Below are 82025 nucleotides of genomic sequence, written 5' to 3'. Positions count from 1 at the left end.
GTCCCCCTGATGCCGGTGTGGCGCAACTTCTTCCTCGGCTCCGAGATGACCAAGGGCCCCTGGCCGCTGCGTCGTTTGGACATCGAGCGGATGAAGCGGACCGCCGACGAAGAGCTACGCAACATGGGCATCGTCCTGGACGATTTGGAACGACCCATCGGTACCCTCTCCGGCGGTCAGCGCCAGTGTGTGGCGATCGCCCGTGCGGTCTACTTCGGCGCCCGCGTCCTCATCCTCGACGAGCCGACGGCCGCCCTCGGCGTCAAGCAGTCCGGTGTGGTGCTGAAGTATGTGGCCGCCGCCCGTGACCGCGGCCTCGGCGTCATCTTCATCACCCACAACCCGCACCACGCCTACATGGTCGGCGACCACTTCAGCGTGCTGCGCCTCGGCACCCTGGAACTCTCCGCCTCCCGCGACCGGATCGACTTGGAGGAGCTGACCAACCACATGGCCGGCGGCGCCGAACTCGCGGCCCTCAAGCACGAACTGTCCCAGGTGCGGGGCGTGGACGTGGCGGCGCTCCCGGAAGAGGGGGGCGTCACGGCATCGGTCGCCGCTCCGACCGAGTGAGGCGATGAGGCCGCGGGCACAGGTGGTCGCCGAGGTCGGCAGGGCCCGCTTGCGGCCGTCGGTGAGGCGTCCATGGTGCGGGCCGGTTCCGGTGACGCACGGGCCGGCCCCGCGGCTCCGGCCGTTCCGAACGTGCTCGGCACCTCGATCGGCGCGGGACCGGGCATCCGGGGAGCGCGTGGCACGGGCGTGTTCCGCCAGGTCAGTTGGCCCACGGCGGCATGACCCGGGTGCCGTCGGCCAGCTCGGCCGCGAGGCCGATGGACGTGGTGACCCAGGAGAGCGCGGTGTGGTCGGTCGGGTTCTCGACGGCGAGGGTGGCACCGGGGTTGACGATGACGGTGTCCCCGGCGCGGACGCGTTCGGTACAGCCGTCGACCGTCATCAGGAGTTCGCCGACGAGCAGGTGGAAGATCTCCTCCCGGGTGACGGTGTGGGCGGGGGCCTTGGTCCCGGCCGGTATCTCTCCTCGCCAGGCGCACAGTTCCTTGCTGCCGGTGCGGGGAGTGGCGTAGGCGACGAAGCGGGCGCCGTGGAGCTCGTGGGTGGTGGCCTCGGCGGAGCGGATGACGGGCATGGGTGCCTCCGGACGGGATGGTCAAGTAGCTTGACTATGTCGCCTACATGGTCAAGCCGCTTGACTGGTTCGTCAAGGGTGTTTCAATGCCTCCGTGCAGAACTCCGAGGCCATGGCCCTGTCCGCCGCCCTGCTCGCTACTGCTGGTGACCTCGTCCGGCGCATTGACGAAGGGGTCGTCGCCCGCGGCTTCGAGGGGGTCAGGCCCGCCCATGGCTTCGCCTTCGCGCGGCTCGCCCCGGACGGGGCCACCGTCACCGAGCTCGCCGTGCACCTCGGGGTGACCAAACAGGCGGCAAGTCAGCTTGTCGACGACATCGTGCGTAAGGGGTATGCCGAGCGCCGACCGCACCCCGGGGACGCGAGGGCGCGGCTGATCGTGCTCACCGAGCGGGGATGGGCGTGCGCGCGGGCCGCGGAGGAGGCGGCCGCGGAGGTCGTCCGGGGCTGGGGCGATGTGCTGGGGGAGGGGGAAGTGCGCGTGTTGCGGGGGTGTTTGGCCCGTATCGCGCCCTATGGTCCCCTCAGGCCCAACTGGTGACATCCCGTCAGATGGGTGGCGTGCGGTAGTTACTCGGAAGTTTTACCGACGCGTAACTTCACGCTTGCACTACTCGTCCGTAACTTGATGGGTGAACAGCATCCTTCGTGATCCGGATCACAGGGCGTAAGGCCGTCGCACATCCCTTGAGCCGCAAGGAGATCACCCGATGCTGCCCTGGAAACGAGTGCTCAGACCCCTGACCGCACTGCTCCTCGCCGCCGCCGTCGCCACCGTTCCCGCCGCCACCGCCCATGCGTCGAGCGCCCCCACCACCGGTTGGAACGACTACTCCTGCCGCCCCTCCGCAGCCCACCCCCGCCCGGTGATCCTGGTCCACGGCACCCTCGGCAACTCCGTCGACAACTGGCTCTCCCTCGCCCCGTACCTGGAGGACCGCGGCTACTGCGTCTTCTCCCTCGACTACGGCCAGCTGGACGGCGTCCCCGTCTTCTACGGCCTCGGTCCCATCGACAAGTCGGCAGAGCAACTCTCCGCCTTCGTGGACAAAGTGCTCGCCGCGACCGGCGCCGCCAAGGCCGACCTCGTCGGTCACTCCCAGGGCGGCATGATGCCCCGCTACTACCTGAAGTTCCTCGGCGGTGCCGCCAAGGTGAACGCCCTCGTCGGCCTCGCCCCCGACAACCACGGCGCCACTCTCAGCGGCCTCACCAACCTGCTGCCGTACTTCCCCGGCGCCTCGGACCTGATCAAGGCCACCACCCCCGGTCTCGCCGACCAGATCCCCGGCTCCGCCTTCCTCACCAAGCTCAACGCGGGCGGCGACACCGTCTCCGGAGTGCGCTACACGGTCATCGCCACCAAGTACGACGAGGTGGCGACGCCCTGGCAGAGCCAGTACCTGAGCGGCTCCGACGTCCACAACGTCCTGCTCCAGGACCTCTGCTCGCTCGACCTCTCCGAGCACGTGGCGATCGGGCTCTTCGACCGGATCGCCTTCCATGAGGTGGCCAACGCGCTCGACCCGGCGCACGCCACCGACACCACCTGTGCGTCGGCGTTCAGCTGAGCCGCTGCCCAACTGAACGCCGCCGGGGCCTGTCCGGCCTGAGCCGCCGGTCAGGCCCCGGAGTCATGAGGGATCAGCGCCGGGGCGAGCGCCGCCGTGCCGACAGGGGCCTGACGGCGTGTTGCGGGCATGCGGGGACTCCTCGGGGCGGTCCTCGGAGCGGGCTCGGTCCCGCCGGGCCGAATCCCGTGGGGGCGATCAGAAAGCTAGCCCCAGAGAACCGCGGAATCGCCTGCTGGGAGCGGGCGACGGAGATCCTTATGGTCGCCTTAAGGGAGTGCTCAGACTGCGCTGAGGTAGCTAGCGTTCACGCCATGACCGACGACGACATCCGGCCCGCCCGGGCCGTCGACGCACTAGCGGTGAAGGCCGTGACCGATATGGCGTACCGCCACTACATCGCGCGGATCGGGGTGGTGCCGCAGCCCATGGCGGCAGACCATATGGCGAAGTACGGCTACGAAGTCGTCGAGCGGCGGGTGGACGGGCCCTATGACCGCATCCACTACCGCAAGCGACTGGACTGAAGCGCGGGGGACGGGCGTGGTCAGCCGTCCGGCCACCAGGTTCGTGCGATGTCCTTCCGCACCTCCGGGCGTCCGGCGGGGCGCTCGTCGGCCTCCTCGCGGATCCGGCGGCTGTCCGTCCTCTTCAGGGGCTTCTGCACGGTTTCGCGGCGCATGGCTGCCTCCTTCAGTGCCTACCGAGATCCGTGTTGTCACGGAGATAGACGCTTTTGGCGAGAGTTCCTCATCGATGCCGGTCTGTCAGTGGTCGCAGTCACATGGATCGAGTGTCAGTGGTGGGTGTCACGCTGGGGGCATGACGAACGACAGTGATCGAACAGTTGTGGCGAGTGTCGACTGGGATGCGCAGGCCGCCACCTTCGACGCGGAGCCCGATCATGGGCTGGGCGCCCCCGAGGTCCGCGCGGCCTGGGCGGAGCGCCTGGCGGCGTGGCTGCCCGCCCGCCCCGCCGACATCCTCGACCTCGGCTGCGGCACCGGCAGCCTGTCCCTCCTCGCCGCCGAGCAGGGGCACCGGGTCACCGGGGTCGACAACTCCCCGGCGATGCTGGAGCGGGCCCGCGTCAAGCTCGCCGGCCGTGACCCGGTGTTCCTCCTCGGTGACGCGGCGGTCCCGCCGGTGGGCGAGCAGCTGTTCGACACCGTGCTCGTACGGCATGTGCTGTGGGCGCTGCCCGACCCCGCGCGCGTGCTTCGGCACTGGCGGGGGCTGCTTCGGCCCGGCGGGCGGTTCGTGCTGGTGGAGGGTGTGTGGGGAGCCGTGGCCCCCGTCGGCATACCCGCCGGGCGGCTCACCGCCCTGCTCGCGCCGCTCGCCGCGGACGTGCGCGTGGAGCGGCTGTCCGAGGCGGCGGTGCTGTGGGGGAAGGAGGTGGACGACGAGCGGTACGCGGTGGTGGCGACGGTGTGAGCAGGGCGCCTCAGGACAGCAGGGCGGCGAAATCCGGCCCGTGGGCCAGCGCCTCCAGCGTGTCGAGCGCGGTCACGGCCGCCGCCGCGGCCTCCGGGTCCCGCTCCGCCAGCCCGCTCTCGGCGAACTCGTCCTCGTCCAGCCGACGTACGTCCGTGCCGTCGGCGGACCGCCACAGGTCCAGGTCGAGGTCCTCGACGACCAGTCGACCGCCATCGAGCGTCGCCGGCCGGGTGACGTCGCAGTACCAGCCCTTCAGTGTGCCGTCGGCGGCGCGCACCTCCTTGACGGCGTACCAGCGGTCGCGCCAGTAGAACTCGGTGAAGACATCACCCTGTTCGAAACGGACGAAGCCGAACTCCCGGGCCGCGTCGCCGGCCCAGGGAGCGCGCACGGCGATCCGGTTGCCGTCGTCGTGCAGCAGCTCGGCGGGGTAACGGATCTTCGTGCGGCCCGCCTTGACCAGCACCACCTCCACCGTGCCTGCCGGTTCAGCCGAGTTCGCGGACATACCTGACCTCCGTCGCGCAGATGTCGTACCCGAACCACTTGTTGATCGCCAGCATCGGTCCGTTGCCGCTGTCGTTGCCCGTGAACGCCTCCGTGCAGCCGGCGGCGCGGGCGCGGTGCAGGGAGGCGTTCTTGGCGAGCTTGGCCAGGCCCCGGCCGCGGAAGGCACGGGCCGTGCCGGTCATGACGGTGCCGTACCGGGCACCGCCGTCGGTGCGGGCCGCGCTGAAGGCGGCGGGGCGGCCGTCCACCAGGACGACCGAGGTCAGCTCCCGGCTGAACAGCGGGTGACGCCAGGTCCCGTCCAGCCAGACCTCGTAGTCGGCGAACTCCGTGTCGATGTCGCTCGGTTCGTCCGCCGTCGTCTCCGCGTCCAGGGCGAAGAGCGGGCGCGGGTCGTCGGCGAAGTCGGCGGCGGTGCGCAGTTCCACGCCGGGCGGGGGAGCCGGCTGCGGAGGGAGCGTCCCGTGCGCGAGGTCGAGACGGAGGAAGTGGGCGGAGCGGCTCGCGGTGTAGCCGTGCCGCTCGGCGAAGGCGCGGTGGGACGGGGCGTCCAGGACCCAGGCGTACGAGGTGCTCGCGCCCACCGCCGCCAGGTGTGCCTCCGCCGCACGGGCGAGGAGGGTGCCGGCGCCCCGGCTGGTGCGTTGCGGATGCACGTACACGTTGGCGAAGCCCTGGCCCGCCTCCGTGCTCTCGTGGGCGAGGCCGACCTGGGCGGTGCCGATGACCTCGCCGTCCTCCTCCGCGATCAACTGGCGGAAGCGGGCGGCGGGGTGGGTGTGTGTGAGGTCGTGGACCAGGGACTCCGGGGTGCACAGCATGAAGGGGAGGGCGAGCCGCCGGACCCGGGCGAAGCCCTCGGCGTCGGACCGGGCGTCGGGGCGCAGGTCACGCACGATCACTGTCATGCGGCGCACGCTATGCGGGACGGGTACGGGATGCCTCTCATTTTCCGGCGGGTGCGGGAGAATCGGGCCGTGACCTTGAAGATCCACATCGATGACAGCGCGCCGCCGTACGAGCAGGTGCGGGCGCAGATTTCCGAGCAGACGCGGGGCGGGGTGCTGCCGGTGGGTTACCGGCTGCCGACGGTGCGGGGGCTGGCCGAGTCGCTGGGCCTGGCGGTGAACACGGTGGCCAAGGCGTACCGGGCGCTGGAGACGGACGGGGTGATCGAGACCCGGGGCCGCAACGGCACGTTCGTCGCCGCGGCGGGCTCGGCCGCGGACCGCGAGGCGGCACTGGCCGCACAGGCCTACGCCGAGCGGGTCCGGCGACTCGGGCTGGCCGAGGAGGCGGCGCTGTCCGCGGTGCGGGACGCGGTGCGGGCGGCGTACGGGGAACGCTGAGGACGGCTCGGCACCGCCGGAATGCGCCGTCGTGGCTGATCGCCGTCGCGGCGGACGGAAATACGCCGGCGGGGGCTGGGCTGGACGTCCCTGCTCCGCCAAGCCCCCCTTTCCGCCACGACGGTGTCCAGCCACGACGGCGGTGCCCGGCGGTGCCGAACCCGGCTCGGCCCGACACCGCAAGCGTGGCGTCAGCCGCTCGTGCTCAGCTCCGGCGTCCTGGTCACCGTCAGCCCCGCCCGTTCCGCCGCCCTCCCGAACGCCACCGCGTCCCGTACCGCCGCCCCGCCCGGGTCGTTGTTGAAGTACGTGTAGATGTCGGCCTTCTCGGGGTACACCGTGGCGATGCGGTCGACCCACGTCTCCAGGGAACGGCGGCCGTAGCGGGGCCAGGGCGCGGCCCGGCCCTCGTGGAAGCGGAGGTAGGCCCAGTCGGCGGTGCGCCAGAGCGGGGTCACGGGGTGGGCCTGCACGTCGGCCCAGCACAGCGCCGCGCCCCGGCCTTCGAGGACCTCGCGGGTCTGCGGTGTCCACCAGGAGTCGTGCCGGGGTTCGACCGCGACGCGAGTGCCGTGGGGGAAACGGGACAGGCAGGCGTCCAGCAGACCCGGGTCGGCCTTCAGCGTCGGCGGGAGCTGGAGGAGGACCGGGCCCAGCCGGTCACCGAGGCCCGCCGCGTGGCTCAGCAGGCGGTCGACCGGCTCCGCGGGATCTCTCAGGCGTCTGATGTGGGTGAGATAGCGGCTTGCCTTGACCGCGATCACGAAGTCGGAGGGGACCCGGTCCCGCCAGGACGCGAAGTTCTCGCGGGTCGGGAGGCGGTAGAACGCGTTGTTCAGTTCGACCGTGGTGAAGTGCTCCGCGTACGCCTCCAGCCACCGGCGCACGGGCACGTCGGCCGGGTACAGGACACCCCGCCAGTCCCGGTACTGCCAGCCCGACGTTCCGACGAAGAGGGGCATACCTCCATCAAAGCACCGGCTAGAGGTACAGGCCCGCGTCCGCGCCCTCCCGCGCCCCCGGTACCGAGGTCGGCGCCGTGCCCCGGCGCAGTGCGTACAGCTCCGCCAGGGTCGCCCCGTCCCGGCCCACTCCCTCTTCCGTGCCGAGCCAGCCCACCGCCTCGCGCTGGGTCAGCGGGCCCACCTCGATCCGGGCCAGACAGCGGCCGGGGCGGACCACGGCGGGGTGCAGCCGCTCCAGGTCCTCGTTGGTGGTGACGCCGACCAGGACGTTGCGGCCCTGGCCGAGCAGGCCGTCGGTGAGGTTCAGCAGCCGGGACAGCGCCTGGCCCGCCGTGTGCTTGGCCTCGCCGCGGATCAGTTCGTCGCAGTCCTCGAGGAGCAGCAGCCGCCAGCGGCCCTTGCCGGCACCGTCCTCCTCGCCGATCGCGATGTCCATCAGGTAGCCGACGTCGGAGAAGAGCCGCTCCGGGTCGAGGACGCAGTCCACCTGGCACCAGTCCCGCCAGGAACGGGCGAGGGTGCGCAGGGCGGAGGTCTTGCCGGTGCCCGGCGGGCCGTGCAGCAGCAGGAGACGGCCCGCGATGTCCTCCGGTGTCGTCTTCATCAGACGGTCCATCGCGTCCGCGACCGGCGCCGTGTAGTTGGCGCGGACCTCGTCCCAGGTGCCCGCGGAGATCTGCCGGGTGGTGCGGTGCGGACCGCGGCGCGGGGACACGTACCAGAAGCCCATGGTCACGTTCTCCGGCTGCGGTTCCGGCTCGTCCGCCGCGCCGTCCGTCGCCTCGTTCAGCACCTGGGCGGCCAGTTCGGCCGTGGTCGCGGTGACGGTGACGTCGGCGCCCCGGTTCCAGCGGGACACCAGCAGCGTCCAGCCGTCGCCCTCCGCGAGGGTCGCGCTGCGGTCGTCGTCGCGCGCCACCCGCAGCACCCGCGCCTCCTTCGGCAGCAGGGTCGCCCCGGAGCGCACCCGGTCGATGTTCGCCGCGTGCGAGTACGGCTGCTCGCCCGTCGCGAAGCGGCCGAGGAACAGCGCGTCGACGACGTCGGACGGGGAGTCGGAGTCGTCGACGTTGAGCCGGATCGGCAGCGACTCGTGCGGCTTGGCAGACATGTCGCCATGATCTGTCACCGGGGCCCGTGGCGCACCCGTTTTCCGAAGTGGGCGGCGAGTGTCGGATGTGCGCCGAGCTTCCGGAGTATTCCGGAGTGCCCCCCGGTCCTGTCGCACAGCCACCGATCCCCGGTACCTGCCCCGGGGGGCGATTTCCGCCGTTACTGTTGTCCCTGATGGCACGTCATGGGTGGAATTCGGGGGCTCGGCGGTGGCGGCTCACCGCCCTGCTCGGGGTGGGCGTGGCCGCTCTCGCCCTGATCGTGACACTGGTCAGCACACTGCCCGGCGGCGGTGCCGGCACCGCGGGCACCACCCGCGACGGCGACAAGGTGCACGGCACCCCCGCCACCCCGCCGGACACCACCGAGCCGTACGTGGGCTGGGGCTTCACCCACACCCAGTACAGCGCCGACGAGGGCAGTGCGGGCGCCACCGAGCGGGTCGAGAACCTGCTGGCCGAGGACGCCGGGATGCCGCAGGACCAGGCCGTCATGGGCTGGGGCGCCGACAACCCGGAGCCGGTGAAGGGGCGTTACGACTTCGGCGCGCTGGACCGGCGCGTCGACTTCATGCGCAGGTCGGGCGGCACCCCGGTGATCACCCTGTGCTGCTCCCCGGACTGGATGAAGGGCGGCAGGGCCGGGGCGGACAACACCGACTGGAGCCAGGCCGCCCTGGAGACCGCGCCCACCCCCGACCACTACCAGGACTACGCCGACCTCGCCGCGACCGTCGCCAGGCGCTACCCGGACGTACGGCACTTCATCGTCTGGAACGAGTTCAAGGGCTTCTGGAACAACGCCGAGGCCCGCTGGGACTACGAGGGCTACACCGAGCTCTACAACCTCGTCTACAAGGCGTTGAAGGCCGTCGACAAGGACATCATGGTCGGCGGGCCCTACCTCGTCATGGACAGCTTCGACCCACGCCAGACCGAGAACGCCTCCACCACCCTCAAGGGTGACTGGGGCGTCATGGACCAGCGGGTCGTCGACGCCTTCGACTACTGGAACACCCACAAGGCCGGCGCCGACTTCGTGGTCGTCGACGGGTCCAGCTACACCAACGACGACGACCTGCTCCCGGACGAGTTCGCGGCCACCCGGAAGCTGACGGCCGTGAGCGAGTGGGTGCGCAAGCAGACGCACGACCTGCCGCTGTGGTGGGCCGAGTACTACGTCGAGCCCGCCGACGGCCGCGACGAACGCGACGGCTGGACCGAGGACCACCGGGTCGCCGTCCAGGCCACCGGCATGATCGCCCTGGTCGAGGGCGGCGCCGACTCCGGTTTCTACTGGAACCCCGAGGACGAGAAGGGCGGCGCCTGTGCCGGCTGCCTGTGGACGACGACCGACAGCGCGGACGGCGGGCAGGCACTGCCCATGTACGACCTGGTGTCGAGGTTCGGCAGGGCGTTCCCGCCGGGGACCCGGTACGAGACGGTCTCCGTCGCCGCGGACGACGCGCCCGCCGTCCGTGTCCTCGCCAGCGACAGGACCGTCCTGGTGGTCAACACCCTGGACCGGACGATCAGTGCCCAGGTGGACGGGAAGCGGTTCGACATGAAGGCCTACGAGGTCAAGTGGCTCACCCGGTGATATCGGATATCACCGGGTGTGCCGTTCGGACCTCTCACTTGAGCGTCAGGAACCGCTGCGCCAACGAGGCCAGCAACACCGCGAGCAGCGGCAGCGAGAACCAGAAACTGCCTTGCAGAAGCCGCAGTTGACGCACCCCGGGGCGGGCCGCGACCCGCACCACCTCGCGGGCGGTCAGCAGCAGGACCAGCGCGACGGCGGCGAGACCGCCGATCACCGACCACGGCGTCCAGGTGATCCGCGGCCCGATCGGCCCCGGATCGGGCTTCGCCACCGCACCCGCGGGCTGGGTGCGCAGCGCGTACACGGTGGCGTCGTCGTTGACCAGGACCTTCGTCAGATCCCGCCGGGCGTCCAGGTTCCGGATCAGCCGGCTCGCCCAGGTCGCCGAGTAACCGGCGTCCATCTGGAGGTAGGTGACCTGACCCCTGTTGACCATCAGATACGAGTGCGGGCCGGCGTCCTTGAGCGCCTTCACCAGGCCCGACACCAGCACCGGGTCGGTCGGGGCGAGCGTCGGCACGTAGTCGACCCGCTCCATGTCCTTCGCGCCCCACGGAATCGCCGGGGTCACGTCGTCGACCGTGTCGTTGCTCAGCCACAGCAGTCGTACCGTCGGCTTGTCGTGGGCGTACACGTAGTCCATGGCGGCGACCTCGCCGGGCCGGACCCGCTCGAAGGACTCGTTGCCCCAACGTGCCACCAGGAAACCGCCCATGAGCAGCAACCCGGCCACGAGCGCGGCCACCGGCGCCAGACCGGCCCGGTCCTTCTCCCGTTCCCTCGCCATGGCGCCGGTGCGCGGGAACAGGGCGAGCCCGGCCAGCAGGGCCGCCCCCGGCAGGGCGAACATGAAGACGCGCAGCGCCATTTCGCCGCCGTACGACTGCATGCCGAAGCCCAGGAACGGCACGAAGGTCAGGACCAGCAGGGAACGCTCGCGGTACCGGTGGAAGCGGCGGCGCCACCAGCCCCAGACCGCGAACGTCATCATGCTCCCGGCCAGCAGGACCCGGACGTACAGGACCAGCTTGTGGGTCGAACTCCCGCCCTGGATACGGCCGGAGACCGATGTGGAGACATTGCTGCCGACCCCGCCCACCCCGCCGAACAGCTCGTTGAAGTGCCCGGACCAGTACGGCTCGGCCATGAAGCCCAGCCAGACGGCCGCCACCACCCCGAACAGAAGGGGCAGGCCCCGCAGTTCGGACCGGCCGGTCAGCACCAGGGCCGCCAGCACGCCCAGCATCACGAACGGGGTGAGCTGGTGCGCCGGGACGGTCGCCGCGTACAGGCCGACCAGCACCATCAGCAGCACGGCCTGCTGCCGGCGGTTCGTCGGTTCGACCTCCGCCTCACCCGGCCGGAACCTCGTCCAGATGACGTGCGGGGCACGGAACCAGACGAGCAGGATCGCCACGAACATCAGATAGAGCAGATACGTGAAGCCCTGCGGGGAGAAGTAGTCCTGGCCGACCCAGCCGCACAGCACGAAGATCCAGATGCCGGTCCACTTCGCCCGCCAGCTCGCCCGCATCGACCGCACGAGCAGGAACATCGGCGCCAGATAGGCGAGTTGGATGAAGGTCGGCCACCAGCGGATGACCTCGGTGAAGTCCGTGACCCCGCACGCCCGGCCGATGAACGCGGCCGCCGCGAAGAAGCCCGGCCAGCTCCAGCGGGCGTCCAGGTCCGGTACGGCCGAGCCGGTGCGGTCGATGTAGTCGATGAAACCGAGGTGCTGCCAGGCGGTCGGGAAGCGCGGTTCCGTCTCGATCACGGCGGGCAGGGCATGCAGCGACACGACCGTGGCCAGCAGCGTGAGCAGCAGCAGCGCCTTGTGCTCCCGGCGCAGCCGGAGCAGCGCGGCGAACACCGTCACCAGCAGCGCCGCCCCGGCCAGCGTCGGCAGCGGCAGCACCGAGACCAGCCCGAGGCCGCCCATCCGGTCCAGGTCGGCGTCGTCGAGCCGGGCCGCCGGCAGCCAGTAGAGCAGCAGTGCGGCGACCAGCAGACAGCCGAGGACGGCCCCCGCGCGGCTGGGCGTCAGCCGCTTGCGCAGCGAGCGCACCGGCACGGACTCCTCCGGAGCCTCGGCCGGCACCACCGCCTCCGCCTCCTTCAGCAGTGAGACCTCGGCCGGCCCCAGCGAGGCCTCCGCGTGCGGCTCCCGCTCCTCCACCGGCAGCCCCAGGTTCCGCGGCGGTCGCAGCGTCCACGTCGGCCGGTCGTCCGGTCGGTGCTCCGGCCGTACGACCGGTGTACCCGTGGGCGGAGTTCCCGGTCCGGGCCGGACGTCCGGGCGCCGCTCCACATGGTCGAAGTCCACATGGATGCCGAGCGCGAGGGTGTCGGTGTCCAGTGCCCACGCCGGTCCGCGCCTGCGCGGCGCGGACGCGGGCGGGACCTCGCGCGTCCCCAGGTCGGCGAGGTCGCCGTCGGGTGCCGTGCCGTCGGGGATCTCGGCCGGGGCCGTCCGCAGCGTCCGCCACAGCCGGGGTGCCGCGATCGTCACGATCACCGCGAGGCTGGAGATCTCGGCCACGCCCGCTCCGGTCAGTCCCATCCGGGGGAGCAGCAGCAGGGTCAGCCCGAGCACCAGCACACACAGCAGGCCCTGCAGCCAGGCGAGCCCTGCGGTGCGGCTCTGTGCGCGCAGCACCGCGAAGTACGTCTCCATCACGACCCGGAGCAGTGCGCCGACCGCGAACCAGCGCAGCAGCGGGGTCGCCGCGTCCGCGTAGCCGGGACCGAACACGCCGAGGATCCTGGGTGCCCCGAAGAACAGCAGCGCGCAGATGGGGATCATGATCCGGGCCATCCGCCGGAGCGCGGCCCGGGTGTTGCCGGCCAGCCGGGCCGGGTCGTGCGAGCCCTCGACGGTCAGCGAGGCGCCCATGTTGATGGCGAGCAGGTTGGTGGTGCCGCCGATGGTGGTGGTGATGTAGAAGTACGCGTTGTCCTCGGAGCTGACCTGCGAGGCGATGATCACCGGGATCAGGTAGACCACGGCCAGGGAGAACAGCGAGCCGGTGTAGTCGCCGGCCAGGAACTTGCCGATCTCCCGCAGCGTGGGCGGTTTCGCATGGTCCTCGGTCGCCTTGATGTGCCGGGGCACCAGCCGCCGGAACACCAGCCAGCCCAGCGGTACGAACGAGGTGGCGATCGCCGCCACCCAGGAGACGAAGACCCCGGCGGTCGGGATCGCCACGGACAGGGTGACCAGCAGTCCCAGCTTGACGGCCGAGAACACGGTGTTGCCCACCGGCACCCAGGGAGCGTTGCGCAGCCCGGTCAGCACCCCGTCCTGGAGGGTGAGCAGGTTCCAGGAGACGACGGCGACGACGAACCCGAGCCCGTTGAGCGGCCCGTGCAGGAAGCGGTACGACGGCCCCCACACGTTCAGCGTCAGCAGGAAGGCTCCGGCGGCCACCGCCACGATCAGCGAACTGCCCGCGTAGGTGCGGAAGATGAGGCGCCCGGTGTGGCGGCCCGCCACCGGGATGAAGCGGGCCAGGGCGCCGGTGAGGGTCACCGCGGTCAGGCCCGCGAGGAACTTCATCGCGGCGATGGCGGCGGAGCCCTGGCCGACCGCCGACTCGGAGTAGTAGCGGGCCGCGGCCAGCCAGAAGCCGAGGCCCAGGAGGGCGGAGATGCCGGTGTTGAGCATCAGCGCATAGGCGTTCCGGAAGAGTGGACTGCCGCCGGACGAGCCGCCCCGTCCGGGCAGGCGAAGCCGGCGCCCCGACTGCTCGGACGCCGGTGTCCTGGTTGTCGCGGTCTCGGTGGTGGTGGTCGTGTCAGACACGGGAACGGCTGGCCTTCCGGCGGACCTGGCGGGCTCTGCGGAGAACGGCGTACCCCTTGGTGAGGGCACGGTCCCCGGCGAAGGTGCGGGCGATCGCACGGCCTTGCAGCAGCTGTGCGAACTCCGCGGCGTCCGTACTGCGGCGCACGGTGACGCGGCGCAGTGCGAACGGACCCTGACGGCGGCGGGCGAGGGCGTTGCCGACGGCGAGCGCCTGGCCGTACCCGGCCGCCCGCACGGCCTGCCGGACCCGGCGGCTGGAGTAGCCGTACGGGTAGGCGAACGAGGCGGGTTCGGCGCCGAGTTCGTCGAAGACGATCTCCCGGCAGCGCACCAGCTCCGCGCGCAGCCGGTCGTCGTCCAGCTGGTCGAGCTGCGGATGGGTGTGGCTGTGCCCGCCGATCTCGCAGCCCGCGTCCGCGAGTTCGCGCACCTGGTCCCAGTCGAGCATGGCGTCCAGGCCGCCTCCGGTGTCGTACGCGCCCCTGAGCCAGCCCGTCGAGACGAACAGTGTGGACGCGAAGCCGTGCTTGGCGAGCACGGGCAGGGCGTGCCGGTGCACGCCCGCGTAGCCGTCGTCGAAGGTGACCAGGACGGGACGGTCGGGGAGCGGGCCGCCGGAGCGCCAGCCGGCCGCCAGGGCGGCCGTGCTGACGGGGGTCATGCCCAGGTCCCCGATGAGCGCCATCTGCTCGGCGAACGCCTCCGGTGCCACCGACAGCGCGCGGGTGGCGTCGTTGGGCGAGGCCGCGACCGAGTGGTACATGAGGATCGGGACCGGCGCCTCAGCCATGGGGGCCTCCCTCGATCCCGGCGACGGCGAAGGCCGCCCCGCCCCGCCGGGCCCGCACGCTGCCCACCACATAGCCGCCCGCCGCCGTCAGCACTCCGGCGACGATCGCGCCCGCCCGGCCCGCGCCGCCCGGCCGGGCCAGCAGCGCGTCCCGCAGGCCACGAGCGATCCCGGCGGGCAGCACACGCGTGGTGTACCGGCGTTCGGACTCCAGGCCCTTGCCGGCGCCCACGCTGCGGGCGACCAGGGCCTTGGAGAGGCCCTCGGCGTAGGCGCGGGTGCGGAAGTACCCGAAGTGCTCACGGGCCTCGGGCACCCGGTGGTGGATCACCGCGCGGTCGTCGATGAGGAGGACCGCGTCCGGGCGGGCCCGGGTGAGCCGGATGCACAGCTCGGTCTCCTCGCAGCCCAGCGGACGCTTGTCGCCGTCGCGGCCGATGCCGGTGGCGAAGCCGCCCGCCGCGTCGAAGGCCGTACGCCGGAAAGAAGCGTTTCCCCCGAGGACGTTGCGGACCCGGACCCGGCCGGCGGGCAGGCCCCGGTAGGTGCAGCCGACCACCCAGTCGAACTCCTCCGGGAACCAGTCCGGGCGGCGGCCCGAGGCCCAGACCGGCATGGTCCGGCCGCCGACCGCCAGCACCCTCGGGTCGGCGTACCCCTCGGCGAAGCGGCGCAGCCAGTCCCGCTCGGCCACGGCGTCGTCGTCGAGGAAGGCGATCACTTCGCCGTAGGAGGCGGCGATGCCCGTGTTGCGGCCCGCGGACAGGCCGCGGGGACCCGCGTTGGCGAGCACCCGCACCTCAGTGCCCTCCGTGGGCTCCTTGTACTCCTGCGTGAGCCGTTCCAGGAGCGCCGGGTTGTGGTCGACGACCAGCAGGGTCTCCAGCGCCGGATACGACTGGGCGCGCACCGAGGAGACCGCCGCGAGGATGTCCTCCCAGCGGTCCTCGGTGTACACGCAGATCACGACGGAGATGTCGGGATCGCTCAAGACGACTCTCCCCGGCCCGTGCTGAGCATCGGGGAGTGCCGCACCCGCCGGCGCAGGTCACGCCGGTTGGAGCGCTCCTTGAGGATCACCTTGAGGACCCGCAGGCCGTCGCGTACGGCGCGCAGGTTGCTGGTGCCGTGGATGCGGAGGTACTCGTGGCTGGGGATCTCCTGCACCTTCAGGCCCGCCTTGACGACCCGGATGTTGATCAGGGTCTCGATCTCGAAGCCGGTGCAGTCGAGGTCGATCTTGTCGAGGCAGTGCCGCCAGAACGCGTTGTATCCGTAGCAGAGGTCGGTGTAACGGGCGCCGAACTTGCGGTTGACGACCGTGCACAGCGCCCAGTTGCCGAGCTTGCGGACGAAGGTCATGTCGTCCGTGCCGCCGCCGTTGGCGAAGCGCGAGCCCTTGGCGAAGTCGGCGCCCGAGACCAGGGCGGAGACGTAGGACACGATCTCGTGGCCGTCGGCCGAGCCGTCCGCGTCCACCATGACGATGATGTCGCCGGTGCACGCCTCGAAACCGGTGATCAGGGCATCTCCCTTGCCCTTGCCACGCTGTTCGACGACTTTCACTTCGGGCCACAACTCCCGCGCGACTTCAACGGTGTTGTCAGTGGAATTACCGTCCACAAGAACCACTTCGTGTATCCAGGCGGGAAGTGTCTTGAAGACGTAGGGGAGATTCTCCGCCTCATTCATCGCGGGAATCACCACGCTCACCGGCGGTGTGATGGCCAGGTGAGAGGAGATCGGCCGGTATTCGGGACCCATTAACGGATCTTGGCCCGAGGCCGGTGTACGCAGAACAGAACTCATGAGTCTTGTCCCTCTCGTCCGGTGGACCGCCCGCCCCTTGGGCGGCCCGCTTCTGTGTCCGGTTCGAAAGGGGGGTTATCACCCGTGGCACGGAGAACGGATCTCCGTATCCGCAGGTGAGCTGGCAAAGCAGGCCGGTCTGCCGGAAAACGGCAGCCGGTCGCGCGGCACGACTCGGAAACGACAGTGGTCACACGAGAAACGACAGTGGTCATTGCGGTCACCGAGCACGGCACCCCCCTACCGCGCCCCGCCCCGGAACATCGCGGTCCTCAAGCCCTCCCCTGGGGCCGCTGGATGACGATCCGATGCGGGTGAGATGTACGACGGTATTGATGATTGAACCAGTATGGCAAGGCCTGGAAGTGGGCCCCACGTTTTTGTTGGTTCGGCCGTTACGAAACTTTGGCCGACCCTGTTCTTCAACTCGAACTGGTTTTCCCGGCTCGCCGGTGAATCAGTTCGAGAATGCGTTCCACCGGTCGCAGGAGTACCAGCAGAAGCAGCAGAAGGCTGATCACGGTCACGGCGATGATGCCGCCGCGCCAGGACCAGCGGTGGATGGCGAGCATGCCCTGGGCGATCAGCATGTCCAGGGCGACGGCACCCGCCAGCGCGGTGAGCACACGGGCGAACGGATCGAGTCCGCGCAGTGCCAGCCCGATCGCCGCGGCCGGCGCGGCGAGCAGGAAGAACAGCGCGAACGGCCCGCGTGGCGAAGCGCCGGAGTCGGTGAGCGCGAGCAGCGCACCGGTCCCGGCGACGGCCGTCGCGGCCCCCGCGAACAGGGGCCCCAGGTCCCTCCCCGGTCCTGGCCGCGCCCGTTCGTCCGCTGTTGATGATGTCTTGAGCCATATGGTCTGCATGGCCGACTTTGCCCCCCAAGGCGCCGGATGCCGGGCTTCAATGTCGCGCAGCCGAACTGGGGGCGTCAAGCAGGTCTCCGGACATGACCGTTCCCCGGAGACACCTGTTGTCTCCGGGGAACAAGTCGCTCGATTTCGGTGCCTACCGGTGATCGGTTACGACACGGGCTTCCGGAGCGCTGTGTGTCGGGGATCGGCCGGTCGGTGTGAAGAGACGGAGAGTTGACGGCCCGTCGCGCTCCTGTCATGGACGCGATATCAAACGGGCCGGGAACGCGCAGGATCGGTCCGGATAGGGCTGGTTGGGAACCTGAACAGTTTTGGCATGGACACTTCCCGTCAACACGCGTGGTTGCTACGACAGTTGTGGCAGAGATCCTGCTAAAGGGAGGTTCCATGAGACGTTCCCGAATTACGGCATACGTGACTTCACTCCTCCTCGCCACCGGCCTCGCCCTCACCGGCGCGGCCGCGACGGAAGCGCAGGCCGCGACCGGGGGCTATGTGGCGCTCGGTGACTCGTACGCGTCCGGCGTCGGTGCCGGCAGCTACATCAGCTCAAGTGGCAGCTGCGACCGCAGCACGAACGCCTACCCCTACCTGTGGAACGCCGCCCACAGCCCGTCCTCGTTCTCGTTCCTCGCCTGCTCGGGCGCCACCACCGACGACGTGCTCTCCGGCCAGCTCGGCACACTCAGCTCCTCGACCGGCCTGGTCTCGATCACCATCGGCGGCAACGACGCGGGCTTCACCGACGTCATGACGACCTGTGTGCTCGGCTCCGACAGCACCTGCCTGTCCCGGATCAGCACCGCCGAGGCCTACGTCGACTCCACACTCCCCGGCAAGCTCGACAACGTCTACAACGCGATCAGCGCCAAGGCCCCCAACGCCGAGGTCGTCGTCCTCGGCTACCCCCGCTTCTATCTGCTGGGCACCACCTGCCTCGGTCTCTCCTCGACCAAGCGCACCGCCATCAACGCCGCCGCCGACTACATCGACACCGCGATCGCCAAGCGCGCCGCCGACCACGGCTTCGCCTTCGGTGACGTCCGCAGCGCGTTCTCCAGCCATGAGATCTGCTCCGGCAGCTCCTGGCTGCACAGTCTCAACCTGCTGGACATCACCGAGTCGTACCACCCCACCGCGGCCGGCCAGTCCGGCGGCTATCTGCCGGCCCTGACCAGCAACGCATGACCTTCGCCACGTCAGTCGGAGCCTGACGGCGAGGGCGAGGCGGAGGCCCCGTCGGTCGGGGTCTCCGTCGTCCGGGTACAGGTCACCGTGAACGGCACCGAGTTGGACGTGGTCTCCACCGGGCTGCGCACCTCGACGGCGATGGCGTCGCTCAGCGTCCCGCTGTCCGACCAGGTCGTCACGGTCACCCTGGTCTGCCGGCTCTTCCCGCCGCCGTCCGGGAAGGACAGCGTCTTCCAGCCCTGGTCGTCGAGCGAACCCTTCTTCAGCACCCACCGGTACTGCACGTCCTCGGGCACGCTCCCCACCGTGAACGTCGCGGTGAACGAGGGCGCCTGCGCGGTCGACGGCGGACAGGTCCCCGAGTAGTCCGTGCCGGACCCGGCCACACTGACCTTCACGCTCTGCGCGGGCGCGCTGCTGCTCGCGGACGCCGAGGGGGACTCGGACCTGGTGGTGCTGCTCTTGCTGGGCGCCGGGGAACTGAGGTTGCTGGCCGACTGGCTCGCCCCCGCGTCGTTGCCGCCGCCGTCGTCGTTGTTGTTGTGGTTGAGAAGGGCGTACGTCAGCCCGCCGAGGGCGAGGACGACCAGCACCAGTCCGATGAGCAGCACGGTACCGGCACGGCCGTTGCGGTCGGCGGCGGGCGGCCGGGTGTCCGCCGGGGTGGGCGACGGGGGCGTGGGGGAGGACGGCAGGGGCTGCCGGGCGACGAGGGTCGGGGTCTCGTACGGCCCGGGGACCGGGACGGTGGCGGCCGTGCTCGGGGTGCCCCCGGCCGCGACCAGCCGCAGGTCGCGCTCGGCCTGTTCGGCCGACAGCCGCTGCGCCGGGTCCTTGCGGAGCAGTCCCTCGATGACGGGGGCGAGCGGCCCGGCCCGGTACGGCGGCGGCAACTCCTCGTCCACCACGGCCCGCAGGGTGCTCAGCGGGGTGTCCTGCCGGAACGGCGAGCTGCCCTCGACCGCCGCGTACAGCAGCACGCCGAGCGACCACAGGTCGGACTCGGGGCCGAACGCCCGCCCCAACGCCCGCTCCGGGGCGAGGAACTCCGGTGAGCCGATCACCTCGCCGGTCATGGTCAGCGCCGAACTGCCCTCGACCGTGGCGATCCCGAAGTCGGTGAGCACCACCCGGCCGTCGTTCGACAGCAGCACGTTGCCCGGCTTCACGTCCCGGTGCAGCACCCCGGCGGCATGCGCGGCCCGCAGCGCGGACAGCACCTCGGCACCGACGCCCGCGGCCCGCTGCGGGGACATCGGCCCCTCCGCCTCCAGCACGTCGGCGAGGGACACACCCTGGATCAGTTCCATGACGATCCAGGGCCGTCCGCCCTCCATCGCCACGTCGTACACCGTCACCACGTTGCGGTTCGCGACCCGGGCCGCGGCCCAGGCCTCGCGTTCCAGCCGGGCGTACATCCGCTCGATGTCGGAGCCGGGCAGCCCGGCCGGCGCCCGCACCTCCTTGACGGCGACGTCACGGCCCAGCACTTCGTCGCGGGCCCGCCACACGGTGCCCATGCCGCCCTCGCCGAGCGGCGTCAGCAGTCGGTAGCGGCCCGCGATGACTCGCTCACGGCCCGGCTCTTCGGTCACGGGTGCCCCCCACGGCAGCTCGCGCTGATTCATCACAAACGTAACTCAGAGAAGTGCGGATGCGGCCCCCTTGACCACCAGTCCGATCCCCAGGGCCACGACCACGAGCGCCGAGGCGAGCGGGGTGGTCCGGCGGATCAGGGTGGCCATGGGATGCGTGGTCCAGCGAGGGCGTTTGTCCATCACCCGAGTCATTCCCGTACCCAGCTTGACGACGGCGAACCCGGCGGCGGTCAGGGTCAGGGCGAGACCGATGCCGTAGGCGACGACGAGGAGCAGCCCGAACCAGGCCTGGCCGAGGGCGGCGGCGCCGACGAGCACGACCACCGCGGAGGGGCTGGGGACCAGACCGCCGGCGAAGCCGAGGAGGATGGTGCCGCGCAGGGTGGGCGCCGTGGAGTGGGTGTGCGTGAACCCGCCGTGACTGTGCGGCATGTCGGTGTGGCCGTGATCGGGGGCTGCGCCCCCGGACCCCCCTTCGGCCTGGACGGCCTCGTCCTCAAACGCCGGACGGGCCGGGTGGGGTGCCGGCCGTCCGGCGTCCTCGGAGGAGTGGGCGGTCGGAGAGTGGGGCTGAGCGCCGTGGTCATGGCCATGAGCGTGGTCGTGACCATGAGGGTGGGTGTGCCCGTCGTCGTGCGTGTGCCCGTGCTCGTGGGTGTGACCGTGGTCGTGCGTGTCGCCGTGGTCGTGGCTGTGATCCGGTACGTGGGCGTGGACACGGGCGTGCTCGTGCGTTCCGACCAGGGCCAGTTCTCGCTTCACGGCGTGCTCGTGCTCGTGGTCATGGCCGTGGTCGTGTGTGTGCCCGTGATGGTGGTCGTGGTCGTGGTCGTGCGTGTGGCCGTGGCCGTGGTCGTGTTCATGGGTCCTGTTGCGCCAGGCCCTGCGGGTCAGGTTCGCGCCTGCTGCCAGGACCATGAGGCCGCTCGCGATGCCCAGCCAGGCGATCACCGACGGCGTGGCCGCTGAGCCCGCCGTCACCAGGACGCCCAGGGCGACCACGCCCAGGGTGTGGGTGACCGTGACCGACGCGGCGAGCGGGAGGACGTCGCGCAGCCGGGCGCGGCCGCCCCGGGCCGCCGCCGTCGCCGCCATAAGGGTCTTGCCGTGGCCCGGTGCCAGCGCGTGCATCGCGCCGAGGGCGATCGAGATGAACAGCGCGAGCACCGCGAAACCGACGGTCAGGTGATGACGGGCGACCAGGTCGGTCAGGGCCTGGGTCCAGCGGTCGATGCCCCGGGGGAGGATCTCGGCACCCGGGGTGTCCTGGCGTTCCGCGGCGAGGGCGGGGCCGCCGGGCCGCACGTGGAGGGCGGCGGTGGTGATGTCGTCCGGGGAGGAGAGCAGGTCCTTGGGGTAGCTGGTGAGCTCGTGGGAGAGGGACGTCTTGGGCACGTCCGACTTCGTCAGCGTCATCCGGTCGCCGCGCGCCGTGATCTCCCGCCAGCCGGGGCCGGTGTCGGCGCCCGCGCTGTGGAAGCCGAGGGTGACGGTGGCCCCCTTCGGGAGCGGCGCGGTGAACCGACACTCCACCCGCAGGGTGTTCAGCCCGGCCTGGCCGGGACGGAGTTCCGCGTGGCTGGTGCCGACGGTGAGCGGCGTCGCGGTGCCGTCGACCGTGAGCTTGCTGCCGTCCGCCGCCGTCGTGCAGCGCTGCTCGGCCCACTTGGCCATGCCCAGCCGCTTCAGGTCCGGCTTGGCCTGGGTCGCCGGGATCTCGGCGAGGTCCTCGACATGGTCGATGCGGAGCTGACCGGGCGCGGCGACCAGACCGTCGTACTTGTTGACGGTGAAGTTGCCGAGCGGGTGTGCGCTCGCGGCCGTGCCGGACAGCAGCGTCGCGGCGCAGGCCAGGGTGAAGACGGCGGCGGTACGGCGGAGGTTCACTTCGAGGCCTCCAGCGCCTTGCGGGCCGCACGCGCGCCCAGCGGGGAGAAGCCCGGGTTGAGCTTGAGGGCCTTGGTGAGGGCGGCCCGGCCGGCCGTCTTCTCGCCGTCGGCCAGCTCGATCATGCCCTGGTGGTAGAGGAAGGAGGCGTTGTGGTAGCCGGTGGCGGTGGCCTGCCGGGCGTACGGGAGCGCCTCCTTGTCCTTGCCGTTGACGTGCAGGGCCCAGGCCAGCGCGTCCGCGGTGTGCACGGTGTGGCGGCGGGCCCACTCGGCGCGGGCGGCCTTCAGCGCCTCGGCCTTGTTGCCGTGGTCGGCGGCGGCGAGGGCGGTGTCGAGGTCGGCGTTGACGCCGTTGGCGCGGGCGAGTGCGATCCAGGCCTCGACGAGCGCGTACTGGTTCTCGGCCTTCTCCTTGTCGCCCTTGGCGTTCCGGTCCTCGTACAGCTCACCGAGCTCGACGAGGGGCTGGGGCAGCGGGTAGCGGGAGACGACCAGTTCCATGCCCTTGATGGCGTCGGCCCGGTCGCCGGTCGCCGCCTGGGCGCGGGCCCGGCCCTCCAGCGCGGGAAGGTAGTTCTCGTCGGCGGTCAGGGCGCGGGCGTAGTAGTTCAGCGCGCTCTTGTAGTCGCCCTGGTTCCAGGCGAGCAGACCGAGCTGGGCGGCCACGTAGGAGATGTCGCCCTTCGACGTGGCCGTGGACAGGGCCTGCTCCAGCACCCGCTGTGCGCCCTTGACGTCACCGCGCAGCTCGCGCACATACGCGTACCGGGTGAACACCGGTACGCCCGGCTTGCGTTGGTCGGCGAGGTCGGCCGCCTTGCTCGCCTCGTCGTAGCGGCCGAGTTCCACCAGGGCGTCGATGCGGGAGGCCAGGGCGTTCGCGCTGTACGGGTTCTGCTTCAGGGCTTGGTCCGCGTAGCGGAGCGCCGGCGCGAACTCGTGCCGGGCGGCGGCGAGCGCGGCCTCGCCGGCCAGCGCCTCGTCGTTGTCCGGGGTGATCTGGAGCGCGCGCTCCAGGGACTTCTCGGCCTGCGGGTAGCGGGACGGGTCGCCCTTGGTGCGCGCCTGTTCGACGTAGGCGAGGCCGAGGGTGGCCCAGCTGTCGGAGTCCTTCGGCTGGGTGCGGAGATGGGCCTGGAGAGAGGCGATCGTCGTGGCGAGGTCGCCGCTCGCGAGCAGCGCCGGGTCCACCGCGCTCGACGTGGCCACCGGCGCCGTACCGCCGTCCCGGCCGGCCCCGAAGGCGATCGCCCCGCCGGTCAGAGCGATGGCCATCAGCACGGCCGAACCCGCCAGCCGGGCCCGCCGCCAGTTCCGCCCCGCGGCGGAGAACCGGCGCAGGGCGGTGACGCGCTCGTCGTCCTGGTCCTTCGTCTCGGCGGGCTGCTTCTCGTTCGTACCCGGGGCCATGCCCTCTCCTAGTAGCTGTCGCGCGAAGCGGCGCGGCCCGCGCCGTGGGGGATTGAGTGGGTGCGGGCCGCGCCAGTCTTGAATCGCCCCGAAGGGGCGCGGGGAACTGCGCGACCAGCCACCGGCCGGCCCGCAGTCGCCCCCTGCCTAAAGCACTACGGCGCTGAGCGCTGCAGCGCTCAGTACGGCCGCTGCATCCGGCGCCGCCACCAGCCGAACGCCGTGCCGATCAGCAGCACGCCCGCCGCACCCGCGGCCGCCGAGCCCGCGATCAGCGTCGTGTTGCTGCCGCCGCCGGAACCGGTCAGGGCGTCGCCCAGCGCGCTCTTCGTGCTGCTCCCGGCCGCGCTCTTGGCGAGCGCGCCGCGCGAACCCGACGTCGGCTCGGCCACGTACGGGAAGTACTTCTCGAAGCTCTTGTCGTTCTTGTCGACCGCGTCGCCCAGGTCGTTCTTGGAACCGACCAGTTCGCCCTCCATGACCTGGAGCGCCTCGTCGATCACGTCGTCGGTGAGCCGGCGTCCGTTCGGGAAGCCCGCGTTGTCACCGTCCAGGACACCGAGCCGCTTGGGCTTGGCCGTCGGCTTGATGGACGTGTTCAGACGGAGCATCTCGGACGGCTTCGCCTGCGGCTGCAGCGTGTTGAGGCCCTTGACGCCCGTGAGGAACACGCTGACGAGGTCGTTGCGGGGCTCGGACGGCGCCTTGATGTGGTAGATCGCCTCGATGAGCTTCGGCAGTTCCGGGTTGGTGACGTTCTTCAGGAACTGCGCGTCGTCCTTGGGCTGGGACGCGTTGAACTTGTCCTTGTCCTTTTGCGGGTTGACGACCTCGTTGACGAGCGGGTTGCCGAGGCGCGAGACCTGCGCGTAGTAGCCCTGGGCGTTCCTGCGCTGGGTCGTCGCGTAGATGCCGACGGTCGGACGCGAGGCCGACTGCCGGATCAGGTCGTTGGGCACCTGGAGGGCGATCGTGTTGACGTTGTAGCCCTTGAGGGTGTCCCGGCCGACCTCGGAGAGGTTGCCGCCGTACAGCAGGTCGAAGACGCGCAGGTCGGCGAAGAACGGGTCGTCGGCCTGGCCGGCGAAGGTCGCGCCGCCGCCCGCGGTCTTGTAGATGGCCTGGGAACGCAGCTTCGCGTAGTCCGGCATCGATGCCTTGCCGACGTCCGACGGGGCCGCCGGGATGTCGCTGGCGATCCTCGTCGTGCGCTGCTGCCTGCCGTTCTTCAGCTTGATCAGGTCGAGGTTGTACGACTGGGTGACGTTCAGGTCGGGGTCGGTCAGGTTGTCGACCACGCCCGTGTTGTAGAGGAACGTCTTCTTGTTCTTGATCTGGGTCTTGAAGGTGTAGCGGAAGATCAGGTCGTCCAGCGCGTCACCGTTGTTGTCGATGTGGATGTCGTACTGGGCGTCGTCCGCGAACTGGTAGAAGTTCGGGCCGCCGGCCGGCTCCTCGAAGGGGATGTAGTCCGACACGATCGTCGTGGTGTCGGGCTTGTCCGGGCTGACGAACGCGTACAGGTCGGTGTTGTCGTACTGCGGGGTGCCCGAGATGAGCGGGGCCTCCCGGTGGGAGGAGGCGGAGGCCGCCCCCGGTTCCAGCGCGGCGACGCTGGCGGCAGTGATCGCGCCGGTCGCCAGGGCTCCGCAGATGAGCGTGACAAGGCTCTTGCGCCCTGCGCCGCTCCTGGAGATTAGAGGTGTCATGCCATCCGTCCCTCGGTCCCAACTTGCTTGACGGACGGGTATACGGAGCAGCGAGGCCGTTTGGATTGGTCCGAAGAAAAAAATCTTTTTTTCATGCCCGGCCTGCGTTTCGGGCGCTCGCATACGTACTTCTGCCGGAGGTGCGTCAGTTGCGAACGCCTGGAGTGGGAGGACGGGCCGGGTGCGGCCACAGGAGGAGGCACGGGGTGGAGGCGGAGGAACTGCTGGTGCTCGTCGCCCGTGGCGACCAGAAGGCGTTCGAGGACCTCTACGGACTGGTGTCCGGTCCGGTGTTCGGACTCGTCCGGCGCGTGGTGCGCGACCCCGCCCAGTCCGAGGAGGTGGCCCAGGAGGTGCTCCTCGAACTCTGGCGCTCCGCGGCCAAGTTCGACCCCGAGCGGGGCAGCGCCCTCTCCTGGGTCCTCACTCTCGCCCACCGCCGCGCCGTCGACCGGGTGCGCAGCGCCCGTGCGGCCGGCGAACGCGAACAGCGCGAGGCGCTGCGGGCCGGCGAACCCGCCTTCGACCAGGTCGCCGAAACGGTGGAGGCCGGGCTGGAGCGCGAGTGGGTACGCCGCTGCCTGGACCGCCTCACCGCCCTCCAGCGACAGTCCGTCACCCTCGCCTACTACGACGGCTACACGTACCGTGAGGTCGCCGAGCGGCTCAAACTGCCGCTGGGCACGGTCAAGACACGGATGCGCGACGGACTCACCCGGCTGCGCGACTGCCTGGGAGGTGCCGCGTGAGCCTGGTCGGCCGCCTGCTGCACCGCGAGGACCTGCACTCGCTGGCCGCGCCCTACGCCCTGGACGCCCTGGAGCCCGGCGAACGGCGCCGCTTCGAGAAGCATCTGAGGGACTGTGACCGGTGCGCCGACGAGGTCCGGGCGCTGACCGAGGACGCGGTGCGGCTCGCCTGGTCCACGGCGGCCCCGCCGCCCCTCGCGATGCGCGACCGGGTGCTGGCCGCCGTGCGTGCCACCCCGCAGGAGTCGGCCCCCATCCCCGAGCACACGCCCCAGCTGCCGCCGCACGTGTGGGGCGCCCAGCCGCCGCCGGCCCGGGTGCGGGCGCGCCGTCCCCTGTTCGTGCCGTTCGCCACCGCCACCGCGACCGCCGCGCTGGTCGTCGCCTCGCTGTTCGCGGTGCAGGCCGGCCGGACGCAGGACCAGCTCGACGCCGAGCGGGCCCAGTCGCGTGAGATCGCCCACGTTCTGGCCGCGTCCGACGTCCGTACGACCAGTTACGAGGATGCCCAGGGCCGAAGTATCGGAGCGGTGACCTCCGTTTCGGAGGGGCAGGCCGTCGTCACGCTCAGCGGATACGGCACTCCGTCGAACGGCCGGGTGCATCAGCTCTGGCTCATGCGCCCCCGTGTGCAACCGCGCTCCCTCGGGCTCTTCAAGGCCGACACGCCCTTGGTCGCGACGGGCCTGGGCCGGTCGGCGACGTCACTCGCGGTGACCGTCGAGCCGGCCGGCGGCTCGGCGCAGCCCACCAGCCAGCCGATTGTCCAACTCGCCCTGAAATCGGTTGGATTCGGAGAGTAGTCGAAGTGTAGTTCAAGAGGGGTCGTCAACACCCTTGCGGGGAAGGTGAATCCTGTGACCGCGATACACGAGTGCCCCATCGGGGCGATAGGGTTACCCTGCCCGGGCCGGGTGGACTCGTACGGGTGGGGAGTGACATGGATCAGATAACACGCAGCAGGGCGAGGGTTCCTGCGATCACCTGCGGGAGCGGCGCGACCAGTTCGCGGCTCGACCGCCATCTGTCGGTGCTGGCGGGTCCCGCCATACCGCAGCAGCAGGCGGTCGAGGCGACCTCGTTGATGCGTGAGCTGACCGCGCGTGAACCCGCGCAGCGCAGCGACCGGGTCGCACGGGTCAGCCGTGTCTCCCTGTTCGCGCCGCTGCGCCGACTGCGCCGTTCGCTGTTCGGCGGCAGCAAGCACTGACCGCCTGACCGTCACGCCCGTGCTCAGGCCGCGACACCGTCCCGGTACAGCGCTGCGATCTCGGCGTCCGTCATCCCCACGGCACGCAGCAGCGCCTCGGTGTGCTGTCCGAGCGCGGGCACGTCCCCCATGCGCGCCTCGTCCCCGCCCGGCAGCGTGACGGGGGGCAGCAACGCACGCAGCGGCCCGACCGGTGACCCCACTTCCCGCCACCGCTCCCGGGCCGCCAGCTGTGGGTGCCCGGCCAGTTCCCGCAGATCCCGCAGCCGCGCGCACGCGATGCCCGCGGCTTCGAGGCGTGCCACCGCCCCGTCGGTGTCGAGTGCCCCCAGGGCCTTGCCGACCAGCTCGTCGGTCCGTGCCCGGTGCGTCACCCGCGCCGCGTTCGTCGCGAACGCCGGATCCGTGCCCAACTCCGGCTGCCCGATCACCTGTTCCGCCAGCCGTCGCCACTCCCGGTCGTTCTGCACCGACAGCAGCACCCGCCCGCCGTCCGCGGTCGGATAGGCGTCGTACGGCGCGATCACCGCGTGCGCCAGCCCGGTGCGCTCCGGAGGTTCACCGCCGTGCATGGTGTGGTGCAGCGGATGCCCCATCCACTCGGCCAGCGCGTCCAGCATCGACACCTCCACCGGCCCGCCCCGCCCGGTCGTCCCACGCCGTACCAGCGCCGCGAGGACCCCCGCGAAGGCGTACATGGCCGCCGCGATGTCCGCTGCCGGGATGCCCGCCTTCACCGGCTGCTCCGGCGTCCCGGTGACCGAGACCAGCCCCGCCTCGCACTGCACGAGCATGTCGTACGCGCGTTTGTCGGCGTACGGTCCCCCGGCCCCGTACCCGGAGATGTCCACGGCGACCAGCCGGGGGTGCGCCGCGCACAGCGTGGCGGCGTCGAGCCCGAGCCGGGACGCGGCACCGTGGGCCAGGTTCTGCACGAAGACGTCCGCGTCCGCGACCAGCCGCCGTACGACGGCCAGGCCACGCGGGTGCTTGAGGTCCAGGGCGATGGACTCCTTGCCCCGGTTGCACCACACGAAGTGCGAGGCGAGCCCCTGGGCGGCGGTGTCGTAGCCGCGGGCGAAGTCGCCGCCGTCGGTGCGTTCGACCTTGACGACCCGGGCGCCGAGGTCCGCGAGCTGGCGGGTGGCGAAAGGGGCGGCGACGGCCTGTTCGACGGCGACGACGGTGATGCCTTCGAGGGGCAGCGGGAGGCGGTCCATGAGCTGGATCATGTCGCGTGACCCGCGGTCCTGTCAGCAGCGCCGGTACCTGCGGACCGCGAGGGGCAGGCAGACGGCGATGAGGACCGTGCTCCAGGCGACCGAGCCGGCGACGGGGTGCGCCACCGGCCAGGCCGAGTCCGCGGGGACGGGCGCGTTGCCGAAGAGGTCGCGCAGCGCGGTCGTCAGCGCGCTGATCGGGTTCCACTCGGCGAGCGTGCGCAGCCAGTGCGGGAGGTTGCCGGTGGGGATGTAGGCGTTGGAGAGCAGTGGCAGCACGAAGGAGGACGCGCCGAGCTGGCCGGCCGCCTCCTCGCTGCGGGTGAGCAGGCCGAGGAGGATGCCGACGGTCGTGCAGGCGAACCGGAACAGCAGCAGCAGGCCCACCGCGGCGACGGCCGCGGGCGCGGGTCCCTGGACGCGCCAGCCCACGGCGAGACCCACCAGAAGCAGGGGCACCGTCCCGATCGCGGTGACGACCAGGTCGGCCACGGCCTGCCCGAGCGGTACGGCGGCCGGACTCAGCGGCATGGTCCGGAAGCGGTCCATCACACCCCGGTGGGTGTCCTGGGCGGCCTGGAACATGCCCGTCATGACCCCGCCGGCCGCGGTCGCCACCAGCAGCCCCGGGACGAGGAAGGAACGGTACTCGGCTCCCGGCATCGCCAGTGCGCTGCCGAAGACGTACCCGAAGAACAGCAGCATGTTGACGGGCATCAGCTGGGCGAGGACCGCGAGCCCCGGGCTGTTGCGGACCCGGCGCAGCTGCCGGCCCACCATCGTGACGCCGTCGTGGGCGAGCGTGCTCATGAGGGGTTTCCCGTCAGCCGGAGGAAGACGTCGTCGAGGGTCGGCGGCCTGAGGCTCGCGTCGAGCAGGGGCACGTCGGCCGCGTCGAGTTCGCGCACCAGGCGGGGGAGGGTGAGGGTCGGGTCCGTGGTGACGGCGCCGACGGCGTGCCGGTCGTGATCGAACTGCGGCTCCGCGCCGGTGAGCCGGTCCAGTACGGCGGCCGCCTTCGGCAGCGCGTCCCGGTCGGCGACCACGGCCTCCGCGTACCAGCCGATCAGCGCCTTCAGTTCGGCGGGCGAGCCGGTCCTGGCCACCCGGCCGCGGTCCAGCAGCACGATGTCGTCGGCGAGCTGGTCGGCCTCCTCCAGGTACTGCGTGGTCAGCAGCACCGTGGTGCCGGCCGCCGTGAGCTCGCGCACCGCGTCCCGGATGCCGTTCCTGCTCGCGGGGTCGAGGCCGGTGGTGGGCTCGTCCAGGAAGAGCACGGCGGGGCGGCGGACCAGGCTGACCGCGAGGTCGAGCCGGCGGCGCATCCCGCCCGAGTACGCGGCCGCCCTGCGGTCGGCGGCCTCGGTGAGGCCGAAGCGGTCGAGGAGCTCGGCGGCCCGGTCGTTCGGTCCCCGCACCCGGTGCAGCCGGGCGAAGAGGCGGAGGTTCTCGCGACCGCTGAGGTCGCCGTCGACCGAGACGTGCTGCCCGGTGACGCCGATGCTGCGGCGCACCGCCGTCGCCTGCCTGACCAGGTCGTGCCCCGCGATGCGGGCGGAGCCCGCGTCCGGCCGCAGGAGCGTGGTCAACAGGCGTACGGCGTCGTCTTCCCCGCCCCGTTCGGCCCGAGCAGTCCGCAGACCGTGCCCTGCCGGACGGCCAGGTCGAGGCCGCGCAGGGCGTGCACGGCACCGAAACTCTTCTCCAGGCCTTCACTAAGTACAGCGTACGTAGTATCCATGCGCCGACCATAGCGCACTACGTACGGCGTACGTAACTAGCATGGTGGGCGAGGTGATGATCGATGGCAGTCCGAGGGGTCGAACCCGAGGTGATCTGGGCCCGTCCCGAGCGGACCGGGCGGGGGCCGAAGCCGGCGTTCACCCGCGCCGACATCGCGGCGGTCGCGGTACGGATCGCCGACGAGGAGGGACTGGACGCCGTGTCCATGCGGCACGTGGCGGCCGGGGTGGGGTGCGGGACGATGTCCCTGTACAACTACGTCCCCCGCAAGGAGGACCTGTACGAGCTGATGTTTGACGCGGCCAGCTCGGAACACGAGTTGTGGGAGCCGACGGGGGACTGGCGGGCCGACATGATGCGGGTCGCCGAGCAGACGCGGGAGTTGATGCACCGGCATCCCTGGGTGCCGCGTCTGATCTCACCGGTCTACGGGTTCAGCCCCCATGCCCTGCGGTACCTGGAGCACTGTCTGGCCTGCCTGGACCCGCTGGACGCGTCCTACGGCACGAAGCTGGAGCTCATCGCCATGCTCAACGGTGTGGTGACGACCTATGTGCGCAACGAGATCGACACGGCTGAGCGGGTGCGGAATCTGCCGTGGTCGGAGGAGCGGGAGAACGCGGCGCGGGTTGCCTATCTCGGCGGCCGGATCGCGTCGGGGGCGTATCCGCGGATGGCGGCGGCGTTCGGGGAGGCTTCGGGACCGGTTGACATGGAGGCCGTTTTCAGGCGGGTGCTGGAGAGGGTTCTGGGCGGGTTCGCGCCGTCGTAGGGTGCGCGGCGGTGGGGGCTTGTCGCGCAGGTCCCCGCGCCCCTGAAAAGCAAGGTCGGTCAGAGCAGCGTCAGTTGACCGGCTGGGCCTTCTTCGGTGTGTTCCAGAACGGACGCCGGTTTGCGAGCCGTGTCCGGCGGTGGGAGTACGCCCGCTGTCGTCAGGTCGGCTGCCGTGATCTGTGTCCTGATCTCCAAGGCGGCCCGTTGTGTGCGCACGTCCGCCAGCAGGGTCAGGACCGTGATCAGCTCCAGCAGTTCCGAGGTCCACTGCTGCGGCCACGCCGTGGGGGCGATCGCCGACAGGGTGCCCGGTTCCCCCTGCCGGGTGCGGCTGGTGAACCACGCCTCCAGGACCCCTACCTCGCCCGTCCTGAAGTCCCACGCCTGCGGTGGCACCGGGGAGACCCGGCCCTCGTCGAGGTGGAGGGCCTCCTCCTCGGGGTCGTAGCGGATCGTCAGGGGGCGGGCGGGCAGCGGGGCCCGGACGTACGGGCGGCGGCCGCCCGGGAGTTTGGGGCGTTCGCCGTCGCGGCGCATGAGCCACAGGGCCCGGTGGCCCAGTGCCACGCCCCTCGACCAGAGGTCGGGGTCCTCGGTGAGCGGGACGGTGTGGTCGGTGCGGACCGCCGCCAGGGCCCAGGCCAGGACGTCCGGCGGGGTGACGTCCCGGCCCAGCCGGCCGGCCAGGTGGTCCAGGAGCCCGGGGGCCAGGTTCGGTTCCGCGCCGCCGGGGCGGCGGTACAGCGGGCGGATCCGGCCCGCGCGCAGGGTGGGCAGGAGGGAGGTCGCCAGGAGCGGCATGCCTTCCGCCGATTCCACCGCGAAGATCTGCCGGTCGTCCGCCACCCGCCACAGCTCCGGGCGGGCCGTGTCGATCAGGCGGTGGTCCGGGAGCAGCCACTGTTCGTCGAAGGGGGCGGTGAGGACGCGGACCGGGTCCGGGCAGGGGCCGGTGGCCTGCTCCAGTCGCTCCGTGCCGGTCGGCCGGCCCGGCAGCTGGGCCACCGCGGAACGCACCGTCCGGGCCCGCGTCGGCTCGAACAACGTCTCCCGGTCGGTGCCTTCGGCCTTGCGGAGGGCGTCCCAGCGGGCCTTCAGGGTCGCCGGGACGGGGGCCGTCGGCCACCCCCGGCCGAGCCGTAGCGGTGCGACGGACCACGGCATGAGGTCCGCCAGCGGCGGAGCGTCGTCGTGCGTCACGCCCGGCATCGTACGACGAGTTCAGGTGGCGTCGAGGGTGACCGTGAAGGAGAAACGGTCGCCCCGGTAGTGGATGACCGCCAGGTCCAGGACCCGGCCGGCGGTGTCGTAGGTGACGCCCGTGTAGTGCAGGATCGGGCTGAGCAGGGGGACCTGGAGCAGCCGGGCGGTCTCCGGGTCCGCCAGCCGGGCCTCCACCGTGTCCGTGATACGGCTGATGTCCGCGCCGACGACGTCCCGGAGCACCTTGGTCATCGGCCACCGGGCGAGGTCCTCGGGGTCGATGCGCCCGGCCAGTTCGGGGCGGACGTGGTTGCGGGCGTGGTTGGTGGGTTCGCCGGTCTGCTCGTCACTGCGCAGCCGGTGGTACGCCGCCACCTCCGCGAGATCCGGGAAGTACTCGGCGAGTTCGCCGGCGACGGGCACCGTGCCGTGGTCCAGCAGCCGTGCCGTCATCCCCGACTGCTGGGCCACGATCGCGTCCACCGAGCCCAGCAGCCGGACCGGGGCGCCGCGCCGGACGTCCGGTGCGATGAAGGTGCCCCGGCGGCGGTGCCGGCTGATCAGACCCTCGTCCTCCAGCTCCTTCAGCGCCTGCCGCATGGTCAGCACGCTGACGCCGTAGTGCTCGGCGAGCCGCTCCTCGGTGGGCAGCCGGAGCGGGTCCTGCGGCGAGCGGCCCAGTATCGAGGCGCGCAGCGACTGCGACACCTGGTACCAGAGCGGCAGCTTGCGGTTCAGGACGATCGAGTCCGGGGCGAAGGAGTTCACGGGCCATCCGTACCGGTGGGGGATCTTCAGTGCAAGGGGCGGAAGTGGCGCTCCAGGCCCTGCCACACGTCGTCGTAGCGCCGCTGGAGGTGTCCGGCGGTCGCCGCCTGCGGGGTGAGGGTCACCGGCCAGCGGGTCTCGAACATGAACGCCAGGCCGTCGTCCACCTTCTGGGGTTTCAGCTCGGCCGCGCTCGCCCGGTCGAACGTCTCCCGGTCCGGGCCGTGCGCGGACATCATGTTGTGCAGCGACCCGCCGCCGGGTACGAAGCCCTCGGCCTTCGCGTCGTACGCCCCCTCGATCAGGCCCATGTACTCGCTCATCACGTTCCGGTGGAAGTACGGCGGCCGGAAGGTGTTCTCGCCCACCAGCCAGCGCGGCGCGAAGACCACGAAGTCGACACCCGCCAGGCCCGGGGTGTCGGAGGGAGACGTCAGCACCGTGAAGATCGACGGGTCGGGGTGGTCGTACGAGATGGTGCCGATCACATTGAAGCGGCGGAGATCGTAGACGTAGGGCACATGTGTGCCGTGCCAGGCGACCACGTCCAGCGGGGAGTGGTCATAGGTGGCGGTCCACAGGTTGCCGCAGAACTTGTTGACCACCTCCACCGGGCCCGTCACGTCCTCGTAGGCGGCCACGGGGGCCTGGAAGTCCCGGGCGTTGGCGAGCCCGTTGGCGCCGATCGGGCCGAGGTCGGGGAGGCGGAAGGGCGAGCCGTAGTTCTCGCACACATAACCCCGGGCCGTGGTATCCAGCAGCTCCACACGGAAGCGGACCCCACGCGGGATCAGCGCTACCTGTCCCGGCTCCACATGCAGCAGGCCGAACTCCGTGCGCAGCAACAGTCCCCCGCGCTCCGGGACGACGAGCAGCTCGCCGTCCGCGTCGGAGAAGATCCGCTCCATGGTGGCGTCCGCGTGGTAGAGGTGCACGGCCATGCCGGTGCGCTGGGTCGCGTCGCCGTTGCCGCCCAGGGTCCACAGGCCGGCCAGGAAGTCGGTACCCGGCGGCGGCTCCGGCGGGGGGTTCCAGCGCAGCCGGTTCGGGTCCGGGGCGAGGTCCGTGAAGGGGGCGGTACGCAGCCCGCCGTTGTCGGCGGCCCGGGTGAACGCCGGGTGCGCGGCCGAGGGGCGGATCCGGTACAGCCAGGAGCGGCGGTTGTGGGCCCGCGGCTCGGTGAACGCCGTACCGCTGAGCTGCTCCGCGTACAGGCCGAGGGGGGCGCGCTGCGGGGAGTTGCGGCCCTCCGGCAGGGCGCCCGGCACCGACTCCGAGGAGTGCTCGTTGCCGAACCCGGAGAGGTACGACAGCCCCTCGGCGGTCTTCCGCGCCTCCCCGCGCTCGAACGTGCCCGCGCGGGAGGTACCCCCATCGCCCATGATCGCTCCCTGAACCTGATGGACCTGCGTGCCGTTGATTCCTATGCATCACCGTAGGATTGCGTGGGGGCGGGTGCAAGAGGGCCGGGATCATCCTGGCGGGGGAGGGCGAGAAACCCGACTTCAGGGGGATCCGGTCTCCGGCGCGCTGTTCTACGCTCCCGGGCATGTCGTGGACGCGTGGACTGCCGGGTGCGCTCGCGGTCTGCGTACTGCTGCTCGTCGCGGCGGCGGGATGCGGGACCGGGACGGCGCACGGGCGGCGGGGGGCGGAGTCGCCCTCGCCGGTGGGCAAGATCCTCGACCGCACGGACGAGAGCGGGCGCCACTACCGCGAGCTGGACAGGAGGCAGGCGCCCGAGGTGGGCACGGAGGTCACCCCCGACGCGGCCGGCGGCTGGGACGTCCGGATCGACGTGCGCCGCTTCCGCTTCTCCCCGGCGGGCACCGCGGCGACGGCGGTCGCCGGCCGCGGCCTCGCCTACCTCTTCGTGGACGGCGGCCTGGTGGCGCGGCTGCGCACCTCCACGTACCACCTGTCCGCCGGTCTGGTCCCGCACGGCACCCACCACGTCACCGCCCGGCTCTATGCGGACGACGGCACGGTATGGGCCGTGCAGGGCAAGCCGGTGGAGAGCACGGCGGACATCACGGCGTCGGGCGCGGAGACGGCGACACCGTCGGCGGCAGGGGCCGCGTCCCCCGCCGGCACCCCCGCTCCCACCTCCACCGACACCGGCGCGAGCAGCCCGGACGCCGGATGAGTGCATGGGCCATCGGTCTGCGTACTGGGGGGCGAGGTTCACCTGATCCCGGCGGAAAGGCATCATGAAGCCCGTGCCCTCAGCGACATCGCTTCGCAAAGCGCCCGTCCAGCGCCGCAGCGCCGAACGGCTGACCAGGATCCTCGACGCCTGTGCCGACCTTCTCGACGAGGTGGGCTACGACGAGCTGAGCACCCGGGCGGTCGCGGTGCGCGCCGGGGTGCCCATCGGCTCGGTCTACCGTTTCTTCGGCAACAAGCGGCAGATGGCCGACGCGCTCGCCCAGCGCAACCTGGAGCGCTACTCCGAGCGCGTCACCGAGCGCCTGAAGGAAGCGCCGAAGGGCGACTGGCGGGCGGCGATGGACGCGGTGCTCGACGAGTACCTGGCCATGAAGCGCACCGCTCCGGGCTTCTCCCTCGTGGACTTCGGAAACCAGATCCCGGTCGGTGCCCGCGACGCGGAGCCGAACCACCGGGTGGCCGACCGGCTGACCGACCTGCTGTCGGCGTACATCGGCCGCGCTCCCGACGAGGCGCTGCGCCGCACCTTCCTCGTGGCGGTGGAGACGGCCGACGCCCTGGTCCACCTCTCCTTCCGGATGTCCCCGGAGGGCGACGAGGAGATCATCAGCGAGACGCGGGACCTGTTGCGGGCGTACCTGGCGCGCGTTCTGGACTGACGGTCCCCGGAGGGCGCCCCGGACGGAGCGCCCCGCACGGGGCGCGGGGCCGTATCGATATGCGGCTCCGCCGCGTGGGCGCGACCAGCCCCCGCCGGCCCGCACTCGTACGACAACAGGACTCCCCTCTCCACATACCGACCGGTATGCTCACCCCGAGTCCGGCCGCACCCCCTTCAACGCCGCACCCCCGGAGGCCCCCATGCCCCGCACCGCCCTGCGCGTCTGCCCCCTGTGCGAGGCCACCTGCGGCCTGACCCTCACCATCGAGGGCACCCGCGTCACCGGCGCCCGCGGTGACCGCGACGACGTGTTCAGCAAGGGGTTCATCTGCCCGAAGGGCGCCTCCTTCGGCGCCGTCGACGGCGACCCCGACCGGCTGCGCACCCCCCTGGTCCGCAGGGACGGCGAACTGCGCGAGGCCACCTGGGCGGAGGCCTTCGACGCGGTGGCCGCCGGGGTGCGGGGTGTCGTCGACCGGTACGGCGCGGACTCCGTCGGGGTCGTCCTCGGCAACCCCAACGTGCACACCGTGGCCGGCGGCCTCTACCCGCAGGTCCTGCTCGGCGCCCTCGGCACCCGCAGTGTCTTCACCGCGTCCACGGTCGACCAGATGCCCAAGCACGTCTCCAGCGGACTGCTCTTCGGCGACGCCAACGCGATACCGGTGCCCGACCTGGACCACACCGACCACCTCCTCCTCATCGGCGCCAACCCCCTGGAGTCCAACGGCAGTCTGTGCACCGCCCCCGACTTCCCCGGCAGGCTCAAGGCGCTCAGGGCCCGCGGCGGCACCCTCACCGTCATCGACCCGCGCCGCACCCGCACCGCCAAGCTCGCCGACCGGCACATCGCCATCCGGCCCGGCACGGACGCCCTGTTGCTCGCCGCGATGGCCCAGGTCCTCTTCGAGGAGGGCCTGGTGGACCTGGGGCACCTCGCCCCGCACGTCGAAGGCCTCGACGGACTCCGCGCCGAAATCGGCGACTTCACCCCGGACGCGGTCGCCCCCGCCTGCGACGTGGACGCCGGGACGATCCGGGCGCTGGCGCGTGAACTCGCCGCCGCGCCGACCGCCGCCGTGTACGGCAGGATCGGCAGCTGCACGGTCCCGCACGGCACCCTCGCCAGCTGGCTCGTCGACGTCCTCAACATCCTCACCGGCAACCTCGACCGGCCCGGCGGCGCGCTCTTCCCGCAGGCGGCCACCGACCGGACCCCGCGGCCGGCCGGACCCGGCCGGGGCTTCGCGCTCGGGCGCTGGCACTCCCGGGTCAGCCGGCACCCCGAGGCGAAGGGCGAGCTGCCGCTCTCCGCGCTCGCCGAGGAGATCGACACCGTGACGGCGGAGGGCGAACCGATCCGGGCACTCATCGCCGTCGCCACCAACCCGGTGCTGTCCGCACCCGACGGCGACCGCCTCGACAAGGCCCTGGACTCCCTCGACTTCATGGTCAGCGTCGACCCCTACCTCAACGAGACCGCACGCCACGCCGACGTCGTGCTGCCCCCGCCGCCGCCCGCGCAGAGCCCGCACCACGACTTCGCCTTCAACACCCTCGCCGTACGCAACCAGGTCCGCTACAACCGTCCCGCCGTCCCGCTGGAGCCCGGCCGGATGGCGGAGACCGAGATCCTGGCCCGCCTCGTCCTCGCGGCCGGCGGCATGCACGGCGCCGAACCGTCCGCCGTCGACGACATGGTCATCGGCCAGACCCTGAAGAAGGCGGTCAGGGACACCCACTCGCCGGTGCACGGCCGGGATCCGCAGGAACTCGCCGCCCTGCTCACCGGGGACACCCCGCCCGAGCGCCGGCTCGACCTCATGCTGCGCCTGGGCCCCTACGGCGACGGCTTCGGCGTCCGGCCCGACGGGCTCACCCTGGAGCAGCTGCTGGCCCACCCGCACGGCATCGACCTCGGACCCCTCGCGTCCCGTCTCCCGCAGCCGCTGAAGACCAGGAGCGGCAAGGTCGAACTGCTGCCGCGGCCGATCGCCGACGACCTGCCCCGGCTGCGCGCGGCCCTCGACACCAGCCCCGCGGCGCTCGTCCTCGTCGGCCGCCGGCACCTGCGCTCCAACAACAGCTGGATGCACAACGTGCCCGCCCTCACCGGCGGCACCAACCGCTGCACCCTGCACATCCACCCCGAGGACGCCGAACGGCTCGGCGTGCGCGACGGCGCCGACGTGATCGTCAAGGGCGCCGGCGGCGAGGTGGTCACCCCCGCCGAGGTCACCGACGGTGTCCGGCCCGGTGTCGTCAGCCTCCCGCACGGCTGGGGCCACAACCGCCCCGGCACCCGGCTCAGCCACGCCGCCACCGCCCCCGGCGTCAACGTCAACCAGCTGCTCGACGGCAGCCTGCTCGACCCGCTGTCCGGCAACGCCGTCCTCAACGGCATCCCCATCGAAGTGACCGCAACGCCGTGACCTGGACTTTCGCGCTTATTGCTCGCGCGTCAACGTCTTGTTAACGACGTTTGACGCGACCTAACGTCGTCGCACCGCCGGCCCTGGTGGGAGTTCAAGGGCGAACGTTAGGTATCCACTCATGCTGACCATCCTCGGCTTCGCCATGATCGCGACCTTCCTGGTCCTGATCATGCTGAAGAAGATGTCGCCGATCGCGGCGCTCGTGCTGATCCCCGCGCTGTTCTGCGTGTGCGTCGGCAAGGGCGCCGAACTCGGCGACTACGTCATCGGCGGCGTCACCAGCCTCGCGCCCACCGCGGCGATGCTCATGTTCGCGATCGTCTACTTCGGCGTGATGATCGACGTCGGCCTCTTCGACCCGGTCGTCAAGGGGATCCTGAGGTTCTGCAAGGCCGACCCGCTGCGGATCGTCGTCGGTACGGCCGTACTCGCCGCGATCGTCTCGCTCGACGGCGACGGCTCCACCACCTTCATGATCACCGTCTCGGCGATGTACCCGCTGTACAAGCGCCTGAAGATGAGCATGGTCGTGCTGACCGGAGTCGCCGCGATGGCGAACGGCGTGATGAACACCCTGCCCTGGGGCGGCCCCACGGCCCGCGCCGCGACCGCGCTCAAGCTGGACGCGGGCGACATCTTCGTGCCGATGATCCCGGCGCTGGCCATGGGCCTGCTGTTCGTCTTCGCCCTCGCCTACGTCCTCGGCCGCCGCGAGCGCAGGCGGCTCGGCGTGCTGACGCTGGACGAGGTGCTGGTGGAGGAGTCGGAGACGGTCCTGGTGGGCGCGGGCAAGTCCCCGACCCGCACCGGTGGTCCGGGCGCCGCTCTTCCCGAGTCCCCCGACGGCGACGACGAGGGCTTCCAGGGCCTCGACCCGCACCGCGAGATGCTGCGCCCCGGACTCTACTGGTTCAACGCGGCGCTCACCGTCGCCCTGCTCACCGCCATGATCATGGAGTGGCTGCCGATCCCGGTGCTGTTCCTGCTCGGCGCGGCGCTCGCCCTGACCGTCAACTACCCGCAGATGCCCGCCCAGAAGGCCCGGATCGCCGCCCACGCCGAGAACGTCCTGAACGTCTCCGGCATGGTCTTCGCCGCCGCCGTCTTCACCGGCGTCCTCCAGGGCACCGGCATGGTCGACCACATGGCCGACTGGCTCGTCGGCAACATCCCCGACGGCATGGGCCCGCACATGGCTCTCGTCACCGGCGTACTGAGCATCCCGCTCACGTACTTCATGTCGAACGACGGCTTCTACTTCGGCATCCTCCCGGTGCTCGCCGAGGCCGGCCAGGCGCACGGCGTCTCCGCCGTGGAGATCGCCCGCGCCTCGATCGTCGGCCAGCCGCTGCACATGTCCAGTCCGCTCGTGCCCGCCGTCTACGTCCTGGTCGGCATGGCCAAGGTCGAGTTCGGCGACCACACCCGCTTCGTCGTGAAGTGGGCGGCGGCGACATCGCTGGTGGTGCTCGGGGCAGGAATCCTGTTCGGGACCGTGTGACACGGCACTGTGCGGCACAACACCGTGCGGCACAACACCGTGCGGCACAACACCGTGTGGCACAACACCGTGTGGCACAACACCGTGTGGCACAACACCATGTGGCGCAGCGCCATGTGACATACCACTGGGAGGACTCACCATGGCGCCCGGCAGGAACCGCGGCTGGCTGCTCCGTCTCGTCGTCGCCTTCGGCTTCGCCCAGGGGGCGGTGTCGATGGCCCGGCCCGCCGTCTCCTACCGGGCGCTCGCCCTCGGCGCCGACGAACGGGCCGTCGGTGTCATCGCGGGTGTCTACGCCCTGCTCCCGCTCTTCGCCGCCGTACCGCTCGGCCGCCGTACCGACCACGGCCGTTGCGCACCCCTGCTGCCCGTGGGCGTCGTCCTGATCTCCGGCGGCTGCGCGCTCAGCGGACTGGCCGGCTCCCTGTGGACGATGGCCCTGTGGAGCGGGGTGATGGGCCTCGGCCACCTCTGCTTCGTGATCGGTGCGCAGTCCCTGGTGGCCCGCCAGTCGGCCCCGCACGAACAGGACCGCAACTTCGGCCACTTCACCATCGGGGCGTCGCTCGGCCAGCTGATCGGGCCGATCGCGGCCGGCGCGCTGATCGACGGCCACGACATGCCGGGCAGCAGCGCGCTGGCCCTGGTGGCGGCGGGCGCGGGAGCGGCCGTCGCGATCACGTCGCTGTGGCGCATCGAGGACCGTACGGCGGTCAACTCCCGTACCGGGCAGGGGGAGCGGGTGCCGGTGGGCCGCATCCTCCGGGCCCGGGGCGTCCCGGCCGGCATGCTGATCAGCCTCTCGGTGCTGTCCGCGACCGACATCCTGACCGCGTACCTCCCGGTGGTCGGCGAGCACCGGGACATCACGCCGGCCGTGATCGGCGTGCTGCTCAGTGTGCGGGCCGGAGCGACGATCGCCTGCCGGCTCGTCCTCACCCCGCTGTTGCGGCTGCTCGGGCGGCCGGCGCTGCTGACGGTGACCTGCTTCCTGGCGGCGGTGCTGTGCGCGGGGATCGCACTGCCGGTGCCGGTGTGGGCGCTGGCCCTGATGCTCGCCCTGCTCGGCTTCTGCCTGGGGGTCGGGCAGCCGCTGTCGATGACGACGGTCGTGCAGGCCGCCCCCGACGGTGCCCGCTCCACGGCGCTCGCCCTGCGGCTGACCGGCAACCGGTTGGGTCAGGTGGCCGCGCCGGCCGGGGCGGGAGTGGTGGCGGGAGTGGCCGGGGTGGCCGCGCCGTTCGTGATGCTGGGCGTGCTGTTGCTGGTGTCGGCGGGCGTGGCGGTGCGCTCGCCGGGGGCCGCGGGGCGGCGCGAGGGCGTGGGCCGGGTGCCGTGGACGCGGCGCAAGGACCCGGCGTTGCGCCGCACGAGCGATATCTGACGGCGCGTCGGACGTGGTTGCCACGGGCCGCGGAGTGCATGAGTGACAGTCCAAACGAAAGGCCGATTTGTATGAAAATCATCTAACTCGGAGGAGCTTGCATGCCCACGCTCACACTGCCACGCACCGCCGCGTCCCGCGCGGGCGCCACCGTCGTCCTCACCGCCCTGGCCGCGGCGGGCGCCTCATGGGCGGCGGCGCCGAACGCGGTGGCCCAAGGGGAGAACGGCGACATCAGGCTCCACCGTGTGGGCGTGCCCTTCGGGGTCTCCAAGGACGACCCGGTGGTCTGCAAGTTCTACCTCGACGCCGTCAACTTCGACATCCTCACGACGGTCGCCTACACCATCACGCCGCAGCCGCCGCTGCCCACCGCCGCCTCCGTCGCCGGCACCATCCAGCTCGCCGGGGGTGCCGGCCACACCGACCCGCTGGGGCTCGCGGACGGGCAGTACAAGATCACGTGGATCGTGGCCGGCGCGCCGAAGGAGAAGGTCTTCCGGGTCAACTGCCACGACGGCAAGCAGGACGGGGCGCAGGGCCAGAACGGCTTCAGCGGTCCGAACGACCAGAGCGGCCAGAACGGGCAGGGCGGCCAGAACAGCCAGAACGGTCCGGGCGGGCAGATCGGGGACGGTCAGCGCGGCGACACGTCCTGGGTGCAGGACGGTGACCGCACCGGCCCGCAGGGCGGTGTCCACGCGGGCGGCGGCGGTCTCGCGGACACGGCGGCCGCGTTCTCGCCCGTGGCCGCGGCCACGGCCGTGGGTCTGGTCGCGGCCAGCGGTGTGGTGTACGTCCGGCTGATCCGCCGGCGGCCCCATGGCGCCGCGTAGGCGCAGACGCAGGCCCTGGTACCGGACCCGTGCCTACCGCCTCGCCAGGACGGCCCTGTTGGCGATCGTCCTGGTGACCGTGGTCCGGTGGTGGGGGAGCGACGGCCCGACCGCGCCCGACGGGCCGGGCGCCTCGGCGGCCGCCGGCTCGGACGCGGATCGGGACGGGTCCGACGGGGCCCGTCCCGGGCCGCCGCCCCGCCCGCTGTCCCGGTCCCGGCCGACGTCGATGCGCATCCCCTTCCTGGGTGTCGACGCGCCGGTGACCGGCGTCCGGCTCGACCAGGGCCGTCAGTTGGAGACACCGCCGGTCGACGACCCGAAGCTGATCGGCTGGTTCGAGGGCGGCGCCACACCGGGTGAGAGCGGCCTCGCGGTCGCCGTCGGCCACCGTGACACCAGGACGGGGCCCGCCGTCTTCGCGGCGCTCGCCCAGGTGAAGCCCGGCAAGCGGATCGAGGCCAGTCGCGCGGACGGCCGCGTCGCCGTCTACACCGTGTACCGGGTGAAGGTCTACGACAAGGTCGGCTTCCCCGACAGGGAGGTGTACGGCCCGACCCCGCGTCCCGAACTCCGTGTGATCACCTGCGGGGGCTTCTTCAGCCGGCGGACCGGCTACACCAGCAACGTGGTGGTCTTCGCCCGGCTGACCGCGACGGAGTGACCGGCTCCGGCCCGCTGTTGCACCTGGACGGGTGAACCCCGGTGCAAAGCCGGGACCTGGGCGGGGTGCAACTCCTAGGAAAGGGGGCATGTCTGTTCATTCCCTTCGCAATCGCTCCGCCCTCGCGGTGGCCGGAGTCCTGCTCGCCGGTGTCCCCGCCGCGTACACCGCGTCGGCGGACGGCCACGCCTCCGCCGCGCCGGCGCGTGGCAAGCCGTACGTCGAGACCCGGCTGTTCTTCGGCACCGCTCGCCCGGACGGCGGACCGGCCGTCACCGACCGGCAGTTCACGGCGTTCGTCGACAAGGAGGTGACCCCGGACTTCCCCGACGGGCTCACCGTCCAGAACGGGCGCGGACAGTGGCGGGACGCGCACGGGACGATCGAGAAGGAGCGGTCGTACGAGCTGATCCTCCTGTATCCGGAGACGGTGGCGAAGGCGAGCGACCGGAAGATCGAGGAGATCCGGCGGGCCTACGAGAAGGCATTCGCGCAGGAGAGCGTGGGGCGGGTGGACGAACGGGCCCGGGTCGACTTCTGACCGCCTTGGCTCGGAGGTCATGTCTGGCGCGGTAAAACTATCGCCGCTAGTTTGTGGTCCGGACGCCACAGCCACGCCCCACGCCGGGAGGAAGCAGCATGAAGGCACACGACGGCCTGTACATCGACGGCGCCTGGCGCGCCGCCGAGAGCCAGGACGTGATCGAGGTCGTGAACCCGGTCGACGAACAGGTCGTCGGCCGGGTCCCGGCGGGTGGCGCGCTGGACGTCGACACCGCCGTGCGCGCCGCCCGTGCCGCTCTCCCGGCCTGGGCGGCCACCCCGCCCGCCGAGCGCGCCGCCCGGCTCGGCGGGCTGCGCGACGTCCTCGCGGCCCGGCAGGACGAGATCGCCGAGACGGTCACCGCCGAACTGGGCTCGCCCCCGAAGTTCTCGCAGACCGTGCACGCGGGCCTGCCCATCGCGGTCGCCGGTTCGTACGCCGAACTCGCCGCGACCCATGTCTTCAAGGAGCAGGTCGGCAACTCGACCGTCCTGCACGAGCCGGTCGGCGTCGTCGGCGCGATCACGCCCTGGAACTACCCGCTGCACCAGATCGTCGCCAAGGTCGCCCCGGCGCTCGCCGCCGGCTGCACGGTCGTGCTCAAGCCCGCCGAGGACACCCCGCTCACCGCCCAGCTGTTCGCCGAGGCGGTGCACGAAGCGGGCCTCCCCGCAGGGGTGTTCAACCTGGTCACCGGCCTTGGCCCGATCGCCGGGCAGGCCCTCGCCGAGCACCCCGGCGTCGACCTGGTCTCCTTCACCGGCTCCACCGCCGTCGGCAGGCAGATCGGCGCGGTGGCCGGGGCCGCCGTGAAGAAGGTCGCCCTCGAACTGGGCGGCAAGTCCGCCAACGTCATCCTCCCGGGCGCCGACCTGGCCAAGGCCGTCAACGTCGGCGTGGCCAACGTGATGGCCAACTCCGGCCAGACGTGCAGCGCATGGACGCGGATGCTGGTCCACACCGACCAGTACGACGAGGCGGTCGAACTGGCGGCCGCGGCGGCCGCCAGGTACGGCGACCGGATCGGCCCGGTCGTCAGCGCCAAACAGCAGGCCCGGGTGCGCGGTTACATCGAGAAGGGCATCGCGGAAGGCGCGCGGGTGGTCGCCGGCGGTCCCGAATCCCCGTGTGAGCAGGGCTACTTCGTCAGCCCGACGGTCTTCGCCGACGTCACCCCCGAGATGACGATCGCGCAGGAGGAGATCTTCGGCCCGGTGCTGTCCGTCCTGCGCTACGAGGACGAGGAGGACGCCCTGCGCATCGCCAACGGCACGGTCTACGGGCTCGCGGGCGCCGTCTGGGCCGGCGACGAGGCGGACGCGGTGGCCTTCGCCCGGCGGATGGAGACCGGGCAGGTCGACATCAACGGCGGCCGGTTCAACCCCCGTGCCCCGTTCGGCGGTTACAAGCAGTCGGGCGTCGGGCGGGAGCTGGGCGCGGCCGGCCTCGCCGAGTACCTCCAGACCAAGTCCCTGCAGTTCTGAGGAGGTCGCTCCGATGACTTTCACGGTCCGAGCCGCCGTACTGCCCGCCGTGGGCGCCCCGCTGTCGGTCACCGCGATCGAACTCCCGGACCCCGGTCCCGGCCGGGTCCGGGTCCGGCTGGCCGCCGCCGGGGTCTGCCATTCCGACCTCTCCCTGTCCGACGGCACCATGCGGGTGCCGGTCCCGGCGGTCCTCGGCCACGAGGGCGCGGGCACCGTGGTGGCCGTGGGCGAGGGCGTCACCCGGCTGTCGCCCGGCGACCCGGTCGTCCTCAACTGGGCGCCCTCCTGCGGAAACTGCCACGCCTGCGCGCTCGGCGAGGTCTGGCTGTGCGCCAACGCGCTGAACGGCTCCGCCGACGTGTACGCCCGTGCGGCCGACGGCACCGACCTGCATCCCGGCCTGAACGTGGCGGCCTTCGCCGAGGAGACCGTGGTCGCCGAGTCCTGCGTCCTGCCGCTGCCGGCCGGCGTCCCGCTCACCGACGCGGCCCTGCTCGGCTGCGCGGTCCTCACCGGGTACGGCGCCGTCCACCACTCGGCACGGGTCCGGGCGGGCGAGACGGTCGCCGTGTTCGGGGTCGGCGGGGTGGGCCTGGCCACCGTCCAGGCGGCCCGGATCGCGGGCGCGTCCAGGATCATCGCGGTGGACGTCTCCGCGGCGAAGGAAGGCCTGGCACGGGCGGCGGGCGCCACCGACTACGTCGTCGCCTGCGACACCACACCCCGCGCGATCCGCGCCCTCACCGGCAAGCAGGGCGTCGACGTCGCGGTGGAGTGCGTCGGCCGCGCGGTCAGCATCCGCGCGGCCTGGGAATCCACCCGCCGGGGCGGCCGTACGACGGTGGTCGGCATCGGCGCGAAGAGCGAACAGGTCACCTTCAACGCCCTGGAGCTCTTCCACTGGGGCCGCACCCTCGCCGGCTGCGTCTACGGCAACTCCGACCCGGCCCGCGACCTGCCGGTGCTCGCCGGACACGTCCGGGCGGGCCGCCTGGACCTGACCGCGCTGGTGACGGAACGGATCGCGCTGGAGGACATCCCGGTCGCCTTCGAGAACATGCTCGCGGGCAAGGGCGGCCGGGCGCTGGTCGTCTTCTGAGCGGCCGTCACGGCACCTGTTCGGAGCGGGGTTCCCCGGCCGCCGGCGCGGTCCGGGGAGCGCGCGTCCGCGCCCGGGACCGGGACACCGCCACACCGGCCAGGCACAGCGCCCCGCCCGCCAGGGTGACCGGACCGGGCACCTCGCCGAGGGCCAGCCAGGACATCAGCACCACCAGCGCAGGCACGGCGTACGTCGTCGCGCCCATCCGGCTCGCGGTGGTCCTGGCCAGGGCGTACGCCCAGGTCGTGAAGGCCAGCGCGGTCGGGAAGACACCGAGGTACACCATGTTGAGCGTGGCGGACAGTGGCGCGTCGGCGGCCTGCCGCACCAGCTGCCCGGCGAACGGCAGGCAGGCGACGGCGCCGACGAGACACCCGTACGTCGTCGCCTGGAGCGCGCTCGCGGCGGCCAGCGCGGGCTTCTGGGAGACGACCCCGGCGGCGTAGGCGGCCGCCGCGAGCAGGCACAGCACCACCCCCAGCACCGAGGAGCCGCCCCCGCCGGCCATCGACAGGCCCACGGTCACGGCGCCCGCGAACGACACCGCCATCCCCGCGAGCAGCCGGGGCGGCATGGGGTCACCGAGCAGCCGGGCGCCGAGCAGGGCGATCAGCAGCGGGCCGACGTTGACCACGAGCGCGGCCGTGCCCGCGTCGACCTGCTGCTCGCCCCAGTTGAGGGCGACCATGTAGAAGCCGAACCACAGCACGCCCGATATCCCGATCCCGCGCCAGGCGGACCTGGGCGGCGGCGGTACCCGCCGCACCACACAGATGAGCCCGAGCGCCAGTGCCCCGGCCGACATCCGCCCGAGCGCGAGCGCCCCCGGTGAGTAGGCCGCTCCCGCACTGCGGATCGACACGAAGGCGGAGGCCCAGAGCACGACGGTGACACAGGCGGCGAGGGTCGGCAGCGGGTGCGGTCTGGCCGGGACGGCTTGGTTCGTCATACCGCCGAGGGTAGGGAGCGGAACCGACCGGACGCTGGCGGATTTCGGACGGGGGGCCGGAGCGGGCGGACCCCCATCGCCCTGCGGCACACCTGCTGCCCCGTGAGGGGCGCGGGGAACTGCGCGAGCAACCCCCACCGGCCCGCGGCCGACAACGCGCCGCCCCTACCCCGCTGTCCCCTTCACCTGCGCCAGCTGTTCGCTCAACCCGTCCAGCAACGCCCGCAACCCCGTCTCGAACGCCCGCTCGTCGATCTTCTCCTGGCGTTCCGAGAGGAGATGCGCCTGACCCAGGTGCGGATAGTCGGCCGGGTCGTAGGCGCCCGCGTCGTCCACGAAGCCCCCGGCGAACGAGCCCAGCGCCGAGCCCATGATGAAGTACCGCATCAGCGCCCCGATCGACGTCGCCTGGGCCGGCGGCCAGCCCGCGTCCACCATCGCGCCGTAGACCGCGTCGGCGAGCCGGAGTCCGGCCGGGCGGCGGCCGGGGCCCCGGGCGAGGACCGGGACGATGTTCGGGTGGTCCCGCAGTGCCGTCCGGTACGACACCGCCCAGTCGTGCAGCGCGGTCCGCCAGTCCCGGCGGTCGCCGCCCTCGAACATCGACAGGTCGACCTGTGCGCTGACCGAGTCCGCGACCGCCTCCAGGATCTCGTCCTTGGTGCGGAAGTGGTTGTACAGCGAGGGCCCGCTCACCCCCAGCTCGGCCGCGAGCCGACGGGTCGACACGGCCGCCAGTCCCTCCGCGTCCACGAGTTCCCGTGCCGCCCGGACGATCCGGTCGGTGCTGAGGAGGGGCTTGCGCGGTCGGGCCATGGCGCACATAGTAGGGCTGCGGCAATAAACTAGCAGTGCTAATTTAAACGGGGGTGGTCACATGGTGAACCTGGGACTCAGCGAGGAGCAGACCGCCGTACGGCAGCTCGCCCGGGACTTCGTCGAACGCGAGATCGCCCCGAACGTGATCGCCTGGGACCGTGCCGAGGAGGTCGACCGGGGCATCGTGAAGAAGCTCGGCGAGGTCGGCTTCCTGGGGCTGACCATCGACGAGGAGTACGGCGGCTCGGGCGGCGACCATCTCGCCTACTGCCTGGTGACCGAGGAGCTGGGCCGCGGGGACTCCTCGGTCCGCGGGATCGTGTCGGTCTCCCTCGGGCTGGTGGCCAAGTCGATCGCCGCCTGGGGCACCGAGGCGCAGAAACGGCGCTGGCTGCCGGGGCTCACCTCCGGCGGGTACGTCGGCTGCTTCGGTCTCACCGAGCCCGGCACCGGCTCCGACGCGGGCAACCTGACCACCCGTGCCGTTCGCGACGGCGACGACTACGTGGTCAACGGCACCAAGATGTTCATCACCAACGGCACCTGGGCCGACGTCGTCCTGCTCTTCGCCCGCTCCACCGGCGACCCCGGCCACCGGGGCGTCTCCGCCTTCCTGGTGCCGGCCGACACCCCCGGCCTCACCCGCCGCCCCCTGCACGGCAAGCTCGGCCTGCGCGGCCAGGCCACCGCCGAAGTCGTCCTGGAGGACGTCCGGGTTCCGGCCGCCGCGATGCTCGGCCCGGAGGGCAAGGGCTTCTCGGTGGCCATGTCGGCGCTGGCCAAGGGGCGGATGTCGGTCGCCGCCGGGTGTGTCGGCATAGCGCAGGCCGCGCTGGACGCGGCCGTGGGGTACGCCGGGGAGCGCGAGCAGTTCGGCACACCGATCGCCGGGCACCAGCTCGTCCAGGAGCTGATCAGCGACATCGCCGTGGACGTGGACGCGGCCCGGCTGCTGACCTGGCGGGTCGCCGATCTGATCGACCGGGGGCTGCCGTTCGCCACCGAGTCCTCCAAGGCCAAGCTCTTCGCCTCCGAGGCCGCCGTGCGCGCCGCCAACAACGCCCTCCAGGTCTTCGGCGGTTACGGCTACATCGACGAGTACCCGGCCGGCAAACTCCTGCGCGACGCCCGCGTGATGACCCTCTACGAGGGCACCAGCCAGATCCAGAAGCTGCTCATCGGGCGGGCGCTGACGGGCGTCTCGGCGTTCTGAGTACGTCCTGAGTACCCCGGCGGATGTGGCGCGGGCCACGTTCGCCGATGCTCGGTCCATGAGTGACACGCCAGTAAGACAGCAGAACACGGCCGCCTTCTACGGCCAGGCCGTCGCCTCCTTCGGCATCGCCATGACGGCCACCGTCATCGGCATCTTCCGGTTGCACGCCGACGCCTGGGTCCGTGCCTTCCTGGGCATCGCGGTGCTCTACCTCGTCACCTCCGCCTTCACGCTCGCGAAGGTGATCCGCGACCGCCAGGAGGCCGGGCAGATCGTGAGCCGTGTCGACCAGGCCAGGCTGGAGAAGCTGCTCGCCGAGCACGACCCCTTCGAGAAGCTCTGAAAACCCCGGAAAAGCTCTGAGCGGGCACACTAAGCGCTCGCTCAGCTTCGGCGGTATGGTGGTGCTCCGGTATCGAGAGGGGCGAGCGAGCGATGAGTACGGCGGAGGAGACGACCGGCGGCGAGGTCGAGCCGTGGGAAGAGGTCACCCCTGACGCGGCCCGGCGACTGCTGGTCGCCGCCGTGGAGGCCTTCGCCGAGCGTGGCTACCACGCCACCACCACCCGCGACATCGCGGGGCGGGCCGGCATGAGCCCCGCCGCGCTCTACATCCACTACAAGACCAAGGAGGAGCTGCTCCACCGGATCAGCCGCATCGGTCACGACCGGGCCCTGGAGATCCTCCAGACGGCCGCCCGGCGCGAGGGCACCGCCACCGAGCGGCTCGCCGACGCCGTCAGCTCGTTCGTCCGCTGGCACGCGGGCCGGCGTACCACCGCCCGGGTCGTCCAGTACGAACTCGACGCCCTCGGGCCCGACGCCCGTGCCGAGATCCTCGACCTGCGCCGCCAGGTCGACGCCGAGGTCCGCGGGATCATCCAGGAGGGCGTCGAGTCCGGTGAGTTCGACGTCATCGACATCCACGGCACCACCCTCGCGGTGCTGTCGCTCTCCATCGACGTGGCCCGCTGGTTCAACGTGCACGGCCCCCGGACCCCCGAGGAGGTCGGCGCGCTCTACGCCGACCTCGTGCTGCGGATGGTCGGGGCCGGGTAGCCGCCCCGCCGCCCTCAGAGGTAGTACCGGGACACCGACTCCGCGACGCAGACCGGCTTGTCGCCGCCCTCGCGCTCCACGCTGAAGGCGACGGTCACCTGGACCCCGCCCGGGACGTCCTCCGCGCCGGTGATCCTCGCGGTGGCGCGCAGCCGGGAGCCGACCGGGACGGGCGAGGGGAAACGGACCTTGTTGGTGCCGTAGTTCACGCCCATCCGCACGCCCTCGACCTTGATCAGCTGGGGGCCGAAGAGCGGGAGCAGCGACAGGGTCAGGTAGCCGTGCGCGATGGTCGTGCCGAACGGGCCGGCGGCCGCCTTCTCCGGGTCCACGTGGATCCACTGGTGGTCGCCGGTCGCCTCCGCGAACAGGTCGATCCGCTTCTGGTCGACCTCCAGCCAGTCGCTGTGGCCCAGCTGCTCGCCCACGGCCGCCTTCAGCTCGTCGGGGGAGGTGAAGATCCTCGGTTCTGCCATGTTGCCGGCCCTCTCGCGGTCGCGGGATCACGCGTACATTGTCTAAGCAACTGCTTAGCATGGTCCGGTGCGGGCCCTCTGTCAACGGACCGCGGCCCGTACGGGTGGGTAGTCTCTGCGAGGTGCCGCAGATTCCCGAGAAGATCCACGAGCTGAGTGTGGGCCAGCTGTCCGCGCGCAGCGGCGCCGCCGTCTCCGCGTTGCACTTCTACGAGTCCAAGGGCCTCATCAGCAGCCGCCGGACGGCCGGCAACCAGCGCCGCTACACCCGCGACACGCTGCGCCGGGTGGCCTTCGTCCGGGCGGCGCAGCGGGTCGGCATCCCCCTCGCGACGATCCGCGAGGCCCTCGCGGAGCTTCCCGAGGAGCGGACGCCGACCCGGGAGGACTGGGCGCGTCTGTCGGAGGCGTGGCGCGCGGAACTCGACGAACGCATCAGGCAGCTCAACCGCCTGCGCGACCATCTGACGGACTGCATCGGGTGCGGATGCCTGTCCTTGAGCAGCTGCGTGCTGTCCAACCCCGACGACGCGATCGGCCGGCGCCTGGCGGGCTCGCGCCTCCTGCCGGAGGCCGGGCGGCCGTAGGCGGGGTGCGGGCCCGGTGGGGGCTGGTCGCGCAGTTCCCCGCGCCCCTGACGGGGCGCTGCACCCGGCGCATCTCCTCAGCCGCGGGCCCCCCGCCCCCCCGTCGCCTACTCGAACTCGGTCCCGCCCTTTCGTGTCAGGTACGCCGGGCTCACCGCCTTCGCGATGGCCCGCCCCCCGGTCACCGGGCTGTACCGCTCCATGACCGGCCGGATCACCACGCCCTCCCGCAGGTGCAGCCCGCGCCCGGACACGGTCTCCCGGCCGCTCGCCACCTCCAGCACCCGGTCGATGTCGTACGGCCCCTCGAACAACGTCGGCACCAGCGGCAGTTCGCCCTCAAGGAACTCCGCCGCGGCCAGCCACCGCACCGCTCCGCCGATCTCCGCCGACACGTCGAACGCGGCGTACCCGAGCGACTCCCGTCGCCCGTCGGCACCGTAGGTCAGGTCCTGGACCCCCGCGCCGAACACCTCCCCGAAGATCCCGACCCGGCGGGCGCCGAGCCGGTCTGCGAGCCGCCGGGCCGCCTCGGCGACGCCGTGGCCGCGTGTCGCCCGCCAGTAGAGGTTGCGCGGATCCTCCTTGAGGGCCAGGGACCTCGCGCCGAAGCCCTTGGAGGAGACGTACACCCGGTCCTCGTCGGCGGCATACGTGAGCAGGCACGCCGAGCCGTGCAGCTTCTCGGTGAGGACCACCGGTTCGCCGGGCTCGAAGATGCCGGGGTAGCGCTGGATGTTCTCGATGTCGACCCAGGACAACAGGCCGGGTGCCGACTCGACGTCCCCGTCCATGGTGGGCGGGACCGGCGGCACCCACTTGGTGATGCCGAGGACCGCCGCGAAGTCGGTGCCCTCCGCCGCCGCGCGCGCCAGGTCCACGCCCGCCAGCGCCTTCGGCCGGCACACGATGCCCTGCGACAGCTCACCGCGCAGCCGCACCGCCCTGACCCGGTCCGCGTCGCTCCCCGCCAGCCGCCCGGTCAGCCCCAGTTCCTCGATCAGCGCGGCCGGCAGCACGGCCTGTTCGGGGATGTACAGGGCGGTCTCGCCGGTGCGGTACACGCCCTTGGCGACGACCGCGCGGTACAGGCCCACCTGGGCCAGCTCCAGCGCGTCGGCGTCGGGGTGTTCGTGGACGGTCAGCACTTCGGCGGTGACGCGCAGCGTCGACATCGGTACTCCTCGCTCGGAGAGAACGCATGGGTTGCTCAGCTGGGTTTCATCGGACCCAACTCTCCGGACGGGAAAGGGGTGGAACCAGCGGATTAGCCGCTGCTATGGCGTCGCGGGCCACTCCCAGCGGATACCGAAGCGGCAGGGGCCGGCGGCCAGCGCCACCGCGTGCACCGAGCCCGCGGTGTCCAGGCGCAGCGGGTGGGCCCGCGGACGGGCGTCCAGCGCCGTGCTGCGGAAGGAGTAACAGGCCGACGGCAGCGCCTCGGTGGCGAAGCGGACCTCCAGCAGGTGCTCCCGCATGGGTACATGGATGGCGGTCTCCAACCGCTGCGAGTACGGCCGGGGTTCGCGGTGTTCGAGGGTGTAGTCGACGATCACGGTCTCCCCGCGGGCCAGTGGGTGGTCGAACAGCAGCTCCGCCGCCACCAGACCGTCCTCCGGGATCTCGACGACCCGGCCGAGCCGGCCGGGCGGCGCGAGCCGGATCCGGGGCGGTGGCCCGGGGGAGTCCAGCCGGTACAGCGCGATCCAGCGGTCGGCGCCGTCGGCCTCGGCGCGCAGCAGCCGGCGGCTGGCCAGCGAGGCCGGGCGGCGGTCGGGGCCGACCTCCAGGCGGTTGTGACAGCTCAGCCGGGTCAGGCTGTCGTCCCAGCGGGTGTCGATCGTGTCCAGGGCGGCGCTGATGTCACGGCGCTCCGACCAGGTCTCGGCCAGCCCGGGATGGCCGGGCGGCGGCGGCAGCCAGCGGCCGCGCGGGCGGGGCGGGCCGAGCAGGCCGCTCAGCGCGGCCGGCGGCAGCCGCAGGACGTCCTCCAGGGCGGCCAGCGCGGCCAGTGACTGTTTGCGCTCGGGACGGTAACGCCCGGACTGCCAGGAGCTGAGCGTCGCCGTTGCCACCGGGGTGCCCCGACGCCGCAGCCGGTGGTGGATCCGGTCGAGGCTCAGTCCGCTGGCGGCGATGGCGGCCCGCAGCGCCTCGGGAAACGGCCCCTCGGGTCTGGATGTCACATGCACCAGTCTTGGCCGGGGGGTGCGCGGGGGCGGAACCCCGTTGCCGGGATGTTGGAGCAGTGTTGCCCGATATTTGATCGAACTCGGGTGAACCTGTTGGGCTCCTGTCGAATTTCCGCCGCGTTTCGGCGTCAAATCCCGCAATACTGAACGCCCTTGACGGTCTTGTCATGGTCATGGAGCGGGCGGAAGCTGCTGTCGTCCCCGGTGGAAGATCGCCCGGACCGCCGGAGGCGTCCCCCACTCCCTTCCGTGACGGAGAGTCATGTCAGCGAGAGCTTCCGCCAGTATCGTCCTCGCCACCGCGGCCGCGCTCAGCGCCGCCCTCGCCACCCCGGCGCTCGCCGCCGCCCCGCACCTCACCGCGCACGCCCCCGCCCAGCTCACCCGGGCCGTCGCGAGCCACGAGAGCCACGCCCTGCGCGGTCTGTCGAGGCCCGGCACGGCCAACGCCACCGTCTCCTCCACCAACTGGTCCGGCTACGCCGCCACCGGCTCCTCCGGCGCCTACACCTCGGTGACCTCCTCCTGGACCCAGCCGTCCGTCAGCTGCGGCTCGGCCACCACGTACTCCTCGTTCTGGGTCGGCCTGGACGGCTACAGCAACTCCGCGCTGGAGCAGACCGGCACCGAGGCCGACTGCATCAACGGCACGGCCGTCTACGGCGCCTGGTGGGAGGTGCTGCCCGCGTCCGAGAGTGCCTACTCCGGGGTCACCGTCAAGGGCGGCGACAAGTTCACCGCCACCGTGACCTACAACGGCAGCACCTTCGCCATGACCCTCACGGACTCCACCCAGGGCTGGACGAAGACCACCACGCACGCCGGCTCCTCCGGCTTCAAGAACGCCTCCGCCGAGGTCGTCGCGGAGGCCCCCGAGGTGGGCGGTTCGGTGGCGAGCCTCGCCAACTTCGGCACCGTGACCTTCACGGGCGCGAAGGCGAACGGCTCCAACCTCGACAGCTTCTCGCCGACCGAGATCGTGATGACCAAGAGCAGCGGCTCCACCGTGCGCGCCCAGCCGGGCACGATATCCGGCGGCAGCTTCGCGGACACCTGGAAGGCCAGCTGACCACCGCTTTCCGAGCGGCTGTCCGGCGGATCGGGTCGCGGGAAACCGGCGGCGGCCTGTCGGCGTCCGTACGCGGGGCGTGGTACGTGCGGCCGCGAGGCGGGGGAGGGAGGCGGCGCGGCGGGGGCGCCTCCCGGCCGGAGGTCGGGGGGAGTGCGTGCCACGTCCCGCATCTGCGGCCTGAACCGCCGGACGGGCCCTGACAGTTGGGGGGTGCGGCATCCCCGGCGCACCCCCACGTGGTCAGGCCGACATGAGCAGCCGCCCGCGCCTGGCGTAGGCCAGGGCCTCGGGGGTGAGCACCGGACGCGGCACCAGGATCCCGCAGTCCGTGCAGACCGGACCGGCGGAGGGCTCGTGGTCCAGGTCGTACTTCCAGATGAGGCGCTCCCCGGCGCAGACCGGGCAGGCCGTGCCCGGCTCGCGCTCCAGGGCGGCGATCAGCCGTCGCAGCACCTCGGCGAGTGGTTCGTCGGGATGGACCCGTGGGTCGTCGCACCAGGCCACTCCGAATCCGCCCCAGGTCAGCCGGTGCCAGTCGTCCACGCTGCCCGGGCGGCGCAGCCCGTCGTGCTTCTCCTTCTTGCGGCGCTCGGCGAACCCGCCCTCATAGGCGAGCCATACCGTCCGCGCCTCCTCCAGCTCCTCCAGCGCGCCCACGAGACGCACCGGATCGGGGGACCGGTCCTCGGGACCGAACCCGGCCCGCGAGCAGAGATGGTCCCAGGTCGCGCGGTGCCCGTAAGGAGCGAACCGCTCCAGGCACTTGCGCAGCGAGTAACGCCGTAGCGCCAGATCGCACCGTGGGTCTCGGACCTGTCTCGCCAGACTCCGGAAACCGGCCATCGCCCTGCACCTCCGTCACACCTGCACCTGTACTTCGGTCACTTCGGCGTCGCCGCACGGGCTCCGCGCGGCGTTGCCGTATAGACGTATCGACACTGGAATCGGCTCCATCGGATTTCCGATGCCGTCCATAAGGCCGCCCGCCTTGACCGACGGCCGGTGATACCGCCGACTCGGGCGACCACTCCAAAACTTGACGCATGTTCATCTTCAATCCCGGGGATACCGGCGGTAACGTCCAGCACCACCCCCGTCGTGAGGAGCCGCCATGCCCCGGCGCACCAGACATCACGCGTTGTTCGACAGACTGAGAACTCCCCGCAAGCTCCCCGGGTTCCTGAAAGCCGCATCCGTATGCGTTCTGATCGCCGGCCTGCTCTCCCCGCTGGCCGGGGCGACCACCGCGGCGGCCGCGGCTTCCAACGACTACTGCGGCGGCCAGTGTTCCGACATCCTGCCGCCCGGTGAGAACGGCAACGCGACGCTCGCCCAGATCCTGCTCAACCAGGCCTTCGGCACCCAGCCCTCCCATGCCGAGGACCAGCTCGGCCCCTACAACAACCTGGCCACGGGCTACTCCACCCTCACCGACGCGAAGATCAACACGTTCTTCAACGACTCGTCGTTCGGGGTCGCTTCCAGTCAAGTCGCCTCCACGGAGAATCCGGCCGGCCGCACCGACGTCACCATCGTCCGCGACAAGGCCACCGGGGTGCCGCACATCACCGGTACCACCAGATACGGCACGGAGTTCGGTGCCGGGTATGCCGCCGCTGAGGACCGGCTGTGGCTCATGGACGTGTTCCGGCACGTCGGGCGCGGCCAGCTCACCACCTTCGCCGGTGGCGTCGCCTCCAACCAGGGGCTTGAGCAGGAGTTCTACCGCAACGCCCCGTACACCGAGGCGGACCTCCAGGCGCAGATCGACAACGCCGTCGCCAACAACGGCGCCCGCGGCCAGCAGGCCCTGGCGGACGCCAACGCCTACCTCGCCGGCATCAACTCCTACATCGACGCCTCCGACAGCGGCCGGTACTTCCCCGGCGAGTACGTGCTGACCGGGCACAAGGACTCGATCACCAACGCCGGCACGATCGACCACTTCAAGATCACCGACCTGGTGGCGCTGGCGTCCGTGATCGGCACGCTGTTCGGCTCCGGCGGCGGAGGCGAGGTCAACAACGCGATATCGCTGCTCGCCGCCCAGGCGAAGTACGGTGTGACCGAGGGCACCAAGGTCTGGGAGTCGTTCCGTGAGCGCAACGACCCCGAGGCGGTGCTCACCGTCCACAACGGCGAGAGCTTCCCGTACGGCACCAAGCCGTCCGACCCGCAGGGCGAGGCCCTGCCGGACGCCGGTTCGGTGACCACCGAGCCGCTGGTCTACAACGCCACCGGCACCGGCGCGGACCAGAGCGCCAGCGCGGCCTCCGCGGCGGCGACCGCGACCGCCCTCAGCTCGGCCAAGCGCGGGATGTCCAACGCCCTGGTCGTCAGCGGCAAGTACACCGCGAGCGGTCACCCCATCGCCGTGTTCGGACCGCAGACCGGCTACTTCGCCCCGCAGCTGCTCATGCTCCAGGAGATCCAGGGCCCGGGCATCAGCGCCCGCGGCGCCTCCTTCGCCGGCCTGAGCATGTACGTCGAACTGGGCCGCGGCCAGGACTACGCGTGGTCCGCCACCACCTCCGGCCAGGACATCATCGACTCCTACGCGGTCGAACTCTGCCAGGACGACTACCACTACCTGTTCCACGGCACCTGCACGGCCATGGACGAGGTCGAGCAGACCAACTCCTGGAAGCCGACCACGGCCGACAGCACGGCCGCCGGCTCCTACACCATGAGAGTGTGGAAAACCAAGTACGGCCCGGTCGAGTACCGGGCCACCGTCGGCGGGAAGAAGGTCGCCTACACCACCCTGAGATCCTCGTACATGCACGAGGCCGACTCGATCATCGGCTTCCAGATGCTCAACGACCCCGACTACGTGAACAGCCCGCAGACCTTCCAGAGCGCGGCGCAGCACATCAACTTCACGTTCAACTGGTTCTACGCCGACTCCTCGCACACCGCGTACTACAACAGCGGCAACAACCCGGTGCGGGCGAGCGGGGTCGACCCCGAGTTCCCGGTCTGGGGCCAGGCCGCCTACGAGTGGCAGAACTGGGACCCGACCACCAACACGGCCGACTACACCCCGGCCTCCCAGCACCCCCAGTCGGTCGACCAGGACTACTACATCTCCTGGAACAACAAACAGGCACTGAACTACACGACCGCGAGCTGGGGTGACGGCTCGGTCCACCGCGGCAACCTGCTGAACGACCGGGTCAAGAAACTCGTCGCGGCCGGCGGTGTCACCAGATCCGCACTGGTCAAGGCCATGGCGGACGCGTCGCTCACGGACCTGCGCGCCGAGGACGTGCTGCCGGACATGCTGAAGGTGATCAACAGCAGTACGGTGACCGACTCCACGGCCGCCGCGGCCGTCACCAAGCTCCAGACCTGGCTGACCGCGGGCGGCAAACGCACGGAGACCTCGGCGGGCTCGAAGACGTACGCCAACGCCGACGCCATCCGGATCCTGGACGCCTGGTGGCCCTTGCTGGTGAAGGCCGAGTTCCAGCCCGGCCTCGGTGACGACCTGTACACGGCGTTGACCAACAACCTGTACATCGACGAGACCCCGTCGGCCGCCCACGGGCCGACCGGAGCGCATGCCGGCAGCTCCTTCCAGTACGGCTGGTGGAGTTATGTCGACAAGGACCTCCGTTCGGTGCTCGGGCAGACCGTGTCGGGACCGCTCGCCGAGCAGTACTGCGGCGGCGGCAGCCTCAGCGCCTGCCGGGACATCCTGATCAGCACCCTGAAGACGGCGGCCGGCACCAGCGCGTCCACCGTCTACCCCGGGGACTCGCTGTGCTCGGCGGGCGACCAGTGGTGCGCCGACTCGATCGTCCAGCGCACCCTGGGCGGTATCAAGCACTACAACATCAGCTGGCAGAACCGGCCGACCTTCCAGCAGGTCGTGGAGTTCACGTCACACCGGTGAGCCGAACTCCGGTGAGCCGAACTCCGGTCAGCTGACGCCCCACGGCGGCGGGGTCACGCGATGTGCCCCGCCGTCAGCACCACCCGGGCCAGTTCGGGGTGCACGATGTCGCTGTGCGCCCCGGACGGCGGCCCGCCCTTCTTGACGACCGCCGCCGCGTCGACGTTCACGCAGCCCGGCGCGGCGAGCGGGCCGTGCAGCGCCGCCGCCAGGTCCAGGGCACGGGTGCCCGGCACCTCCTGGACGCCGTCGTGGCCCATCGCTCCCCACCTGTCGCCCAGCATCCGCCCCACGTCCTCGCCCAGCGCCGACTCGCAGTCGTCCGCCATCCGGGAGGCCAGCGGGTACATCGTGCCGAGCGCCTCGTCGAAGTGGGAGTAACAGCACACCAGCGGGCCGTCGATCCGGTTCTGCTGCCCCTGGAGCACCCCGCCGGCGCGCGGATCGTGGGGCAGCCGGGCGGCGAACGCGTAGTGCGAGAAGGCCCCCTGCAGCAGGGTCACGGACTTCACCGTGCGCACCCCGTCCGGCAGCCCGCGCAGTGCGAACGACACCAGCCGCCCGCCGAAGCTGTGCCCGACCAGATGCACCCGCACGTCCGGTGCCACCCCGGCCAGCTGCCCGATCACCGGACCGAGCCCACGCTCCCCGACGGTCCCCGCGCGCCGCTTCATCGCGTAGTACGTCGCCTGCCTGAGCAGCTCCTTCGCGCCGTCCCAGGGGTTCGGCAGCGTGAACCTGGCCGCGGCACCTCCCCCGTGGAGCGCGGTGAGCGCCGCCGCGAACTCCTCGCACAGGGCCGTCGTGTCCCCGGTGAACAGCACCGGGTCGCTCTGCGGGACGCCCTCCGCGAGCGTGTCCGCCGCGAACAGCGGCTGCGGGCCGCCCGGGAGGACCTCGACCAGCAGCCGGACCAGGCGGCCGAACTCCTCCAGCTCGCCGGCCGGCCGCTGGTCCAGCATCCGCGCGAGCTGGTCGACCACGGTGGCCCGCCCCGGGAACGTCCCCAGGAGGGCGTGCCGGGTGTCCTTGTCGAGGACGGGGGCCGGCGACTCCTCCGCCTCCGTGGCCACCACCGACTTCGGGAAGTCGGGGATCGGCTCGTCGCAGAACATCATCGACGGCCAGATCACCCCGGCGTACCCGATCCGTGCCTTCGGCGCGAGCTTCGGGATCGGCGCGAAGAACCGCCGGTACAGGGCGGTCGCCCCGGACCGGTCGTTGTTCCAGCCGTGCGCGAAGACGATCAGGTCATGGACGTCGTGGCCGCCGATCTCGCCCAGCAGCCGGTCGCGTTCGGCGCCGTCGGGGTCCCCGTCCGCGTCGAAGGTCAGCTCCCAGTAGGGAGCCACACTCATCCCAGGATCCGCCATACCAGGCTCCTCGTCCCCCGAACCGGTGCGATGTGGGCGCATCGTCCTGCTGCGGGGCAAGGTTGGCCATACGCCGCGCCTCACCTGTAGAGGAGAAATTCCTTTCGGATCCGGCGGAAAGCGGCGAGTTCGTCCTGCCAGGCGCCGACGATCTCGTCCGGGCCCGCGCCGGCGTCGGTCATCGTGCGCACGCGCGTGGATCCGGTGAGCCTGTCGATCCAGTCGTCCGGCCGCCAGGCGAAGCCGCTCCACACCTTCTTCGCGGTGACCAGGAGGGCGATCCCGGTGCGTACCGGGTCGTAGGCGGCCCGGTCGTGCACATGGATCTGCACCCCGCCGACGGTCCGGCCCTGGAACTTGGAGAAGACGGGCGCGAAGTACGCCTCCCGGAACCGCACGCCCGGCAGCGCGAGCTCGTTGGCGGCGGCCGCCCAGCGCGCGTCGATGCCCTCGGCGCCGAGCAGTTCGAAGGGGCGGGTGGTGCCGCGCCCCTCGGACAGGTTCGTGCCCTCGAAGAGACAGGTCCCCGAGTACACCAGGGCGGTGTCAGGAGTGGGCATGTTGGGGCTCGGCGGCACCCACGGCAGCCCGTACGCGTCGAAGAAGCGGGAGCGCCGCCAGCCCGTCATCGGTACGACGTCCAGGGCCACCGGCGGGTCCAGGAACTCCGCGTTGAACAGCCGCGCGAGCTCGCCGACCGTCATCCCGTGCGCCTGTGCGACCGGCTGCCGGCCGACGAAACTCGCGAACTCCCGGTGCAGCACCGGACCCTGGGCGGCGCGGCCGGTCACCGGGTTCGGGCGGTCCAGCACCACGAAGCGCTTTCCGGCCAGCCGGGCGGCCTCCATACAGTCGTAGAGCGTCCAGATGTACGTGTAGAAACGGGCGCCGACGTCCTGGATGTCGAAGACGACCGTGTCCACGCCGGAGGCGGTGAAGACGTCGGCGAGGGGCTGTCCGCTCTTGAGGTACGTGTCGTAGACGGGGAGGCCGGTCGCCGGGTCGTCGTGGCGGCCCTCGGAGCCGCCGGCCTGCGCGGTGCCGCGGAAACCGTGCTCCGGGCCGAAGACCGCGGTGAGGTTCACGCGCGGGTCGGCGTGCATGACGTCGACGATGTGACGGGCGTCGGGGGTGATGCCGGTGGGGTTGGTGACGATGCCGGTCTTCTGGGCGGCGAGGAGGGTGTAGCCGTCGGCGGAGAGGTGGTCGAAACCGGTCTTGAGGTGGCCGTGGGCGTCGGCTGTTGTCGCTGTGGGTAGGGCTGTCATGGCTGCTGCCGTGGCCGCGGTGAGCAGACTTCGTCTGGACGGGCGCAATGGGGTGGCCTCCGTCGTCGTCCGGGTGCGGGCCGCATGGGGCTGGTCGCGCAGTTCCCCGCGCCCCTTTGGGACGCGCTGCAGCTTAGGGGGTGTGACGGTCGGCCTTTTCTCAAACATACCGACCGGTTAGTGTGTCGGTGCTGAGCCGAGTCTGGTCGCGTCGTGTCGAAGGAGACCGATGGTGGGAGCCGTGCAAGATGCCCGAGTCGTCGTCACCGGGGCGGGAGGGGGTATCGGGGCCGCCCTCGCCCGTCGGTTCGCCGCCGAGGGCGCCCGCGTCGTCGTGAACGACCTGGACGGGGACAGAGCGGCCGCCGTCGCCGAGGAGATCGGCGGGATCGCCCTTCCCGGGGACGCGTCCGGCATCGTCGGCGCCGCCCGGGACGCGCTCGGCGGGAGCGTCGACGTCTACTGCGCCAACGCCGGGCTCGCTTCCGGCGGGTCCGAGGCGGCCGACGCGGCGGTGTGGGAGTCGGCCTGGGACGTCAACGTCATGGCGCACGTACGGGCCGCCCAGGAGCTGGTGCCGGGGTGGCTGGAGCGCGGGAGCGGGCGGTTCGTGTCCACCGTGTCCGCCGCCGGACTGCTCACCATGATCGGGGCCGCGCCCTACAGCGTGACCAAGCACGCCGCGTACGCCTTCGCCGAGTGGCTGTCGCTGACCTACCGGCACCGGGGCCTTAAGGTGCACGCCATCTGTCCGCAGGGCGTCCGCACCGACATGCTCGCCGCCACCGGAAGCGCGGGCGACATCGTGCTCCAGCCGACCGCCATCGAACCGGAGGCCGTCGCCGACGCGCTGTTCAAGGGGATGGCGGAGGACCGTTTCCTGATCCTGCCGCACCCCGAGGTCGCCGGGTTCTACCAGGCACGGGCCGCCGACCCGGACCGCTGGCTGACGAACATGAACCACATCCAGCAGAAGTGGGAGGCCACCCGGTGACCGTGTCGGAGACCGAGTCGATCTACGCCGCCCGGCCCTGGACGGGGCTGCTCAACGAGGCCCAGCGCGGACCGGTCGATCCGCCCGCCTCGCTGGTGCACGCGCTGCGCACCGCCGTGGCCGAGGCGCCCGACCGCACCTGCCTCACCTACTTCGACGCCCGCCTCAGCTTCCGCGAGGTCGACGAGCTGAGCGACTCGGTCGCCGCGTACCTCGCCGCGCGCGGCCTGGAGCGCGGCGACCGGGTCGCCGTCATCCTCCAGAACTCGCCGCACTTCGTGCTCGCGCTGCTCGGCGCCTGGAAGGCGGGCGCGACCGTCGTGCCGGTCAACCCGATGTACAAGTCGGGGGAGGTCTCCCACGTCCTGCGGGACGCCGAGGCGGCCGCGCTGGTCTGCTCGCAGCGCGCCTGGGAGTCGTACCTGCGCGACACGGCGGCCGGCTCGCCGGTGCGGATCGTGCTCACCGCCAGCGAGCTGGACTTCCAGACGCGTGACGATCCGCGCGTGCTGACCTTCGAGCGGCTGCCGCAGGCGGCGGACGCCGAGGACCTGGTCGCCGTCGCACGGCAGGGCGGCAAGGCGCCGGAGGGACGGGACCCGGAGCCGTCCGACATCGCGCTGATCAGCTACACCTCGGGGACCAGCGGCACCCCCAAGGGCGCCACCAACCTGCACGGCAACATCATGTACAACGCGGAGCGGCAGCGGACCGGGCTCGCGCTGCCCGACGCGCCGGTCTACTACGCCCTCGCGCCCCTCTTCCACATCACGGGCATGGTCTGCCAGCTCGGCGCCTGCCTCACCAGCGTGGGCACGCTCGTGCTGACCTACCGCTTCGAGGCGGGCCTGGTCCTCGAGGCGTTCGCCGAGCACCGCCCGCAGTACACGGTCGGGCCCTCCACCGCCTTCATGGCCCTGGCCGCCCACCCCGACGTCACCCCGGAGCACTTCGCCTCCTTCGTCAACATCTCCTCGGGGGGCGCACCGCTGCCGCCGGCCCTGGTCGAGAAGTTCCGCGCCGGGTTCGGGCCGTACATCCGCAACGGCTACGGGCTGACCGAGTGCACCGCGCCCTGCGCCTCGGTGCCGCCGGACCTGGAAGCGCCCGTGGACCCCGTCTCCGGGACCCTCGCGGTCGGGGTGCCCGGTCCGGACGGCGTCGTCCGCATCATCGACGACCGGGGCGAGGAGGTGCCCTTCGGCGAGCAGGGCGAGATCGCCGTGCGCGGGCCGCAGGTGGTGCCCGGGTACTGGCGGCGGCCCGAGGCCACCGCCGAGACCTTCCCGGACGGCGAACTGCGCACCGGCGACATCGGGTTCATGGACCCGCAGGGCTGGCTGTACGTCGTCGACCGCAAGAAGGACATGATCAACGCGTCCGGCTTCAAGGTCTGGCCGCGCGAGGTCGAGGACGTGCTCTACACCCACCCGGCGGTACGCGAGGCGGCCGTCGTCGGGATTCCGGACGGCTACCGCGGGGAGACCGTCAAGGCCTACATCAGTCTTCGCCCGGGTGCTGCAACCGATCCGGACGATCTCGCCCTCTATTGCAAGGAGAGACTGGCGGCCTACAAGTATCCGCGCCAGGTGGAGATCCTGCCCGACCTGCCGAAGACGGCAAGTGGGAAGATCCTCCGACGGGAACTGCGTTCCCGACCGCAACAGGATTAGCAGACATACGAGAAAGGCAGGTGGCGGCTGTGTCCAGGACGACGGACGGAGACGGGGCTCCTGTTCCGCAGCGGCTCCTCGCCGCCGCCACCCGGCTCTTCGCCGAGCAGGGCTACGACCGGACCTCGGTGCAGGAGATCGTGGAGGCGGCCGGCGTCACCAAGGGTGCGCTGTACCACTACTTCGGCTCCAAGGACGACCTCCTGCACGAGGTGTACGCGCGTGTGCTGCGCGTCCAGCAGGAGCGGCTCGACGCCTTCGCGAACGCGGACGAGCCGATCGAGAAGCGGCTGCGGGGCGCGGCGGCGGACGTGGTCGTCACGACCATCGAGAACCTCGACGACGCGATGATCTTCTTCCGGTCCATGCACCACCTGAGCCCGGAGAAGAACAAGCAGGTGCGCGCCGAGCGCCGGCGCTACCACGAACGCTTCCGGGCGCTCGTCGAGGAGGGCCAGCGCGAGGGCGTCTTCTCCACCGCGACCCCGGCCGACCTCGTCGTCGACTACCACTTCGGCTCGGTCCACCACCTGTCGACCTGGTACCGCCCCGACGGCCCGATGACCCCGCAGGAGGTCGCCGACCACCTCGCCGACCTGTTGCTGAGGGCACTGCGTCCCTGAAGCGCCTAGGCTGGATGGCCTGGATTCCTCTCAGCGCGGACTCGGGGGGAAGGAGACCGAGTGCGATGGCGAAAGTCCTGTTCATCGTCAGCGGAGCCACTTACTGGGTACTCAAGGACGGCACCAGATACGCGACCGGCTACTGGGCCGAAGAGTTCGCCATGCCCTACAAGAAGCTCACGGAAGCCGGGCACGAGGTCGTGGTCGGGACGCCCCGCGGCGTGACCCCGAACGTCGACATGATGAGCCTGCGTCCGTCGATGGCCGGCGGGGAGGAGATGGCCCTCGAACTGGAGGAGATCATCCGGTCCGCCGAGGTGATGCGGCGTCCCCTCAAGCTCTCGGACATCCGCCTGGAGGACTACGACGCGGTGTATCTGCCCGGCGGCCACGGCCCGATGGCCGACCTGGCGTTCGACGCCGACTGCGGCCGCCTGCTCACCGCCCAGCTCGCCTCCGGCAGGCCGCTCGCGATCGTGTGCCACGCCCCCGCCTCGATCCTCGCCACCAGGATCCACGGGAAGTCGCCCTTCGAGGGATACCGCATCACCTGCTTCACCGACGAGGAGGAGGAAGCCGTCGGGCTGGCCTCCCGGGCACCGTACCTGCTGGAGACGGAGCTGAAGGAGAAGGTCGGCATCGACTTCAGCCGCGGCCCGATGTGGGAGCCCTACATGGTCGAGGACCGTAATCTCGTCACCGGCCAGAACCCCCATTCGGCGGCGATCCTGGCCGAGCACCTGCTCCAGATCCTCAAGTAGGCGACGGCGAAGGGCCGGTGCGGGCATCAGGAATGCCCGCACCGGCCGGAACCGCGCGTCGCCTACAGGTACTTCTTCAGCTCCCGGCGCGCCAGCGAGCGCTGGTGCACCTCGTCCGGGCCGTCGGCGATCATCAGCGTGCGGGCCCCGGCGTACAGGTCGGCCAGCGGGAAGTCCTGGCTGACACCGCCCGCGCCGTGCAGCTGGATCGCGCGGTCGATGATGCCGACGACCGCCCGCGGCGTGGCGATCTTGATGGCCTGGATCTCGGCATGGGCGCCCCGGTTGCCGACGGTGTCCATCAGCCAGGCCGTCTTCAGGACCAGCAGCCGCAGCTGCTCGACGGTCACCCGGGCGTCGGCGATCCAGTTGTGCACCACACCCTGCTGGGCCAGCGCCTTCCCGAAGGCGGTCCGGGAGACGGCCCGCCTGCACATCAGCTCGATCGCCCGCTCGGCCATGCCGATCAGCCGCATGCAGTGGTGGATCCGGCCCGGACCGAGCCGGGCCTGGGCGATGGCGAAGCCGCCGCCCTCCTCGCCGACCAGGTTCGACACCGGCACGCGCGCGTGGTCGAAGACCACCTCGGCGTGGCCGCCGTGCGAGTGGTCCTCGTAGCCGAAGACCTGCATCGCCCGCTTCACGGTGACGCCCGGGGTGTCGCGCGGGACCAGCACCATGGACTGCTGGCGCCGGATGTCGGAGCCGTCCGGGTCGGTCTTGCCCATCACGATGAAGATCCTGCAGTCCGGGTTCATCGCCCCGGAGATGTACCACTTGCGGCCGGTGATGACGTAGTCGTCGCCGTCCCGCTCGATGTACGTGGTGATGTTGGTGGCGTCCGAGGAGGCCACCTCCGGCTCGGTCATGGCGAACGCGGAGCGGATCTCACCGGCCAGCAGCGGCTCCAGCCACTGCTTCTTCTGCGCGTCGTCGCCGAACTGGGCCAGCACCTCCATGTTGCCGGTGTCCGGGGCCGCGCAGTTCAGCGCGGTGGGCGCCAGGTGCGGGGAGCGGCCGGTGATCTCGGCGAGCGGCGCGTACTGGAGGTTGGTGAGCCCGGCGCCGTACTCGGCGTCCGGGAGGAAGAGGTTCCACAGGCCCTGCCTGCGCGCCTCCGCCTTCAGCTCGCCGACCACGGCCGGGGTGTCCCACGGCGAGGCCAGCGCGGCGCGCTGCTCCTCGGCGACCGCCTCGGCCGGGTAGACGTACTCGTCCATGAAGGCGAGCAGCTTGGCGCGCAGTTCCTCGGTGCGCGCGTCGAACGCGAAGTCCATGGCCGGTCAGCCTTCCTGAAGAGTGGTCAGTCCGTGGTCGATGAAGACGGGGACGAGCTCGCCGATCCGGTCGAAGCCCTGCCCGAGCGTCTGGCCCAGCGTGTACCGGTAGTGGATGCCCTCCAGGATCACGGCGAGCTTGAACCAGGCGAACGCCGTGTACCAGGAGATGTGCGAGACGTCCCGTCCCGAGCGGGCCGCGTAGCGCTCGACCAGCTCCCGCGGGTCCGGGTGGCCCGGTGCCTCGGCGGTCGTCGACACCGGTGAGTCCGGCGCGCCCAGCGGCAGGCTGTACATCACCAGCAGGCCCAGGTCGGTCAGCGGGTCGCCGAGCGTCGACATCTCCCAGTCGAGAATCGCCTTGATCCGGTCGTCGTCGCCGATCAGGACGTTGTCCAGGCGGTAGTCGCCGTGGATCACCGTGGGCACGGGGGACTGCGGCAGCCGGCGGCCCAGGGTCGCGTGCAGCTCGTCGATGCCGGCCAGGTCGCGGTTGCGGGAGGCGTCCAGCTGCTTGCCCCAGCGGCGCAGCTGGCGGTCCAGGAAGCCCTCGGGGCGGCCGAAGTCGGCGAGGCCGACCTGCGCGGGGTCCACGGCGTGCAGCTCGACCAGCGTGTCCACCAGGGAGAGCACGGCGTCACGGGTGCGCTCGGGGCCGAGCGGGAGGAGCTGCTCGGAGGTGCGGTACGGGGTGCCCGCCACGAACTCCATCACGTAGAACGGCGCGCCGAGGACCTCCTCGTCCTCGCACAGCAGCACCGGGCGCGGCACCGGCACCTCGGTCGGGTACAGCGCGCTGATCACCCGGTGCTCGCGCTTCATGTCGTGCGCGGTGGCCAGGACATGGCCCAGCGGCGGCCGTCGTACGACCCACTTCGAGGTGGTGTCGGAGACCGCGTAGGTGAGGTTCGACCGGCCGCCCTCGATCAGCCTTCCGGTCAGCGGACCGGTCACCAGGCCGGGGTGCTCGCGGTCGAGCAGGCCACGCAGCCGGTCGAGATCGAGTCCGGGCGGATGGTCGGGGCTCATGCATCGCTCCTACGAACGAATGAACAGGACCCGACTCATGATGCCGACCAGTCGGTATGTCGTCCAGCAGGAGAACCAAACGTGACCGGGACCACCCTACGGCCGGACCGGTGGGCGACGGCTCCCCGCATGCGCGGAGCGGGGAGCAGTCAGGGGCGAGGGGCGGCTCAGTGGTCGTCCCAGTGGCCGTCGTGCTCGGCGTGCCGGTGGCCGTCGTGCAGGTAGTCGATGTGGTCGCCGTGCAGGACGCCGGCGTGCCCGCAGCCCTCTCCGTGCCGGTGCTCGTGCGCCTCGTGGGTGATGTGGCCGTCGGGCTCGCACTCGTCCCAGTGGCCGCCGTGCTCGCGGTGCAGATGCCCGTTGTGCGCGTAGTCGACGTGGTCGCCGTGCGGCACCTGGTCGTGCCCGCAGTCCGGTCCGTGGCTGTGGCCGTGCGCGGTGTGTTCCTGGTGGAGCGTGGTCATGGTGCTCGCCTTCGGGGTGCGGGGTTCGGGGGTGTGGCGTGACGCCGACGGACAGGCTGCCATGCGAAAGGTGCATATGCGGGCATCCCGGTTGCGTGGCGTCGATACGGCGGCCCCGAGGTGCCGGCGGGCCGAGCGGGGCGCCGGGCCCGGTCCTACACGACCAGCGCGGCGGCACACACGGCGAGGAGCACCGTGCACAGCACCGCCCCGGCCGCCTGCCGGGGGGCCAGCGCCGCGGGGCGGTCGGCGACCGCGAGGGCGCGGATACGGCGGTGGGCGATCAGGAGGAAGCCCAGCCACAGGGCGCAGCAGGCGGCACAGGCGACCACGCCGGCGACCGAGGTGCTGCCGTGCAGCGCGGTCTTCGCCGCGAGTACGCCGGCGACGGTCGCGGAGAGGGTCGTACGGCGCCAGGCCAGCCGGGTCCGCTCCGGCTGGAGCCCGGGGTCGCGGGCGGGCTCCTTCACCCCTCCCACCCGACGAGCACCACGACGACCATCGCGACGGCGACCACGGCGATGACCACGCTCAGCAGTGCCGGGAACCGGGACACCGGCAGGTCCTCACCGCGCCGCATCGCCCGCTCGCAGCGCATCCAGTGGTTCACGGCCCGCAGCGAGCACAGGACGCCCGCGGCGAGAAGCGCCAGGGCGAGGCCGATGCGCCAGCCCCGGCCGAGGTCGGGCAGGAACTGGTCCACGGCGAATCCGCCGCCGATGAGGGCGAGGGCGGTGCGCAGCCAGGCCAGGAAGGTCCGCTCGTTGGCGAGGGAGAAGCGGTAGTCGGGGGTCGTCCCCTCCTGCCGCACGACCTCGGGGGCGAACCAGAGGCGGACGTTCCGCACGAATTCGATCACGTGTAGGAAGCCTACCGGGGGGTGGTTGCCGGGGTCGTTCGGGTGCGGGCCGGTGGGGGGCTGGTCGCGCAGTTCCCCGCGCCCCTTACGGGGCGACTCGGCTGCGGGCAGGCGTGCCGCAGGGCGGCACGGGTGGGCGCAGCGGCACCCTGCCGGCGCCGGTAAGCGTCCCCCCGCCTCAGCCCCGCCACTCCCGCAGCCGCTCCCACGCCGCCAGCCCGTCCGGCACCCACTCCCACTCCCCGAGGCGAGCGGACAGCTCCTCCTCGCTCAGGAAGTCGTGCCAGGCCACCTCCTCCACCTGCGGCCGCACCGGCAGCTCGCAGCGCACCTCGTACACCGCCGACCACCAGCTCTGCCCGGCGCCGTCGTCGTACAGGAACTTGAAGAGGAACGTCGGCCGGGGGAGACCGCTGACGCCCAGTTCCTCCTCGGCCTCCCGCAGGGCCGCGTCGTCGTAGGACTCGCCCGCCCCCACCACACCCCCGACGAACATGTCGTACAGGGAGGGGAAGACCAGCTTGGTCGGGGTGCGGCGGTGCACGAAGACGCGGCCGGCGGCGTCGCGGGCCCGGATGAAGACGCAGCGGTGGCGCAGGCCCCGGGCGTACGCCTCGCCGCGCGGGGACGTGCCGATCACCTGGTCGTGCTCGTCGACGATGTCGAGGATCTCGTCAGCAGCGCTCATGCCGCCATCCAAGCAGGCGGGCGCCCGTCGGCGTCAGCGCGGCTGGAGGTTCAGCGAGGGCTCCTTCGGCGCCGTACCGCGCGGCATCGCGGGATGCAGCCCGAGCAGCACGATGCCCGCCACGATCGCCGCGAGCCCGGCCGCCTCCCAGGCCAGTGCCCCGGTGTCGGTGCGCAGCCGGTCCCCGAGGAAGCCGACCCCGCAGAGGATCCCGGCGAGCGGCTGGGCGGCGGTGAGCGCGGGCAGCGAGTTGCGCAGCTCCGCCGTCTCGAACGCGCTCTGCACGAGGATCAGCCCGGTGACCCCGAGGACCAGCACACCGTACGGCTGCCAGCCGGTCAGGACCTCCATGATGCCGCCCTCGGAGAAGCGGGTGCCGGTGACCCGGGTCAGCGCGTCCTGGACGCCGTAGAGCAGCCCGGCGGCGAGGGCGAGCAGGGTGGGGCCCGAGCTGAGGCGGGACCGCTTGGCGTAGGTCGTGAGCAGCAGGGCCACGCCCACCATCACGCCGATGATCAGCCAGTGCCGTGCCGGGTTGGTCACGGCGTCGCCACCGCGCGGCTGGCCGGCCAGGATGAACGTGGTCACCCCGCCCGCGAGCAGGATGAGGCCCGCCCAGCCCTGGTGGCTGAGGGGGTGCTTGGTCTGGTGCCGGGAGAGCGCGAGGGCGAACAGGAGGTTCGTCGCGAGCAGCGGCTCGACGAGGGAGATCTCGCCCTTGCCGAGGGCGATCGCGCCGAGGACCATGCCGGCCACCATCAGGCCGATACCGCCGAGCCAGCGCGGCACCCTCATCAGGTCGAGCAGCAGCCGCGGCGACAGGAAGTCGCTGAGCGGTGCCTTCTGGGCGACGTTCTGCTGGAGCACGAACCCGAAGCCCAGGCAACAGGCCGCGCTCACGGCGAGAATCAGAACCAGAACGGACACGCTGCGTACCTCGATCTGCGGCCGGGTTACGGAGTGCGTAGTGGCCGACTGTAGCGCTCCCGGATGGGGATTGCTCCGGAGTACCCGGAACCGGGCGGTTGACTCGGTCACGCCGCCCGGGTCGATCACGGTGGGCGGATCGGGGCGGCGGCGGGACCCTACGGCCATGGTCCGACGCCCGGGCGACCGGCGCCATGGCGTACGCCACAACCGGAACCGGATGCCCTGCGGCCACGGTACGCCAACCCGGCCCCGGCGCGCGTCAAGTTCCTCTCTACGCAAGGTAGTTGAACGGAGTACCAGCCCCGTTCGGCTTGACGCAAAGTCTTGGCTGCGGGTTTGCTGTGCGTGATCGGCCGATGGCAGCCCGACAACCAGGAAGTTCCGCGGTGCCCCCAACCCCGCCCCTCTTAGGCCCAGGCCAGGCCGTCTCGGTCCCAGCCCCGGCCGCCGCCTCAGGTCCCCGCGCGGCAGCGCACCCCAGGTGCGAGCACTGTCCCGACGACGCCCTCGGCGACGCCGAACTCATCTCCGCGCGGGCCGCGTTGGCCCAGGGGCGCTGGCAGCCCGCCCGCTCCCTGTTGCTCCATACGGGTGAGGACTGGGACCGCCGGGGCCACCGGGCGACCGTCCTGGCCCGTGAGCCCTACGCCGTCGCCTGGGCCCGCGAGTGGCTGCTCGCCGAGCCCGGCTCGGCCGACGCCGCCACCCTGTACGCCCTGACCCTGGCCCGGCGCGCCCTGCGCGGCAAGGAGGACCCGGTGCGGGCCCACGAGGCCTGCGCCGGCGCCGCCGCGCTCGCCCCCGCCGACCCCACCCCGTGGCTCGGCCTGCTCCTGCTGGCCCGCTACCTGGGCACCGACGAGGAGACGCGCCGCACCTTCGCCGAGGTGCGCCGCCGCCATCCCGAGCACCATCACGCCCATCACCTGATGGCGGCCCGGATCGCGGAGACCGAGACCCGCGGCGCGTACGAGCTGCACGCCTTCGCGGAACGCGCGGCGGCCGAGGCCCCGGCCGACTCCCCGCTCGCCGTCCTGCCGGTCGTCGCGTACGCCGAACGCCACCGGGTGCTGGCCGCCACCGGCCAGGCCCCCGCCGACCCGGCCGCCGCCGGGCACTGGACCGACCCGGCCGCGCTGCGCGCCCTGGGGGCCGCCTTCGACTGGTGGCTGGAGTGGGGGATCGAGGAGCATCCCCGGCGCCACATCGACCTCAACCACCTCGCCCACGCCACCTTCGGCGCCGGCCGGTACGCCGAGGCCGCGGCCCTCTTCCAGCGCATCGGCCGCCATGCCACCCCGGCACCCTGGTCCTACCCGGACCGCGACCCGTGCGAGGCGTTCCGGGCGGCCCGGGAGCGGGTGCTGGGAGGCTGAGGGGCGTTTGATGAGAAGAGGTTGTGGATTCCTTACGGCCGCCGGATTTCGTGGCCGAGCCCGCCCGGATGGTGTTCGAATGAGTACGTGAACTCTGAACAACCCGAGGCACCGCGGCACACCGAGGAGGGCAGTCCGGTCGGCCGCCGGGTGTTCCTCGGCACCATCGGCCTCGGCGCGCTCGGCCTGGTGACCGCGCCGGTGCTGCAACGCGTCACCGAGTCGGTCCTCGGGGCCTTCTCCGGCAAGGACCCCACGGGCCTGACCGGACTGCTCCCGAACGGCGGCGGCTTCCGCTACTACTCGGTGACCGGGTCGGTGCCGGACAGGACCGCCGCCGACTACCAGCTGAAGATCGACGGGCTGGTCGACAGGCCGGGCACGTACACCCTGGCCGACCTGCGCGCCCTGCCGCAGACCAAGCTGGTCAAGGACGTCCAGTGCGTGACCGGCTGGCGGGTCCCCGACACGCCCTTCGAAGGCGTCCGGCTCTCGCACCTGCTGGACCTGGCGGGCGTCCGGGACTCGGCCAAGGCGATCCACTTCACCTGCTTCGACGGCGCGTACACCGAGAGCCTCACCCTCGACCAGGCCCGCCGGCCGGACGTCCTGGTCGCGCTGCGCATGCAGAACAAGCCCATCACCCACGACCACGGCGGCCCGGTCCGTCTCTACGTCGCCCCCATGTACTTCTACAAATCGGCCAAGTGGCTCTCCGGGATCACGGTCGGCGACAAGGTCGAACCGGGTTACTGGGAGAAGCTGGGCTACGACGTGGACGCCTGGGTCGGCCGCTCGAACGGACGTGACGATGAGCCTACGAGCTGAGGCCCCGGCCGCCACGGACCGGCTGCGCCGCTTCACCGCCGCCGCGCGCTGGGTCCACCGCGGTACGGCGCTGCTGATGGGGATCTGCGTCGCGACAGCCGCCTGCCTCTACATCCCGCAGCTGGCGGTCCTCGTCGGCCGCCGTGAACTGGTCGTCCGCATCCACGAGTGCGCGGGCCTCGCCCTCCCCGTCCCGGTCCTCCTCGGCCTCGCCTCCCGCGCCTTCCGCCGGGACCTGGGCTTCCTGAACCGCTTCGGCCCGCACGACCGGATCTGGCTGCACGCCGCCCTGAGCCGCGACCGGCGCCGGTCCTCCCGCCCGGCGGGCAAGTTCAACGCCGGCCAGAAGATCTACGCGAACTGGATCGCCGGCGCGAGCCTCGTGATGCTCGGCACCGGCCTGCTCATGTGGTTCACCCACCTCACCCCACTGATGTGGCGCACCTCGGCCACCTTCGTCCACGACTGGCTGGCCCTCACCATCGGCATCGTCCTGGCCGGCCACATCGGCATGGCCCTGGGCGACCCGGAGGCCCGCCGCGGCCTGCGCACGGGCACGGTGAGCCGAGACTGGGCCAAACGCGAGCACCCCCTGTGGCGACCGTAGCCGCCCACCGGCCCCACCGAACGCACTCCGACGCCGAACCGGCCACCGCCGGATCCCGCCACCGTGGCTGACCGCCGTCGCGGCGGAGGGGGACTGCGGCGGCCGTTCGGTGTTGCGGTGGGGAGGGGACGGCGCGGGGGAAACCGCGGAAGTCGCCGGCCTCTCATCCCGCCGTGGCGGTGATCGGCCGGGATGGTGGAGGCCGGCGGTGCCGTAGCGGGCGCATCGTCGGACTCCGACCGCTTCTAGATCACCAGGGACAGCAGCAGGACCAGGCCGCCGCCGACCACCGAGATGATCGTCTCCATGACGGACCAGGTCTTGAGGGTCTGGCCGACGGTCAGGCCGAAGTACTCCTTCACCAGCCAGAACCCCGCGTCGTTGACATGGCTGAAGAACAGCGAGCCCGCGCCGATGGCCAGTACCAGGAGCGCCGTGTGGGTCGTCGACATGTCGGCCGCCAGGGGAGCGACCAGACCCGCCGCCGACACCGTGGCGACCGTCGCGGAGCCGGTCGCGAGCCGGATCGCGACCGCGATCAGCCAGGCCAGCAGCAGGGCCGGGATCGACCAGTCCCTGGATATCTCCAGGATCATCCGGCCGACACCGCAGTCGATCAGCGTCTGCTTGAAGCCGCCGCCCGCGCCGACGATGAGGAGGATGCCCGCGATGGGCAGGAGGCCCTTCTCGACGGTCTGCGAGATCCGCTCCCGCGAGAACCCGGCCGGCCGGCCCAGCGTGAACATGCCCACGATCACGGCCGCGAGCAGGGCGATCAGCGGGGAGCCGATGACGTCGAAGACCCGCTGGACGGTGTGGGCGGGGTCGTCGACGACTATGTCGACCAGCGCCTTGGCCAGCATCAGGACGACCGGCAGCAGGATGGTGGCGAGGGTGGCGCCGAAGCCGGGGCGGTGCTCCAGCTCCTCGGACGGCCGCTGCGGGAGCATCCGGTCGGGCGCCTGCACGTCCACCCAGCGGGCTGCGACCTTCGAGAACAGCGGACCGGCGATGATCACGGTCGGGACGGCGACCAGTACGCCGAGCGCCAGGGTCACGCCCAGGTTTGCGTGCACCGCGTCGATCGCGACCAGCGGGCCGGGGTGCGGCGGCACCAGCCCGTGCATCACGGACAGACCGGCGAGGGCCGGGATGCCGATGCGCATCAGCGAGTAGTTGCCGCGGCGGGCGACCATCAGCACCACCGGGATGAGCAGCACGATGCCGACCTCGAAGAACAGCGGCAGCCCGACCACGGAGGCGATCAGCACCATCGCCCAGGGCATCGCCCGCCCGCCGGCCTTCGCGAGGATCGTGTCGACGATCTGATCGGCGCCCCCGGAGTCCGCCAGCAGCCTGCCCAGGATCGCCCCGAGCGCGATCAGGACACCCACGCCGGCCACGGTGGTGCCGAGCCCGGTGGTGAAGCTGGTGATGACCTTGTCGAGCGGCGCCCCGGCGAGCGCGCCGAGCGTGAGCGAGCCGATGGTCAGCGCCAGGAAGGCGTGGAGCTTGAACTTGGTGATGAGCAGGACGATGACGGCGATGCCCACGAGCACGGCGATGCCGAGCCTGGCATGTCCGGCCGAGGTGATGGGCGCGACGGCGTCCGCTGCCAGCATCTCGACGCTGAGTCCGGTCACGGGGGTCCCTTGCGGTGAGGGGATGAGGAAAGAGGGAAGAAGGAGCGAGCTACCGCTGCGGAGCGGGGTCGGGCAGCGTGTCCAGGGCCCGTACGGCCCGTGCGGTGATCTCCGCGGGGGTGCCCGAGACGTCCACGGCGACGCCGGCCTCGTCCGCGCCCAGCGGCTGGAGCGTGGCGAACTGGGAGTCCAGCAGCGCGGTCGGCATGAAGTGGCCCTGCCGGCGTGACATCCGGTCCTCGATGAGGTGCCGGTCGCCGGTCAGGTGCAGGAACACGACGCCGGGGGCCGCGGCCCGCAGCCGGTCACGGTAGGACCGCTTCAGCGCGGAGCCGCTGACGACCCCGCCCAGCCCCTCCCGCCCGTGCGCCCAGGAACCGATGGCGTCCAGCCACGGCCACCGGTCGGCGTCGTCGAGCGGGTGACCGGCCGACATCTTGGCGATGTTGGCCGGCGGGTGGAAGTCGTCGCCCTCGGCGTACGGGACGCCGAGCCGGGCGGCGAGCAGGGGACCGATCGTGGTCTTGCCCGTGCCGGCGACGCCCATCACCACGACGACGTGCGGGGTCCGCATCACTGCCTCGCTGTCTGCTTCGGAGGTCTCGTTGTCGCCACACTGAAACCTATTAGGTACGACTAATTCAAGAGTCTGTGACATATAAGTCTGACTTTTTGGCTCAGTGATCCGCTCGGTACGCTGAGTGCATGAGCACACCGGGCCGGGGTCTGCACGGCCGAGTACTGGACACCCTCGGCCCCGCCATCACCGCGGGCGAGTACCCGCCGGGGAGCGTCCTGCGCACGGACGAGCTGGCCCAGCACTTCCAGGTGTCACGCTCCGTGATGCGCGAGGCGGTCCGGGTCCTCGAATCCATGCACCTGGTCGAGTCCCGCCGCCGGGTGGGCGTCACCGTCCGCCCCAAGGCCGCGTGGAACGTCTACGACCCGCAGGTCATCCGCTGGCGCCTGGCCGGCGCCGACCGTCCGCACCAGCTGCGCTCGCTCACCGTGCTGCGCTCGGCGATCGAGCCGGTGGCGGCCGGTCTGACGGCGCGGCACGCCACGGCCGCGCAGTGCGCCGAGCTCACCGAGTGCGCGCTCGGCATGGTGGCCCATTCGCGCGGCCACGAGCTGGAGGAGTACCTGGTCCACGACGTGGCCTTCCACCGGGTGATCCTGGCGGCGTCCGGCAACGAGATGTTCGCCCGGCTCGGCGACGTGGTGGCCGAGGTCCTCACCGGCCGTACCCACCACGAGGTGATGTTCGAGGACCCCGATCCGGCCGCCGTCACCCTGCACGTCCAGGTCGCGGAGGCGGTGCGCGAGGGCGACGCGCCCCGCGCGGAACGGCTGACCCGGGAGATCACCACGGGCGCCCTCCAGGAACTGGACGTCCTGGCGCCCTAGTCCAGGAACTCCCCGTCCAGATACACCCAGGCGCCCTCGACCCGCTCGAACCGGCTGCGCTCGTGCAGCGAACCGCCCCTGAAGGACGCCCGGAAGGTCACCGTGCCGGTGGTGTGGAAGGCCGAGCCGTCGGCCGTCGCCAGGATCTCCAGGCCGGTCCACCGCATCGCGGGGTCGAGGTCGAGGCGGGGCGGGCGGGTCCGGGGATGCCAGGTACGCAGCAGATACGGCTCGTCACGCTTCACGAAGGCGCTGTAGCGCGAGCGCATCAGCGTCTCGGCCGTGGGCGCCGCCGCCTCACCCCGGTGGAACCGGGCACAACACCTCTCGTACGGCTCCGGGAGACCGCACGGGCAGGAGGCGGCGGCACGCTGCAGCCGGGGGCGCTTCGGTGTCACGGGTCGGCCTTCCTACGCCGACTCGGCGCTGGTGGGCGGCTGGGCCGGGCGGGCCGGGACGACCGGGGCGGGCAGCGCGGGCAGCGCCGCGCGGTGCACCCAGGCGTCGAACAGGCCGTCCAGCGGCTCGTCCGCGAAGCGGTTGACGTGGGCCGTGAACGTCGCCGTCGTCACGGACCCGCCCCGGTGCAGCCCCGCCCACGCCCGCAGCATGTGGAAGAACCGCTCGTCGCCGAGCGCGCAGCGGATCGCGTGGATCGCGACACCGCCCCGCTCGTAGAGCCGGTCGTCGAACATCGACTTCCTGCCCGGGGCGGCGATCCGGATGTCCTGCGGCAGTCCGGACAGCAACCGGTGGGCGGTGGCCGCCAGTTGCTGGGCGCTGCGGCCGCCGGAGCGCTCCGACCACAGCCACTCCGCGTACTTGGCGAGCCCCTCGTTCAGCCAGATGTGCCGCCAGTCGGCGATGGACACGCTGTTGCCGAACCACTGGTGGGCGAGTTCATGCGCCACCAGCCGTTCCGAACCCCGGGCCCCGTCCACGTGGTTGACGCCGAACAGCGACAACCCCTGGGCCTCGACGGGGACATCGAACTCCTCGTCGGCGACGACCACCGCGTACTCGTCGAACGGGTAGGGCCCGAAGAGCCGTTGGAACAGGTCCATCATCGCGGGCTGCCGCGCGAAGTCCCGGGAGAACTCCGGGAGCAGATGCGCCGGTATGTGCCCGTGCATCGGCACCCCGCCGAAGCCCGGGTCGCCCAGCAGCACGGTCTGGAACTTGCCGATCGCGAGACTCACCAGATAGCTCGACGTCGGCGACGCCTGCTCGTACACCCAGGTCGTCGTGGACGCCTTGGTGGTACGGGTGAGCAGCCGGCCGCCGGCCACCACCGAGTACGCCGACGGGCAGGTGATCGAGAGCAGGTAGGACGCCTTGTCGGCCGGCCGGTCGTTGCACGGGAACCAGGAGGGCGCGCCGGTCGGCTGGCTGGCCACCAGCGCACCGTCGGTCAGCTCCTCCCAGCCGATCCCGCCCCACGGGCTGTTCACCGGCTTCGGGTTGCCGGACCAGTGGATCTCCACGGTGAAGGCGGCCCCGGCGCGCAGCGGCTTCGCGGGCTTGATCCGCAGCCTGCCGCCCCGGTGCGTCCAGTGCGGCTGGCGGCCGTCCACCCGGATCCGGCCGATCTTGAAGTCCGCCAGGTTCAGCTGGAACTCGGGCAGCGCGGCCCGGCCCGCGATCGCGTTGATCCGGGCCATGCCGGCCAGGCGGTTGGGTCCTGGCCGGTAGTCCAGCGTGAGCTCATAGCGATGCACCCGGTACCGGGGATCGCCGTTGTCCGGGAAGTACGGGTCCGGACCTGCTGCCTGCTGCACTGCCACTTCCGCGTTCGCTCCCTGCGCTGTGCTCGAACCGTCTCTCGGTGCCCCGATGCCCGCGGCCACCACCGGACGGCCCGCGCTCAGGGACGCCATGCCTCGATCGGGTTGCCGAGCCAGCGGGTGTCGTCGGGAACCGACTCCGCCGCCATGACGAGCGACGCGGGCCCCAGGGTCGTACGGGCCCCGACCGTGCTGCCGGGCAGCACGATCCCGCCAGGACCCAGTGTGGCGCCCTCACGGAGAACAACAGTATCCGTCCGCAAGATCCGGTCGTGGAAGAGGTGAGTCTGCAGCACACAGCCGCGGTTCACCGTGGCCGCGTCCTCCAGCGTCACCAGATCCGTCTCCGGAAGCCAGTAGCTCTCCACCCAGACGCCCTTTCCGATGCGCGCGCCGAGGCCGCGCAGCCAGGCCGTCATCAAGGGTGTACCCGGAACCGAGCCGGCCAGCCACGGCACCGCGAGCACCTCCACGAAGGTGTCCGCCAGCTCGTTGCGCCACACGAACGAGCTCCACAGCGGGTGCTCCCCGCTGCGGTGCCGCCCGACCAGCACCCACTTGGCCAGCACGGAGACCAGGCCCGCGACCGCGCCGGCACCGAGCAGCACCAGGCCGGACAGCAGCGGCGCCCAGACACCGAGCGCGCACAGCGCGGCCACCGTCAGCCCGGCCAGCGCCACCGAGCACAGCACCGGCACGATCCGGCACGTCTCCACCAGGGCCCGCGCCCACAGCATCCGCGCCGGCGGCTCGTACGTCCGGCTCTGGTCGCCGTCGGCCGCGCTGCGCGGCAGCTTCACCGGCGGCAGCCCCAGGTACGAGGTGCCCTTCTTGGCCTTCTTCGGCGTCGCCGACAGCACGCCCACCAGACCGCCGTCCGGCACGCTGCGGCCCGGCGCGGTCATCCCGGAGTTGCCGAGGAACGCCCGCCGCCCGATCTCCGCGCGCCCGATCCGTACATAGCCGCCGCCCAGCTCGTACGGCGCGGTCAGCGTGTCGTCGGCCAGGAACGCGCCCTCGCCGACCGTCGTCAGGCTCGGCAGCGCGAGCACGGTCGACACCTCGGCGCCCTTGCCGATCCGCATCCCCAGCAGCCGCAGCCACACCGGCGTGATCAGCCCGGCGTACATCGGGAACAGGGTCTCGCGGGACCGGTCCATCAGCTGCGACACCGTCCACGCCTGCCAGCCGGTCCGGCTGTGCGTCGGGTAGGTGCCGGTACGCAGCCCCAGGCTCAGCAGCCGTACCGAGACGAGGATCAGCAGGGCGTACGCCAGCCCGAACGCCAGCGTCGCCGGGACCAGGGCGGCCGCCGCGCCCCGCAGGGCCGCGGCCAGACCGTCGCCCGGGGCCACGAAACGCCCGGCGACCAGCAGCGCGGCGCCGCCCGCCAGCACCGGCAGCGCACTGAGCCCGAGGCCCGTCAGGCCGTACATCACCCGCCAGTACGTGCCGCGCTGCGGCCGCTGCTTGGGCCAGTTCCGCTTGGCCTTGCCCAGCTTGACCGCCGGGGCACCGGCCCAGCGCTGGCCGGTCGGGATCTGTCCGGTGACCGCGGAGCCGGGGGCCACCTCGGCGCGCTTGCCGACGCGGGCGCCCGGGAAGAGCATGCTGCGCGTGCCGACGACCGCGTGGGCGCCGATCCGGACCGGGCCGATCACCAGCCGGTCCCCGTCCAGCCAGGAGCCGGACAGGTCCACCTCGGACTCCACGGCCGCACCCCGCCCGATCCTGAGCAGGCCGGTGACCGGCGGCAGCGAGTGCAGGTCCACCTCGGGACCGATCTTGGCGCCCAGCGCCCGCGCGTACCGCTCCAGCCAGGACCCGGTCAGCGTGGTCGCCCCGGTGAACTCGGCCAGCCGCTCCGCCGTCCACAGCCGCAGGTGGACGGAGCCGCCGCGGGGGTGTCTGCCGGGCTTCACGCCCCGCAGCAGCAGCCGCGCGCCCCCGGCCGCGATCGCGATCCGGCCGGGCGGGGTGAAGAGCGCCACCGCCCCGACGGCGACCAGCCACCAGGGGGCGGTGGGCAGCCAGCCGTAGCCGCCCAGCACATTGCCGAGCGCGGCGAGGACCACCGTCCAGCGCAGCCCGAGGAGGGTGAACAGGGGGAACAGGAGCAGCAACTGCACGAACTGGGCGCCGCGCGGCACGGGCGCGATGGTGCGCTGCGTCCCGTCGTCCTGCACGGACTCCTCCAGCCGGCGGGCCAGCTTGCGCAGCACCGGCTGCTGGTAGATGTCGAGGACGGCCGCGCTGGGGTAGCGGGTGCGCAGCCGGGTGGTGAGCTGGGCGGCGGACAGGCTGCCGCCGCCGATCGCGAAGAAGTCGTCGGAGGCGCTGCCCACCGGGATGCCGAGGACCTCGGTCCACTGCTCGGCGAGCCATGCCTCGGTGCCGTACAGCTGCTCGGCCGGGCCGCCGGTCTCCAGGCCCTCCAGGGGCCAGGGCAGGGCGTTGCGGTCGACCTTGCCGGAGGTGCGGGTGGGCAGCTCGGCGACCGGCGCCAGCAGCGGGACGAGGGCGGCGGGCAGTTCGGCGCGCAGCTTCTCGACGGCGGCCGCGTGGTCCCAGCCGTCCTGGGTGACGACATAGCCGACCAGCAGCTGGTTGCCGCTGCGGGCGGTCCGTACCGCGGCCGCGGCGCCCGCGACCCCCGGGAGCGCCTGGAGAGCGGCGTCGACCTCGCCCAGCTCGATACGGCGCCCGCCGAGCTTGATCTGCTCGTCGGCGCGCCCGAGGAAGACCAGCCCCTCGCGGTCGGCCCGCACCAGGTCGCCGCTGCGGTACGCGCGCTTCCAGCCCAGCGACTCCAGGGGCGCGTACTTCTCCGCGTCCTTCTCGGCGTCCAGGTAACGGGCCAGGCCGACCCCGCCGATCACCAGCTGGCCGCTCTCGCCCATCGCCACGGGCTCGCCCGCGTCGTCCACGACGGCGAGCTCCCAGCCGTTCAGCGGCAGCCCGATACGGATCGGCTCCTCACCGCTCATCAGGGCGGCACAGGCGACGACGGTGGCCTCGGTGGGCCCGTACGTGTTCCAGACCTCGCGGCCCTCGGTCACCAGCCGCTGCGCCAGCTCGGGCGGGCAGGCCTCGCCGCCGAAGATGAGGAGGCGGACGTCGTTGAGGGTCTCGGGCTCCCAGAGGGCGGCCAGGGTGGGCACGGTCGAGACGACGGTGATCTCCTGCTCGACCAGCCAGGGGCCGAGGTCGGCGCCGGAGCGCACCTGGGAGCGCGGCACGGGCACCAGGCAGGCGCCGTAGCGCCAGGCCAGCCACATCTCCTCGCAGGAGGCGTCGAAGGCCACGGAGAGGCCCGCCATGACCCGGTCGCCGGGCCCGATCGGCTCCTCGGTCAGGAACAGCGCGGCCTCGGCGTCCACGAAGGCGGCGGCGCTGCGGTGGGTGACGGCGACGCCCTTGGGCCTGCCGGTGGACCCGGAGGTGAAGATGATCCAGGCGTCGTGCTCGGTACCGGGGCGGCCGGCGGGCTTCCCGGACTCGCGGCGGACGTCGATGCGCAGGTCCGCGCCGAGGACGGCCGCCACCTCGGCCTCGCCGAACACCAGCGCGGCCCGCTCGTCCGGGTCCTCGGCGTCGACGGGCACATAGGCGGCACCGGCCGCGAGCACCCCGAGCACGGCGACGTACAGGTCGTTGGTCCCGGACGGCACCCGGACGCCCACCCGGTCCCCGAGCCCGATCCCGGCCTCGGCGAGCCGCCGGCGCAGCCGCTGCACCTCCACGGCGAGCGCGCGGTAGGTGAGCTGGGCGGTGCCGTCGTCCAGCGCGGGCTCGTCGGGGTGGGCCCGTACGGTGGCTTCGAACACGTCCACGAGCGTGCGCGGCGAGGCCGCCGCCCCGGCCGAGAATCGCGCCGTGTTCCCGAACTCCTCGCGGATCTCATCGTCGAGCAGGCCGAGAGCACTGCTCCCGTCAATGGCTGCCATCCGGTCCTCGCGTCTCGTTCCCGGAACCCTCCGGGGCGCCGGCGGGTCCTCAGGTCTGCCTGGGGTTGTCCGGCTCCGGCTGGGTAACAAGCCGGAAATATTAGTACGACGCTAGGCTCCGGAGCAGCCGACGGCCACCCGAGAGCAGCCGTTCGGAGCAGTCGCTTGAATCTTGAGCAACCTCTGACCAGCGATTCTCCGCGATCGACGAGAGATGGGCCACACAGCGTGAGAGGGGCCAACTCCATGTGTCCGGCGGCCCGTACGGCGACGGCCGGTGCCGTGGCGAGGAGGGGGAGATCGCCGCGGAACCGGCCGTCACCGTGGGGGTGCGGGAGACATCAGGGCGGGCCGGCCGTCACACGGCGCTGACCTCGGCCCAGATGGACTTGCCCCACGGCAGGTTGCCCACGCCCCAGCGGCCCGAGCACAGCGCGTCGAGGATGAGCAGACCGCGCCCGCGGTCCCGTTCGACCGAGATGGGCCGCAGCCGCGGGTGGCGGCCCAGCGGGTCGTGCACCTCGACCCGGGTCCGGGCGCCGTCGGTGTCGATGAGGAGACGCACCGGGTCGTCCGGATCGGACTCGTAGCGCATGGAGTTGGTGACCAGTTCGCAGGTGACCAGGGCGACCGCGTCGATGTGGTCGCGGGAGGCGTCCGGGGTGTGGTGCGCGATGAAGTCGCTCACGAACAGCCGCGCGGCCTTGGCCGACTGAGGCTCGCTGGCCAGTAACAGGACCGGCGGTGGGGCGACTTGCAGGGCGCGGGGTTCGGTCGTGGTGCTCCGCTGGCGTTCGATCATGTGCATCCCCTCACGGGCATGTCCCAACGCAGGCACGGTGGTTCGCCATGCGAGTGCGGTCACTGTCGTATTTCCCGGATTCATGGTGCCTTCACGGCACAGTCGATCGCAATACGTCCCACGAGATGTGAAATATTGCGCATCGCTTTGAGAGAGTTGCGGCACAAGTCGTCAGTCGGTGGCGGCGGTCGG

At 71.8% G+C, this 82025-nt stretch carries 77 protein-coding genes and 1 pseudogene; 36 read left to right on the top strand and 42 right to left on the bottom strand.

Features of this window, described 5'->3' with window-relative positions:
- Positions 1 to 573, top strand: a 573-nt coding sequence (locus IEZ11_RS23975; protein WP_189264904.1) for an ATP-binding cassette domain-containing protein, incomplete at its 5' end; no start/stop codon positions are given.
- Between the two features lie 202 nt (positions 574 to 775).
- On the opposite strand, the gene IEZ11_RS23970 is transcribed toward IEZ11_RS23975, so the two are convergent.
- Positions 776 to 1150: a cupin domain-containing protein gene (locus tag IEZ11_RS23970; RefSeq protein WP_189264903.1), complete on the bottom strand. Its 375-nt coding sequence runs from the start codon at positions 1148 to 1150 to the stop codon at positions 776 to 778.
- Between the two features lie 94 nt (positions 1151 to 1244).
- Here IEZ11_RS23970 and IEZ11_RS23965 point away from each other — a divergent pair, with 94 nt between their 5' ends.
- From IEZ11_RS23965 to IEZ11_RS23955, 3 genes are all read left to right on the top strand, one after another.
- The gene (locus IEZ11_RS23965) at positions 1245 to 1691 is read left to right on the top strand and encodes a MarR family winged helix-turn-helix transcriptional regulator (RefSeq protein ID WP_189264902.1); all 447 of its coding nucleotides are present in this window, start codon (positions 1245 to 1247) and stop codon (positions 1689 to 1691) included.
- A gap of 169 nt (positions 1692 to 1860) precedes the next feature.
- A complete protein-coding gene (locus tag IEZ11_RS23960; protein WP_189264901.1) occupies positions 1861 to 2721 on the top strand; it encodes an alpha/beta fold hydrolase in 861 nt (286 codons plus the stop codon).
- Between the two features lie 314 nt (positions 2722 to 3035).
- A complete protein-coding gene (locus IEZ11_RS23955) occupies positions 3036 to 3248 on the top strand; it encodes a hypothetical protein (RefSeq protein ID WP_189264900.1) in 213 nt (70 codons plus the stop codon).
- Positions 3249 to 3268: 20 nt separating this feature from the next.
- Here IEZ11_RS23955 and IEZ11_RS52000 read toward each other — a convergent pair whose 3' ends face one another.
- Complete coding sequence (locus tag IEZ11_RS52000; RefSeq protein WP_268239921.1) at positions 3269 to 3403, bottom strand: hypothetical protein; 135 nt, start codon at positions 3401 to 3403, stop codon at positions 3269 to 3271.
- A 140-nt stretch (positions 3404 to 3543) separates the two neighbouring features.
- Here IEZ11_RS52000 and IEZ11_RS23950 point away from each other — a divergent pair, with 140 nt between their 5' ends.
- Positions 3544 to 4158: a class I SAM-dependent methyltransferase gene (locus tag IEZ11_RS23950; protein WP_189264899.1), complete on the top strand. Its 615-nt coding sequence runs from the start codon at positions 3544 to 3546 to the stop codon at positions 4156 to 4158.
- A 10-nt stretch (positions 4159 to 4168) separates the two neighbouring features.
- Here the strand turns inward: IEZ11_RS23950 and IEZ11_RS23945 are convergent, their stop codons facing one another.
- Both IEZ11_RS23945 and IEZ11_RS23940 read right to left on the bottom strand, forming a co-directional pair.
- Positions 4169 to 4669: a ribonuclease FAU-1 family protein gene (locus tag IEZ11_RS23945; RefSeq protein ID WP_189264898.1), complete on the bottom strand. Its 501-nt coding sequence runs from the start codon at positions 4667 to 4669 to the stop codon at positions 4169 to 4171.
- On the bottom strand, positions 4650 to 5579 hold the full coding sequence (locus IEZ11_RS23940) for a GNAT family N-acetyltransferase (RefSeq protein WP_189264897.1): 930 nt from the start codon (positions 5577 to 5579) through the stop codon (positions 4650 to 4652). Before IEZ11_RS23940 ends, IEZ11_RS23945 begins: the two co-directional genes overlap by 20 nt.
- A 69-nt stretch (positions 5580 to 5648) precedes the next feature.
- Between IEZ11_RS23940 and IEZ11_RS23935 the strand changes: the two genes are divergently transcribed.
- Positions 5649 to 6020 (top strand): GntR family transcriptional regulator, encoded by a 372-nt coding sequence (locus tag IEZ11_RS23935; RefSeq protein WP_189264896.1) that lies wholly within the window; start codon positions 5649 to 5651, stop codon positions 6018 to 6020.
- A gap of 191 nt (positions 6021 to 6211) precedes the next feature.
- Here the strand turns inward: IEZ11_RS23935 and IEZ11_RS23930 are convergent, their stop codons facing one another.
- Positions 6212 to 6982, bottom strand: a complete 771-nt coding sequence (locus IEZ11_RS23930; protein WP_189264895.1) for a DUF72 domain-containing protein — start codon at positions 6980 to 6982, stop codon at positions 6212 to 6214.
- A 19-nt stretch (positions 6983 to 7001) separates the two neighbouring features.
- Complete coding sequence (locus IEZ11_RS23925) at positions 7002 to 8096, bottom strand: DUF5925 domain-containing protein (protein WP_189264894.1); 1095 nt, start codon at positions 8094 to 8096, stop codon at positions 7002 to 7004.
- Positions 8097 to 8272: 176 nt separating this feature from the next.
- On the opposite strand from IEZ11_RS23925, the gene IEZ11_RS23920 reads away from it, so the two are divergent.
- On the top strand, positions 8273 to 9697 hold the full coding sequence (locus tag IEZ11_RS23920; protein WP_189264893.1) for a GH39 family glycosyl hydrolase: 1425 nt from the start codon (positions 8273 to 8275) through the stop codon (positions 9695 to 9697).
- A 34-nt stretch (positions 9698 to 9731) separates the two neighbouring features.
- Here IEZ11_RS23920 and IEZ11_RS23915 read toward each other — a convergent pair whose 3' ends face one another.
- The 5 genes from IEZ11_RS23915 to IEZ11_RS23895 form a co-directional block, all read right to left on the bottom strand.
- Positions 9732 to 13505 carry a lipopolysaccharide biosynthesis protein gene (locus IEZ11_RS23915; RefSeq protein ID WP_189264892.1) on the bottom strand — a complete coding sequence of 1258 codons (3774 nt, stop codon included), beginning with the start codon at positions 13503 to 13505 and terminating at the stop codon, positions 9732 to 9734.
- Positions 13498 to 14298: a polysaccharide deacetylase family protein gene (locus IEZ11_RS23910; RefSeq protein WP_189264891.1), complete on the bottom strand. Its 801-nt coding sequence runs from the start codon at positions 14296 to 14298 to the stop codon at positions 13498 to 13500. The genes IEZ11_RS23915 and IEZ11_RS23910 overlap by 8 nt, the downstream gene beginning before the upstream one ends.
- Complete coding sequence (locus IEZ11_RS23905) at positions 14291 to 15289, bottom strand: glycosyltransferase family 2 protein (RefSeq protein WP_189264890.1); 999 nt, start codon at positions 15287 to 15289, stop codon at positions 14291 to 14293. The genes IEZ11_RS23910 and IEZ11_RS23905 overlap by 8 nt, the downstream gene beginning before the upstream one ends.
- The gene (locus tag IEZ11_RS23900; protein ID WP_189264889.1) at positions 15286 to 16107 is read right to left on the bottom strand and encodes a glycosyltransferase family 2 protein; all 822 of its coding nucleotides are present in this window, start codon (positions 16105 to 16107) and stop codon (positions 15286 to 15288) included. The genes IEZ11_RS23905 and IEZ11_RS23900 overlap by 4 nt, the downstream gene beginning before the upstream one ends.
- 422 nt (positions 16108 to 16529) lie before the next feature.
- Positions 16530 to 16973: a hypothetical protein gene (locus tag IEZ11_RS23895; protein WP_229713304.1), complete on the bottom strand. Its 444-nt coding sequence runs from the start codon at positions 16971 to 16973 to the stop codon at positions 16530 to 16532.
- 396 nt (positions 16974 to 17369) lie between these two features.
- Here IEZ11_RS23895 and IEZ11_RS23890 point away from each other — a divergent pair, with 396 nt between their 5' ends.
- Positions 17370 to 18170: an SGNH/GDSL hydrolase family protein gene (locus IEZ11_RS23890; protein WP_189264888.1), complete on the top strand. Its 801-nt coding sequence runs from the start codon at positions 17370 to 17372 to the stop codon at positions 18168 to 18170.
- An 11-nt stretch (positions 18171 to 18181) separates the two neighbouring features.
- Here the strand turns inward: IEZ11_RS23890 and IEZ11_RS23885 are convergent, their stop codons facing one another.
- The 4 genes from IEZ11_RS23885 to IEZ11_RS23870 form a co-directional block, all read right to left on the bottom strand.
- Positions 18182 to 19768 (bottom strand): serine/threonine-protein kinase, encoded by a 1587-nt coding sequence (locus IEZ11_RS23885; protein WP_373294959.1) that lies wholly within the window; start codon positions 19766 to 19768, stop codon positions 18182 to 18184.
- A gap of 45 nt (positions 19769 to 19813) precedes the next feature.
- Entirely contained in the window at positions 19814 to 21658 is a 1845-nt protein-coding gene (locus tag IEZ11_RS23880) for a sulfite exporter TauE/SafE family protein (RefSeq protein ID WP_189264886.1), read from the bottom strand.
- On the bottom strand, positions 21655 to 23070 hold the full coding sequence (locus IEZ11_RS23875) for a tetratricopeptide repeat protein (protein ID WP_189264885.1): 1416 nt from the start codon (positions 23068 to 23070) through the stop codon (positions 21655 to 21657). The genes IEZ11_RS23880 and IEZ11_RS23875 overlap by 4 nt, the downstream gene beginning before the upstream one ends.
- A 179-nt stretch (positions 23071 to 23249) precedes the next feature.
- Positions 23250 to 24779 (bottom strand): DUF4331 domain-containing protein, encoded by a 1530-nt coding sequence (locus IEZ11_RS23870; RefSeq protein WP_189264884.1) that lies wholly within the window; start codon positions 24777 to 24779, stop codon positions 23250 to 23252.
- Between the two features lie 206 nt (positions 24780 to 24985).
- On the opposite strand from IEZ11_RS23870, the gene IEZ11_RS23865 reads away from it, so the two are divergent.
- The 3 genes from IEZ11_RS23865 (at position 24986) to IEZ11_RS23855 (ending at position 26738) form a co-directional block, all read left to right on the top strand.
- Positions 24986 to 25528 carry a sigma-70 family RNA polymerase sigma factor gene (locus IEZ11_RS23865; RefSeq protein ID WP_189264883.1) on the top strand — a complete coding sequence of 181 codons (543 nt, stop codon included), beginning with the start codon at positions 24986 to 24988 and terminating at the stop codon, positions 25526 to 25528.
- Complete coding sequence (locus IEZ11_RS23860; RefSeq protein ID WP_189264882.1) at positions 25525 to 26331, top strand: anti-sigma factor; 807 nt, start codon at positions 25525 to 25527, stop codon at positions 26329 to 26331. Before IEZ11_RS23865 ends, IEZ11_RS23860 begins: the two co-directional genes overlap by 4 nt.
- Before the next feature lie 137 nt (positions 26332 to 26468).
- Entirely contained in the window at positions 26469 to 26738 is a 270-nt protein-coding gene (locus IEZ11_RS23855) for a hypothetical protein (RefSeq protein WP_189264881.1), read from the top strand.
- Positions 26739 to 26761: 23 nt separating this feature from the next.
- Here the strand turns inward: IEZ11_RS23855 and IEZ11_RS23850 are convergent, their stop codons facing one another.
- The 3 genes and pseudogenes from IEZ11_RS23850 to IEZ11_RS23840 form a co-directional block, all read right to left on the bottom strand.
- Positions 26762 to 27958 (bottom strand): CaiB/BaiF CoA transferase family protein, encoded by a 1197-nt coding sequence (locus tag IEZ11_RS23850; protein ID WP_229713303.1) that lies wholly within the window; start codon positions 27956 to 27958, stop codon positions 26762 to 26764.
- A gap of 33 nt (positions 27959 to 27991) precedes the next feature.
- Positions 27992 to 28768 (bottom strand): ABC transporter permease, encoded by a 777-nt coding sequence (locus IEZ11_RS23845; protein WP_189264879.1) that lies wholly within the window; start codon positions 28766 to 28768, stop codon positions 27992 to 27994.
- Positions 28765 to 29699 (bottom strand): annotated as a pseudogene (locus IEZ11_RS23840) (ATP-binding cassette domain-containing protein). Before IEZ11_RS23840 ends, IEZ11_RS23845 begins: the two are co-directional and overlap by 4 nt.
- A gap of 63 nt (positions 29700 to 29762) precedes the next feature.
- Between IEZ11_RS23840 and IEZ11_RS23835 the strand changes: the two are divergent.
- Entirely contained in the window at positions 29763 to 30473 is a 711-nt protein-coding gene (locus IEZ11_RS23835; RefSeq protein WP_189264878.1) for a TetR/AcrR family transcriptional regulator, read from the top strand.
- Between the two features lie 59 nt (positions 30474 to 30532).
- On the opposite strand, the gene IEZ11_RS23830 is transcribed toward IEZ11_RS23835, so the two are convergent.
- Genes IEZ11_RS23830 through hmgA form a run of 3 tightly spaced genes read right to left on the bottom strand, consistent with a single transcriptional unit; the run spans position 30533 to position 33828 of the window.
- Positions 30533 to 31684, bottom strand: a complete 1152-nt coding sequence (locus tag IEZ11_RS23830; protein WP_189264877.1) for a type ISP restriction/modification enzyme — start codon at positions 31682 to 31684, stop codon at positions 30533 to 30535.
- 12 nt (positions 31685 to 31696) lie between these two features.
- The gene (locus IEZ11_RS23825; RefSeq protein ID WP_189264876.1) at positions 31697 to 32446 is read right to left on the bottom strand and encodes a GntR family transcriptional regulator; all 750 of its coding nucleotides are present in this window, start codon (positions 32444 to 32446) and stop codon (positions 31697 to 31699) included.
- 26 nt (positions 32447 to 32472) lie between these two features.
- A complete protein-coding gene (gene hmgA / locus IEZ11_RS23820; protein WP_189264875.1) occupies positions 32473 to 33828 on the bottom strand; it encodes a homogentisate 1,2-dioxygenase in 1356 nt (451 codons plus the stop codon).
- Between the two features lie 167 nt (positions 33829 to 33995).
- On the opposite strand from hmgA, the gene IEZ11_RS23815 reads away from it, so the two are divergent.
- The 10 genes from IEZ11_RS23815 to IEZ11_RS23770 all read left to right on the top strand — a co-directional run bounded on the left by IEZ11_RS23815 (position 33996) and on the right by IEZ11_RS23770 (position 45229).
- A complete protein-coding gene (locus tag IEZ11_RS23815; protein WP_189264874.1) occupies positions 33996 to 34592 on the top strand; it encodes a hypothetical protein in 597 nt (198 codons plus the stop codon).
- 64 nt (positions 34593 to 34656) lie between these two features.
- A complete protein-coding gene (locus tag IEZ11_RS23810) occupies positions 34657 to 35274 on the top strand; it encodes a TetR/AcrR family transcriptional regulator (RefSeq protein ID WP_189264873.1) in 618 nt (205 codons plus the stop codon).
- Between the two features lie 202 nt (positions 35275 to 35476).
- Positions 35477 to 37708 (top strand): molybdopterin-dependent oxidoreductase, encoded by a 2232-nt coding sequence (locus tag IEZ11_RS23805; protein ID WP_189264872.1) that lies wholly within the window; start codon positions 35477 to 35479, stop codon positions 37706 to 37708.
- A gap of 121 nt (positions 37709 to 37829) precedes the next feature.
- A complete protein-coding gene (locus tag IEZ11_RS23800; protein WP_189264871.1) occupies positions 37830 to 39212 on the top strand; it encodes a CitMHS family transporter in 1383 nt (460 codons plus the stop codon).
- 142 nt (positions 39213 to 39354) lie between these two features.
- A complete protein-coding gene (locus tag IEZ11_RS23795) occupies positions 39355 to 40599 on the top strand; it encodes an MFS transporter (protein ID WP_189264870.1) in 1245 nt (414 codons plus the stop codon).
- A 101-nt stretch (positions 40600 to 40700) separates the two neighbouring features.
- Positions 40701 to 41435 carry a hypothetical protein gene (locus tag IEZ11_RS23790; protein ID WP_189264869.1) on the top strand — a complete coding sequence of 245 codons (735 nt, stop codon included), beginning with the start codon at positions 40701 to 40703 and terminating at the stop codon, positions 41433 to 41435.
- A complete protein-coding gene (locus IEZ11_RS23785) occupies positions 41422 to 42099 on the top strand; it encodes a class F sortase (protein ID WP_189264868.1) in 678 nt (225 codons plus the stop codon). The genes IEZ11_RS23790 and IEZ11_RS23785 overlap by 14 nt, the downstream gene beginning before the upstream one ends.
- A gap of 88 nt (positions 42100 to 42187) precedes the next feature.
- Complete coding sequence (locus IEZ11_RS23780; protein ID WP_189264867.1) at positions 42188 to 42640, top strand: DUF3574 domain-containing protein; 453 nt, start codon at positions 42188 to 42190, stop codon at positions 42638 to 42640.
- Between the two features lie 98 nt (positions 42641 to 42738).
- Positions 42739 to 44127: an aldehyde dehydrogenase family protein gene (locus IEZ11_RS23775; protein ID WP_189264866.1), complete on the top strand. Its 1389-nt coding sequence runs from the start codon at positions 42739 to 42741 to the stop codon at positions 44125 to 44127.
- A 13-nt stretch (positions 44128 to 44140) separates the two neighbouring features.
- Positions 44141 to 45229 carry a Zn-dependent alcohol dehydrogenase gene (locus IEZ11_RS23770; protein WP_189264865.1) on the top strand — a complete coding sequence of 363 codons (1089 nt, stop codon included), beginning with the start codon at positions 44141 to 44143 and terminating at the stop codon, positions 45227 to 45229.
- A gap of 7 nt (positions 45230 to 45236) precedes the next feature.
- On the opposite strand, the gene IEZ11_RS23765 is transcribed toward IEZ11_RS23770, so the two are convergent.
- Together IEZ11_RS23765 and IEZ11_RS23760 are read right to left on the bottom strand one after the other, a co-directional pair.
- A complete protein-coding gene (locus IEZ11_RS23765) occupies positions 45237 to 46181 on the bottom strand; it encodes a DMT family transporter (RefSeq protein ID WP_189264864.1) in 945 nt (314 codons plus the stop codon).
- Positions 46182 to 46346: 165 nt separating this feature from the next.
- Entirely contained in the window at positions 46347 to 46997 is a 651-nt protein-coding gene (locus IEZ11_RS23760) for a TetR/AcrR family transcriptional regulator (RefSeq protein WP_189264863.1), read from the bottom strand.
- Positions 46998 to 47061: 64 nt separating this feature from the next.
- On the opposite strand from IEZ11_RS23760, the gene IEZ11_RS23755 reads away from it, so the two are divergent.
- The 3 genes from IEZ11_RS23755 (at position 47062) to IEZ11_RS23745 (ending at position 49275) form a co-directional block, all read left to right on the top strand.
- Positions 47062 to 48213 (top strand): acyl-CoA dehydrogenase family protein, encoded by a 1152-nt coding sequence (locus IEZ11_RS23755; protein ID WP_189264922.1) that lies wholly within the window; start codon positions 47062 to 47064, stop codon positions 48211 to 48213.
- A gap of 58 nt (positions 48214 to 48271) precedes the next feature.
- On the top strand, positions 48272 to 48559 hold the full coding sequence (locus tag IEZ11_RS23750) for a YiaA/YiaB family inner membrane protein (protein ID WP_189264862.1): 288 nt from the start codon (positions 48272 to 48274) through the stop codon (positions 48557 to 48559).
- Positions 48560 to 48651: 92 nt separating this feature from the next.
- Positions 48652 to 49275, top strand: a complete 624-nt coding sequence (locus IEZ11_RS23745) for a TetR/AcrR family transcriptional regulator (RefSeq protein ID WP_189264861.1) — start codon at positions 48652 to 48654, stop codon at positions 49273 to 49275.
- A gap of 14 nt (positions 49276 to 49289) precedes the next feature.
- On the opposite strand, the gene IEZ11_RS23740 is transcribed toward IEZ11_RS23745, so the two are convergent.
- Entirely contained in the window at positions 49290 to 49751 is a 462-nt protein-coding gene (locus IEZ11_RS23740; RefSeq protein WP_189264860.1) for a MaoC family dehydratase, read from the bottom strand.
- Positions 49752 to 49873: 122 nt separating this feature from the next.
- Between IEZ11_RS23740 and soxR the strand changes: the two genes are divergently transcribed.
- Positions 49874 to 50338, top strand: coding sequence for a redox-sensitive transcriptional activator SoxR (gene soxR / locus IEZ11_RS23735; protein ID WP_189264859.1), 465 nt, complete (start codon positions 49874 to 49876; stop codon positions 50336 to 50338).
- A 107-nt stretch (positions 50339 to 50445) separates the two neighbouring features.
- Here the strand turns inward: soxR and IEZ11_RS23730 are convergent, their stop codons facing one another.
- Both IEZ11_RS23730 and IEZ11_RS23725 read right to left on the bottom strand, forming a co-directional pair.
- Entirely contained in the window at positions 50446 to 51513 is a 1068-nt protein-coding gene (locus tag IEZ11_RS23730; protein WP_189264858.1) for an RNA ligase (ATP), read from the bottom strand.
- 102 nt (positions 51514 to 51615) lie between these two features.
- Positions 51616 to 52524 (bottom strand): DISARM anti-phage system protein DrmE domain-containing protein, encoded by a 909-nt coding sequence (locus tag IEZ11_RS23725; protein WP_229713302.1) that lies wholly within the window; start codon positions 52522 to 52524, stop codon positions 51616 to 51618.
- Between the two features lie 268 nt (positions 52525 to 52792).
- Between IEZ11_RS23725 and IEZ11_RS23720 the strand changes: the two genes are divergently transcribed.
- On the top strand, positions 52793 to 53599 hold the full coding sequence (locus IEZ11_RS23720; protein ID WP_189264856.1) for a G1 family glutamic endopeptidase: 807 nt from the start codon (positions 52793 to 52795) through the stop codon (positions 53597 to 53599).
- 243 nt (positions 53600 to 53842) lie between these two features.
- Here IEZ11_RS23720 and IEZ11_RS23715 read toward each other — a convergent pair whose 3' ends face one another.
- Positions 53843 to 54445 (bottom strand): hypothetical protein, encoded by a 603-nt coding sequence (locus IEZ11_RS23715; RefSeq protein ID WP_189264855.1) that lies wholly within the window; start codon positions 54443 to 54445, stop codon positions 53843 to 53845.
- Between the two features lie 268 nt (positions 54446 to 54713).
- Between IEZ11_RS23715 and IEZ11_RS23710 the strand changes: the two genes are divergently transcribed.
- The gene (locus tag IEZ11_RS23710) at positions 54714 to 57500 is read left to right on the top strand and encodes a penicillin acylase family protein (protein WP_189264854.1); all 2787 of its coding nucleotides are present in this window, start codon (positions 54714 to 54716) and stop codon (positions 57498 to 57500) included.
- A gap of 53 nt (positions 57501 to 57553) precedes the next feature.
- Here the strand turns inward: IEZ11_RS23710 and IEZ11_RS23705 are convergent, their stop codons facing one another.
- The gene (locus IEZ11_RS23705; protein WP_189264853.1) at positions 57554 to 58873 is read right to left on the bottom strand and encodes a serine-threonine protein kinase; all 1320 of its coding nucleotides are present in this window, start codon (positions 58871 to 58873) and stop codon (positions 57554 to 57556) included.
- A gap of 80 nt (positions 58874 to 58953) precedes the next feature.
- Complete coding sequence (locus IEZ11_RS23700; RefSeq protein ID WP_189264852.1) at positions 58954 to 60189, bottom strand: exo-beta-N-acetylmuramidase NamZ family protein; 1236 nt, start codon at positions 60187 to 60189, stop codon at positions 58954 to 58956.
- A 181-nt stretch (positions 60190 to 60370) separates the two neighbouring features.
- On the opposite strand from IEZ11_RS23700, the gene IEZ11_RS23695 reads away from it, so the two are divergent.
- From IEZ11_RS23695 to IEZ11_RS23680, 4 genes are all read left to right on the top strand, one after another.
- The gene (locus IEZ11_RS23695; RefSeq protein ID WP_189264851.1) at positions 60371 to 61135 is read left to right on the top strand and encodes an SDR family oxidoreductase; all 765 of its coding nucleotides are present in this window, start codon (positions 60371 to 60373) and stop codon (positions 61133 to 61135) included.
- Positions 61132 to 62808 (top strand): class I adenylate-forming enzyme family protein, encoded by a 1677-nt coding sequence (locus tag IEZ11_RS23690; protein ID WP_189264850.1) that lies wholly within the window; start codon positions 61132 to 61134, stop codon positions 62806 to 62808. The genes IEZ11_RS23695 and IEZ11_RS23690 overlap by 4 nt, the downstream gene beginning before the upstream one ends.
- 29 nt (positions 62809 to 62837) lie before the next feature.
- Positions 62838 to 63431, top strand: a complete 594-nt coding sequence (locus tag IEZ11_RS23685; protein ID WP_189264849.1) for a TetR/AcrR family transcriptional regulator — start codon at positions 62838 to 62840, stop codon at positions 63429 to 63431.
- Positions 63432 to 63496: 65 nt separating this feature from the next.
- Complete coding sequence (locus tag IEZ11_RS23680) at positions 63497 to 64192, top strand: type 1 glutamine amidotransferase domain-containing protein (protein ID WP_189264848.1); 696 nt, start codon at positions 63497 to 63499, stop codon at positions 64190 to 64192.
- A gap of 62 nt (positions 64193 to 64254) precedes the next feature.
- Here the strand turns inward: IEZ11_RS23680 and IEZ11_RS23675 are convergent, their stop codons facing one another.
- The 7 genes from IEZ11_RS23675 to IEZ11_RS23645 form a co-directional block, all read right to left on the bottom strand.
- On the bottom strand, positions 64255 to 65469 hold the full coding sequence (locus IEZ11_RS23675) for an acyl-CoA dehydrogenase family protein (RefSeq protein WP_189264847.1): 1215 nt from the start codon (positions 65467 to 65469) through the stop codon (positions 64255 to 64257).
- A gap of 6 nt (positions 65470 to 65475) precedes the next feature.
- A complete protein-coding gene (locus tag IEZ11_RS23670) occupies positions 65476 to 66498 on the bottom strand; it encodes a phosphotransferase family protein (protein WP_189264846.1) in 1023 nt (340 codons plus the stop codon).
- Positions 66499 to 66665: 167 nt separating this feature from the next.
- Positions 66666 to 66962: a hypothetical protein gene (locus IEZ11_RS23665; RefSeq protein WP_189264845.1), complete on the bottom strand. Its 297-nt coding sequence runs from the start codon at positions 66960 to 66962 to the stop codon at positions 66666 to 66668.
- A gap of 155 nt (positions 66963 to 67117) precedes the next feature.
- Positions 67118 to 67432 (bottom strand): DUF202 domain-containing protein, encoded by a 315-nt coding sequence (locus IEZ11_RS23660; protein WP_189264844.1) that lies wholly within the window; start codon positions 67430 to 67432, stop codon positions 67118 to 67120.
- Complete coding sequence (locus tag IEZ11_RS23655; protein ID WP_189264843.1) at positions 67429 to 67821, bottom strand: YidH family protein; 393 nt, start codon at positions 67819 to 67821, stop codon at positions 67429 to 67431. Before IEZ11_RS23655 ends, IEZ11_RS23660 begins: the two co-directional genes overlap by 4 nt.
- A 178-nt stretch (positions 67822 to 67999) precedes the next feature.
- Positions 68000 to 68509: an NUDIX hydrolase gene (locus IEZ11_RS23650; protein WP_189264842.1), complete on the bottom strand. Its 510-nt coding sequence runs from the start codon at positions 68507 to 68509 to the stop codon at positions 68000 to 68002.
- 33 nt (positions 68510 to 68542) lie between these two features.
- Positions 68543 to 69436, bottom strand: coding sequence for a DMT family transporter (locus tag IEZ11_RS23645; RefSeq protein ID WP_189264841.1), 894 nt, complete (start codon positions 69434 to 69436; stop codon positions 68543 to 68545).
- A 389-nt stretch (positions 69437 to 69825) separates the two neighbouring features.
- On the opposite strand from IEZ11_RS23645, the gene IEZ11_RS23640 reads away from it, so the two are divergent.
- The 3 genes from IEZ11_RS23640 (at position 69826) to IEZ11_RS23630 (ending at position 72250) form a co-directional block, all read left to right on the top strand.
- Positions 69826 to 70815, top strand: a complete 990-nt coding sequence (locus IEZ11_RS23640; protein ID WP_189264840.1) for a hypothetical protein — start codon at positions 69826 to 69828, stop codon at positions 70813 to 70815.
- 87 nt (positions 70816 to 70902) lie between these two features.
- A complete protein-coding gene (locus IEZ11_RS23635; RefSeq protein WP_189264839.1) occupies positions 70903 to 71643 on the top strand; it encodes a molybdopterin-dependent oxidoreductase in 741 nt (246 codons plus the stop codon).
- Positions 71627 to 72250, top strand: a complete 624-nt coding sequence (locus IEZ11_RS23630; protein ID WP_189264838.1) for a cytochrome b/b6 domain-containing protein — start codon at positions 71627 to 71629, stop codon at positions 72248 to 72250. The genes IEZ11_RS23635 and IEZ11_RS23630 overlap by 17 nt, the downstream gene beginning before the upstream one ends.
- A 245-nt stretch (positions 72251 to 72495) precedes the next feature.
- Here IEZ11_RS23630 and IEZ11_RS23625 read toward each other — a convergent pair whose 3' ends face one another.
- The gene (locus IEZ11_RS23625) at positions 72496 to 73893 is read right to left on the bottom strand and encodes a GntT/GntP/DsdX family permease (protein WP_189264837.1); all 1398 of its coding nucleotides are present in this window, start codon (positions 73891 to 73893) and stop codon (positions 72496 to 72498) included.
- A gap of 49 nt (positions 73894 to 73942) precedes the next feature.
- A complete protein-coding gene (locus IEZ11_RS23620; protein WP_189264836.1) occupies positions 73943 to 74467 on the bottom strand; it encodes a gluconokinase in 525 nt (174 codons plus the stop codon).
- A 131-nt stretch (positions 74468 to 74598) separates the two neighbouring features.
- Between IEZ11_RS23620 and IEZ11_RS23615 the strand changes: the two genes are divergently transcribed.
- The gene (locus IEZ11_RS23615; RefSeq protein WP_189264835.1) at positions 74599 to 75300 is read left to right on the top strand and encodes a FadR/GntR family transcriptional regulator; all 702 of its coding nucleotides are present in this window, start codon (positions 74599 to 74601) and stop codon (positions 75298 to 75300) included.
- Here the strand turns inward: IEZ11_RS23615 and IEZ11_RS23610 are convergent.
- The 4 genes from IEZ11_RS23610 to IEZ11_RS23595 all read right to left on the bottom strand — a co-directional run bounded on the left by IEZ11_RS23610 (position 75297) and on the right by IEZ11_RS23595 (position 81833).
- On the bottom strand, positions 75297 to 75698 hold the full coding sequence (locus tag IEZ11_RS23610; protein WP_229713301.1) for a YchJ family protein: 402 nt from the start codon (positions 75696 to 75698) through the stop codon (positions 75297 to 75299). The two genes, IEZ11_RS23615 and IEZ11_RS23610, sit on opposite strands and share 4 nt — an antisense overlap.
- Before the next feature lie 12 nt (positions 75699 to 75710).
- On the bottom strand, positions 75711 to 77084 hold the full coding sequence (locus IEZ11_RS23605) for a M1 family metallopeptidase (protein WP_189264834.1): 1374 nt from the start codon (positions 77082 to 77084) through the stop codon (positions 75711 to 75713).
- Between the two features lie 80 nt (positions 77085 to 77164).
- Positions 77165 to 81031, bottom strand: a complete 3867-nt coding sequence (locus tag IEZ11_RS23600) for a Pls/PosA family non-ribosomal peptide synthetase (protein WP_189264833.1) — start codon at positions 81029 to 81031, stop codon at positions 77165 to 77167.
- 358 nt (positions 81032 to 81389) lie between these two features.
- The gene (locus IEZ11_RS23595) at positions 81390 to 81833 is read right to left on the bottom strand and encodes an ATP-binding protein (protein ID WP_189264832.1); all 444 of its coding nucleotides are present in this window, start codon (positions 81831 to 81833) and stop codon (positions 81390 to 81392) included.
- Positions 81834 to 82025: the final 192 nt, after the last annotated feature.

Source organism: Streptomyces fuscichromogenes, assembly GCF_014645815.1.
Classification (GTDB): Bacteria; Actinomycetota; Actinomycetes; order Streptomycetales; family Streptomycetaceae; genus Streptomyces; species Streptomyces fuscichromogenes.
The sequence above is the reverse complement of the archived record's forward strand: the minus strand, read 5'-3'. Positions and strand labels throughout refer to the sequence as shown.

Excerpts from the sequence above, each read along its gene's own strand:
- IEZ11_RS23785 (WP_189264868.1), top strand. The coding sequence starts at position 41,422 with ATGGCGCCGCGTAGGCGCAGACGCAGGCCCTGGTACCGGACCCGTGCC.
- IEZ11_RS23875 (WP_189264885.1), bottom strand. The coding sequence starts at position 23,070 with ATGGCCCCGGGTACGAACGAGAAGCAGCCCGCCGAGACGAAGGACCAG.
- IEZ11_RS23710 (WP_189264854.1), top strand. The coding sequence starts at position 54,714 with ATGCCCCGGCGCACCAGACATCACGCGTTGTTCGACAGACTGAGAACT.
- IEZ11_RS23630 (WP_189264838.1), top strand. The coding sequence starts at position 71,627 with ATGAGCCTACGAGCTGAGGCCCCGGCCGCCACGGACCGGCTGCGCCGC.
- IEZ11_RS23760 (WP_189264863.1), bottom strand. The coding sequence starts at position 46,997 with ATGGCCCGACCGCGCAAGCCCCTCCTCAGCACCGACCGGATCGTCCGG.
- IEZ11_RS23675 (WP_189264847.1), bottom strand. The coding sequence starts at position 65,469 with ATGGACTTCGCGTTCGACGCGCGCACCGAGGAACTGCGCGCCAAGCTG.
- IEZ11_RS52000 (WP_268239921.1), bottom strand. The coding sequence starts at position 3,403 with ATGCGCCGCGAAACCGTGCAGAAGCCCCTGAAGAGGACGGACAGCCGC.
- IEZ11_RS23740 (WP_189264860.1), bottom strand. The coding sequence starts at position 49,751 with ATGGCAGAACCGAGGATCTTCACCTCCCCCGACGAGCTGAAGGCGGCC.
- IEZ11_RS23910 (WP_189264891.1), bottom strand. The coding sequence starts at position 14,298 with ATGGCTGAGGCGCCGGTCCCGATCCTCATGTACCACTCGGTCGCGGCC.
- IEZ11_RS23795 (WP_189264870.1), top strand. The coding sequence starts at position 39,355 with ATGGCGCCCGGCAGGAACCGCGGCTGGCTGCTCCGTCTCGTCGTCGCC.
- IEZ11_RS23800 (WP_189264871.1), top strand. The coding sequence starts at position 37,830 with ATGCTGACCATCCTCGGCTTCGCCATGATCGCGACCTTCCTGGTCCTG.
- IEZ11_RS23805 (WP_189264872.1), top strand. The coding sequence starts at position 35,477 with ATGCCCCGCACCGCCCTGCGCGTCTGCCCCCTGTGCGAGGCCACCTGC.
- IEZ11_RS23595 (WP_189264832.1), bottom strand. The coding sequence starts at position 81,833 with ATGATCGAACGCCAGCGGAGCACCACGACCGAACCCCGCGCCCTGCAA.
- IEZ11_RS23765 (WP_189264864.1), bottom strand. The coding sequence starts at position 46,181 with ATGACGAACCAAGCCGTCCCGGCCAGACCGCACCCGCTGCCGACCCTC.
- IEZ11_RS23830 (WP_189264877.1), bottom strand. The coding sequence starts at position 31,684 with ATGCCGGGCGTGACGCACGACGACGCTCCGCCGCTGGCGGACCTCATG.
- IEZ11_RS23695 (WP_189264851.1), top strand. The coding sequence starts at position 60,371 with ATGGTGGGAGCCGTGCAAGATGCCCGAGTCGTCGTCACCGGGGCGGGA.
- IEZ11_RS23815 (WP_189264874.1), top strand. The coding sequence starts at position 33,996 with ATGTCGTGGACGCGTGGACTGCCGGGTGCGCTCGCGGTCTGCGTACTG.
- IEZ11_RS23870 (WP_189264884.1), bottom strand. The coding sequence starts at position 24,779 with ATGACACCTCTAATCTCCAGGAGCGGCGCAGGGCGCAAGAGCCTTGTC.
- hmgA (WP_189264875.1), bottom strand. The coding sequence starts at position 33,828 with ATGGGCGATGGGGGTACCTCCCGCGCGGGCACGTTCGAGCGCGGGGAG.
- IEZ11_RS23845 (WP_189264879.1), bottom strand. The coding sequence starts at position 28,768 with ATGAGCACGCTCGCCCACGACGGCGTCACGATGGTGGGCCGGCAGCTG.
- IEZ11_RS23720 (WP_189264856.1), top strand. The coding sequence starts at position 52,793 with ATGTCAGCGAGAGCTTCCGCCAGTATCGTCCTCGCCACCGCGGCCGCG.
- IEZ11_RS23925 (WP_189264894.1), bottom strand. The coding sequence starts at position 8,096 with ATGTCTGCCAAGCCGCACGAGTCGCTGCCGATCCGGCTCAACGTCGAC.
- IEZ11_RS23705 (WP_189264853.1), bottom strand. The coding sequence starts at position 58,873 with ATGGCGGATCCTGGGATGAGTGTGGCTCCCTACTGGGAGCTGACCTTC.
- IEZ11_RS23780 (WP_189264867.1), top strand. The coding sequence starts at position 42,188 with ATGTCTGTTCATTCCCTTCGCAATCGCTCCGCCCTCGCGGTGGCCGGA.
- IEZ11_RS23730 (WP_189264858.1), bottom strand. The coding sequence starts at position 51,513 with ATGTCGACGCTGCGCGTCACCGCCGAAGTGCTGACCGTCCACGAACAC.
- IEZ11_RS23890 (WP_189264888.1), top strand. The coding sequence starts at position 17,370 with ATGAGACGTTCCCGAATTACGGCATACGTGACTTCACTCCTCCTCGCC.
- IEZ11_RS23715 (WP_189264855.1), bottom strand. The coding sequence starts at position 54,445 with ATGGCCGGTTTCCGGAGTCTGGCGAGACAGGTCCGAGACCCACGGTGC.
- IEZ11_RS23650 (WP_189264842.1), bottom strand. The coding sequence starts at position 68,509 with ATGAGCGCTGCTGACGAGATCCTCGACATCGTCGACGAGCACGACCAG.
- IEZ11_RS23950 (WP_189264899.1), top strand. The coding sequence starts at position 3,544 with ATGACGAACGACAGTGATCGAACAGTTGTGGCGAGTGTCGACTGGGAT.
- IEZ11_RS23680 (WP_189264848.1), top strand. The coding sequence starts at position 63,497 with ATGGCGAAAGTCCTGTTCATCGTCAGCGGAGCCACTTACTGGGTACTC.
- IEZ11_RS23775 (WP_189264866.1), top strand. The coding sequence starts at position 42,739 with ATGAAGGCACACGACGGCCTGTACATCGACGGCGCCTGGCGCGCCGCC.
- IEZ11_RS23920 (WP_189264893.1), top strand. The coding sequence starts at position 8,273 with ATGGCACGTCATGGGTGGAATTCGGGGGCTCGGCGGTGGCGGCTCACC.
- IEZ11_RS23790 (WP_189264869.1), top strand. The coding sequence starts at position 40,701 with ATGCCCACGCTCACACTGCCACGCACCGCCGCGTCCCGCGCGGGCGCC.
- IEZ11_RS23900 (WP_189264889.1), bottom strand. The coding sequence starts at position 16,107 with ATGAGTTCTGTTCTGCGTACACCGGCCTCGGGCCAAGATCCGTTAATG.
- IEZ11_RS23620 (WP_189264836.1), bottom strand. The coding sequence starts at position 74,467 with ATGCGGACCCCGCACGTCGTCGTGGTGATGGGCGTCGCCGGCACGGGC.
- IEZ11_RS23850 (WP_229713303.1), bottom strand. The coding sequence starts at position 27,958 with ATGGACCGCCTCCCGCTGCCCCTCGAAGGCATCACCGTCGTCGCCGTC.
- IEZ11_RS23930 (WP_189264895.1), bottom strand. The coding sequence starts at position 6,982 with ATGCCCCTCTTCGTCGGAACGTCGGGCTGGCAGTACCGGGACTGGCGG.
- IEZ11_RS23750 (WP_189264862.1), top strand. The coding sequence starts at position 48,272 with ATGAGTGACACGCCAGTAAGACAGCAGAACACGGCCGCCTTCTACGGC.
- IEZ11_RS23835 (WP_189264878.1), top strand. The coding sequence starts at position 29,763 with ATGGCAGTCCGAGGGGTCGAACCCGAGGTGATCTGGGCCCGTCCCGAG.
- IEZ11_RS23665 (WP_189264845.1), bottom strand. The coding sequence starts at position 66,962 with ATGACCACGCTCCACCAGGAACACACCGCGCACGGCCACAGCCACGGA.
- IEZ11_RS23970 (WP_189264903.1), bottom strand. The coding sequence starts at position 1,150 with ATGCCCGTCATCCGCTCCGCCGAGGCCACCACCCACGAGCTCCACGGC.
- IEZ11_RS23940 (WP_189264897.1), bottom strand. The coding sequence starts at position 5,579 with ATGACAGTGATCGTGCGTGACCTGCGCCCCGACGCCCGGTCCGACGCC.
- IEZ11_RS23600 (WP_189264833.1), bottom strand. The coding sequence starts at position 81,031 with ATGGCAGCCATTGACGGGAGCAGTGCTCTCGGCCTGCTCGACGATGAG.
- IEZ11_RS23855 (WP_189264881.1), top strand. The coding sequence starts at position 26,469 with ATGGATCAGATAACACGCAGCAGGGCGAGGGTTCCTGCGATCACCTGC.
- IEZ11_RS23745 (WP_189264861.1), top strand. The coding sequence starts at position 48,652 with ATGAGTACGGCGGAGGAGACGACCGGCGGCGAGGTCGAGCCGTGGGAA.
- IEZ11_RS23960 (WP_189264901.1), top strand. The coding sequence starts at position 1,861 with ATGCTGCCCTGGAAACGAGTGCTCAGACCCCTGACCGCACTGCTCCTC.
- IEZ11_RS23895 (WP_229713304.1), bottom strand. The coding sequence starts at position 16,973 with ATGCAGACCATATGGCTCAAGACATCATCAACAGCGGACGAACGGGCG.
- IEZ11_RS23615 (WP_189264835.1), top strand. The coding sequence starts at position 74,599 with ATGAGCACACCGGGCCGGGGTCTGCACGGCCGAGTACTGGACACCCTC.
- IEZ11_RS23955 (WP_189264900.1), top strand. The coding sequence starts at position 3,036 with ATGACCGACGACGACATCCGGCCCGCCCGGGCCGTCGACGCACTAGCG.
- IEZ11_RS23770 (WP_189264865.1), top strand. The coding sequence starts at position 44,141 with ATGACTTTCACGGTCCGAGCCGCCGTACTGCCCGCCGTGGGCGCCCCG.
- IEZ11_RS23670 (WP_189264846.1), bottom strand. The coding sequence starts at position 66,498 with ATGAGCCCCGACCATCCGCCCGGACTCGATCTCGACCGGCTGCGTGGC.
- IEZ11_RS23945 (WP_189264898.1), bottom strand. The coding sequence starts at position 4,669 with ATGTCCGCGAACTCGGCTGAACCGGCAGGCACGGTGGAGGTGGTGCTG.
- IEZ11_RS23810 (WP_189264873.1), top strand. The coding sequence starts at position 34,657 with ATGAAGCCCGTGCCCTCAGCGACATCGCTTCGCAAAGCGCCCGTCCAG.